We start from the raw sequence: 112,067 nt of genomic DNA on the forward strand, positions 1-112,067 counted from the left end.
GACTGGTCAGCCGCAGCGATGGTCCGCAGATCAGCCAGCAGCGAGGCGACTTTGAGCGCGAATGGCAGAACGCCAACGGCGCGATCTACAGCCTGCCCTACGCAGACTTTGCAGATCACAGCCGTTGGCGCTATCTGGTGTACCGCTTTATGGAAGCCAGCGGGCTCTCGACCTTCTGAGGCCCGCCGGGCGCAGATATCCGGCCACGGCATGCCGTGGCCCTTGTATGTTGACTGTGGTCCCTGTGACCATGGTCCCCGACTGATCATCGGGCGGCAGGTGACAGGCCGGTGTGGCCCTGAAGCCTCAAGAGCTTGGTTCGTAGATGGGCCGTCACCTGCCAACACACTCAGACAGTTCGAACGGTATCTGGTGCCGGTGCTGAGCGCCTGAGCACGTATTCGCAAGGTAGAACAGAGTGTGGTGACGATCACCTTTCAACAGAGCCGGAGGCCCCATGACCTGCGCTATCGGAATCGACATTGCCAAGCACACCTTCGACATCGCTAAGCCGCTGGAGCGCGACAAATACCGCACCAAGGCCAAGGTGGCGAACACCCCCGAAGGCTTCAAGCAACTTGACCAATGGTTAGAGAAGCACGCCGAGCCACATTGCTGGGTGCTGATGGAGGCAACCAGCGTGTACCACGAAGCGCTGGCGACGCATCTGCATCATCAGGGCTATCAGGTCTGTGTCATCAACCCTGCACGCATCGCCAAATATGCGCAAAGCGAGCTGCGCCGGGTTAAAACCGACAAGACCGACGCCAAACTGATCGCCCGCTACGCACAGCGCCATCTGGAAGAGATGCGTCCCTGGGAGCCCGAGCCAGAGAGCATCCGTCAGCTACGCGGCCTGGTACGTCGGCTTGCCGACCTGAAGGCGTTGGCGCAGATGGAGCGCAACCGTCTGGACGTCAGCGCTGAATCCGCTCAAGCCTCTATCCGCATTCACTTGGAGCACCTGGACGGCCAGATAGCCCTGATCAGTAAGGCCATCAACGATCACATCGACAACGACCCTGACCTGCGCGAGCAGAAGCAGTTAATGAAGACCATTGATGGTGTCAGTGATGGCACTGCCGCCACACTGCTGGCGGAGCTGGGCAGCCCTCTGCGATTCGACAGCGCAAGGCAGCTGGCAGCGTTCTGTGGTCTGAATCCGCGTTTGCAGGAATCTGGGATATACCGAGGCAAGTCGACCATCTCGCGCACCGGGTCAGGCCGAATGCGCGCAGCGCTATACATGCCAGCGCTGTCGGCGATGACCTACAACCCGGTCATCAAAGCGATGAAAGTGAGGCTAGCTGAACGCGGTAAAACTGGTCGGCTGGTTGTCTGCGCAGCCATGCGTAAGCTGCTGCACCTCATCTACGGGGTACTGAAATCAGGTCAGCCGTTCGACCCGATCAGAGCACTTGCACACTGATCGGGAAGACGGTATCTACGGAGGCTGGGCAAGCAGCCACCTTGGCTCGCCGGGAAAGGCGAAAGGCGAGCTAGATAGCGGCGCAGAGATAGAGCAATGATGCGGCGGTGCAGAGCCTATTTCTCAGGCCAAAACCTCTGCCACAACACAAACACCGGCTCGGCCAAAAACATCACCAAAAACAACCGCAACACCTGCAGCGCGGTGACCACCGCAACCGACAAATGCAGCGCTTCTGCGGTCAGGCACAGCTCGGTGATGCCGCCGGGCATCATGCCCAGCATCAGGCTGATGCGGTCGACGCTGCCCAGTTGGGCGAGCAAGAGCGCTGCGCCCGCTGCCACCAGCATCGCCAGCAGGGTGAAGCACAGCACGCGCAGCAGAAACGCCGGTGCCTTGCGGAAGAAGGCGCGGTCGAAGTGGCAGCCCAGCGCGCTGCCGATCAGCCACTGGCCGGCATCGCTGGCGCCGGGTGGCAGGGCGATTTCGATGTCCAGCAGCACGCCGGCGCTGGCGCAGACGATCAGTGGCCCGAGCATCCACGGGTTGGGCTGACGCAGGCGGCGCATCAGCAGGGCCAGCAGCGCGCCGAGCGGAATCAGCCAGGCCAGGGTTGGCAGGTCGGTGGGCAGCGGCGGTGGTGCCTCGACCGCCGGCAGGCTCCAGGTAAACAGCGCCGGAATCAGCAGCACCACCATCAGCAGGCGCAGACTGTGTGCCGCGACCACGTTGGCGATGCCCGCGTTATGCCGTGCGCCGATCACCGCCATCTCGCTGGCGCCGCCGGGCATGCTGGCGAAGTAGGCGGTGGCGCGGTCGTAGCCGGCGCGAGTGAGCAGGTTGATGCCGATCAGACTGAGCAGAAAGGTGCCGCAGGCGCCTAGGACGATCAGGCCAAGGTGGCTGAGCATCTGGGCAAGGACAGGGGTGGTGAAGTGCAGGCCGATGGCGCAGGCGACGATCAGCTGGCCGGTTTGCCGCGAGCCCGGTGGTGGGCTGCACAGGCAACCGCTGCAGCGCAGCAGGATGACCGCCAGCAGTGAGCCGGTCATCCATGGCAGCGGCCAGTTGGCCAGGCTGGCTAGCAGGCCGCCCAGCGCACCGGCCAGCGGTGCGCTGAGAAACAGCAAGGTACTACGCAGGCGCTCAGGCACTGGCCAGCGCAACGCTGCGCTTGGCGCGGTAGCGGCGCCAGAACGGCAGCGCAACCATGGCGGCAACCAGCACCCACAGACCGATGGTGATCGGGCTGGAGAACAGGATGCTCAGATCACCGTTGGAGATCGACAGCGCGCGGCGCAGGTTGCTCTCCATCATGTGACCCAGGATAAAGCCCAGCAGCAGCGCCGACAGCGGGAAGTCCAGCTTGCGCAGCAGGTAGCCGAACAGGCCGATGGCGATCATCAGGAACAGGTCAAAGGTGGTCGCGTGTACCGCGTAAACACCAATCGAGGTGATGATGGCGATGGCCGGTACCAGGGTCCAGCTCGGCACTGCAAGGATGCGGGTGAACACCTTGATCAGCGGCACGTTCATCACGATCAGAATGATGTTGGCGACGAACAGCGAGGCGATCAGACCCCAGACGATATCGGGCTGGTGCTGGAACAGCAGCGGGCCGGGGGTGATGTTGTACAGCGTCAGTGCGCCGAGCATTACCGCGGTGGTGCCGGAGCCCGGAATACCCAGGGTCAGCATCGGGATCATCGAGCCGCAGGCCGAGGCGCTGTTGGCGGTTTCCGGTGCGGCCAGACCGCGCAGGTCGCCGTCACCGAAGCGGCCCTTGTCACCGGCCAGACGCTTCTCCGACATGTAGCTCACGGCGCTGGCGAGGGTTGCACCGGCACCCGGCAGTACGCCGAAGATAAAGCCCAATACGCCGCTGCGCAGGTTGGTCGCCAGTACAAAGGCGCCTTCCTTGAGATTGAACAGCATGCGCCCGCTGGCCTTGACCGCCACCTGACCCTGATGGGTGCGCTCGAGCAGCATGAGGATTTCGCTGACGCTGAACAGGCCCAGTACCAGCACCACAAACTGGATGCCGTCGGCCAGACCCAGGCTGCCGAAGGTGAAGCGGTAGACACCGCTGTTGGCGTCGATCCCCACGCAGGCGAGCATCAGGCCGATCAGCACGGCGACTGCAGTCTTGATGGGCTTGTCGCCCGCCATACCGGCCAGACAGACAATCGCAAAGACCATCAGCATGAAGTATTCGGCCGGGCCGAAGGAGACGGCCCATTGGGCCAGCAACGGGGCAAAGATGGTCACCCCGATGGTGGCGATCAGGCCACCGATAAACGAACTCCAGGCCGAGATCGACAGGGCAATGCCGCCCTTGCCCTGCTTGGCCAGCGGGTGGCCGTCCAGCGTGGTCATGACCGCAGAGGCTTCGCCCGGGATGTTGAGCAGAATGGAGGAAATACGGCCGCCGTATTCACAGCCCAGATACACCGAGGCCAGCAAAATAAGCGCGGTTTCTGGCGGCAGGCCGAGAGCAAAGGCAACCGGAATCAGCAGCGCCACGCCGTTGATCGGGCCCAGACCCGGCAGCAGGCCGACGATGGTGCCGATGGTGGTGCCGGCTAGCGCGGTCACCAGGTTGTTCGGGCTCAGGGCAACGTCGAAGCCCTGGCCAAGGTAAGAGAGGGTATCCATGATCAGATCTCCAGGGCGCTGAGTACGCCAAGCGGCAGGGGGACTTCCAGTACCCGGTCAAAGAGGAAATACAGGCCAACGCCCAGCACCACTGCCAGTACGCAGCTGGGCAGCCAGCGGCCGCCGAACAGGCGGGCCATGCCGAGGGCAAACAGAATGCTGACCGGGATAAAGCCCAGGCGCTCGAATAGCGCCGCCAGTGCCAGCAGCAGGCCAAGGCAGATGGCGGCCTTGATCAGCATCGGGCGCGTGAGCGTCGGCTCATCGGATTCGCTGCTCTCCATGGCGGGTTTGACCAGCAGGACCAGTGCGCCCAGGGCCAGCAGAATCAGCAGCATCAGCGGGTAGGCGCGGGGGCCGACCGGCTCGTAGGAAAACGGGGCCTGATAGCCCCAGGCGATAAATCCCAGGCACAGGCAGACGAGCAGCAGCGACGCCGCAAACAGACGTTGGTGAAGCATGGGGGGTAATCCTCGCGAACGCAGCAGGCACCCGGGGCCGGGTGCCTGCTGCCAGGTCGGTTACTGGGTCAGGCCGAACTCGCCAGCCAGTTCCTTGTACTCGGCAACGTGCTCTTTGACGTAGGTCTCGAGCTCAGCACCGGTAAGGGCGAAGGGGAAGAGTTCACGCTGCTCGCGCAGGGTGGCGAACTCGTCGGAAGCGAGCATGTGCTCGAAGGTGCCTTTCCACCAGGCGAAGTCTTCGTCGCTGACGTCCGGACCCATGTAGAAACCACGGATGACCGGCCACTGCACGTCAAAGCCCTGCTCTTTGGCGGTGGGGATGTCCTCGACGATATCGCCGGCCAGACGCTCGTCGGCCAGGATCGCGAGAATGCGCATGTCGCCGCTTTCAACGTGCGGCATGGAGTCGGAGATGTCGGTACTGGCAACCTGGATGTGCCCACCCAGCAGCGCGGTAGCCAGCTCGCCGCCGCCTTCCATCGCTACGTAGCGCAGGCTGCGCGGGTTGATGCCGGCAGCGCGGGCAACCAGTGCGGTCTGCATCCAGTCCTGGCTGCCGACGGTGCCGCCGGAGCCGATCACGACCTTGGACGGGTCTTTACGCAGCGCCTCGATCAGCTGCTCCAGGGTCTGGAACTCGGAGTCGGCGCGCACGGCGATGGCGCCGTAGCTGGTGCCGACCGCGGCCAGCCATTTCACGGCGGTCTCATCAAAGCGGCCAAACTTGCCCTGCGCCAGGTTCAGCAGCGAACCGGTGGAGAAGGCGGTGATGGTGCCGGGCTCGTCGGCGCGCTGGGCAACCACGGCGTTGTAGGCGACCGCACCGATACCGCCCGGCATGTAAGTAACACGCATCGGGCGAGACAGGTATTCACCCTGCAGCAGGGCGCTTTGGGCGAGTTTGCAGGTCAGGTCAAAGCCGCCGCCCGGCGAAGCCGGAGCGATACATTCAGGGCGTGGCGGCTCGTCGGCCTGGGTGTAGCCGGCCAGGCCAAAGCACAGGGTAATCAGCAGGGCAGAACGAAGTGTCGCTTTCATGGTTGTTATCCTCATGGCGTCATTCTAGGCGATTGTCGGATGGCTGCGGCGCTTACCAGATCGGGAAGGCGTAGCTGACAATCAGGCGGTTCTCGTCGGCATCGCGGGCAAAGTCGGAGCGGTAGCTCGCGTTGCGCCAGCGCAGGCCGAGATTTTTCAGTGCGCCGTCCTGGAACACGTACTGCAGCTCGGTGTTGCGTTCCCATTCCGAGCCGGTACCGCCGGCGGCAGGCTTGGCGTCATCACCGCTGATGTAGCGGCTCATGAAGGTCAGGCCGGGGATGCCGAGTGCGGCAAAGTCGTAGTCGTAGCGCAACTGCCAGGAACGCTCGTTGGCTTCGGCAAAGTCGTTGATCTGCACAAAGTTGACGAGGTAGGGGTTGCTGCCGTCGATATAGGGGAAGGCGCTGTCGCCGCGCATTTTTTGCGCGACTGCGCTCACTTCGTGACCGTTCAGCGCGTAGCCGATGCGGCCCTGCCAGGCCTGGTTGTCGATCCGACCAGCGTGGGCAGCGCCCTGCTCGTCGGATACGGCGACCCGCAGCTCGGTGCTCAGCTCACCGGCGCCCAGAGCGGCGCTGTGGTTGAGACCGAAGAAGTGTTGGCGGTAGACATCATCCAGTTGTGCCAGATAGTAGCTAGCCGCCAGGCTGGAGTTGAACTCGTAATTCAGTCCGGCCCAATCAAGCTGGTCGGCCGAGAACGAACCGCCAAAACGGCGGTTTTTGTTGTTCAGGGCCAGGTCCTCGGCATCGGTAGAGTCGCGATCAATCGCCTTGGTCAGACGGCCGAAATCGATGCTGAGGTTGTCGAACTCGTTGATGGTCGCCATGCCACCGCGAAAGGTCTGCGGCAGAATGCGGCTGGTGTTGGGCTGCAGAATCGGCAGCTTGGGCATCAGCGTACCCAGGAACAACTCTGACTCGGAGTAGCGCATCTTGGCGGTCAGGCCAAGCTTGCTGTATTCATCGGCGGCGCGGCCATCATCGTGGGTCGGCAGCAGGCCGGTACCGGTGCGGTCCGGGCTGGAGTCGAGCTTGATGCCGAGCATCGCCTTGGCGTCGAGGCCAAAGCCGACAGCGCCATCGGTATAACCGGACTTGAGATCAAGAATGAAACCCTGACCCCATTCTTCACGCTTGGATTGGCCGGTGCCTTCGCGGAAGTCGCGGTTGAAGTAAATATTGCTGGTGCTCAGCTTGGCGCTGCTGTCTTCGGTGAAGCCGCTTGCCTGGGCCAGCGGAGTGAGCAGCAGGCCGGAGGTGGCCAGCAGGGCAGCAGACAGGCTGCGCCGTGGGATGAATACGGTGTGCATCAGGTGTACTCCGATGTTGTTCTTGTTTGCGTGTAATGCCTACGGTGGGTGACCGTCGGGCGATGCTAATGAGCTAACCTTTCAGCAACCTTTCATCCGGAACCCCGCGAAATCCGCGCTGTCGCGCGCCGATGGCCGGTGTAAACTCCGCTCATTCGACCCTTTGCAAGAGAGGCCGCCAGTGCGCATTCTGCTGGTAGAAGACGATCCCGAATTGGCTGACAGCCTGGCCCGAGCGCTCAAGAACGGGGGCTGGACTGTGGATGTGCTGCACGATGGGGTAGCCGCCGACCTGGCCCTGCGCAGTGAGGATTACGCGCTGGCGATTCTTGACGTCGGGCTGCCCCGTCAGGACGGTTTTGAGGTGCTGCGCAAGTCGCGTGAGCGCGGTCAGACCCTGGCGGTACTGATGTTGACCGCCCGTGGCGAAGTGGCTGACCGCGTGCGCGGGCTGAATCTGGGCGCCGATGACTATCTGGCCAAGCCCTTCGAGCTGAGCGAGCTGGAGGCGCGGGTCAACGCGCTGCTGCGCCGTAGTCTGATGGGCGGTGAGCGTCAGCAGCAGTGTGGCGCGCTGATCTACGACCTGAATGACCGGCGCTTCAGCCTGTCTGGCGAGCCGCTGGCTCTGCCCTCGCGCGAGCACGCGGTGCTGGAAAACCTGATCGCCCGCCCGGGCCGGCTGATGAGCAAGGAGCAGCTGGCCGGCAAGGTATTTGGTCTGGATCAGGACGCCAGCCCCGAGGCCATCGAGATCTACATTTCCCGCCTGCGTCGCAAGCTCGACGGCAGCGGGGTGCGTATTGTCACCTTCCGCGGCCTGGGCTATCTCCTGGAGGCGCCGGCGTGACACTGGGTGCGCGTGCGCCGGAGGTTGGCGCCGCCGGCAGTCTGCGCGGCCGCTTGCTGCGGCGCCTGGCGCTGGTGATGTCGGTGCTGTTGTTGATTGCCAGCTCGGTGGCCTACTGGAATGCCCGACTGGCCGCCGATACCGCCTATGACCGCTCGCTGCTGTCCTCGGCGCGGGCGATTGCCGAGCGGCTGTACAGCGAAGAAGGTGACCTGGCGGTTGAGGTGCCCTACGTGGCCCGGGACAACTTTGCCTACGACATCACTGGCCGGCTCTACTACCAGGTGATCGACTTCAATGGTCGGGCCATCTCCGGCTACGAAGACCTGCCCGCCGCCTCGCCGACCATTCCGATGACCCAGGACTATCCGGCGCTGGCGCGCTTCTACGACGCGGTCTATCGGGATGCCGAAGTGCGCGTGGTCAGCCTGTTGCAGCCGGTTAGCACCAACAGCGGCAGTGGCATGGCGGAAATACGCGTGGCCGAAACGCGCGGCGCGCGTGATCGCATGGCGGCCAACCTGCTGCGTCAGTCGTTGATCAACCTGGGCGTGCTGACGGTCAGCGCCCTGCTGCTGGCCTGGCTGGCGGTGTCTGCCGCGCTGCGCCCGCTGCAGCGCCTGCGTCATGAAGTGGCCGAGCGGCGCAGTGATGACCTGCGGCCCATCGGTACCGACGGCCTGCAGCGCGAAGTGCGCCCGCTGGTCTATGCGATCAACCACTTTACCGGCCGCCTGCGCGAAAACTTTGAACGCCAGCGCGACTTTATCGCCGAAGCCTCACACGAGCTGCGTACCCCGCTGGCGGCGCTCAAGGCGCGCATCGAGCTGGGGCTACGGTCCGACCGGCCGGAAGATTGGCAGCAGGCCTTGCGCGAGGCTGACGCCAGTACCGACCGCACTATCGGCCTGGCTAACCGGCTGCTGTCGATGGCGCGTATCGAACGCGGTGCCCGCGCCGTCGCCGAGGGCAGCGCCGAGCAGGTGGCGCTGGCACCGCTGGCACAGGAGCTGGCGCTGGCCATGGTGCCCCTGGCTCATGCTCGCAATATCGAACTGGCGCTGGAGGTGGAGCAGGCCTTCGACGTCTGGGGCGAGCCCACTCTGCTGCAGGAGCTGCTCGGTAACCTGATCGACAACGCCCTGCAGCACACGCCCAATGGTGGCTCGGTTACTCTGCGGTTGCGCGCACCGTCACTGATCGAAGTCGAAGACACCGGCCCCGGTATCCCGCCCGAGGAGCGCGAGCGGGTGTTCGAACGCTTCTACCGGCAAAGCCCGGAAGGCACGGGGTTGGGGTTGACCATCGTGGGGGAAATCTGTCGTGCGCATCGGGCGGATATCAGTTTGCATGAGGGGGCTGAGGGGGGGTTGTTGGTGCGGGTGAGTTTTGTTGTTTAGCGCGAGTGCTCGAGCAAGTATTTGAACCACTTTCGCTGTCGGTTGCCTCCCTTTTCGCCGTCCCGGCGAGCCAACGAAATGCTTGCTCACTCCCCTAGGACCACGGCATGCCGTGGCCGTGCTGTCTGAACGTCAGCGCCATCGCTCAAAATCTGGGTAGTGTTTGGGTCAGCCTTTCGCCTTTTACGGCGAGCCAAGGGGGGCTGCTTGCCCAGCCCCCCCTTAGCGATCCCCCGGGGCACCCGACTACGCGGCCCTTCGGGTCCGCTGCGTTGCTCGATTTATCGGGGAGCCACAAAACTCGGGGGCTCTGCCCCCTCAGACATCCTGTGGCTCTTTTTCCCGATAAATCTGCGCTACTCGCCCGCGTAAACGGGGACTGGTTCCGTGCATTCTTCGCGTCTTTCGCCCCTCATGATCGTTCCCGCGCTCCGCGTCACTGGTGTCCGGGGAAAATTGGTCATAGCTGAAGGCTCCCCATGGCAAGCCTCATTTGCATGTGGTTTCGCCTTCGCTCGTCAGCCCTGAGCAGCGCTTTGCCGCAGCGCTGAAACAGGCGCAGGCCGCTGGGGAGATCCGCCCGGAGGTCGACTGCGACCGGCTGGCGCGCTTGCTGCAGGCACAGGTTATTGGCCTGCGCTGCTTCACCGAGCGGGCGACGGATGCTGCCCACTTTGTCGAGCTGGCCGAAGACATGGGCGCCCTGCTGGCAACCTACCTTACTCCCTAGCATCTTTTGAATTATGGTTGACATTTAAATGCGCTCGTTTAAATTATGGTCGTAATTCAATGGGTCCGCCGGACCTTTTGACCGTAAGGAGCGTTGCCATGACTTCCATCGTGATTGCCGGTTATTTGCGTTCACCCTTCCAGTTCGCCCGCAAGGGTGGGCTGATCAATCTGCGCCCGGATGACCTTGCCGCGCAGGTGTTGCGTGGTCTGGTCGAGCGCCTTGACCTCAACCCCGCTCTGCTGGAAGACGTGATCATGGGCTGTGCCTACCCGGAGGGTGAGCAAGGCACCAACGTCGCCCGCATCGCCAGCTTCCGCGCCGGTTTTCCGGACACCCTGGGCGGCGTGACCCTGAACCGCTTCTGCGGCTCGTCGATGACGGCCATTCACTTCGCCGCCGGCCAACTGCTGCTGGGCGCCGGTGAGGCTTATATCGCCGCCGGGGTCGAGTCGATGACTCGCGTGCCGATGGTCGGCTTTACCCCCTCACCCAACCCGACGCTGCTGCAGGCGTTCCCCGAGGTGTACATGGCCATGGGGCACACTGCAGAAGAAGTGGCGCGTCGCTATGGCGTCAGCCGCGAGGATCAGGATGCGCTGGCGGTACTATCGCACGCCAAGGCTGCCGAGGCTCGGGCGGCGGGCTTGCTGGCAGATGAGATTGTGCCGATCACCACGCCCGATGGCCTGGTCAGCGAAGACGGCTGCATCCGCCCTGGCACCAATTTGGAGGCGCTGGCGGGCCTGAAACCGGCGTTTGGCGGTGTAGTGACGGCGGGCACCTCGTCGCCGTTGACCGACGGTAGCGCGGCGGTGCTGGTGTGCACCGAAGACTTTGCCCGGCGCCACAATCTGCCGATGCTGGCGCGCATCAAGGCCACAGCCGTTGGCGGCTGCGCGCCGGAGATCATGGGCATGGGGCCGGTGGAAGCAACGCGCAAAGTACTTGCCCGCAGCGGTCTGACAATCAATGATGTCGATCTGATGGAAATCAACGAGGCGTTTTCCAGCCAGTCACTGGCCTGCCTGCGCGAATTGGGCATGCCGCTGGAGCAGGTCAACCTGGATGGTGGCGCGCTGGCGCTGGGACACCCGCTGGGCGCAACGGGCGCACGCATCACCGGCAAGGCCGCCGCGCTGCTCAAGCGCACCGGCGGCCGCTATGCGGTGGCGACCCAATGCATTGCCGGCGGGCAAGGTGTGGCGACGCTTCTGGAATCTGTTGAGTAAAGCAATAACAACAGGGTCGAGACAGACCCGCGGGGAGAAAATATGAAGTCTGCAGCCAGATTGGCAGTGCTGGTCGGTCTCTTGGGGAGCTTGCTGGGGTGTCGTGATGAGGCGGCTCCGGTCGCTGAGCACAGCGAGACGCCAGCGCGTCTGGTGTTGTCGATGGAGGTTCATCCGGTTGCCAACGATGGCGCGCTATTCACCGGGGTGGTGGCGGCGCGTACCGAAAGCGAGTTGGGCTTTCGGGTCGCTGGCGAGGTTATCGAGCGCCGGGTTGACCCGGGTGATCGGGTCAAGCGCGACGATGTGCTGCTGGTGCTGGATGTGGACGACTTCGAACTGGCCCTGCGGGCTGCTCGGCAGCGCGTGCGCTCGGCCGACGCCTCGGTACGGCAGCTGCAGAATGATGAAAAGCGTTATCGCCAGCTGGCGGACAATGGCGCGGTATCACGTCAGGCGCACGATCAACTGGTGACCGAACTGCGCGTGGCCGAAGCCAATCTGGCCTCGGCCCGCGCCGACGCTGCGCAGGTCGAGAACCGTCGTGGCTACTCCACCTTGACCGCTGATGCCGACGGCATCATCACCGATGTGCTGGCCGACCAGGGGCAGGTGGTTGCGGCCGGTCAGGTTGTCGCCCGACTCGCCCACAGCGGCGCCCGCGAGGCCGTCATCAACATTCCGGAAACCCAGCGCGGGCTGGCCGCCAGTCAGGCCCAGGCGTTTTTGTTCGGCCAGCCGGACACACCGATTGCCGCTACCCTGCGCGAGTTGTCGGCGGTAGCCGACCCTGTCACCCGTACCTACCGCGCCCGCTATGTGCTCGACACCTCCGCCGAGCCGCTGGCGATTGGCTCCACCGTCAGCATTCGGCTGCAGGACAGCGAGCGCGCCCCGCGTTTGCGCGTGCCGCTGGGTGCTCTGCTGAATCAGGGTCACGGCACCGGTGTCTGGGTGATCGATGGCGACAGCCGGGTACGCTTTACGCCGGTCGAGGTCGAGCGCCTGGGGCAGGAGTTTGCGGTGCTCAGCGCCGGCCTTGAGGACGGCCAGCGGGTGGTCGCGCTGGGCGCGCATCTGCTGCACGAGGGTGACGCCGTGAAGCAGCTGCCCGAGGGCAAGCTGGCTGGGTCCGAAGCCGCACGGAGCCTGTGACATGAGCCGTTTCAACCTGTCTGCGCTGGCGGTTCGTAACCCGGCAGTGACGCTGTTTCTGATCATCGCGGTGCTGCTGTCCGGGGCCTTTGCGTTCAGCAAGCTGGGCCGCGCCGAAGACCCTTCCTTTACCGTCAAGGTGATGACTATCACCGCCGTCTGGCCGGGCGCAACCGCGCGCGAGATGCAGGAGCAGGTCGCCGACCGGCTGGAGAAGCGTCTGCAGGAGCTGGATTACTACGATCGGGTGGAAACCACCGCCCAACCCGGCTTTGTGTCGATGAAGGTGCAATTTCTCAACTCGACCCCGCCGGCCTTGGTGCCCGAGTTGTTCTACCAGACCCGCAAGAAGCTGAGTGACGAAGCGGCCCGTCTGCCAAGTGGCGTCTCTGGCCCCTTCTTCAACGACGAATACAACGACGTCTATTTCGCCCTCTACGCCCTTGAGGCCGGCCAGCTGCCACACCGCCAGCTGGTGCAACTGGCCGAGCAGATGCGGCAGGACTTTCTGCAATTGCCTGGAGTGAAGAAGGTCAACATTCTGGGTGAACAGGCACAGCGTATTTACGTCGAGTTTTCCTACCAGCGCCTGGCAACGCTGGGGCTGACACCTGAGCAGATCTTCGCCGCGCTGGCCCGCCAGAACGCGGTGGCGCCCTCGGGTGCGGTCGAAACCGCCGGACCGCGTGCCTATATCCGTCTGGACGGTGCTTTCGACAGTCTGGAGCAGATCGAGAACGTACCGGTGGTCGCCAACGGTCGGGTGCTGCGCATCGCCGATGTGGCGGAAGTGCGACAGGGCTATGAAGACCCGCCGAGCTACCGCATTCGCCATCAGGGCGAGTCGGCACTGATGCTGGGCGTAATCATGCAGAAGCACTTTAACGGGCTGGAGCTGGATCGCGCGCTGCAGGCTGAAGAGGAGCGCGTACACCAGAACCTGCCGCTGGGTATCGAATTCACCAAGGTATCGGATCAGGCCAGCAAGATTCGTAACGCGGTCGACGAGTTCATGCTCAAGTTTTTTGTCGCCCTTGGTGTGGTGATGCTGGTCAGTCTGCTCGCGCTGGGTTTCCGCGTGGGGCTGGTGGTGGCAGCCGCGGTGCCGCTGACGCTGGCGGTGGTGTTTGTGGTGATGATGATGACCGGCCGCGAGTTTGACCGCATCACCCTCGGTGCGCTGATTCTGTCACTCGGTCTGCTGGTGGATGACGCCATCATCGCCATCGAGATGATGGTGGTGAAGCTGGAAGAGGGCATGGATCGGCTGAGTGCTGCGACCTACGCCTGGTCCTCTACCGCCGCACCGATGCTGACCGGAACCCTGGTAACCATCATCGGATTCCTGCCGGTCGGTTTTGCCCGCTCGGGTGCCGGTGAGTACGCCGGCAATATCTTCTGGATCGTCGGCTTTGCGCTGATCGCCTCCTGGGTGGTGGCGGTGGTGTTTACGCCCTATCTCGGGGTGAAGATGCTGCCGAAGATTGTGGCCAAACCCGGCGGGCACGACGCGCTCTATGACGGCCCGCTCTACCAGCGGCTGCGCGCCACTGTGCGGTTTTGCGTGCGTCATCGCTGGCTGGTAACCGGACTGGTGCTGGCGAGCTTTGTGCTCTGCGTGATGGGCATGAAGGTGGTGAACAAACAGTTCTTCCCCAACTCTGATCGCTCCGAGGTGATCGTCGAGGTCTACATGCCGCCGGGCACCGCGTTCAAGAACACCGAGGCGGTGGTCGGCCGGGTGGAGCAGGCGATCATGGCCGAGCCGCAAACCTTGATGGTCGACTCCTATGTAGGTGGCGGCGCGCCGCGCTTCTTCCTCTCGCTCAACCCGGAACTGCCGGATGCGGCCTTTGCCAAGATGATTGTGCAGACCACGGATGCCAGCACCCGCGATGCGTTGATTGCGCGGCTGCGTGAGCGGGTACGTGACGGCGAATTCCCCGAGGCGCGTGTGCGGGTGACGCAACTGGTGTTTGGCCCGCCGGTGCCCTTCCCGGTGGTATTCCGCGTCAGTGGGCCGGAGCTGGGGCCGCTGCGCGCCATTGCCGAGCAGGTGCGCGAGCGCGTTGAGGCCAACCCGCTGACCCGCGATACCTTTATTGATTGGGGCGAGAAGGCCAGCAGCTACCGACTGGTGCTGGATCAGGACCGTCTGCGCCTGCTCGGCTTTACCCCGGCGCAGGTCAAATCGCAGATCAACGCCTTGCTCTCCGGCAACCCGATCACCGAGGTGCGTGAAGGCACGCGCACCGTCTCGGTGGTGGTGCGCGCGGTCGATGCCCAGCGGCAGAACCTCGGCAGCATTGATGATCTGACCATTACCAACGATGCCGGGCAAGCGATTCCGCTGCGCCAGGTTGGGCACTTCCAGCCGGTGATGGAAGACCCGATTCTGCGCCGCCGTGATCGTGTGCTGACCTTTGAGGTGCGCGCCGACATCGTCACCGGTACTCAGCCGCCAGATGCAGCGATGGCGGCGTACCGCGATTTGAGTGACGTGGTCGACAACCTGCCCGCCGGCTACCACATCACCATCGGCGGACCGGTGGAGGAAAGCGCGATTGCCAACAAGGCGCTGGCGGTGCTGTTCCCGATCATGATTCTGCTGATGCTGGTGGTGATCATGTTCCAGGTGCGCTCGTTCGGGCTGATGTTCATGGTCTTCGCGACGGCGCCGCTGGGCCTGATCGGCGCGGTGCCGGCGCTGCTGGTGTTCAACCAGCCGTTTGGCTTCAACGCGATTCTGGCGCTGATCGGCATTGGCGGGATTCTGATGCGTAATACGCTGATCTTTACCGACCAGATTCAGCAGAATCAGCGCGCGGGTATGGTGACTCGCGAGGCGATCATCGAGGCAACCGTGCGCCGAGCGCGGCCGGTGGTGTTGACCGCGCTGGCCGCTGCACTGGCCTTTGTGCCGCTGACCTTCTCGGTGTTCTGGTCGTCGCTGGCCTTTGTGCTGATTGGTGGCGTGACCATGGGTACCTTGCTGACTTTGCTGTTCCTGCCGGCGCTCTGTGCGCTGGTATTGGAGCGCAAGGCCGCTCGTTCGTCGGCTGAGTCCGAACCGACAGAGGCGAGCGCCGGTCAATCGGTGTAAGATGATGACCGGCATTCAATACCCGGAGGCGTCATGCGCTATTCAGAAGACCACAAGGCCAAAACCCATCAGCTGATTCTCGACGAAGCGGCCCGTCGCTTCCGCCGCGACGGCGTCGGCGCGACCGGCCTGCAACCGTTGATGAAGGCGCTCGGCCTGACCCACGGTGGCTTCTATGCGCACTTCAAATCCAAGGACGATCTGGTCGAAAAAGCGCTGCGTCATGCGGTCGACAACTTGAAGACATCACTGGCCATGCACACCGGCCCCGATGTGCCGCTCAGTGCGCTGATCGATACTTACCTGTCCGAAGGCCACCGGGCCAATCCCGAGCAGGGCTGCCCGTTGCCGACGATCTCTGCCGAACTGGGTCAGCGCGGCCAGCAGAGCGAGATTACCGACGAAGTGGTGGAAGACCGGCTGGACAACATTGCCAGTAAGCTGCCGGGCGAAGACAGCCGCGCCCAGGCGATGCTGGTGCTCTCGGCGATGGTCGGTGCGCTGTTGCTGTCGCGCAGCGTGAAGGACGAATCCTTGTCTGCAGAGCTGCTGAGTAATACCCGCGAGCAGTTGAAAGCGCTGACTGAGTCGGCGTGAACGGCAGGCCGTGGCCCTCAGCTGTAGCGCGCTGCCGGCTGGTTATGTGACAGGTCGGGGGCCAGCTGCAGCCTGGCCTGGGTCAGCGCCTGCCACTCGCTGCTGTCCTGCGGCGAAGGAATAGTCACCAGCTCGCCCTGATCAAAGCCGCGTAGCGCGGCATCGACCAAGTCCTCTACTTCCATCACCATGCTCGGCGGAACCTGCGCCAGCGAGCTGCTCGAGCGCTCGAAAATCTCGGTACGGGTGACGCCGGGCAACACCACTTGCACCTGCACACCGGTGCCGCTCAGTTCGCTGTGCAGGCTAATGATAGTCGTAATTCAATGGGCTGTTTGGCCTGGCGACCGGCGGTATGAGGCGCCGGTCGGCGTATCAGCCAAATAGCTTCTGGGTAACCCCGGCGACGTATTTGCCCTGATAGCGGGCAATGGCGCGTTCGCGCGCATCGGGCTGGCGAGAGCCATCACCACCGGCGATGGTGGAGGCGCCGTAGGGTGTGCCGCCCTTGCCGTGCTCGATGTCGGCCAGCTCCTTGGTGCCGTAGCCAATTGGCAGCAGGATCATGCCGTGGTGCGCCAGGGTGGTCCAGGTAGAGGTGATGGTCATCTCCTGGCCGCCGCCGGTGCCGGTGGAGGTAAACACGCTGGCGATCTTGCCATGTAGCGCGCCCTTGGCCCACAGGCCGCCCGTCTGGTCGAGGAAGGTGCGCATCTGTCCGGACATGTTGCCGAAGCGCGTCGGGGTACCCAGCAGGATGGCGTCGTACTCGGCCAACTCGCCGGGGCTGGCTACCTCGGCCGCCTGATCAACCTTGCCGCCAGCGGCCTTGAAGGCGTCGTCGGGCATGGTTTCGGGTACACGCTTGACGGTCACCTCAACGCCTTGAACCTGTCGCGCGCCTTCGGCAACGACCTGCGCAAGGGTTTCGATATGTCCGTACATGGAGTGATAAAGCACCAGAATCTTGGCCATCAGTTTGCTCCTGCTGTGATTGAAAAGGCTGAGCCAGGCCCGCTACAGCGACATGGTTCAGCGTGTCTCTCAGCATAGAGCACCTGAGGCAAGGCAAGTTCAGGTGATCTGCACTATCAATTTTGATAGTGACGGGGCGGCACCTTGCGCAGCGGGTCCAGCAGGGGCTTGAGGCCGTTGTGGTCGATCTCCTGCATCAGTTGCAGCAGACGGCCAACCTCGCCCTTGGGAAAGCCCTCGCGGGCAAACCAGTTGAGGTAGTGGCCGGGCAGATCGGCGATCAGGCGGCCCTTGTACTTGCCGTAGGGCATTTCGCGGGTGACGAGCAGGAGAAGGTCTTCGGGCTTCATCGGTGCATTATGCTCCGTTGCGTTGGTCGGGTCATCTTGGGTCGCGGGGGCGGAAAGGGTATGCTGCGTGGCCTAATTTTTCGCTACAGAGAGTCATTGCCATGATCGTCAAGGCACTGCGGGTCGTTGTTGGCCAGCTCGTCGTCTTTATCAGCTTTCTTACCCGCCCGAGCCCCATGCGGCGCGAGCCTGCTGCCCAGGCGGAGGTGAACGACGCGGCATCTGCGCTGGCGCTGTACCAGTTTAACGGCTGCCCGTTCTGCGTGAAGGTACGCCGCACCCTGCGCCGGCTGAATCTGCCGGTCGAGCTGCGCGACGCCTCCGGCAATGCCGAACACCGTCAGACCCTGTTGGCCCAGGGCGGCAAGGTCAAGGTGCCTTGCCTGCGCATTGAAGAAGCTGGCCAGACCCGCTGGTTGTACGAGTCCAGTGCGATCAACGAATACCTCGAACAGCGTTTTGCCTGAGCCCGGTCAGCTCAATTTTGCTGATAGCTGTCGATGACTTCCTGCGCTGAGCGGAAGGCGTCGATGGCGGCCGGCACACCGGCATAGACCGCGCAGTGCAGCAGCGCTTCGCGGATCTCTTCTACCGTGCAGCCGTTGTTCAACGCGCCGCGCACGTGGCCTTTCAGCTCCTGCGGGCACTTTAGTGCGGTCAGCGCGGCCAGGGTGATCAGGCTGCGCGTTTTGCGGTCCAGCCCTTCTCTGTTCCAAACCCCACCCCAGGCGTGTTCGTTGACGAAGTCCTGCAGCGGCTGACTGAACTCCGTTGCGTTGTTCAGGGCGCGATCAACAAAGGCGTCGCCCATGACTTCACGGCGTACCTGCACGCCTTCCAGCTTGGTATTGCTCATAGTCTGCTCCTGTGACGATCGCGGCAGTGTATCAGCCTGTTGGCGCTAACGCTGATGTGGGTCAGCGCAAGCGACGGCATGCCCCGGCAAACTGTGCCACAGTGGAATAGCCACGATGACATAGCGGAGGTTGCGGCATGGCGAGTGTTCGATTTCTGGGTGCGGCGCAGGAGGTCACCGGGTCTTGTCACCTGTTGAGTTCTCCGGCGGTGGGCAAGGTGCTGCTGGACTGCGGCATGCATCAGGGCGGCGATGCGGTGGATCGGCTGCGTGACGAGCGCTTTGGCTTTCAGCCCGCCGAGATCGATGCGGTCATCCTCTCCCATGCGCATATCGATCACTCCGGCCTGTTGCCCAAACTGGTCAGCGAAGGGTTTCGCGGCCCGATTTATTGCACCCGCGCGACTGCCGATCTGCTGCAGGTCATGCTCAACGACGCCGCCGGGCTCTATGAGCGCGACCTTGAACGGGAGAACCTGCGCCGCGCGCGCCGTGGTGCGCCGGAACTGCAGCCGGCCTATACCCGGGCGGATGTGGAGCGGGTGTTCAAGCAATGTGCGCCGCAGCGCTACCGGGAAACTGTAGCGCTGGGTGAGGCAGGCACCCTGACGCTGCACGACGCCGGCCACATTCTCGGCTCGGCGATTGTCGAGCTGACGCTGCAGGAGCAGGGCCGCGAGAAGCGCCTGGTGTTCTCCGGCGACCTGGGCAAGAAGGACAGCGTGCTGCTGTTTGATCCCGAGGTACTGACCCGCGCCGACGTGGTGATGATGGAAGGCACCTACGGTGACCGTGATCACCGTACGCTGGGTAACACCGTTGAGCAGTTCGAGCAGGTGCTGCATGAGGCCTGGGAGCGCGGCGGTAACGTGATGATTCCGTCCTTTGCCGTGGGCCGCACCCAGGAGCTGCTGTTCTATCTGGGGCAGTTGTACCAGCAGGGCAAGCTGGATAACTGGGAGGTGTTTCTCGACAGCCCCATGGCGATCGAGGTGACGCGCCTCTATGACCGCTGGCTGAGCCAGCTCGACTGCGAGGGCGCCAAGGGCCTGTGCAGTGGCGACCAGACCTTGCTGCGCGATTTTCTGCCGCGCCTGCGGCTGACTGCCAGCACCGACGAGTCGATGATGATCAACAAGATCAAGCGCGGCGCGCTGATCATTGCCGGCAGCGGCATGTGCACCGGCGGGCGCATTCGTCATCACTTCAAGCAGCGTATCTGGGATGAGCGCAACACCCTGATCTTTGTCGGTTATCAGGCGCGCAACACGTTGGGCCGCATCCTGGTTGACGGGGTCAAGCGCATCAAACTGTTCCGAGAGGAATATCTGGTGCGCGCGCAGATCGAAACCCTGGGCGGCTTTTCGGCGCACGCCGGGCAAACCGGGCTGGTGGACTGGGTCAGCCATTTCGAGACCAACCCCAAGGTGGTGCTGGTGCACGGCGAGGCGGATGCGCTGGATGCGTTGGCCAAGCGGCTGTGGGATGAGCACCAGATTGAGGCCATGATCCCGACCCAGGGCCAGAGCCTGGCGTTCTGAGTGCGCCCCGCTCACCGCCTGGCGGTGAGCGGCTAGTCCTGCAGCAGCCGTGGATCGCCCTGCCCCTTGAGCACCGCCTGTTCGGTGGGCTCCAGCAGATCATCCAGCGGCATTGCAAGTAGCTGCGCGGCGGCGGCGACCAGGTGCGCCCAGCTTTGCTGGTTGGCAAACTGCATACCGAAGGTATCCAGCGTGCCGCCGCGGCTGCGATAGCCGAGGAAGCGGCTGGTCTGCGGGCCGGTGTCGAGGCGGCGCAGCACCCCGGTCATGACCTCGGCGTGGCCATGGCAGACAAACAGGCGGCAGCGGGCAGCGGGAATGCGCCGGGCCAGATCGGCATCGCTGTGCACGGCGGCACGCTCCATCGCATCGCGCCCTTCGCGCAGCAACCCTGGCTCGATCAGCACCACCTCGCTGCAGGGTACGCCGTGGTAGCGCAGATGCCGGGCGGCGCGGCGTACTGCCTGCAGCTGGTAGGCGCCAATGGCCAGCAACTGCAGCTCGGCGCCGGGGTCGGCACTGAGTACGGCGAAGCCGCTGTCGGCAGCGGCTTGGGCCTCCGGCACGGTCAGGCAGGTGTCCACCGGGTTTTTCGGAGCCACGATCAGCGCCACCTGTCCGTGGCTGGCGTAGACCTTGCGCAGCACCGCCACGGCGCTGTGGCTGTCGACCGGGAAGTAGACCGGGGCACTGTCACTCATCTCCTGCAGCCAGGCGTCGCACAGGGTCGGGTCCTGGTGGGACTGCTCGTTCTTACCGTTCTCCCAGGTGTGGGAGGTGGCAATGATCGGCACGCTGAGCCAGTTGGTCGGGCGGCCCAGCTCACGGGCGTGGCGACTGAAAATCAGCTCCTGACGCATGGCGCCGAGCATTTTCACGGCAAAGGCTTCGTAGCTGACGGCCAGGTTGATGCCCTGCCGGTTGGCCAGTGCGGCGGAAACCACCGCTTCTTCGTTGAGTGCGGTAATCACGCTGCCCTGCAGCCCCTCGGCGATACCGTCCTCGGCGGCGGTAACGCGGTGCAGCAGGTGGTCCAGAGTCTGGTTCATGCGGTTGCTGCGCATCTCATCCGGGTTGCCAACGCGCACCCGCAGCTCGGGGTTGGCGCGGGTCAGGGCGCAGAACCACTGGTCGATGGCGGCCATGGGTGCGCCGGGCTGCTCGATACTGATCGGCGGCAGCACTGGCGTGGCGACCTGAATCTGCGCCAGTGGGTGATCCTTCTCCTGCGGGCGCTGTTGCCCTGCGTGATTGCTTAACGCGGCAACCGCGGCGCGCAGCTCTGCCTCGCTGACATGCAGCGCGGCGATGCCCTGATTGAAGCGCTCGCGGGCGGCTGCGTCGGTGGCGGGGTTGTCGACCAGCGGCAGGTTGTGGGCGGCATTGGTGCCAGCCCCCGGAAAGCCGAAGCCCTTGACCGTCTCTGCAATTGCATAGGGCAGGCGCACCGGGTACTCGGCATCGCCGTCTACGATGGCCTGGTGGGCATCGCGCAGGGCGCGGCCCATGCTGATGATGGCCCAGGCAAAGGCGGCCGGGTCGCGGCCATCGATGTCGATCGGGTCAAAACCGTTCAGCGCCAGATGCTCGCGCAGCCAGTCAACCCCGCCGACCTGGGCCATGGTTGAGCGCTGGTCGATGCGCCGGCCGTTGGCGATCATGATCGGCATGACCAGCCCGCTGTCTTCGCCGCGCCACCAGCGCGGTGCCCAGTCGCTGCCACGCTGCTCCTCAAAGGCGCCGTCGCTGAGAAAGGTCACCAGCTCTTGCCCTGGCAGCGGCATGTGCACGTATTGCAGCCCGGCAAAGCCGAGATAGCCGCCCTCGCTGATGCCGCCACCGGTGTGCGGGTTGACGTGGCTACCCAGCGGCACCGCCGGGCGGCCTTCGGCATCGATGGCGTAGCTGTAAAAGTCCTGACAGAGCTGACTGAGCCCGGCGTCGCTGAACGGGTAGCGTTCGGCCTGCGCCGCTTCGGTGTTGCCCGTCAGGACGTTGACCGCATCAATTGCCGCCACGCAGTGCCCCTGCCCCATCAGCCAGCTGCGGGTGGTGCCGGTCAGCGCGTTGGCGAGCAGGTAGCCAACGTAGGCCGGCACCATGTTCAACGCGCCGCCGGTGTGGCCCTCGGGTTGGGGTTTGAAATCGCTCTGCGCGAGCGGGCGGCCGTCCAGGTAGACCTGACGTGCGTAGGTCATGTGCGCCACCTGACGCATCGCGGCGTTGCATAATCTGTCTGCCGCCTGCAGCAGCGTCAGCGCCTGTTCGCGGGAGCAGGTGCCGTCTGCGGCCAGGACATCAAGCAGCGTATCGATGCGCTCGCGGGTCAGAAAATCATGCTGGATGACGCCGAAGCCCTGGCTCCAGTTGTGCAATGTGTCGGTCATGCTGGTCTCCTTGCCCTGTCTGTTTGCCACCCTAGCAGAGATTGGCGTGACCACCTTGCGCTGGGTCAGGGTTACTGCCGGCATGCTCTGATCTGAACAGAGGCCCAAACGCAAGCACCCGCCGTGATGGCGGGTGCGGGGTCCTTCAGCGTGGGGCGCTATAACTTGGGTCGGCGTCCTATGATGAAGGAGACAATGAACAGCACCAAGAAGACCAGGAACAGGATTTTCGCGATCCCTGTTGCGGTGCCAGCGATGCCACCGAAGCCCAGAACCGCAGCGATGATGGCGATAATCAGGAAAGTAATAGCCCAACTAAGCATGGTGTTTCTCCTTTTCAACAAGCCTGCGGCGTGATCGCTCCGGCCTGATCTCTCTGGTTGCCGCCAGGCGGAGCTGACGGCGACCGGTGTTGTTTACTGTGCTTTTTTCAGGTCGCGCATGCGGTCGTGGCAGGCGCGTACCTTTGGCAGCAGCGGGGCGACGTCGGCGCGCAGGTCAGGCTCGTGCGCGTCCATGGCATCTTCAAAGGCGTGCAGAATGCGGTCCTCGGCCTCTTCCAGCTGGGCGATATAGGTAGCGCCCTCATCGCTGGACAGTTTGGCGCGGGTGTCGGCATAGACTTCACGCAGCTTGCCGGTCAGGGTGCCACCGGTTGCCGGGGTGTCGGCGTTGGCAGCGACCTTGCCCTGCAGGGCAGCGATCACTTCGGTCTTGGCCTGGGCCATGTCGGTGAACAGGGCCTTGAGTTGGGGTTCTTTCACCTCATCACGGGCGTGCTCGTAAAAGCGCTTGCCGTCACGGGTTACTTCAATCAGGTCATTCAGTTCGTCAGTCTTGGTGCTCATGATCCGTCTCCTTCTGTTGGGTGCTTAACAAAAAACGGTTCCGCTTCAAGCTTCAGAGGTGTGGCCGGCCCGGTTGGGCCGGCCTGCGGGTTAGCTGGCAGTGCGCAGGTTTTCTGCGGTCACTTCCTTCACGCCCTTGATGTTCTCGGCAGTCTGGATGGCCAGATCTTTCTCTTCGCTGGACATCACGGTGCCGCTTAGGGCAACTACGCCGTTCTTGGTGTCCACAGAGATATCCAGACCACTCAGGTTGCTGCTCAGCAGGTAGCTGGATTTGACCTTGCTGGTAATCCAGGCGTCGCTGATGGCTTCGCCAGCGTCATCGGCTGCGTTCTGGGCCTTGGCGGCAGCAGTGGCTTCGCCATTGACGCGAATTTCGTTGTCAACGCGGTGCACGCCGTCGGTGTCTTTGGCCAGCATGCCGGCCAGATCCTTGGCTTCGTCGCTCTGGGCGGTACCGCTCAGGGTAACCACGCCGTTGTTGGTGGTGACGTCAATGTCCAGGCCTTCGGTGTTGCTGTTCCACAGCAGCTTGGACTTGATGGTCGCCGTGGTGGTGGCGTTGCTGAAGCTGGTCGACAGCGACGGGTTGCCTTCAGTGCGCTCCTTGCGCTCGGCGTCCGGGTTGACCTGCAGTTGGTTGTCAACGCGCTGGATGCCGTCGATGTCCTTGGCAACCTGTTCGGCCAGGTCGCGATCAACGTCACTCTCTACATCACCGGTCAGGGTGGCGACGCCGTTTTCGACATCGACATCAATGGTGAAGGGGTTGAGGTGACGGTTCAGGGTGATGGCGGTCCAGATAGAGCCTTCCTGGCGGGCTTCGGTCAGGTCACCGTCGTCAGCGTGTGCGGCCATTGACGTCATGCTCAGTACGCTGGCGGTGGCGGTAGCAATGGCAAGTGTTTTCAGCTTGGTCATGGGTGTTTCTCCTGTTCTCGCTTTGTCCGTTTCCGGTCTATCGGTGACCGTTGCAAGAGATATTGCAGAGGCCGTGCCAGCTTTTTTGTTTTTTTAATTTCTTTATGAATCAATAAGTTATGGCGTTTTGATGGCCCGGTGACCTATGCGCATTGCACGACCGCAAAAAAATGGCCGTGCAATTTGCACGCTTTTTCGGTGTCCAATTTGGCAAGTGCGACCAGCGGCCTTATCGCGGCCATGGCCGGGCAGCGGTCAGAGCTGCGTCGCGCTACACTGGGGGCCGGCGTCATCACCATTGGAGTACTTCTCATGCGTCTTCATCATGTGTTTCTGTTGCCCTGTGTCCTTGCCTTGGCAGCCTGTCAAACCACCATCAAGCCGGACTACGACACCAGCTATGACTTTTCTACCAGCCAGACCTGGCAATGGGCTGAGCCCAAGGTCACCTTTACCCCCGCCGATGATCCACGCCTGAGCAGCGACCTGACCGCCGAGCGCGTCAAGCAAGCGGTGGCCGATGGGTTGGACGCTCGCGGCCTGAGCCCGGTGCTGGAAGGTCAGACGGCAGATTTGTCGGTCAAGACGTATGTTGTGGTGGAAAACCGTGAAGAGAACGTGAGTACCAGCTTTGGCGGCTACTGGGGCTGGGGTGGTGGGTTCTGGGGCGGCCCGTCGATCCAGACCTATCCCTCGGACTACAAGGAGATCACCCTGCAAATCGACCTGCTCGACCCGGCCAGCGGACGCCTGTTGTGGCGTGGCAGCGAAAGCGAGCGCCTGAGCTCCTCGCCGCAGACCCCGGCCAAGCGCGACGAGCAGGCTCGGCGCATGACGGGGCGAGTGCTGGAAGCCTTTCCGCCCTACTGAGAGGGGCATAAAAAAACGCGGATGGCATGCGTGGTGCCATCCGCGTTTTCTCTTCTGTCAGGCCGGCAACAGCGTGCCGGCCTCTCCTGAAGTCAGAACCAGGCGTCCTGCATGTCGTAGGTCAGGCGGTTGCCGGCGCGCAGCAGCTGTGCCTGGCTGGCCAGGCCGGCTAGTTCCCAGTCCATGAAGTAACGCGCAGCGTGCAGCTTGCCCTGGTAGAAGTCGGCTTCGCTGTCGGCTGCGCCGGCCTCCAGCGCGCGTTCGGCCACCAGTGCCTGACGCAGCCAGATCCAGCCCACCACAACCCGGCCAAACAGATCCAGGTACGCGGTAGCGTTGGCCAGACCCAGATCTACATCCGCAGCGACCTGTGCCTGCAGTTCCGGGCTGAGTTGTTCCAGAATGCCCAGCGCGTCGTTCAGCGCGGCAGCCAGGCCGGCGCACTGCTTGCTGCCAGCGGCCTCGCTTATGCTGGCGCGAGCCGCCTCGAGGAACAGGCGATAGCCCTTGCCGCCACGCTGGCCCAGCTTGCGGCCCAGCAGGTCGAGGCCGTGGATACCTTCGGTACCTTCGTGGATCGGGTTCAGGCGGTTGTCGCGGTAGTACTGCTCCAGCGGGTACTCGCGGATATAGCCGGAGCCGCCGAGGATCTGGATGCCCAGATCGGACGCAATCACGCCGTACTTGGACGGGTAGGACTTGACCATCGGGATCAGCAGGTCGAGCAACTCGGCGGCGTCTGCGCGCTCTGCGTCGGTCGGCGCGGTGTGCGAGTCTTCGAACAGGCTGCTGGCGTACAGGCACAGGCTCAGGCTGCCTTCGGCGTACACCTTTTGCTGCAGCAGCATGCGACGCACGTCGGCGTGCTCGACGATGCGAACCTGCGGTGCCAGCGGGTCTTTGCTGCCCGGCAGACGGCCTTGCGGGCGCTCGCGGGCGTAGTCCAGTGCGTGGATGTAGCTCTGATACGCCAGCACCGAGGCGCCGAGGGCAACACCAATGCGCGCCTCGTTCATCATCTGGAACATGTACGACAGGCCCTTGTTGGCCTCGCCGACCAGATAGCCGACCGCACCGCCTTTCTCACCGAAGCTCAGCACGGTGGAGGTGGTGTTGCGGTAACCCATCTTGTGCAGCAGACCGGCCAGGGCAACGTCGTTGCGCGCACCCAGGCTGCCGTCTTCGTTGACCAGTACCTTGGGTACCAGAAACAGGGAGATCCCCTTGACGCCGGCCGGTGCGCCTTCAATGCGCGCCAGCACCATGTGCACGATGTTGTCGGTCAGTTCGTGATCGCCGCCGGAGATGAACATCTTCTGGCCGAATACGCGATAGCTGCCGTCTTCTGCCGGGCGTGCGGTGGTGCGAATGTCGCCCAGCGCAGAGCCCTGGCCCGGTTCGGTCAGCGCCATGGTGCCGCTGTAGCGGCCGTCCAGCATCGGCGGCAGGAAGCGCTCGCGCAGCTCATCGCTGGCAAAGCTCTTGACCAGGTTGGCAGAGCCGATGGTCAGGAACGAGTAGCCGGAGGTGGAGATGTTGGCGGCGCTGAAATAGGCAACGCAGGTGCGCAGGATGACTTCCGGCAGCTGCAGGCCGCCGTCTTCGGCATCGTGGTGGGCAGCGTGGAAGCCGGCTTCGGCCAGGGCGTTCCAGGCGGCTTTGGTTTCCGGAATCAGGGTGACCTTTTCGCCGTCGAAGGTGGGCTCGTTGGCGTCGCCTTTCCGGTTGTGCGGGGCCAGATACTCGGCGGCGATGCCGCGGGCGGTTTCCAGCGTGGCATCGAATACGGCGCGGTCGTGATCGGCGTAGCGCGGGCGCTCCAGCAGCGCTTCGGTGTCGAGCATTTCGTAGAGCTGGAAGTTCAGCTCGCGTTCGTTGAGCAGCTTGTCGGTCATGGTGGCCTCGTCGGCAGGGTGAAACACGCTGTGCTTTTTAGCAAAGTGCCTGACCTGATGCGTCCAACCAAGGGTGGATTTTTTGGGTGGAGGTGGGTGGAGAAAAAGGCCGCTAGGATAGAATTTTGAGGCTGCGGGCAATCTGGATGGCCTGCTGCCGCTCGCTGGCGCCCAGCTTGCGGAACAGGTTGTTGATGTGGGTCTTGATGGTGCTGGTGCTGACTGAGAATGCCTCGGCCAGTTGCTGGTTGTTCTGGCCCCGGGCAATACGTTGCAGCACCTGCTGCTCGCGCCGGGTCAGTGGCTCAATCAAAAGTTGTTGGGTCTGGCTGTCGGCCAGCAGCTGCTGCAGTGGATGCAGCAACGGGTTATCGGCCGGTAGCGGCGCGAGCCCCTGTTGTTGGCGAAAACGCGCCGATAGCAGCGGCCTGAGCGCCTCGCTCAGGCTGCGGCCTTCATGCTGCAGCAATTGCGCAAAACCGTGTTGCAGGCTGAGTTGCAGTGCGGCCTCAAGCTGGTTGATCAGGCTGTCGCGGTGGCCGGCGTCTTGCGCCAGCCGGGCGCCCAGCAGGTGCGCCTGTAGGGCCAGCCAGTGGTTATCCTGTTGCCGGGCCTGGTTGAGCAGGTCTGCGGCGCGCTGGTGAGCTTCGCTGTGTCTGCCCTGATGCTGCAGTACCCAGGCGTAGGCCAGCAGCTCCTCACGGTGGGCGTTGGCCTCCCCTTGCTGCTGGCACCAGCGCCACTCGTCAAGCCACTGCTGAATAACGGCTTCGTCCTGCTGCCGCACAGCAAGGCGGACGCGCCAGGCGGCTGCCTGGCGGTAGAGTCCGCAGAGGCGAAACTGACTGGTCAGGCGCAGGGCTTCATTCCACAGCCGTGCGGCGGTGGCGCTCTGGTCCCAGGCGTCGTGCAGGCAGGCCTGGTAATGCAGCACCCAGGGTAAGGCGGCGCTGTGGCTGACCTCCAGCGCGGTTGCCTCGGCCTGGGCCAGTTGCTGGCGCGCCGCCTCGAATGCGCCCTGCTGCTGCAGCACCTGCGCCTGCCCAATGTTGAGAAACAGCTCGTAAAAGGTGTTCGAACGGCTATCGGCTCGCTCGGTCAGGGCGCCCAGGCGGCGAGCGGCGCCGGGGCTGTCGCCCTGGCTGAGGTCGATCTGGGCCAGCAGCAGTTGCAGGTTGTGGGTGTAGCCGCGGAAGGCAAACTGGCTGAGCTGGGTCAGGGCATCCTGCGCTACCCGGCGGGCGGCCTGCAGTTCGCCCAGGGCATGCAGGCAACTGGCGCGGTTGTACAGCAGTACCGCGCTGGCGGCGGTTTGCTGCGGCCAGCGGCGCAGGCTGTCGCCGGTCAGACGCAAGCCGTGGCGGTAGTTGCCGGCCAGCACCGCCAGCCGGCTGCGCACAAAGGCCATGCTCTGGAACACCCGTTCTGGCCGGGGAATCGGCGGCGGCAGTTCGCGCACCAGACGTTGCAGGCGGGCTAGGCACAGGCGGGCGCGCTCGATGTCATTGGTGGCGATGACGGTACTGGCCTCGGTGATAGCCAGGGTCAGGTGGTCGGTGTCGCGGTTGGGCAGGTCCATCAGAAAGTCAACGATGGAGTCCACCTTGCCCTCGCGCAGCAGGTCAAAGCTGTGCTGCTCCACCTCGGCCAGCAGCCGGTTGTAGTCGCCACCGCGCCCCAGCTGATAGACCGCCTCGCCGTAGCAGCCGTGCTGCAGCAGCCAGTCTGCTGCGCGCAGGTGCAGTTGTCGCAGGCGTTCCGGCGCCCGCTGCTGCAGGCGCTGCTGGCAGGCGTTGCGCAGGGCCGGGTGGTAGCGCAGCGGTAGCAGCGGGTCCGCGTTGTCCTCAATGAACAGGCCGTCTCGGCGCAGCTGGGCCAGGGTGCGGTCGGTCTGCGTAGCGCCAGTCAGGTGCGCGGCCAGTGCCGGGCTGAAGGCGCTGACCACCGAGGTTTGCTCAAGAAAATGGCGCAGGCGCGGGGTCAGGCTGTCCAGCACCGACTCATTCAGGTAGCGCGCGGTATCGTCATCGGCGTTTGCCTGACGGGCGCGGGCGGACAGGGCCAGCAGCACGCCGCTGATCCAGCCTTCGGTGCTGGTGCGCAGCTGATAGAGGCTGTCATTGTCCAGGGCGATATGGCGGGTGCTGGCCAGCGCGGCTATCTGCTGGCTGTCCAGGGTCAGGTCGGCGGTGTCGAGTTCGAGCAGCTGCTGGTCACGGTACAGCTGGGTGATGGCCAGCTGTGGTTCGCCCTGACAGGCGGCGATAATCTGCAGCCGGGGTGTCGCCAGTGTCAGCAGGCGGTTGATCAGCTGGCGCGCAGGGTTGCTGCGCAGCAGGTGCAGGTCGTCAATAAACAGCACCAGTGGCGCCTGGCGTGCTTCCAGCTGGTTGAGCAGCGCGGTTTCCAGGTGCGCCGGATTGCCGGTTTGCGCTACCGCCAGCAGTGCAGCCAGTTGGCTGTGTAGCTGCGCTGGCTGGTTGTCGGCGCTAGTGCAGCGTAACCAGAGCCAGTCCTGTTGCAGCTGCAGGGCGCAGGCGTGCATCAGGGTGGTCTTGCCATAGCCGGGCGGGCTGCGGAGCAGTGCCAGGCGACGCCCTTGGGCCAGGTGCTGCATGAGCTGGTCGAGCAGTACGCTGCGCGTGAGGGGTTCGGCTGGCAGCGGCGGCGGGCGCAGGCGGGCATGGTCGGGCGGCGGTGCGTCCCGGTACTCGCTGTGCTGCCTGTGCTGACTCATGTGCGCGCCTGCGGTGGTGAATGTCCTGCGCAGTATACGCGCTCTCCCCGCCTTGCCTGCCCGAAAGCGGCCTGTGGCGGTGGGAAATGTGCGCAGGCGCTGCAGGTTACATCGCGCTTGCCATCGCCTGCTCGCCGCGCAGCTTGCTGACGTCGGCGCGCGGTGGTGCGCCGAACATGCGGCGATACTCGCGGCTGAAGTGCGAGGGGCTTTCGTAGCCGACGCGGTAGCTGGCCGTCGCCGCTTCCAGCCCTTCGAACAGCATCAGGCGTCGTGCTTCGTGCAGGCGCAGCTTTTTCTGGAACTGGACCGGTGACATGCGCGTGACCTGCTTGAAGGTGTGGAACAGGGTCGACTCGCTCATGTTCACATCGTCGGCCAGTTCGCGTACCCGTAGTGGTTCGGCGAAGCGGTCCTTGAGCACCGCAATTACTTTGGAGATACGATGCGCCTGGGTGTCGCTGGCAACAAAGTCACGCAGGCGCCAACCCATCTCGCCCATCAATGCACGATAGAGCAGTTCGCGGCGTACCAGCGGGGCCAGGATGCGGGCGTCGGTTGGAGACGACAGCAGTGCTACCAGGCGGGTCATGGCCTGCAGGATGCCGGTATCCAACGGCGCGACACACAGGCCACAGGACGCTGCCGGGCACTCGCGCTGCTGGTCGAGTGGCGGCAGTGCGTCGCCCAGCTCCATTACCATCTCTGACACTTCCTGCTGATCCAGCGACAGCTTGACCGCCAGGTAGGGCGCGCTGGGCGTGGCATCGACAACCGCGCCAACCACAGGCAGCTCAACCGCCGAGATCATGTAGCTCAGCGGGCCGTAGACAATTTCCTTGTCGCCGAGCTGCACCGTCTTGCTGCCTTGAGCAATAACGCAGAGTGCGGGCTCGTATACCGTCGAGCGGACGCTGGTCGGGTGGTCGGTACGAAAAATCTGCAGCCCGGCAATGGAAGTGTCGTTGATGCCTTCGACCTCTGCGCGCTCACCCACCAGGTCGGCCAGCTGGCGGCACATGGGCAGGTCTAGCGTGGTTGGGTGAACATGCTGGTCGGACATGGTAATGGCCTCGTTCGGAGTTTCGCGACAGTATACGCAGCTCGATTAACGCCTTGGTGACAGCCTGTCAGCAATTGCAGGATCAGGCAATAAGCTTGCAGGATCGCGCAAAGCCTGGTTCTGTAGCGTGTGTTTTGTCTCTTTCTGGTGCGATTGTGTCTACTGCTGCGCACAGTTATGAGATTGCCAAAAACTCCCGCAGAACAGAATTAGGCAATCTTTGCGCAGAACTCCGCTACCCGGAAATGCCACCCCCACCGTATCGTTCACGCCATACCTGATCCCTCTTAACCAGCCAGCGCCCATCCGGGGCGCGGGGATCATTTCGTTTTTGTCTGCCAAATAGCGCAACCCACAGGGAGCGATGGATAACATGAACAAGCATGCTTTGAATGGCTTTGCCCGTTACGGCGCTGCATCGGCGCTGGTTCTGCTGCTGGCTGGCTGTGACGCCAACGGCGATCAGGCCAGCAACCAGGCGATACCGGCACCGGAAGTGGACGTTGCAGTGGCCCAGTCGCGCGACGTAACACTCTGGGACAACTTCACCGGCCGTATGGCCGCACCGGAAACCGTGGCGCTACGAGCCCGTGTCAGTGGTTATATCGACAAGGTTGCCTTCGAAGAAGGCGAGCTGGTCAAGCAGGGTGACGTGCTCTTTGTCATCGACCAGCGCCCTTACCTGGCACGCCTGCAGATGGCGCGCGCAGAGGTTGCCCGCGCTCGCAGCCAGGTGACGCTGGCCGCGCGTGAAGCCGAGCGCGCCGAGCAGCTGTGGGAGCGCCGGGCCATTTCCCGCGAGGAGATGGAACAGCGCAGCGCTGCCCGGACCATGGCGCAAGCCGCGCTGGCCTCGGCTGAAGCGGCGCAGGACAACGCCGAGCTGGATCTGGCCTACACCGAGGTGAAGGCGCCGGTGTCTGGCCGCATGGGGCGCGCGGAGATTACTCGCGGCAACCTGGCGACCGCCGATGCGACGCTGCTGGCAACGCTGGTGTCGGTGGACCCGCTGTATGTCTATTTTGAGAGCGATCAGCAGACCGCCGAGGGTAACCCGCTCGATGACGCGGGCAGCACGCCGGTTCGTCTGGGGCTGGGCAATGGTCAGGACTACCCCTATCAGGGGCAGCTCGACTTTGTCGATAACCAGTTCAATGCCAGCACCGGCACCCTGCAGTACCGCGCCGTGATCGCCAACCCCGAGGGGCTGTTCCGTCCCGGTCAGTTTGCCCGCGTGCAGATGCCGGTGGCGGCTGCCAGCAAGGCCATTCTGATCGACCAGAAAGCCGTGCTGACCGATCAGGATCGCCGCTATGTCTACGTGCTGGATGAGGGCAACCGGGCGACTCGTCGCTTTGTCGAGACGGGCCGGCGGGTGGATGGCCTGCTGGTGATCAGCGGTGGTCTGCAGTCGGGCGACCGGGTGGTGGTCAACGGGCTGCAGAAGATTCTCTACCCGGGCATCGAAGTCGCACCGCAGCTGGTCGCCATGGATCGCCGCAAGCCTGCTGGCAACGAGGTCGCACAGCACACTGCGTTCTGACCCTGAACTGACTTTCCCCTTTTAACGATATTGCTGGGGCGTGCTCTCTCGAGCACGCCAAGGGAGCGTATTGCCGTGAATATTTCACGTTTCTTTGTCGACCGGCCGATCTTTGCCTCGGTGCTGTCGATCATCATCTTTGTGGTCGGCCTGATCAGCATCCCGATGCTGCCGGTCAGCGAGTATCCGGAGGTTGTGCCGCCCAGCGTGCTGGTCAGCGCGAGCTATCCGGGCGCCAACCCCAAGACCATCTCGGAAACCGTCGCCACGCCGCTGGAGGAAGCTATCAACGGCGTTGAAGACATGATCTACATGAAGTCGGTAGCCGGCAGTGACGGCAGCCTGGCGCTGACCGTGACCTTTGCCCTGGGTACCGACCCGGATCAGGCGCAGGTGCAGGTGCAGAACCGGGTGTCGCAAGCCCTGCCGCGCCTGCCCGAGGATGTACGTCAGCTGGGGGTGACCACGCAGAAGCAGTCGCCCAACCTGATGATGGCGGTGCACCTGATCTCACCGGATGACAGCCTGGATGCGACCTACATTCGCAACTATGCGGTGCTGCACATCCGTGACGAGCTGGCGCGTATTCCGGGTGTTGGTCAGGCCGGCCTGTTCGGTGCCGGCGACTATGCCATGCGCCTGTGGGTTGACCCCCAGCGCGCGACCTCCCTCGGCGTTACCGCCGGCGATATCGTCGCTGCCGTGCGCGAGCAGAACGTGCAGGTGTCGGCCGGTCAGATCGGCGCGCCACCGATGCCGCAGGGCTCGGACATGTTGATTTCGATCAACGCCAAGGGGCGTCTGGACAGTACCGAAGCCTTTGGCGATATCGTGCTGAAGACCGGTGCTGACGGCGAGATTACCCGCCTGCGTGACGTAGCCCGAATCGAGCTGGCGGCGCAGGAAGATTCCCTGCGCGCCCTGCTCGACGGCCGTCAGGCGGTGGCCCTGCCGATCTTCCAGTCACCGGGCTCCAATGCCCTGGATGTGTCTGCAGCGGTGCGTGCCAAGATGGCCGAGCTGGCTGAGGACTTTCCCGAAGGCCTGAGCTGGGAAGTGGCCTACGACCCGACCGTGTTTGTCAGCACCTCCATCAGCTCGGTGATCACCACCTTGCTCGAAGCGGTAGCGCTGGTGGTGCTGGTGGTCATTCTGTTCCTGCAAACCTGGCGCGCGTCGCTGATTCCGCTGCTGGCGGTGCCGGTGTCGATTGTCGGCAGCTTTGCCGTGCTGCTGATGCTGGGCTTCTCGATCAATACCCTGACGCTGTTTGCCATGGTGCTGGCGATCGGCATTGTGGTGGACGACGCCATCGTGGTGGTCGAGAACGTCGAGCGTAACATCGAGCAGGGGCTGGCTCCGCTGGCGGCGGCGCATCAGGCGATGCGCGAGGTCAGCGGGCCGATTGTGGCGATCAGTCTGGTGCTCTGCGCGGTGTTTGTGCCGATGGCGTTTCTGGATGGCATTACCGGCCAGTTCTATCGCCAGTTCGCCGTGACCATTGCCATTACCACGGTGATTTCGGCGATCAACTCGCTGACCCTGTCGCCGGCGCTGGCCGCTACCCTGCTCAAGCCTCATGGCGCCGCGCCGGATCTGCCGACCCGGGTAATCAACCGCAGCTTCGGCTGGTTGTTCCGCCCGTTCAACCGCTTCTTCCAGCGTAATGCCGAGCGCTATGAAGGGCTGGTAAGCCGCAGCCTTGGACGACGCGGCATGGTGTTTGTGGTCTATCTGCTGCTGTTAGGCGTCACCGTGGTGATGTTCCGTCAGGTGCCGGGCGGCTTTATCCCGGTTCAGGACAAGACCTACCTGATCGGCAGCATCCGGCTGCCCGAAGGCGCCACACTGGATCGGACCGAGGCGCTGGCGCGTCAGGTCAGTGACCTGGCGCTGGAAACCGAGGGCGTGGCCAACGCGGCGGCCTTTGTCGGCTTTAACGCGCTGCAGGGCACCAATACGCCGAACGTCGGTACCGTGTTTATCCTGTTTGATGACTTTGACATCCGTGAGCGCACGGCCGATGAGATTGCCGCCGAGATCAACGGCAAGCTGGGGCAGTTGAAGGAAGGCTTTGCCATTTCCTTTATGCCGCCGCCGGTGTTTGGCCTGGGCGCGGGGTCGGGTTATTCGCTGTACATTCAGGATCGCCGCGGCAATGGCTACGGTGCCCTGCAGCAAGCCACCGACGGGCTGGCGATGCAACTGAGCCAGACGCCGGGCCTGAGTTTCCCGATTACCTCCTATCAGGCTAACGTGCCGCAGTTGGACGCCGAGGTGGATCGTCTGCAGGCCAAGGCCCAGGGCGTGCGCCTGGATGAGCTGTTCGGCACCCTGCAGCTGTATTTCGGCGCGCAGTACATCAACGACTTCAACCTGTTCGGCCGGACCTATCAGGTGCGCGCCCAGGCAGATGCGCCCTTCCGTGACGAGCCAAGTGACATCGACAGCCTGTACGTGCGCAACGCCGCCGGCGAGATGGTGCCGCTCAACACCATGGTCAGCCTCAAGCCGAGCTTTGGCCCGGACCCGGTGATCCGTTACAACGGCTACCCCGCGGCGGATCTGATTGGTCAGTCTGACCCGGCCATGCTGTCGTCGACCGAGACCCTTGCCACCGTTGCGTCGGTTGCTGCCAAGGCGCTGCCGCCAGGTATGGATATTGAGTGGACCGACCTGAGCTTCCAGCAGGTCAATCAGGGCAGCGCCGCACTGGTGGTGTTCCCCGTTGCCTTGCTGCTGGTGTTCCTGGTGCTGGCGGCGTTGTACGAGAGCTGGGTGATGCCGCTGGCGGTGATCCTGATCGTACCCATGTGTTTGCTGGCGGCCATGCTTGGCGTCTGGTGGACGGGCGGTGACGCCAACATCTTTGTCCAGGTGGGCCTGGTGGTGCTGATGGGGCTGGCGTGCAAGAACGCCATCCTGATTGTCGAGTTTGCCCGCGAGCAGGAAATGGAAGGCGTGGAGACCGTCAAGGCCGCGCTGGAAGCAAGCCGCCTGCGTCTGCGCCCGATCATCATGACCTCGGTCGCGTTCATCGCCGGTGTGGTGCCGCTGGTGCTGGCCTCGGGTGCCGGCAGTGAAGTGCGCAACGCCATGGGCATTACCGTATTTACCGGCATGCTCGGTGTGACCCTGTTCGGGTTGCTGCTGACACCGGTGTTCTATGTTGCGCTGCGCAAGCTGGCCGGCACCTCGCTGGCCGTCGAGCAGCCTGCGGCGCAACAGGAGGCAAAATCCAATGCATAAACTTCTCCCTCTGGCCCTGAGCGTGATGCTGAGCGCATGCGCCGTGGGCCCTGACTATCAGGCGCCGGCGTCAGTGCCGCTGACGAGTTTCAGTCAGGCCGACGCGGCGGCCGAGCAGCAGGCCAGCGAGCAACGCTTCTGGTCCGGCTTCAATGATCCGCAGTTGGCGGCACTGGTCGACCGTGCACTGGCGCAGAATCTGGATGTGCAGACCCTCCTGGCGCGCTATCAGGGAGCCGAAGCACTGCTGCGTGGCGCCCGTCGTGACCGCTGGCCCAGCGTGACCTTGCAGGCTGCCGGTGGTGAGCAGCACCTGGCCGAGGTGGAGCGCACCGATCCCAACCGGGAACGCGTGGAGCAATACTCGGTGGGTTCCGTCGCTAGTTGGGAGCTCGACTTTTACGGTCGCCTGCAGCGTGCGGTAGAAGCGGGTGAGGCGGACCTTTCGGCCAGCGCAGCGGATCTGTCGGCGTTGCAGGTCGCGATTGCCGGTCAGGTTGCCAGTGGTTACTTCACTCTGCGCGGTCAGCAGCAGCTGCTGGCCGTAGCCGAACAGAATGTCGAATTGCAGCAGGCCTCGCTGGATATCGTCAGTGCCCGGCTGGATGCCGGTCGCGGCACCGAGTTTGATCGGGTCAGGGCCCAGGCCGAGCTGGACGCCCTGCGCGCAGCGGTACCGCAGCGCCAAGCCGATGTGCAGCTCAGCCTGCACCGGCTGGCGGTGTTGACCGGCCAGCCGCCAGCAGCGCTGAACGAGCAGTTGGCTGCGCCGCAGGAGTTGCCGCCGATGAACGCTCGCATTGCGGTGGGCGCGCCTGCCGAGGTGCTGCGTCGTCGCCCGGATATTCAGGCGGCTGAGCGGCGGCTGGCGGCAGCGACTGCGCGCATTGGTGTAGCCACTGCGGATCTGTTTCCGCGCTTTACCCTGGGCGCCTTGCTTGGCTCGGTAGCGGGCAGCGACGGTGACCTGTTCACCGCTGGCGCCGAGTCACGCAGTGTGACGCTGGGTATCGACTGGACCTTCCTTGACGTAGAAGGCGTGCGCGCCCGCATCGCAGCGGCGGATGCCACCGGCGCCGAGCGCCTGGCGCAGTACCAGCAGGCCGTGTTGCTGGCGCTGGAGGAAACCGAGAACGGGCTGGTGCGCTACCGCCACGCGCAGGAGCGCAGCCGCTGGCTGCTGGCCTCAAGCGAAGCGGCGCAGGCCGCGGTTGATCAGGCGCGGCTGCGCTACGAGCAGGGCTATATCGAGTACTTTGAAGTGCTGGATGCCGAGCAGCAGCTGACCGGCGTGCGTAGCGATCTGGTGCAAAGCCGCATCGAAACCGCAACCGCGATGGTCAGCGTCTATCGCTCGTTGGCCGGCGCACCGCCAGTACCCGGCGCGTAGGGGCACGGCATGCCGTGATCGGGTGGCCTTGAAGACGGCGCTGGGCGAGGTTGTCGAGATTGCTCGGTGGAGAAGCCTGCGGCGTTCCCCACCCTACGACCCACCGGCGGGTGCTTAGAAGTTGGCGGGCGTGGTTGCGCTGATCAGCACGCAGGGCACGTCGAAGGGGTTGCGGAAGCGGTGCGGCTGGCTGCTGTCAAAGTAGTAGCTGTCACCGGCTTCCAGCACGTAGACCTCACTGCCGACGGTCACTTCCAGCTGGCCGCTGACCACGGTGCCGGCCTCTTCGCCTTCATGGTTGAGCATGTCCGGGCCGGTATCGGAGCCGGGCGGGTAGGTCTCGTTGAGGAAGGAAAACGCGCGATTGGGATGACCCTTGCCGACCAGTTTCATGGTCACTTCGTTGCTGCCGATGTCGAGCAGCTCGTCGGCGCGGTAGATTACCTGGCGCTGGCTGTCCTGTTCGAGTTCAAGGGAGAAGAAGTCTACCAGCGACATGGGGATGCCGGAGAGAACCTTTTTCAGGGAACTGACCGAGGGGCTGACGCTGTTCTTCTCGATCATGGAGATGGTGCTGTTGGTGACGCCGGCGCGTTTGGCCAGTTCACGCTGGGACAAGCCCTTGAGTTTGCGAATGGTTTTGAGACGGGCACCAACGTCCAATGGCTGCTTCCTCCGGCGAATCGGGTGAGTGAACGCTTTGGCGGCGTTCGACCGGGGGATAATTGCACGGCTGTTCAGAATTTTCAACGGCTGTGCAATCTAGCGGGCCACCTTTCAGTCGCGGTAGTGACGGGGTACGCGGTTCAGGTTGCAGAACAGCTGATAGGGAATACTGTCGGCCCAACTGGCAACTTCGCTGGCGTTCAGGCCGTTGCCCCACAGGGTAACCGCGCTGCCCAGACCGCTGCCGGGCAGGTCGGTCAGGTCAACCGTGAGCATGTCCATCGACACCCGACCAATCAAACCCGTGCGCTGGCCGTCGACCAGCACCGGCGTGCCGTCTTTGGCGTGGCGCGGGTAACCGTCGGCATAGCCCATGGCAACCACGCCAACCCGGGTCGGCCGGGGTGTGATAAAGCGCGAGCCGTAGCCGATGGGCTCGCCCGCCGGCAACTCGCGCACGGCGATGATGCGTGAGATCAGCTGCATCACCGGGCGCAGCTTGCTGGCGTTGTCCTGTTCGAACTCAAACGGCGTGGCGCCATAGAGCATGATGCCGGGGCGCAGCCAGTCGTGATGGGCTTGCGGCCAGGCCAGGATACCCGGTGAGTTGCACAGGCTGGCCGGGCCTTCAAGGCCGGCAGTGGCGGCGGCAAAGGTCGCCAGTTGCTGTTCGGTACGCCCGGTCTCGGGCTCATCGGCGCGTGAGAAGTGAGTGATCTTGCTCAGGCTGGCGACCTGCGGCAAGGCGGCCAGACGCTGCCAGACGCTGGCGTATTCAGCGGGGCTAAAGCCGACGCGGTGCATGCCGCTGTCGAGCTTCAGCCAGATGTGCAAGGGGCGGCTGAGGTTGGCGTCTTGCAGCTGCAGCAGTTGCTCTTCATGGTGCAGCACGGCCCAGAGATCGTGCTCGGCCAGCAGTGGCAGCTCGTCGGCCTCGAACCAGCCTTCAAGCAGCAGGATCGGCTGGCGGATGCCGGCGGCGCGCAGCTCCAGTGCTTCCTCTATGCAGGCCACGGCAAAGGCGTCGGCGCTACCCTGCAGGGTCTCGGCGCAGCGCACGGCGCCATGCCCGTAGGCATTGGCCTTGATCACCGCAAAGGCGCGGCACCCGGAAAGGGATTTGGCCAACTGGTAGTTGTGACGCAGGGCAGACAGGTCGATCAGGGCGTGGGCTGGGCGCATGGCAGGGCATCTTGAATAAAAAAGACGGGGCAAAGTGCCCCGTCAGAATATCAGAGGTCGCCGAGTGCGTGGGGGCGACAACTGAGAGGGTGACTGTTACAGCGCGGCGACCACCGACATCTCGACCAGAATCTCCGGCTCGCACAGTTTGGCTTCAACGGTTGCACGGGCCGGTGCGGTGCCAGTCGGCAGCCACTGATCCCAAACACCGTTCATGGCTTCAAAGTCGGCGTCGATGTCTTTCAGGTAAATGGTCACCGACAGGATCTTGGTCTTGTCGGTACCCGCTTCGGCCAGCAGCTTCTCAATCTCTGTGAGGGTGCTGCGGGTCTGCTCGGCGGCGCCTTTTACAAGGTCGTCATCGGCGGCAACCTGACCGGCAAGGTAGACCGTGTTCTGGTGAATCACGATCTGACTCATGCGCTGGTTAGTGTGCAGACGCTGGATGGCCATGGTGCTGGTGTTCCTTGTGGTTGGAGTAACGGTCAAAGCTGTAATCGCCGGCGTTCAGTGCGGGCTTTTCGCCGGACAGCAGGTCGGCCAGCAGCTTGCTGGAGCCGCAGGACATGGTCCAGCCCAGGGTGCCGTGACCGGTGTTGAAATACAGGTTGCGCAGGCTGCTGGCGCCGATGATCGGCGTACCGTCCGGGGTCATTGGGCGGAACCCGGTCCAGAAGGTGGCCTCGGCAACCTTGCCGCCCTGCGGGAACAGATCGGAGACGACCATCTCCAGCGTGGCGCGGCGCTTCTCTTTCAGGGTGTCGTCAAAGCCGGTCAGCTCGGCCATGCCGCCCACGCGGATACGGTCGGCAAAACGGGTAACGGCCACCTTGTAGGTTTCATCCATGATGGTGGAAACCGGTGCCATGGCGTCGTCTGCCACCGGCAGGGTCAGCGAGTAGCCCTTGACCGGGTAGATAGGCAGGTCAAAGCCGAGCGGGCGGGCCAGTTTCGGCGAGAAGCTGCCGAGGGCCAGCACGTAACGGTCGGCGGTCAGGACTTCGCCGTTTTGCAGGCGCACACCGGTGATTTGCTTGCCGTCGCTATGCAGCTCATCGATTGCACAGTTGTAGCGGAATGTGACGCCCAGCTCGGCCGCTTTGGCGGCCAGGCGAGTGGTGAACAGGTGGCAATCGCCGGTTTCGTCGTTGGGCAGGCGCAGGCCGCCGACGATCTTGTCGGCGCTGGCGGCCAGGCCGGGTTCGGCGCGCACGCAGCCGTCACGGTCGAGGACCTCGTATGGCACGCCGCAGCGCTCCAGCACGGCGATGTCCTTGGCGGCTGCGTCCATCTGTTTCTGGGTGCGGAAGACCTGCAGGGTGCCCTGCTCACGGTGTTCGTAATCGACGCCGCTGTCGCTGCGCAGGTCCATCAGGCAGTCGCGGCTGTATTCGGCCAGGCGCATCATGCGCTCTTTGTTGACCGCGTAGCGCGCCTCGGTGCAGTTGGCGAGCATCTGCACCATCCAGCGGTACTGGTGCGGGTCGCCGGTCGGACGGATGGACAGCGGCGGGTGCTTGGCCAGCATCCATTTGACGGCCTTGAACGGCACGCCCGGTGCGGCCCACGGGGCTGAGTAGCCGGGGGAGATCATGCCGGCGTTGCCGAAGCTGGTTTCCAGACCGGCACCCGGCTGGCGATCAACCACGGTCACCTGATGGCCGGCGCGGGCCAGATACCAGGCGCTGGTAACGCCGATGACGCCACTACCGAGGATGAGAACCTGCATGCTGTGCTCCCGCAAATGTGCTGGTGAATATGCCCTTGGGCGATATTGCTATTCTATGGCAAGTGATCTGGGCTGATTTTTCGTTTATTTTGCGCATTGCAGAGCAAGATTCTTTTCTGAAATTTTTTTTCAGGGGTATTTCATGAAAACCAGAAAGGCCTCCAGTCGCGAGCTGGATCGCATCGACCGCCACATCCTGCAACTGCTGCAGGAAGAAGGGCGCATGTCCTATGTGGAATTGGGCGAGCGTGTCGGGCTCTCTACCACGCCCTGCATGGAGCGGGTAAAGCGGCTGGAACGGGAGAAGTTCATCCTCGGTTACGGTGCCCGGCTCAACCCGCAGAAGCTGCAGGCCAATCTACTGGTGTTTGTCGAGATCAGCCTGTATTCCAAGTCGGCCGATATCTTTGATGACTTTCGCCGCGCGGCGACCAAGCTGCCCCACGTGCTGGAATGTCATCTGGTCTCCGGTGACTTCGATTACCTGATCAAGGCGCGGATTTCCGAGATGGCGTCTTACCGCAAGTTGCTGGGCGACATCTTGCTGCGCTTGCCCGGGGTGCGGGAGTCCAAGAGCTACATCGTTATGGAAGAGCTGAAGGAGACACTGGCGCTGCCGATTCCGGAGTCGGACTGAGCGGGATTGTAGGGGCGCTGGTATCTGGTTATGCTGGCGTCAATTTTTATTTACGGTGTTTCACGATTTCAAACGCCATGACCGCGAACGGATAACCCCATGCTGCGCAGCGCAACCCATACCCATGAGCACGCCCCCTCCTATTACGCCGCCACTGCCAACCAGCAGCTTGGGCTGCCGGTGTTGCAAGGCGAGGAGCAGGCCGATGTCTGCATCGTTGGTGGCGGCTTTACCGGGGTCAACACCGCGCTGGAGTTGGCCGAACGCGGGCTCTCTGTAGTGCTGCTGGAAGCACATCAGATCGGCTGGGGTGCCAGCGGCCGCAATGGCGGTCAGCTGATTCGTGGCGTTGGCCATGACGTCGACCGTTTTGAAAAGCAGATTGGCGCCGAGGGTGTGCGCAGCCTGAAGCTGATGGGCATTGAGGCGGTAGAGATCGTCACCGAGCGGATCGCGCGCTTCAATATCGATTGCGACCTGACCATGGGCTATTGCGATCTGGCCAACAAGCCGGCGCACATGGAAGGCTTTCTGGCCGACCGCGAGGAGCTTAAATCCTTGGGCTACCGCCATGAAATGACGCTGATCGAGCGCGAGCAGCTGCACAGCGTGGTCGGCTCCGATCAATATATCGGCGGCATGACCGACATGGGCTCCGGCCACTTGCACCCGCTTAATCTGGTGTTGGGCGAAGCAGCCGCAGCCCGTCAGCTCGGCGCTCGGCTGTTTGAGCATTCGCCAGTCAGCCGCATCGAGTATGGCGACACCCTGACCGTGCACACCGCAACTGGCCGGGTGCGCGCAAAGCAGCTGGTGCTGGGCTGCAATGCCTATATGGGCCAGCTTAACCCCAAGTTGGGCGGCACGGTGATTCCGGCCGGTAGTTACGTGATTGCCACCGAACCGCTGGGCGCGGAGCGTGCACGTAGTCTGATCCCGCAGAACATGGCGCTGTGTGATCAGCGCGTGGCATTGGATTACTACCGTCTCTCGGCTGACCATCGCCTGCTGTTTGGCGGCGCCTGTCACTATTCAGGCCGCGACCCGGCGGACATCGCCGCCTACATGCGCCCCAAGATGCTCAAGGTGTTCCCGCAGCTGGCCGATGTGAAGGTCGAGTTCCAGTGGGGCGGCATGATCGGCATCGGCGCCAACCGCCTGCCGCAGATCGGCCGGCTGGATGAGCAGCCCAACGTGTTTTATGCCCAGGCCTACTCCGGCCACGGCGTCAACGCCACCCACCTGGCCGCCCGCCTGCTCGCCGACGCCATCGCCACCCAGGCCAGTAGCGGTTTCGACGTGTTCGCCAAGGTCCCGCACATGGCCTTCCCGGGTGGTCAGCGTTTCCGCGCGCCGCTGCTGGCGATGGGGATGCTGTGGGAGCGGACTAAAGAGCTGTTTTGACCCCGCGCGCTTGGGCGCGCGGGGAGCTGCAAGCTACAAGCTACAAGCTAAACAAGCGTGAGCTGGCAGCAAAGTCGTGCGCTGCGGGGTTTTACTTGCGGCTTGAGGCTTGTGGCTTGTCGCTCGGGTTTAGGTCGACCAACCCCCACGGCAGCTCCGCCACTTTGACGGGCTGTGCGCCAAGATCGATCAAATCGCCGTTGCCGGGGATCAGGCCGCGCAGGCCGAGTTCTCGGCCCAGGGCCATATGCGCCTGCTGGTGATAAAGCTCGCCGTGGACCGGCAGCAGGTAGCGGGCTTTGAGCCAGCTGTAGAGCTGGCGCAGGTCGTCCTGCGGGGGGTGGCCGGAGGCGTGCACCTCGGGTTGCATGTCGTCGTCAATCAGCTCAACGCCCTGCTCTTTCAGGCCCTGCTTGATGCGCTCTAGCGCGACTTCGTTGCCGGGGATCAGGCGTGAGGAAAAGATCACGGTATCGCCCGGCTCCAAGCTCAGGTGCGGATGACTGCCTGCAGCCAGCCTGCCCAGCGCCGCGCCGGGTTCGCCCTGGCTGCCGGTGCACACCCAGAGCTGCTGTTCGCGCGGCAAATGGCCCAGCTCCCATGGCCCGATGTAACCGGGCCGGCCCGGTAGATAGCCCTGTGCGCGGCCAATGCTGTGCATGTGGGTTAAGCTGCGGCCCAGTAGCGCGGCGTAGCGAGCGCAGTCAAAGGCAATGTCCGCCAGGCTGTGCAGGCGCGCCAGATTGCTGGCAAAGCAGGTGACGATGACACGCTGGCGGCAGGGCCGAATGGCATCCTGCAGACCGTTTTGCACGGCAGCCTCGGAGCGACTGGCGCCGGGCACCGAGGCGTTAGTCGAGTCACCGATGATGACATCAATCCCGGCGCGGCCGAGCTGCTGCAGTCGCGCCTGCGCGGTAAGCTCGCCAACCACCGGTTGGTTGTCCAGCTTCCAGTCACCACTGTGGTACAGGCGTTTGCCGGCGACCTCCAGCACGATGGCATGGGACTCGGGGATCGAGTGGGTGACCGGAATCCACTCGGCCTGAAAGGCGCCAATGCCGATGGGCTCCAGCGGACGAATCTCCTGCAAACGCGGCCAGGTCAGCCCCGGGTCCAGTTTGGCGCGAATCAATTGCGCCGCAAACGGGCTGGCGTAGATAGGGCAATCCAGTGCGCGCCAGAGGTGTGGAATAGCGCCAATGTGGTCTTCGTGGCCGTGGGTTATGAGAATCGCCGACAGCGTGATGTCATAGCGCTCCAGCGCTGCCAGGCTGGGCACCGAGACGGCGTTGCGACCGCTGGGCGTCGGGTTCAGGGCAAAGCCACAATCCACCGCAATCCACTCACCGGCCGAACCATACAGATAGAAGTTGGCGCCGAACATGCCTGCACCGCCCAAGGCCACAAACCAGGGGCCGGGTTGGCGGTGGAGTTGGTCGACGCGGGCGCGCATTGGGAAGCCTTATGTTGTTTGTGAAGAGGTGTACTGCGCGGCTGGAAGCCGAAGGCTTGAAGCTTGAAGCAGAGCGAGTGGCTACCAGCTTTTGCGACCATCATAGGGTGCTTGACGCGGCAGAGCCAGTTGGCAGACTGATTTGCTTCCAGCTTCCAGCTTCCAGCTTCCAGCTTCCAGCTGTCAGCCAAAAAACCAATAGCAAACGCCGATGGCGGTGAGCATGCCGGCCAGATCAGCCAGCAGCGCGCAGCCCAGCGCGTGGCGCACGCGGCTGATGCCGATGGCACCGAAGTAGACGGCGAGCACGTAGAAGGTGGTTTCGGTGCTGCCCTGGAAGGTGGCGGCCAGTTGGGCGGGGAAGCTGTCGACGCCGAAGGTATCCATGGTTTCGATCATCATGGCGCGCGAGCCGCTGCCTGACAGCGGTTTGATGAAGGCGGTTGGCAGGGCGTCGATAAAACGGGTGTCCCAGCCGAGTCCTTCGATCAGCCAGCGAATGCCGTCGAGCAGGGCGTCGAGCACACCGCTGGCGCGCAACACGCCGACGGCAACCAGCATGGCGACCAGAAACGGCAGTAGCGAGATGGTGACCTCAAAGCCCTGTTTGGCGCCTTCGATAAAGCTGTCGTAGACGTTCACCTTGCGCAGCGCGGCGATCAACAGAAAGGCGATGACGATACCGAACAAGGTCAGGTTGCCTACCAGTGTGGAGGTGGCTGCCAGCGCCTCGGCCGACAGGCCAGCCAGGGTGGTCAGCAGCAGCCCGAGGGCGACGGCGCCGCCTGCCAGATACGCAAGCACAACCGGGTCCCAGAGCCGCAGGCGCTGAATCAGCGCAACGCTCAGCAGGCCAACCAGGCTGGATGCGCTGGTGGCTAGCAGAATCGGCAGGAACACCTCGGTCGGGTCGCTGGCGCCCTGCTGCGCGCGGTACATGAAGATGGTGATCGGCAGCAGGGTCAGCGACGAGGTGTTGAGCACCATGAACAGGATCTGCGCGTTGCTGGCGGTGTCCTTGCTCGGGTTGAGGCTCTGCAGTGAGTGCATGGCCTTGATGCCGATGGGCGTGGCGGCGTTATCCAGGCCGAGCACGTTGGCGGCAAAGTTCATGGTGATATGCCCCAGCGCCGGGTGGCCTGCCGGCACCTCCGGCATCAAGCGGCGAAACAGCGGCGTGAGCAGGCGGGCTAGTTGATTGATCAGTCCGGCTTTTTCGGCAATGTTGAGAAAGCCCAGCCACAGGGTCATGGTGCCGACCAGCACCAGAATGATGTCCACGCTCAGTCGTGCCATGTCGAACAGCGCGGTCACCAGGCGGCTGAACACTTCGGCATCGCCCAGCCCCAGCCATTGCCAGAGCGCGGCAGCAAAGGCGCTGATGAAGAAGCCGAGCCAGATCCAGTTCAGCATGTCGGGTCAGTCCGCCGCGGCGCAGGGCGGCAGGCGTGGGCTGAGCTGAGCCTGATCGGCTTGATACCACTGCGGCGCCGGGTCATTGAGCAGTGCGCTGCCCTGCTCCGGTACCAGCGCGGCAAGCAGGGCTGCGGTCTCGCTGTCGGGCAGGCCGTCAAAGCGCGCCTGACGAAAACGCATCTGGAAGGCGGCAATCACGTTGCGCGTAGCGTCATCCAGCTTGCCGTGGGTCGGCACCTCGTAGCCCCAGCGCTGCAGCCCCTGCTGAAACCAGGCCACCGAGGGTGTGCGGCCCATCAGCCAGTGGCGCATGACATCGGTGCGCTGCGGATCAACACGGGTGGCCAGGCCAGCCGCTTCAAGTTGCGCCCACGGAAACAGCGGGCCCGGGTCAACCTTGCGTTGTGGCGCGACGTCACTATGGCCGATGAAGGCCTCTGGCGGCAGCTGGTGGCGCTGCTGGATGTCCTTGAGCAGGTCGATCAGTGCGTCGATCTGGGCTTCCTCCCAGGGGTGCCACTGGCGGCAGGTGGCCGTGTCGGTGTAGCCGGGTTGTACCAGCTCGATGCCGATCGAGCTGGCGTTCAGCCAGGTGCGGCCCTGCCAGCTGCTGTCGCCGGCATGCCAGGCGCGGCGGTTTTCATCCACCAGCTGATAGATTACCGGCTCACCGTCGCTGATCAGGTAATGACTGCTGACATCGCGCTGGGTCAGGGTGAAGAGTGAGCGCTCGAAACCGGACGAGGTGTAATGCAGCACCACGTACTGCACCCGGCTGTCCTGGCTTTTGGCCTGGTAGCGGGTGTCGATGTTTGGCCCCGTGCTGCAGCCGGTAAGCAGCGCGGCAGTCAGGAGGGTAGGCAGACGGATTAGACGGAAAAGCAGACTCATGGGGTTGCTGCGCGCACCACTCGGTTGCGGCCCAGTTCCTTGGCCTGGTACATCGCCTTGTCGGCGCGGTCAAAGGCGCTGTCCAGCGAGTCGTCACGGATGAACTCGGTAAAGCCCAGCGAGATGGTGACCGGCACCGGTTCGCTCTTGAAGTGGAAAGGCGTGCCTTCGATACCGCTGCGCAGCGCCTCCAGTGCAACGATACCCTGCTCCGGGCTGACGCCGGGCATTAGGATGACAAACTCTTCACCGCCAAAGCGACCGATAAAATCGGTCTTGCGCAGCCGCCGTGACACTTGCTGGGCGATCAGGCGTAGCACCTTGTCGCCGGCCAGGTGGCCAAAGCGGTCGTTGATCGACTTGAAGTGGTCAACGTCGAGTACGACCAGCAGCAGGCGGCCGCCGTAGCGCTGCCAGCGTTCAAACTCTTCGTCCATGCGTTGCTGCAGGCCGCTGCGATTGGCGAGCCCGGTGAGGTTGTCGATCAGCGCTTGTTGGCGTTGCTCCTCAAGGTGATGGCGGAAGGTCTGAGCCTCCACCTCCATGGCCTGGATACGTTCGACCATGGTGCTCAGCCGTTCGGCCACTTCGCTGTCGCGTGCTTCGCGCAGCTCCCGGGCCTTGTCGATGTTTTCCAGCAGCGAGTTCAGCCGCGCTTCGACGTTGGCCTTGAGTGAACTCAGGTCGTCGGCATCGCGTACGCTGTCATTGAGCACCTGCACCTGGCCGCGAATGGCACCGCTGAGCTCGCGCTCGGCATCCAGCGAGCCGCTGTAGCTGTTCTGGGCCTCTTCCAGGTTGCCCTGAAACTGGAAGAGGCGCTCGTTGAGTTGCAGCAGGTAGCGTTCGAAATCGGCTTGGCGGCTTTGCTGGGCGCCGAGCACCAGCTCGCATAGGGCATCCAGGGCCGCGGTCAGTTCGTACCAGTTGAGCCCCTTGCTGACCTGCTCGCGCAGTCGATCGCGTGCGGTTTGCTGGGTTTCCAGTATCTGCAATTCAGCCAGCAGGCGCAGCAGGATGGATTCGATATGCGCCGCCAGCTGGGAAAAGCGCTGTTCCTCGCCGCTGATGTTGCTGGCGCTGTCGGTGGGCCGTTCGGTCTCGTCCGGCGGCGCGGTGAGAATGTCTTCCTGGGCTTGCGCCTCGATAGCGAGCGCAGGGGCCTGATCGTCAATCAACGGGCCTTGCTCAGGCGCGGGCGCAGGCTCTAGTTCGGGCTCTGGCTCGGTACGCGGCTTGCGCCGCAGCAGGCGGGACCAGAGGCCGCTGTTGCCTTGCTCCTCGCTGTGCTGCAGGGTTTGCTGCTGCAGCTGCTGTAGCTCCTCCAGTAGCGACGGCAGCTTGCGCGGGAGTTCGGCAAGCTCACCGAGCTGGCGCTCCAATGCACGCAGCGCACGGGACACCTCGCGCGGCGGCTCACAGTCCTGCAGCTGCTCGATCAGTTGCTGGACTGCCTTGCTGGTGTTGCTGGAGGCCTGTTGACGATTCTGATCGGCGGTCAGCACGGCACGCTCAAGGTCGGGTAGCAGTTCGCCCAGCAGGTGCGCAGGTGCGTCCGAGCGCAGGGCACGGCGCAGCTCGTTCAGGCGCTTGTCCAGCAGCGGGTCGATACCGGAAGCCGCAATACTCACCCGTACCAGCCCGCGCTTGAGCAGCTCGGTCTGCTCTTCAGGCTCGAAATAGCGGGAAGAGCCGTTGGTGTTTGGCTGGGTATCCGACATGATGGCTCCGGGGTTGATTCCCAGAGATTATAGGGTATGTGGGGTGACTGGCTAGCTTTGGCAGAGGCTGGTTGGCAGTTTGATGTGCATCGCCACGGGCAGGTGGTCCGAGATCGCCTGTGGCAGTACGTCCACCCGGTCGATCTCAAGGCTGGGGCTGATCAGGATGTGATCCAGCACCCGGGCCGGGCGCCAGCTGGGGTAAGTGCCGGGCAGGTCGGGGGCTTGCAGGTTGGCGCCCTTGAGCGGTGAGTGTTCCAGCAGATCTTCGGCGTGGGTGTTCATGTCGCCCATCAGGACTACGTGGCGGTGATCGGCGATCCGCTCGCGGACATAGGCCAGCTGGTTGGCGCGCCCCTTGGTGCTCAGCGCCAGGTGCATCATGACCACCAGCAGCGATTCCTCGCCCTGGCCGAACTGGGTCAGGATAGCGCCACGGCCCGGCAGAATGCCCGGTAGCTTGTGGTCTTCCAGCAGGTCAGGCGCGTAGCGGCTGAGCAAGCCGTTGGAGTGCTGGGCAAAGCGCCCGAGGTTGCGGTTGAGCTGCTGATACCAGTAGGGGAATGCCCCTTCGCGGGCCAGATGTTCGACCTGATTGACGAAGCCGGAGCGCAGGCTACCGCCGTCAACTTCCTGCAGAGCCACCAGATCAAACTCGTTGAGCAATTGCGCCACACGCCTCAGCTGCTGCTGGCGCCCGGCGTGGGGTAGCAGATGCTGCCAGCTGCGGGTCAGGTAGTGGTGATAGCGCTGGGTATTGATGCCGACCTGGATATTGAAGCTCAGCAGGCGCAGTACATCGGGTAGCGGCTGCCGGTCGGTGGCGCACTGTTCATTGGTGCGCAGCTCTCCCGGGGCCATGTGACCCCGGGTGGTGCGGCGACCATTGATGTTGCCGACCGAGAGCATGGATCAGCCCTGTGTTGCCTGACGTTCCTGCTCGATCAGGTACTCGGCAATTTTCATCATGTTTTCGTAGCTGCCGGCCATTTGGCCTTCGATACGGTATTTGCCGTTGATGATCAGGCAGGGTACGCCGGTTGCACGGTAGGAGCGGGCCAGGCGGGTGGCCTGATCGATACGGCTCTTCACGCCGAAGGAGCTCCATGCCTTGCGGAATTCGTCTTCGCTGATGCCGTAGGCTTCCAGGAAGTCGATCATGGCGTCTTCATCGGCCAGACGGTTGTTCTGCTTGTGGATCGCGTTGAAGACGGCGTCGTGGGTCTCTTCCAGCTTGCCCAGGCTGTCCAGGGTGTAGAACAGCTGACCGTGGGTGTTCCAGGCGCCGCCGAACATGGCCGGAACCGGACGGAAGACCACGTCCTCGGGCAGGGTTTTGCTCCACTCGGTGACCATCGGGTTCAGGGTGTAGCAGTGCGGGCAGCCGTACCAGAACAGCTCTGCCACCTCGATCTTGTCCGGGTCGGCGGTCGCGGCCGGGGTCGGCAGGACGACGTAATGCACACCAGCCTGGTAGGGGGCTTCCTGGGCCTGGACCAGAGCAAAGCTGCCAAGCAGCCAGATCAGGGCAACGCTGAACAACGCACGCATGTAGTACTCCAAAACGGGGTGATGACGGATGTGAGACCCGACAGTAGAACAAAGATTCCGTGATTACCAGATACAAACCTTGCGGGCACAAAAAAGGGCAGCCGCCGGCTACCCTTTATTTGTTACAAGTGCTTACGCTTAACGCAGGCCCTGGATATAGGCGGAAACCGCTTCGATATCCTTGTTGCTCAGACGGCTGGCAACGGTACGCATGATGGCAGCGTCACCGTCGTTGGTGCGGTTGCCTTCACGGAAGTCGGTCAGCTGCTTGGCAGTGTAGGTGGCGTGCTGGCCAGCCAGGCGCGGATAGGAGGCCGGCGGGTTACCCTTGCCAGTCGGGGAGTGGCAGCCAGTGCAAGACGGCAGGCCGGTATCCAGGTTGCCGCCACGGAAAATGGCTTCGCCGCGCTCGGCCAGAGCCGGGTCAGCAGCGCCCAGCGTCATGCTCTGGGAGGCAAAGTAGGCAGCGATGTCTGCCAGATCCTGCTCGTTCAGTCCGTCCAGCATGCCGGTCATTTCAACGACAGTGCGGCGACCTTCCTTGATATCAGTGATCTGCTTGAGCAGATACTGCTCACCCTGGCCGGCCAGCTTCGGGAAGTAGGGGGCTGGGCTGTTGCCGTCTGCACCGTGACAGGCGCCACAGACGGCGACCTTGCCCTGACCGGCTTCTGCGTTGCCCTCGAGAGCGTGCGCGCTCGTGGCGACACCCAGGGTCAACACCAGACTAACGAGTAATTTATTCATCGGCTAATCCAATAACGGCTAAAAGAAACGTGTTGGCTTTGCCTGCTGTCCGGCCTTGATGACCGCGTTATTCAGCGCAGGCTACCTTGATTTTGTGCTCATGCTAGCGGCGCACTGGCCCCGGCGCAATGGCTGAAATGCCGCACCCTGGACCGCAGCCTGACTGGTAAGCCTTTTTTGCCCCTGACACGAGCCGAGGCAATTGGTCAGTGCTTCCCAGAACCGCCGCATTATATACTAAGCGGGCCGCAAACGTGAACGTCATCAGTGTCCGGCCTGTCGCGCCGGCTTCAACGGGAATTCCATGTCTTCCAGCACCCCCCTCGTCTCCCTCTGCCAGCAGGCTACCTTTATCAAGAGTGCCAGCCTGGTGTCCCAGTGCCCGCCTGACATCGGCTTGGAAGTGGCCTTTGCCGGACGCTCCAACGCGGGCAAGTCCAGTGCCCTCAACACCCTGACCCACGCGCGACTGGCACGCACCTCGAAGACGCCCGGCCGCACGCAGCTGATCAATTTCTTCAAGCTGGATGATGAGCGTCGCCTGGTTGACCTGCCCGGTTACGGCTACGCCAAGGTGCCGCTGGAGCTCAAGGCGCACTGGCAGCAGCATCTGGATGCCTACCTGACCGGCCGCCAGAGCCTGGTCGGGCTGGTGCTGGTGATGGATCTGCGTCATCCGCTGTCGGATTTTGACTGCATGATGCTGGAGTGGGCGCGCAAGAGTGATATCCCGGCCCACGTGCTGCTCAGCAAGGCTGACAAGATGGCCTTTGGCGCGGCCAAGAATGCGCTGCTCAAGGTGCAGACGCGGATGCGCAAGGAACTGGGCTCCAATGCCAGCGTGCAGCTGTTCTCCTCACCCAAGCGCATGGGTATTGATGAGGCCCACGGGCGGTTGGCGCAGTGGTTGTTCCCGGCTGAGCAGGAAGATAGCGAGGGATAGCCGGGCAACGGTCGACGGCAGGCGGGTGAGCGAAATCGCATCAAACCTGAATTTCAGGCAAAAAAAACCCCGAGCTTCTATGGGGAGGGAGGCTCGGGGTTAACTAACCGGGCTGTGCTAGGAAAGGGAGTGCCCGGTTTTTCTGCCAACACTAAATCACATCTAAGGAGCATGAATGGCTCTCAAGCCGTTCATAAGCTCTGACCGGGTGGGTTCGGGATAAGTTCAAAAAAAGTTTTAGACGGAAGGGTTATGAAAACGGCAGCGCTTAGGTGCTGCCGTTTTCAGCTGGAAGCTGGAGGCCTGAAGCTGGAAGCAGTCCGCGCTGCAGCGCGCTTTGGCTTTCAGCTCAGCTCTTGCTTGAGGGGGGCGCGCCGAGGCATCCTGATTTAGCTTCCAGCTTCCAGCTTCCAGCTTCCAGCTTCCAGCCCGGCCCAAAGGGCCGCCTAGTGCGCCTCGTCCCAGTTATCACCCACGCCTACCTCGACCACCAGCGGCACATCGAGTTCGGCGGCTTGGGCCATGTGTTCCTTGAGGCCTTGAGTCACTGCGTCGATCTGGTCTTCACGCACTTCCAGTACCAGTTCGTCGTGTACCTGCATGATGACTCGGGCGTCCAGGCTGCTGTCGTTCAGCCAGGCCGCTACCTTGATCATGGCGCGTTTAATGATGTCGGCGGCGGTGCCTTGCATCGGCGCGTTGATGGCAGTGCGTTCGGCGGCCTTGCGCATGGCCTGGTTCTTGGCGTGAATTTCCGGCAGGTACAGCCGGCGGCCGAACAGGGTTTCGACATAGCCCTGCTCGCTGGCCTGCTCGCGGGTGCGCTCCATGTAGCTGAGCACGCCCGGGTAGCGGGCGAAGTAACGGTCGATGTAGGCCTGGGCCTGCTTGCGGTCGACGCCGATCTGCTTGGCCAGGCCGAAGGCGCTCATGCCGTAGATCAGGCCGAAGTTGATCGCCTTGGCGCTACGCCGCTGATCCGAGCTGACCTCATCCAGCTCGACCCCGAACACTTCGGCGGCGGTGGCGCGGTGTACGTCCAGATCGTGCTTGAAGGCATCCAGCAGGCCGGCGTCCTGGGCCAGGTGCGCCATGATGCGCAGCTCGATCTGCGAGTAGTCGGCGGCCAGCAGCTTGTAGCCTTTGGGCGCGACAAAGGCCTGACGAATACGCCGGCCCTCGGTGGTGCGGATCGGGATGTTCTGCAGGTTCGGATCGGACGACGACAAGCGCCCGGTAGCGGCCACGGCCTGATGGTAGGAGGTGTGGATGCGCCCGGTACGCGGGTTGATCTGCTCCGGCAGGCGGTCGGTGTAGGTGCTCTTGAGCTTGCTGACGCTGCGGTACTGCATGATCACCTGCGGCAGCTCGAAGCCCTGCTCGGCCAGTTCGGCCAGTACCGTTTCGGCGGTCGAGGGCTGACCCTTTGCGGTCTTTGACAGCACCGGCAGGCCCTGCTTTTCATACAGGATGGCACCCAGCTGCTTGGGCGAGCCGAGGTTGAACTCCTCGCCCGCCAGCTCGAACGCCTGGCGTTCCAGTGCCACCATCTTGTCGCCCAGCTCAATGCTCTGCTTGCCCAGCAGATTGGCATCGACCAGCGCGCCGTTGCGTTCGATGCGTGCCAGCACCGGCATCAGCGGCATTTCAATTTCCTGCAGCACGCGCGCCAGTGACGCTTGCGGCTGCAGTTTGGCCCACAGGGTCTGGTGCAGGCGCAGGGTGACGTCGGCGTCTTCGGCGGCGTAGGGGCCCGCCTGCTCCAGCGCAATCTGGTCAAAGGTCAGCTGCTTGCTGCCCTTGCCGGCGATGTCTTCGAACTTGATGGTGCCCTGGCCGAGATACTTGAGCGACAGGCTGTCCATGTCGTGACGGGTGGCGGTGGCGTCCAGCACGTAGGATTCGAGCATGGTGTCAAAGGCCACGCCCTGCACGCGGATGTCGTAGTGGGCCAGCACGTTGATGTCGTACTTGGCGTGCTGCGCGACCTTGGCCTTGGCTGGGTCTTCCAGGTAGGGCTTGAGCGCAGCGAGTACCTTGTCGCGGTCGAGCTGGTCGGGTACGCCCATATAGCTGTGGGCAACCGGAATGTAAGCTGCCTCGTGGGGCTGCACCGCCAGCGACACGCCGACCAGCTCGGCGCGCTGGGCGTCGATGCTGGTGGTTTCGGTGTCAAAGGCGAACAGCTCGGCGGCCTCGAGCTTGACAAGCCAACGGTCAAAGTCGGCTTGCTCGGTGATGATCTCGTACTGGTTTTCCTGGGCTTGCTCGGCGGCCTCGCCATTGTCGCTGGCCTGGCCTGCGGCCTTGGCCTCGCGCAGCAGATCGTCCAGCCAGGTCTTGAACTCCATCTCGCGGCACAGCTCAATCAGCGCCTCGCGGTTGGCAGGGCCGGGCTGCAGGGCGTCGACTTGCACTTCCAGCGGTACGTCCAGCTTGATGGTGGCCAGCTGGTAAGACAGGTAGGCCATTTCCTTGTGCTCTTCAAGCTTTTCGGGCAGCTTTTTGGCGCCGCGAATTGGCAGCTCCGGCACCTTGTCCAGGCTGTTGTAGATCACGTCCAGGCCGCCGCCCACGCCGGTCAGCAGGCCCAGAGCGGTCTTTTCACCAACGCCGGGCACGCCCGGAATGTTGTCGACCTTGTCGCCCATCAGTGCCAGGTAGTCGATGATCAGTTCCGGGCCGATGCCAAACTTGTCGTGCACGCCCTGAATGTCCATCACGGTGCTGGTCATGGTGTTGACCAGGGTGATGTGCTCGTCGACCAGCTGCGCCATGTCCTTGTCGCCGGTGGAGATCACCACCGCACGGCCGGCGTCGGCGCTCTGCCGCGCCAGGGTGCCGATTACGTCGTCGGCCTCTACGCCGTCAACGCACAGCAGCGGCAGGCCGAGTGCGCGCACGGCGGCGTGCAGGGGCTCGATCTGGGCGCGCAGGTCGTCGGGCATGGGGGGGCGATGCGACTTGTACTGCTCGAACATCTCGTCGCGGAAGGTCGGCCCCTTGGCGTCGAATACCACGGCAATCGGGCTGTCGGGGTACTGCTTGAGCAGGCTTTTCAGCATGTTCAGCACGCCTTTCACGGCGCCGGTCGGCTGCCCCTTGCTGGTAGTCAGGGGTGGCAGCGCATGGAAGGCGCGATAAAGGTAGGACGAGCCGTCCACCAGGACGAGAGGTGTGGTATCTGTCATGCGTCAGGTCAACAATTCCGGAGCCAATGGGGCTAGAATGAGAGCATCATTCAGGCAAAGGACAAGACTACCATGATTCGTAAATTTGGCTTTGGATTGGCCGCCGCGCTGTTGTTGGGCAGTGCATCGGTCATGGCGCAGGATGCGGTCCCGGGTGATCCGGAAGTGACCATCCGCCAGGAAGGTGATCGCACGGTTGAGGAGTATCGCGTCAACGGCTTCCTCTATGCCATCAAGGTTATCCCCACCAGCGGCGCGCCCTACTATCTGGTAGCCGTGGATGAAGACGGCAACTACGTGCGCTCCGACCAGCCCGACGGGCTGCGTATCCCCTCCTGGAAGATCTTCGAGTGGTGAGCTGAGCCGTGTCGGTATTTACCCCGCTGGCGCAGGCGGAGTTGGAGACCTTTGTCGCCGGCTTTGACCTGGGGCGCCTGATTGGCTTTCAGGGCATTGAAGGCGGCAGCGAGAACAGCAACTTCTTCGTCAGCTGCGAGCAAGGGGACTTTGTGCTCACCCTGGTCGAGCGTGGCGATCCGGCGGCGTTGCCGTTTCTGGTCGAGTTGCTGGCCTGCTTGCGCGGCGCCGGTCTGGCCGTGCCCTACGCGGTTGCTGATCGCCATGGCCAGTGCCTGCATCAGCTCAAGGGCCGCCCGGCGTTGCTGCAGCCACGCCTGGCCGGGCGCCACGTAGAGCAGCCCGATGCCAGTCACTGCGAGGCGGTGGGTGGTTGGCTGGCGCAGTTGCATCTGGCCACGCGCGACACCGCGCTGGCGCGCCCGGACGAACGCGGTGTCGACTGGATGCAGGATCAGGCGCGGCGTCAGCTGCCGCAACAGAGCGGGCCGCTGGCCGAGGCGCTGGAGGCTTTACTGGCCCAACTGGTGCACTGGCGCCGTCAGGATCCGGGCCTGCCGCGTGCGGTGCTGCACGCCGACCTGTTCCGCGACAATGTGTTGTTTGACGGCCATCACCTGAGCGGGGTGATCGACTTTTACAACGCCGCCAGTGGCTGGATGCTCTACGACGTGGCCATCGCCGTGAACGACTGGTGTCTGGACAGCGAGGGCGCGCTGGAGCCCCGACGTGTGCGTGCCCTGTTGGCGGGATACGCTGCGCGGCGTGCTTTTACGGCCGCCGAGGCGCAGTGCTGGCCCGCCATGCTGCGGCTGGCGGCGCTGCGTTTCTGGCTGTCGCGGCAGATTGCGGCCGAGGAGTTTGCCGGGCAGGACGGTGTTCTGGTCAAAGACCCGCAGCACTTTGCCCGCCTGCTGCTGCAGCATCGGGCCGTTGCTGGTGGTCTGCCGCTGGCGCTCTAGGCGATAGCAGCTAATCTGGTTAGGCACTAACCCAGCGGCGTCGTCAGGCAGTGCCGTTGCCTAACGGAGCTGCCACCATGATTCCCGTCGACGGAGCCTTTATCCTCGCCGTTTCTCCCCGTTTTTCCGGTGCCCGCGCTGATGCCCAGCGGCGCATCGTCGGCGACATCTCTGCTGCCTTTGCCCCTACCCTTGCCCATTATCGGATCGACAGCCGCCTGCGGATTGCGCACTTCATGGCGCAGGTGACCCATGAATGTGCCGGGTTTCGTACCACTGAGGAGTTTGCCAGCGGCGCTGCCTATGAAGGGCGGCGCGACCTGGGCAACACCGAGCGCGGCGATGGCCGGCGGTACAAGGGGCGCGGACTGATCCAGCTGACCGGGCGGGCCAACTACCGACAAATGGGCGAGCGCCTGCGACTGCCGCTGGAGGCCGAACCAGAGCTGGCAGCCGAGCCACTGACGTCGCTGAAAATTGCCTGTGAGTACTGGCACACCCGGCAGATCAACGAGGCGGCTGATCGTGACGACCTGATTCGCGCCACGCGGCTGGTCAACGGTGGCCTGAACGGGCTGGAGGATCGGCGCCAGTATCTGCAGAAAGCCAAGACCGCGCTGGCGGCGTTGGAGGGCTTGCGAGTGTCGCAGACGCAAGGCGGCACCACGGTGGCTTTGCGCCGCGGCTCCTTTGGCGATGCGGTGCAGCAGTTGCAGGAACTGCTGGCCGCCCAGGGTTATCCGCTGTCGATCGATCGTGACTTTGGCCCGGCGACCGAGCTGGCGGTGATGCAGTTTCAACAGCGCGCCGGCCTCTTGGTCGATGGCATCGTCGGCCAGAAGACCTGGGCTGCGCTGCGCAGCCGATAGCCATTTTTGAAGTTTCACCGTTCGGTCGCATTGCTGGCCTATATTTCGCATTGGATTGCCTTTTAGCTCAGCACAGGACGCTTTGATGAGTACCATTCACTTTGTTGGTGGCGAGAAGGGCGGTGTGGGCAAATCCGTCGTCTCGCGCCTGCTGTCCCAGTACTTTCTTGATAACGGCCTGTTGTACGCGGGGTTTGACGCCGATCAGTCGCACGCCACCCTCACCCACTCCTACCCCGAGTTCACCCAACCGATTGTGCTGGATGACTTTGAGAGCATTGATCAGTTGATCGAACTGGCCAGTGAGGACGATGAAAAACAGCTACTGGTGGATCTGCCTGCGCAGAGTCAGCGCTTTCTGGATCGCTGGCTGGAAGACAGCGGCGTGCTGGAAATCTGCGCCGAGCTGGGGCTGAAAACCCTGTTCTGGTACGTGGTCGACGGCGGGCGTGATTCGGTCATGCTGCTACGCGCGTTTCAGCAGAAGTACGGCGGCTCCATGCCTTTTGTTGTGGTGCGCAACTTTGGGTGTGGCAGCGATTTCAGCGATATCGATCAGGTGATCGCCGAGGCCCAGGCCGCGCAATTGCTGGCGGTGGTGGACATCCCGGCGCTGCACCCGGCCACGTTGCAGCGTATCGACAAGCTGGGGCTGAGCTTCTGGTCGGCCATCAACCTCAAAAGCGCAGATGGCACGCAACTGAGCATGATGGAGCGTCAGCGCACCAAGGTGTGGCTGCGCAAGGCCAGTCAATCGATCGACGCGGCTTTGCAGCAGCTGTAGTACCCGGGATGCGCTGATCACTGCCACAGACTCTGAATGCCAGAGAGTGTGCGCATGTGATCAGCGCATCCGGGCGCCTTACTGCTGTGCGGGTGTATCGCGCATCAACAGATAGTGCAGTACCGCGCCCATCAGCGCGCCCAGCAGCCAGGCGTAACCATGCAGCTGGCTCAGCACCGGCACCCAGACCGAGGCAACGGAGAACACCGAGGCCACCGCAAAGGCGATCATCGCCTTGCGGTTCCAGCCGCCGTTGAAGTAGTAGCTGCTACCGGGTTCTGCGCTGAACAGATCCTGCAGGTTCAGCTGTTGTTTACGCACCAGGTAGTAGTCCGCCACGATGATGCCGTACAGCGGAGCCAGGATGGCGCCCAGGGTGTCGACGAAGGCGGCAATGCCCACCTGACTGATGAATGCCACCCACAGTGCACCAATAAAGAACGCAATGGCTGCGGTGATAAAGCCGCCGGTGCGAGCGCTGATGTGCGCGGGCGCGAGGTTGGCGATGTCGTAGGCCGGCGGAATAAAGTTGGCCACCAGGTTGATGCCGACCGTGGCTGCAAAGAAGGTCAGTGCCGCGATGATGGTCAGCGTGAGGCTGTCGACGCGGGCCACGATGTCGGTCGGGTTGGTCAGCGTCTCGCCAAAGACCACCACGGTGCCGGCGGTGATCACCAGGGCGATGACCGAGAAAATCGCCAGGCTGACCGGCAGCCCAAGGAAGTTGCCCACGGTCATCTGCTTCTCGCTTTTGACAAAGCGGGCAAAGTCGCCGTAGTTGATTACCACCGCGGCAAAGTACGCCAGCATGGTGCCAACCACGGCAAAGAAGGCGGCGACCGGACCGGCCTCGTACTCACCGCTGCCACTGAAGATGCTGCCCAGCTCGGTCAGCAGGCTCGGGCCGGCCTGGTACCAGATGATCAGCATCAGCGCGATCATGACCACATACACCAGCGGCCCGGCCCAGTTCAGGAAGCGGGTGATCCACTCCATGCCGCGTACGAACAGCAGCACCTGAAAGGCGCAGACCAGGCAGTAGGAGATCCAGCCGATGGTGGTGATACCCAGCAGCGTTGGGGTATCGGCTGCGGGCTCAAACAGGGCATTGAGCTGCAGCGCCAGCGCGGTGGAGGCGAAGTAGGTCTGCACGCCCTACCAGAAGATCGCCACAATCCCGCGTACCACCGCCGGGAAGTTTGCGCCACGCACCCCCATGCTGGAGCGGGCCATGACCGGGAAAGGCACGCCGTATTTGACGCTTGGCTTGCCGGTCAGCTGCACCAGGCCCATGACAATGAAGCCGGCCAGCACGATGCCGGCGAGCACTGCCCAGCCGCTTAACCCGTAGGAGATAAACAGGGTGGCAGCCAGCGTGTAGCCGAACAGGCTCTGGATATCGTTGGACCACACGTTGAATATCTCGAACCAGCCTCAGTGGCGTTTGCCCGGCGGCAGCGGGGCAAGGTCTTCGTTGTGCAGAGTGGGGTCGATGTGCTTGATCTGAAAGTCATCGTTAGCCATGGGCCTTTCCTTGCGTCTTTTTGTGGGTACCGGGCAGGGCTGTGTTGGCAGGCCACCCTGGCGGTTCGCTCGCATCTTTTCTTCCGCCCTTGCAGTTCAGCCGACAGGGGGTGCCGTGACCATCTGCACAGGAGGTCGCACATTGTGTACAAAAACGTCTTCATTTTGTATTCAAAAATGTAGTGCATGGAAAAAAACGCTACAAATGCTGGCATCAGCCAGCCCGCATCGGGCTGCTGATCAGCGTAGTCTCTGCAGCTCAGGCTTGTTGCTATTGCTCCCCAGGGCTAAGCTGCCGCATCCAGGAAGCGGCGACGCGCCGCGTGATTCACGGACTGAAAGGTAATCCAATGCAGTGTCCCAAGTGTCGAAATACCCGGCTGCAAGCGAGCAAGGTTGAAGAGGGTTTACCCGCCATGGGCTGTCCCGCGTGTGCAGGCTCGTTGCTGTCGCTGCTTTACTACCGCGACTGGGTCGAGCGTAACGAGCCGCCGGTAGCCTCTGGCGAGCTTGCCACCGAAGTGGTTGAGGAGGCTGACGCCAAGATGGCCCTGGCCTGCCCCAAGTGCAGCGGCCTGATGACCAAATTCTCGGTATCCGGGGCGCTCGCCAGCCGAATCGACTTGTGCGGTCGCTGTGACGAGGCGTGGCTCGACGGGGGTGAGTGGCAGTTGCTGAAGTCGCTGGAGCTGGCGCACAAGCTGCCCGCGGTATTCACCGAGCAGTGGCAGCGGCGAGTGCGCAGCGAAAAGATGGCCCAGCTCAAGCGCGAGCGTCTGGAGCAGCAGGTAGGCGCCGCCGATGCGGCCCGGGCCGCAGAGGTCAAGGGGTGGCTTGCCGAGCACCCGCAACGCGCAACCTTGCTGCAGTTTCTCGCCTCGGACTGAATGTAGACAGAACCGCCCGGTGCCGGTGTGGTCAGAGTGCTGTCCGGGCTGCCAGCAGGCTTGCCCATTCATTGCTGAACGCGTTCAGGCCCATGCTGATTGCCCATCTGCCGTCCGGTTTTGTTCTCTCCAGTTACCTGTTAGCGCCGCTGCGCCGTGCACCGGTGCGCCCGATCTGGCTGCTGCTGGCCGGCTGCCTGGGCGGCATCTTCCCAGACTTTGACATGCTGTACTTCTACTTTGTGGATAACGGCATGGTGCATCACCACCGCTACGCAACCCATTGGCCGCTGCTGTGGCTGTGCCTGCTGTCGGGGGCGCTGGTCGGTTTAGCGCTGTGTCGGCGTATGCCTGCGCCCTGGATGCTGCTTATGTTCAGTCTGGGCGGGTTGCTGCATGTGTTGCTGGACAGCCTGGCCAGCGACATCTGGTGGTTCGCGCCCTTTGTCGATCAGCGCTATTCGCTGGTCACGGTGACCCCGCGTTATAAGCCTTGGTGGCTGAACTTCATCATGCACTGGGTGTTTCTGGTCGAGCTGTTGATCTGGGGCTGGGCACTCTGGCGTTGGCGGGTCAGGCGCCGCTGGTTGTCTGGTCCGGTGTCCGGCGCCGCCTGATCAGGGGTTACAGCGCTTCCAGGCACCCCGCCCAGCTGCTGGTCAGGCTATTGAGCAGCTCGATGTAGCCATCAGCGCCAACCTCGATATTGGCGCCCAGCGGGTCGAGCTGGGCGGTTTCGACCGGCAGGCCGTCGGTCAGGCTGTTAACCAGGCGCGGCGTGAACTGCGGCTCGCTGAATACACAGGCGCGGCCGGCGCTGCGCAGCTGGTCACGCAGCGTGTTGACGTGGCGGGCGCCGGGCTGAATCTCATGAGCCAGGCTGAACACGCCGCGGTGTTCGATGCCCAGATATTCTTCCAGGTAGCCGTAACCGTCGTGAAATACGAAATAGGGCTTGTCTTTTAGCGGTGCGAAACGGGTCTGCAACGCTTCTTGCTCGGCGGTGATGCGCGCTTCAAAGCGCTGCAGGTTGGCCGCAAGTTGTGCCTGCTGGTCTGGATAAAGCGGCTCCAGATCGGCTTTCATCCATTGCGCGATGGTCAGCGCGTTGGCGGGCGATAGCCAGATGTGCGGATCGAGGTTGCCGGCGTCGTGGTGGTGGTCGTCATGACCGTGTTCGGCGTGTTCCTCGTCGAACTCGCGCAGGGTCAAGCCGGGGACATCCATCAATTCGCGGGCTTGCGGGTTGTCGTGTAGCAGGCTGTCGAGGAAGCGCTCAAGGTCCGGGCCGACCCAGTAGATGCGCTCGGCGCTGGACAGGGCGCGGCGGTCGGAGGGGCGCAGGGCAAAGGCATGGGGCGAGGCGCCGGGCGGCAACAGCACGGCGGGCTCGTCGATGCCGTCGAGCAGGGCGGCGCTGATCTGCTGAATCGGCTTGATGCTGGTCAGCACGCGGCTGTCGGCCAAAACGGAGGACGACAGCAGCAGGCCGGCAGCGAGTGCCAGCAGGGAACGGATCGACATGGGGGCATACCTCGGGAATTAGAACTGTTATATGATAACAGCCCATTGACCTCTGAAACGACCCCCGCCGCCAAATGGCACTGCGGCGCAGCCAGCGAGGCAGCCCATGAGCGATTCTCATCACCTTCCCGATCCCCAACAGCCACACAACCATGCGCACTGCGTTAGCCATGCCCTGAGCGCGGCGGAGCAGGTCTGCGCGCGCGACGGTGTGCGCTTCACCACCCTGCGCAAGCGGGTGCTTGAGCTGGTTTGGCAAAGCCACAAGCCACTTGGCGCTTACGACATTCTGGAAACCCTGTCCCGTGACGACGGCCGCCGTGCTGCGCCGCCGACGGTCTACCGTGCGCTGGATTTTCTGCAGGAGCAGGGGCTGGTTCACCGTATTGCTTCGCTCAATGCCTTTATCGGCTGCCCGAGTCCGGAGCACCGCCATCAGGGGCACTTTCTGATCTGTCTGAACTGTCATATCGCGATTGAGCTGGAACAGTCGGGGATCAGCGATGCGATCGCCGAGGCGGCCACCAGCCAGGGGTTTACTATCAGTAGCGAAACGGTCGAGATCAGCGGGCTGTGCGCCCAGTGTCAGGCGGCGGCATGAGCGAGGAGCTGCTGTCACTCAAGCAGGTCAGTCTGCGCTTGAACGCCACCGATGTGCTCGAAGGCGTCAATCTCAGCGTCAAGCGCGGCGAGATCGTGACCCTGATTGGCCCCAACGGTGCGGGCAAGACCAGCCTGGTGCGCATCGTGCTCGGCCTGCTGAAGGCCAGCGGCGGCAAGGTCTGGCGGCGTTCGCGCCTGCGTATCGGCTACATGCCGCAGAAGCTGCAGATTGATCCGTCGCTGCCGCTGACGGTGTTGCGTTTTCTCTTGCTGGTGCCCGGCACCAGGCGCCCGGCTGTTGAGGCGGCGTTGGCTGAGGTCGGTGCGGAGCATCTGCTGGCACGGCCGCTGCAGCAGGTATCTGGCGGTGAGCTGCAGCGCATTCTGTTGGCGCGCGCTTTGTTGCGCAAGCCTGATCTGCTGGTGCTGGATGAGCCGGTACAGGGCGTGGATGTGAATGGGCAGATCGAGCTCTATCAGCTGATTACCCGGCTGCGTGATCGCTACGGCTGCGGCGTTTTGATGGTCTCTCACGATCTGCATCTGGTGATGGCGACCACCAATACCGTGGTCTGCCTCAACCGCCACGTATGCTGCTCTGGCCACCCCGAGCAGGTCAGCCTGGACCCGGCCTTTGTTGCCATGTTCGGTGAACAGGCCAGCGCGCTTGCCGTCTACAACCACCATCACGACCACGCCCATGATCTGCATGGCGAAGTAGTGCCCCACGAACACAGCCACGGACCCAACTGCAAGCATGCCTGATTTTCTCGTATACGCGCTGCTCGCCGGCCTGGGGCTGGCGCTGGTCGCCGGCCCGCTGGGCTCTTTTGTGGTCTGGCGGCGGATGGCCTATTTCGGTGACACCCTTTCCCACTCGGCATTGCTTGGTGTGGCGCTTGGCATGTTGCTGGACATCAACCTGACGCTTGCCGTGACGGTGGGCTGCGTGCTGATCGCCGTGCTGCTGGTGGCGCTGCAGCATAAAGACTGGCTGGCCAGCGACACCCTGTTGGGGATTCTCGCGCACAGTACCCTGTCGCTGGGCCTGGTAGTGCTGGCCCTGGCCGAAAACGTGCGGGTAGATCTGATGGCCTACCTGTTTGGTGACCTGCTGGCGATCAGCTTGAATGAGCTGGGCTGGATGCTGGGCGGGCTGCTGGTTGTGCTGGTGCTGATGAGTCTGCTCTGGCGCAGCCTGCTGTCGATCACTGTGCATGAAGAGCTGGCACGGGTTGAGGGGCTGCCGGTTACGGCAATTCGGCTGGCGCTGATGCTGTTGATCGCCATTGTCATTGCGGTGGCGATGAAGGTGGTTGGTGTGTTGCTGATCACCTCATTGCTGATTATTCCGCCAGCGGCGGCGCAGCGTCACGCGCGCACGCCAGAGCAGATGGCGTTGGGTGCCAGCGCGCTGGGGATGCTGGCGGTATTGGGCGGTCTGGCATTGTCCTGGCAGCTCGACACGCCGGCAGGCCCCTCGATTGTGGTCTGCGCGGCGGGCATGTTCATGCTGGCGCTGGCGATTCCTCGCCGCGCCTGATTACTCCTCTGCCATGATGCGCGGCAGCCACTGCGCCAGCTGATCGGTGTTCAGCGGTGGACGGATAAAGCCCACGTAGCGTCCCTGTGGGTCGACGATCACCACCTGGCCGCTGTGATCGACCAGATAGTTTTCGCTGCTGGTATCGGGCTCGATATAGGCAACTGACAGCGCCTTGGCCAGGGTCGCGAGCTGATCGCTGTCACCGGTGGCCCCGGCAAAGCCTGCGTTGAAAAAGTTGAGGTAGCTGGCCAGTTGCTCCGGCGTATCGCGGTTCGGGTCCACGCTGGCCAGAGTTACCTGCAGTTGGCCTCGGGTTTCTTCCGGCAACTTCTGCATCAGCTGGCGCAGTTCGGCCAGGGTGGTCGGGCAGATGTCGGGGCAAAAGGTGTAGCCAAAGAACAGCAGATCCCACTGGCCGTTCAGATCGTCCAGCCCCCAGGGCTGATCGGCGGCCGAGCGCAGGCTGACCTCGGGCAGGGCGCGCGGGCTGTCGAACAGATACACCCCCGCTTGCTGCAATGCGTTGCGGTCCAGCGGTGCTGGACGGGTTACCTTGTTGACCACGGCGCCAACCACCAGCGCGATGCTTGCTACACAAACCAGAACGGTTTTCTGTACCCCGGTTAAAGCCATCCAGCCACCTCGATGTAGTGGTCCAGCAGCAGGGCCACAAACAGCCACAGCAGGTACCACAGCGAATACTTGAAGGTCTTGATGGCCGCATGCGGGCGGCTGTTGCGCAGCAGGGCGATGGCCCAGTCGATAAAGCGCAGGCCCAGCACCACTGCGGCCACCAGATAGAGCGGGCCGCTCATGTGGATCACAAAGGGCAGCAGGCTCACGGCCAAGAGGATAAAGGTATACAGCAGAATATGCAGCTTGGTGTAGTGCTCGCCGTGGGTGACCGGCAGCATGGGGATATTGACCTTGGCGTACTCGGCCTTGCGGTGAATCGCCAGGGCCCAGAAATGCGGCGGCGTCCAGGCGAAGATGATCAGCACCAGCAGCAGGCCACCGGCGTCGATCTGCCCGCTCACGGCCGTCCAGCCCAGTAGCGGCGGCGCCGCTCCGGCCAGACCACCGATGACAATATTTTGCGGCGTCGCACGCTTGAGAAAGGCGGTATAGACCAGCGCGTAGCCCAGCAGCGAGCCCAGGGTCAGGACGGCGGTTAGGGTGTTGGTCCATGACAGCAGCACGGCCAGCCCGGCGCTGCCCAGCAGCATGGCAAAGAGCACGGCGTTCAGCGGCGCAACCCGGCCCTGGGCCAGCGGGCGTCGCTGGGTGCGGGCCATCTGCACGTCGATACGTCGGTCTACCACATGGTTGATGGCCGCTGCCGAGCCTGCGCACAGGGCAATGCCCAGATTACCGAACAACAGAGTGCTCCAGGGTACCGCACTGTCACTGGCCAGCAGCATGCCGATGGCCGAGGTGATGATCATCAGCGCGACTACCTTGGGTTTGGTCAGCTCCAGATAGTCACGCCAGCCGGCCTGTGCCGTTGCTGCATGGGTGATGCTAGCCATGGTCCGTCCCCCTGTCGGTGCGTTTAGCGCACCTGTGTTGTTGTTCTCGCAGTATGGTTGCCAAGTAGTGGGCCCGCCAGTTTGGATCGTGGTTTGGCAACCAGCCGCACCCGCGCCGGAGCCGGTGCGCGCAGGCGGTAGGCAACCGACACCGTACACAGCAGCAGTAACGCGGCCATCCCGTTGTGGGCGACGGCAACGGCCAGCGGCAGAGCGGCCAGCACGTTGGTGATGCCCAGGCTGACTTGTGCGGCCAGCGCCAGACTCAGCAGCGCAGCGAGTCCGCGCAGGCGCGCCCGCCAGAGCTGCCAGCTCAGCAGCAGTACCACCAAGGTGGTGACCAGCGCGCCAAGGCGGTGGGTGAAGTGGATCGCGGTGCGGCCGGGCCCCTCGAGCATGCCGCCCAGGTAATTCGGCCCTATCTCCTGATGCAGCAGATTGAAGCCGGTGTGAAAGTCCATCTCCGGCCACCACTCACCGTGGCAAGTGGGCAAGTCGATACAGGCCACCGCCGCGTAATTGGTACTGGTCCAGCCGCCGAGCATGATCTGCACAATCACCACCGCCATCGTCACCTTGGCCAGGGTACGCAGGCGCGCCAGTGCGCGCGATGGCGTCAGGGCGGGCAGGCGACCGGACAGCCGCAGCACCAGCAGCAATAGCAGACTCAGGGTGGTGAAGCCGCCCAGCAGGTGCGCGGTGACCACTTGCGGCCAGAGCTTGAGGGTCACGGTCCACATGCCAAACAGGGCCTGACAGACCACCAGGGCCAGCAGGCCAAGGCTGAGGCCGGTGGGATAGTCGGGGTTGCGGCGTTGGCTGATGCCGATTACTGCCAGGGTCAGGATGACCAGGCCAAGGGCGCCGGCTGCGTAGCGGTGAATCATCTCGGCCCAGGCCTTGAAGGCTTCTACCGGGTCATCCGGAAAGCGCAGCTGCGCCGCCTCCAGCGCATGATCACTTTGCGGCACGGTAAGAAAGCCATAGCAGCCGGGCCAGTCCGGGCAGCCAAGGCCGGCGTGCACCAGGCGTGTGTAGGCGCCGAGAATGACCACTACAAAGCAGAGCACCAGCGCTGCCAGAGCGAGTGTATAGCCGGGTTTGCGCATGGCTCAGCCCACCTTGGAGAGTTTCAGCAGACGTTTGAGGTCATCCAGCAGGTCTTTGCCCGGCTGGCTGGCACTGTGATGCAGTACCACGCGGCCCAGCGGGTCGACCAGCCACAGCTGCGGGCCGATCAGCCAGCTGTCGGGCTGGGTCTGCAGGCTTTTCAGGTAGGCGTTGCTGTCAAAGGTGGTGCGCTCCAGGCGCGGAAACTGTGCCTCCAGCGCGGCCACCTCGTCGGCGCGCAGGGCCACCGGTGACGCCAGCACATGGGTCACGCGCTCGGCTTCGCGACCGACCGCTACGTTGATCTGTCGCGCCTCGTGGACCAGCGCCATGCACTGGCGCTCGCACGCGCCGGTATGGGTAACCAGCAGGCGCCATGGCGCGCCATAGCCGACCGGGTCTTCAGCGAGCTGCCAGTCGCTGGTCTGGATCGCGGGCTCTACCAGCGCGGACTTGTTGGCGTGGCCTTCCGGCAGGCCAATATCCAGCTGCGCCATCAGCGCCGCCAGGGCAATAGGCCCCACCACCACGGCGATGATGGCCAGCAGCTTGAGCTGGCCCCGTGGGCGCGACGGGCGTTGTTCGGATTCGGTCAGGCTCATCATTGTTATTCCCCCGAGATCGACGTGCTATTGAGGCCGAAAACCGGCCCAGAGAAACAGCGCGAGCAGTGCCGCCGCCAGGCTGAACCACTGCACCGCGTAGCCGGTATGCCGGCTGGCACTCATGGGCAGCGCTGGCCAGTCCAGCGTCAGTGCCGCGCTGCCGATATTGGTCAGGCGGGCGCTCCAGTCCAGCAGCGGCAGCGCTGATTGCGCGCGCAGGGCATCCAGATCCAGCTGAGCGACCACGCAACTGCGTTGATCCGCGTCGCAGGCGCGTCTGCCCGGCCGCCAGCCGGCGCTGCTGGCGGGCAGCTTTTCTGCCTGCAGCTGCAGCCTGCCCGGCGGCGTGCTGATGTGTGGCGGCTGGCGCCGGTCCGGCCAGGGTAGCCAGCCGCGATTGAGGATCAGCCAGGCGCCGTTATCTGCGTGAAAGGCCTGCAGTACCTCTACGCCGGCCTGTCCGTTGCGGGTGCGGTTGTCCAGCAACCAGATGTGGTGTGGGTCGAGTTGGCCCTGCAGGCTGAGCGGCTGCCAGTCGGCAGGAGCCTGCGTGCCGAGTTGCGCCAGCGTCTTGGCCGGTGCCTGCGCCAGGGCGTCGATATCGGCTTGCAGCTGCTGCTTTTGCTCGGCGCGTTGCAGTTGCCAGGTGCCGAGACCGAGCAACAGCGGCAGCAGACTCAGGGTAAACACCCAGAGTGGCCAGCCAGGCGCAAAGCGGCGGCGGTGTTCCACGGCCTCAGACAGCAGCACGGGCTGCTCCGGCTATACTCAGGCCGACCATAACAACAATCAGGGGGCGGCCATGTGGCTCAAGCTGGTCATCGTGATCTTGCTGGCGCTGATACTGATCAGCCTGTTCAGCGGCTTGTTCTTTTTGATGAAAGACACGGACGGGCGCGGCCGCCTGGTATCGGCATTGAGTGTGCGCATCGGCCTGACAGTGCTGCTGATGGCGCTGATTGCCTGGGGCTTCTGGGCGGGCCAGCTGACCTGGCACGCGCCCTGGTTGCATTGACTCGGCACACATCATGGCCGCCGCTCAGAATATGTAGACGAAGATAAACAGCCCAACCCAGACCACGTCCACGAAGTGCCAGTACCAGCTGGCGGCTTCAAAGCCGAAGTGCTGCTGGGGGGTGAAGTGGCCCTTGGCGATACGGATCAGCATGATCGCCAGAATCAGCGTGCCCATGGTCACGTGGGCGCCGTGGAAGCCGGTGAGCATGAAGAAGGTTGCGCCGTAGATGCCGGAATTCAGGGTCAGCCCGAGGTCGTGATAGGCGTGTTGATACTCCAGCGCCTGCAGCACCAGAAAGACGGTACCCAGCGCAACGGTCAGGCCCAGCCAGGCCTTGGTGGCACCGCGTTTGTCTTTGCGCAGAGCGTGATGGGCAAAGGTGACGGTGACACTGGAGGAGATCAGCAGCAGGGTGTTGATCAGCGGCAGTTGCCAGGCGCTGATGACCTCGCTTGGCCCCGGGAAGGTCTTTGGATCCGGGTTGACCATCAGCGGCCACTGGTAGGTGAAGTCTGGCCAGAGCATGTTGGCCAGGCCCTTGTCGCCCTCGCCGCCCAGCCACGGGCCGGCAAAGGTGCGCACGTAAAACAGCGCACCGAAAAAGGCGGCAAAGAACATCACTTCCGAGAAGATGAACCAGCCCATGCCCATACGGAAGGAGCGATCCATTTGCGGGCTGTAGAGGCCCTCGTGGCTCTCTTTGACCACGTTGCTGAACCAGCCGAACATCATCCAGGCGGTCATCAGGGCGCCGGCAAAGAACAGCCAGCGGCCCAGGCCGCTGCCGGCTCCGGCGCTGTCGCCATTGATCATGCTGCCGCCGCCAAACACCAGCAGCAGCAGGGCTATCGAGGCAATGATCGGCCACTTGCTCTGGGCCGGCACATAGTAGGTCTGATGATTGGCCATCTGTTGTTCTCCTTATACGGCAATCGTGCTCAGTGGGCCTGCGCCTGGGCGGCGGCCAGCTTGTCAGGCATTCGCTCCGATACATCAAACAGGGTGTAGGCCAGGGTCAGATGCTTGACCTGTGCCGGCACCGCCGGATCAACAATGAAACGCACCGGCATCTCGACGCTTTCCCCCGGCTGCAGCACCTGCTGGGTAAAGCAGAAACACTCGGTCTTGTGGAAGTAGGCAGCGGCAATGGCCGGCGACACGCTGGGAATCGCCTGCGCCACCATTGGCCGGTCGGTCGGGTTATGGGCCAGAAACAGCATCTCGCGGGTTTCGCCCGGGTGCAGGCTGAGCTGTTCGGCCTCGGGGCCAAAATCCCAGCTCATGCCTTCGGCGCGGGTCGCAACAAACTGCACCCGCAGGGTGCGGCTGTTGTCGATCTGCTCGACCTCCTGCTGGTAGGCGGTGCCGCTGGTCTTGCCGTTGATGCCCAGCGCATCGCACATCACGTCATACAGCGGCACCATCAGAAAGCCGAAGCAGAACATGCCGAATACCGTCAGTACCAGTTTGCCTACCAGGCGGCGATTGGTCTGTGTCTCGCTCATTGCGGCAGCCTCCGCTCACTTCACCTCTGGGGGTGTCGAGAAAGTGTGGTAGGGCGCAGGTGAGGGCACGGTCCACTCCAGCCCCTCGGCGCCATCCCAGGGGTTGGCCGCAGCCTTCTTACCGCCCCGGATGCACTTGATGACGATAAACAGGAACAGCAACTGGGTAACACCGAACATGAAGGCGCCAACCGAGGAGACCATGTTGAAGTTGGCGAACATCACGTTGTAATCCGGAATGCGCCGCGGCATCCCCGCCAGCCCGACAAAGTGCATCGGGAAGAACGCGAGGTTCATACCGATGAAGCTCATCCAGAAATGGGTCTTGGCCAGTGTTTCGTCATACATGTGGCCGGTCCACTTTGGCAGCCAGTAGTAGGCCGAGGCAAAGATGCCGAAGATCGCACCCGGCACCAGCACGTAGTGGAAGTGGGCGACCACAAAGTAGGTGTCGTGGTACTGGAAGTCGGCCGGGGCAATCGCCAGCATCAGGCCGGAAAAGCCGCCGATGGTGAACAGAATTACAAAGGCCACGGCGAACAGCATGGGCGCTTCGAAGGTCAGTGCACCGCGGAACATGGTGCTGACCCAGTTGAACACCTTCACCCCGGTGGGTACGGCAATCAGCATGGTCGCGTACATGAAGAACAGTTCGCCGGTAATCGGGATGCCGACGGTGAACATGTGGTGCGCCCAGACGATGAACGACAGGAAGGCGATGGCGCCGGTGGCGTACACCATCGAGGTGTAGCCGAACAGTGGCTTGCGGCTGAAGGCCGGAATGATCTGGCTGACCGCACCAAAGGCCGGCAGGATCATGATGTACACCTCGGGGTGCCCGAAGAACCAGAAAATATGCTGGAACATCACCGGGTCACCGCCACCGGCGGCGTTGAAGAAGCTGGTACCGAAGTGAATGTCCATCAGCATCATGGTCACCACGCCGGCCAATACCGGCATTACCGCAATCAGCAGGAAGGCGGTGATCAGCCAGGTCCAGACGAACAGTGGCATTTTCATCAGCGTCATGCCGGGGGCGCGCAGGTTGAGAATGGTGGCGATGATGTTGATCGCGCCCATAATCGAGCTGATGCCGGCCAGGTGAATGGCAAAGATGAAAAAGGTGACGCTGGGTGGTGCGTAGGTAGTCGACAGCGGCGCGTAGAAGGTCCAGCCGAAGTTGGGCCCGCCGCCTTCCATGAACAGCGTCGAGACCAGCAGCCCGAAGGCCATTGGCAGCAGCCAGAAGCTGAAGTTGTTCATGCGCGGCAGCGCCATGTCCGGTGCGCCCACCATCAGCGGGATCATCCAGTTGGCCAGGCCGACGAACGCCGGCATGACCGCCCCGAAGACCATGATCAGGCCGTGGGTGGTGGTCATCTGGTTGAAGAACTCGGGCTGCACCAGTTGCAGGCCGGGCTGGAACAACTCGGCACGGATGACCATGGCCATCGAGCCGCCGAGCAGGAACATGGCAAAGCTGAACCACAGGTACATCGAGCCGATGTCCTTGTGGTTGGTGGTGAGCACCCAGCGCATCAGGCCCTTGGCCGGACCGTGGGCATGGTCGTGGTGATGGGTATCGATCACAGCACTCATGACAGGTCTCCTATTGGCCTTCTTTGGCGTTCAGCACGTCGACGGGCGCCAGCATTTCGCCGGTGTCGTTGCCCCAGGCGTTGCGCTCGAAGGTTATGACGGCGGCAACGTCGACTTCCGACAGTTGCTTGCCGAACGCAGCCATGGCCGTGCCCGGTACGCCGTTGAGCACGATATCCAGGTGCTGGGCCATATCCTCGGTGACGATGGCGCTGCCCTTGAGCGCCGGGAACATCGGCGGCAGGCCTTCGCCGGTGGGCTGGTGACAGGATGCGCAGGCGGAGGCGTAAACCTTTTCGCCGCGCTCGACGAGTTCCTCGAGCGTCCACTCCTTCTCGCGCAGTTCAGCCTCTTTGGCGGCGGCCTCTTTCTGCTCGGCCATCCAGGCGTCGTATTCATCCTGGGGCAGCACTTCGACCACCACCGGCATGAAGCCGTGATCCTTGCCGCACAGTTCGGTGCATTGGCCGCGGTAGATGCCGGGCTCTTCTACGCGGGTCCAGGCTTCGTTGATAAAGCCGGGGATGGCGTCCTTCTTGACTGCAAAATCCGGCACCCACCAGGAGTGGATCACGTCGGCAGCGGTCACCAGGAAGCGGACCTTCTTGCCAACCGGAATGACCAGCGGGTTGTCCACTTCGAGCAGGTAGTTGGGGTTCTTGTCGCTGACGTTGCCGATTTCATCGCGCGGGGTCGACATGCTGCTGAAGAAGCTCACGCCTTCACCCACGTACTGGTACTGCCAGCGCCACTGGTAGCCGGTGACCAGGATATCGATGTCCGCCTCGTCGGCGTCGTAGATGTCGATCAGGGTTTTGGTGGCCGGAATGGCCATGACGATGAGAATCGCCAGCGGGATCACCGTCCAGAGAATTTCCACGCCAAGGTGTTCGTGGAAGGTGGCTGGTTTGCTGTCCTCGGATTTGCGATGCATCAGCATCGACCAGAACATCACTCCAAACACTAGGATGCCGATGACCACGCAGATCCAGAAAATGGTCATGTGCAGGTCAAATACGGATTGACTGACTTCGGTGACGCCCCGGCGCATGTTGACGCCCCACTCGGCACTCGCATGGGCGCCGAGCACAGACAGGGACAGTCCAACCGGCCAGGTGATTGCTGCTCGCAACATTCCCGGTCCCCCTTTATTGTTTTTATCGCTCCCGGTGCACGAAACGGAGGGGGTATCACACTGCGCAGACACCCAGGCAGGACGCTGAAAAATCGGCTGTCATGCTCTTGCCGACTTGTTCAGCAGCCCGCTTACCGCAGGACATACAGCGCGTTCTACGCGGCGTTTTATCCCCCGGCCAGCACTTCCCCCACAGGCCACCAGTCATCTGGAGTATAGACAGGGGTCGGGGGGGCGCAATGTTGTCGCGGAGAAATCTTGGCGGGGTGTGCGGCGGCCTTATTACAATTTGATCTGGTGGCTCGCCGTGAGGCACTTTGACGCATTCGATCCCCTCTGCTAGGTTTTTCGCTTTAAAATAATGTCAAAGTGATGCTGCTCGCAGGCAGCCTCCGTTCGCCGTTGTGGAGCTTGAGTATGAACATCGCTGGGCTGAAACGCCGTATTGCCGAGGCAACGGCGCAGAGTGATTCGCGTGAGGGGATGCAAGCCTGGCTGCAGACCCGCATTGCGGATCTACACCCTTCCATTCGCCTGCATGAGGACCCGGTTGGTCATCTGCAGCGCTTTGCCACTGCCTATATCGAAGAGGTACCCGAGGTGCTGGAAGCCGCTGCGGCGGTTGCCGAGTCAGCGCAGCTCAAGCCGCGCATGTTGCCGGTATTGAAGGTGGCCGAGGCGTTCTTTCTGCAGCCGCCTGATCTGCCGGCTGAGCATCAGGGGCTGGTAAGTCTGCTGGACGAAGCCTATCTTTCCCATCGCCTGGTTGAAGAGGTGAATGACCGCTATGTGTCGCACGGTGGTGAATCCCTTATTCCGATGGATACCACCCGCGCCAATGTGATTGTGCATCATCTGCTGGGCGAGCCCTTTGCCAATCGGCTGGATGCGGCGGTCGAGGAGGCGGTAGCCGGGCTGTTGCCCGAAGATCTGTTCCAGTCAGCGGAGTTTCAGGCTTATCGCGCGCAGCTGGACACGGCCAGCGTGCAGCGTCTGTGGGCGCAGTGGCCGTGCATGTCGCAGCAGTTGGGTGTGGATATAGAGCTGCGCGGCGCAGTCTGATCAGGCGGCGCCGCCAGCCTCAGTCTTTCTTTTTCAGGCGCGGGTTAGGGAAGAACTGCACGGTCTGGCTGGTGGGCTTTTTCGGCGCCTTGCGTACCTCATTGACCCGGGTACCCAGCTCCTTGGGTACCGAGTTACCACGCGCATCCAACGTATCGGTATAGCCGCACTGCACGCACTCGCGGTGCGGCACGCCCTCTACCTCGTACATCTTGATGGTATCCATGGCGCTGCACGCCGGGCAGACTGCGCCGGCGATAAAGCGTTTGACCGGCCCGCTCACGCTGCCTCTCCTGTCAGGCCACTGTGGCGCAGCAGCGGATCAATTGACGGCTCGCGACCGCGGAAGGCGACGAACAGCGCCATTGGCGCCTCGCTGCCGCCACGGGCAAGGATGTTGTCGCGGAAGGCGCGGCCCGTCTCGGCGTTCAGCACGCCCTCTTCCTCAAAGCGCGAGAAGGCATCGGCCGACAGCACTTCTGCCCACTTGTAGCTGTAGTAGCCCGCTGCGTAACCGCCAGCGAAGATGTGGCTGAAGCCATTCTGGAAGCGGTTGAAGGACGGCACCTTGATGACCGCAATTTCTTCGCGCACCTGATCCAGCACCTGTTGTGCGCTCAGCTCCGGCTGCTTGCGTACGTGCAGTTCAAAGTCGAACAACGAGAACTCGATCTGGCGCAGCATGCCGAGGCCTGACTGGAAGTTCTTGGCTGCCAGCATCTTGTCCAGCAGGTCCTGCGGCAGCGGCTCGCCGGTTTCATAATGGCTGGAAATCAGCGCCAGACCGTCCGGCTCCCAGCACCAGTTTTCCATGAACTGGCTCGGCAGCTCGACCGCATCCCAGGCCACGCCGTTGATGCCGCTGGCGGAGGCGTAGTTCACCCGGGTCAGCAGGTGGTGCAGGCCGTGGCCAAACTCGTGGAACAGGGTGGTGACCTCATCGTAGGTCAGCAGCGCCGGCTTGCCGCCAACGGCGGGAGTGAAGTTGCAGACCAGATAGGCAATCGGGCGCTGCAGTGCGCCGTCCGGCAGCAGGCGGCGGTCCCGGCAGCCGTCCATCCAGGCGCCGCCGCGCTTGTTGGCGCGGGCGTATAGATCAAGGAAGAAACGGCCGATGACTTCGCCCTGCTCGATCACTTCGAACAGGCGGGCGTCCTTGTGCCAGCGCTCGAACTCGGCGACTTCACGCAGCTCGATGCCGTACAGCTTCTGTACGATGGAGAACATGCCGTTGATCACGGTATCGACCGGGAAGTAGGGGCGCAGCATTTCTTGCGAGATGGCATAGCGCTGCTGGCGCAGTTGCTCGCTGTAAAAGCCGACGTCCCAGGGCTGCAGGTCGTCGCAGCCCTGCTCGGCGGCAAAGGCTTTCAGTGCGGCCAGATCCTGTTGGGCGAAGGGTTTGCTGCGCTCGCCCAGATCGCGCAGGAAGCCCAGTACCTGATCGGTGCTTTCGGCCATCTTGGTCGCCAGTGACAGCTCGGCGTAGTTGGCAAAACCCAGCAGTTCGGCCAGCTCCTGTCGCAAGACCAGAATCTCGTCGATGATAGGGCCGTTGTCGAACTGACCGGCGTTCGGGCCCTGATCCGATGCGCGAGTGCAGAAGGCGGTGTAGACCTCCTGACGCAGGGCGCGGTCGCTGGCGTAGGTCATCACCGGGAAATAGCTGGGGAATTCCAGCGTGATCAGCCAGCCGTCCAGCTCACGGGCTTCGGCAGCCTGTTTGGCCTGCGCCAGCGCAGATTCGGGCAGGCCGTCGAGTTGGGCGGCATCGGTAATATGTTTGGTCCAGGCCTGGGTTGCATCCAGTACCTGATTGGAGAAGGTGCTCTGCAGCTCGGACAGGCGCATTTGCAGCTCGCCATAGCGCTTTTGCTGCTCGGGCGGCAGGGCGATGCCGGACAGTTTGAAGTCACGCAACGCATGTTCAAGGATGGTCTGCTGGGCGGTGTCCAGCTTGGCAAATTCGTCGCTGTCGGCCAGTTGCTGATAGGCGTCGAACAGCGCCTGGTTTTGCCCCATCTCGGTGTAGTACTGGCTCAGCAGCGGCAGACAGCTCTCGTAGGCTTCGCGCAGCTCGGGGCTGTTCATCACCGCGTTGAGGTGGCTGACCGGCGACCAGGCGCGGCCAAGGCGCTCGCCCATGTCATCCTGCGGCTCGATCAGGTTGGCCCAGGTCCACTGCGCCGGCGGGTTGGCCAGCAGCGCATCAAGCTGTGCGCGGTTGTCGGCCAGAATCTGCTCGATGGCCGGTTTGACGTGCTCGGCGCGGATCTCGGCAAAGGGTGGCAGATCGTAGGGTTGCAGCAGCGGATTGGGCATGGCGGGTATCCTGATTCGATCGATGACTTACAATGCGCCCATGGTAATCAACTCGGGCGCGCTTGGCATCGCGACTGTGTTAGAAACTCTCAATGACGGCGATAGCCTGATAATTCAAGGGTGAAGCAATGAACGTGCGTGGATTCAGGGACTGGCAGCCGGTACTCGGTGACCGGGTTTTTGTTGACCCCTCGGCCGTGGTGCTGGGCGATGTGGAGCTGGGTGACGACTGCTCGGTGTGGCCCGGCGCGATCATTCGCGGCGATATGCACCGTATCCGTATTGGCGACCGCACCAGCGTGCAGGACGGCAGCGTGCTGCATATTACCCATGCCGGCCCCTTTAACCCTGACGGCTACCCGCTGACCATCGGTGATGACGTCACCATCGGCCACAAGGTGCTGCTGCACGGCTGCAGCATTGGCGATCGGGTGCTGGTGGGCATGGGCAGCATCGTCATGGATGGTGCGGTGGTCGAGGACGAGGTGATCATTGGCGCTGGCTCACTGGTGCCGGCCAATAGAATCTTGGAGAGCGGCTACCTGTACATGGGCAGCCCGGCCAAACAGGTGCGTGCGCTGACCGACAAGGAGCGCGAGTTCTTCACCTACTCGGCGGCCAACTATGTGCGCCTGAAGGATCAGCACCTGCTGGAGAGCTACGCGGACTAGCTGGCGGCGGCTATACTCCGCGGTTAGCGGGTGCGAGCAAGGAGAGGCAGACAACGTGAACGGGAAGTTCCCAATGGACGAGGCGGCCGGTAACGGCCTGGGCCAGCAGGCGCGCCGCTCGCTGCTGCAGCTGATCTTTGTGTCTACCGGAGCCCTGCTGTGGGGCTTCGCCCTGCTGCAGTTCGACAACGACAATACCCTGCTGGCCTGGCTGGAGATCGCCGTGGGCAGCCTGCTGATCTGGTCGGCCTGGTACCTGCGCCGGGTGCGTTGGCTGACGCCCTGGATCTACGCCTATCTGCTGCCTACCTTCTGCTTCCAGATCTACATCATGCTGATGCCGGCGGCCTCTGCTACGGCCTTTGTCTGGGTCTATATGGTGCCGATGCTTGCCTACCTGCTGTTGGGCGGCAAGGCGGGCCTGTTGCTGTCCTTGCCCTTCATGCTGCTGGCGGTGGTGCTGTACATCACTCGTTACGCCGACCTGCAGACAGCGCACGGGCTGATCGATCTGGGCAACGCGGTGATCTGCGGGTTGATGATCCTGTTGTTCGTGCACTTCTATGAAGTACGCCGGGCCAATGCCCAGCAGACCCTGGAGCGCCTCGCTGAAACCGACGCGCTGACCGGGGTCTACAACCGCGGCCGCTTCCAACAGCTGTTTGAGCAGTGCATCGAGCAGGGCCAGCGCAGTGGTGACGGGTTTGCCCTGGTGTTGCTGGATGTCGATCACTTCAAGCAGGTCAACGATGGTTGGGGGCATGAGGTGGGTGACCGTGCCCTGCGCCACCTGTGTAAAGTACTGCAGCGCCGCCTGCGCAAGACCGATGTGATCGGCCGCCTGGGTGGTGAGGAATTCGGCCTGCTGCTGCGTAGCACCGATGCGCAGGCTGGCGAGCAACTGGTGCAGGTGCTCTGCAGTCAGTTGCAGCAGACGCCGCTGTGCTGGGGCGACAAGCAGGAGCTGCGTATCACCGCGACCTTTGGCGTGGCGCATTGGCCCACGGATGCGCTGGATGCCGAGAGCCTCTATCGTCGGGCCGACCAGCGTCTATACCGGGGCAAGGCCTATGGCCGCAACCGGGTGATCAGTCAGGGCGGTCCGCTGCAGATCAGCGAGCTGGGCTGAGTGTGTTTCGGCCTGCGGATTGGCGTGCGATCAAGTGCGTGAATAGTAGGCGAGTTCGCGCGGGTCGCTGGCGATGTTCGTTTATGATCCGGGAGTTCGCGGTGTTTCCGCTCATTCACCAATTCAAACGAGAGGCATCTGATGTCTGCTTATAGCAACCGTAAAGTCGTACTCAACAAACGCCCGCAGGGTGAAATCCAGGATGGCGATCTGGTTCTCAAAGAAGAGCCGGTACGTGATCTGAAAGACGGCGAAGTACTGATCAAGACTCTGTGGCTGTCGCTGGACCCCTACATGCGTCCGCGTATGAACGACAGCAAGGGCTACATGGACCCGATCGAAATCGGCGCGCCGATTGTCGGTGAGAGCGTTGGCCGGGTTGTCGAGTCGAAGTCCGACAACTATCAGGTGGGCGATGTGGTTACTGTCTACTCCGGCTGGCAGGAGTACTGCATCATTCCGGGCAACGCCGAGATGGTCTACAAGATCAAGGATCAGGGCGTGCCGCTGCAAACCTACCTGGGTGTGGCGGGCATGCCGGGTCGCACGGGTTACTGCGGCCTGATGTACGTCGGCAAGCCCAAGGCTGGCGAGACCGTGGTTGTTGCTGCGGCTTCCGGCCCGGTGGGTACCGTGGTGGGTCAGACTGCCAAGCAGGAAGGCTGCCGCGTGGTCGGTATCGCCGGTGGCCCCGAGAAGTGCCGCTATGTGGTCGAGGAGCTGGGTTTTGATGCCTGCATCGATTACAAGGCCGGTAACCTGGACGCCGATCTGGCGGCTGCCTGCCCGAACGGTATCGATGTGTACTTTGAGAACGTGGGCGGCGACGTTGCCAAGGCCGTTGCCAAGCTGCTCAACCCGGGTGCCCGTGTGCCGATCTGTGGTTATGTATCGGCCTACAACGCGGAAGACCAGAGCAAGGTCGAAACTCCTTTCCACATCTTCGGCGCGCTTGATCCCAAGCCGGAACATCGCTTCTTCCTGGTCACCGAGTGGCAGGACAAGCACCAGGAGATCACCGCGCTGCTGGCTGAGCAGGTGGCTTCCGGCAAGCTGAAGTACAGCGAAACCGTAGCCGAAGGCCTGGACAACGCCGTTGAGGCATTCAAAGGCATGCTCAAGGGCAAGAACTTCGGCAAGCAGCTGGTTCACATCGCCGACTGATCTTGCACTGCCTGCCTGTTCCGGGCGCCCTCGCGCGCCCGGGACAGAGCCTCGGCTGCCGTTCGGCGGCCGATTCTGACTCTCCCCCCTTTCGCCGTTCTGGCGACACATTCTGACCAATTCGACGACTTTTGGTACAGAAACTGCATTGTTCTGCACTATCCTGAGCCAGGCTGCCTATTCCTGCTCAGTGGCTGCACTGCTCTGGTGCGCTGGCTGTTCTGTCGCGCTATCAAAGTGCCAGTTTCCAAATGGAACAGGTATCGCCTATGCCCATCTCGATGATCGATGTTCTGTGGTTGGTCTTGTGTGCTGGTCTGGTGTTCAACATGCAGATTGGCTTTCTCTGTCTTGAGTCGGGCCTGACCCGCAGTAAGAACGCGATTAACGTGGCCGTGAAAAACATGGCCGATCTCAGCCTTGCGGTGTTCTGCTACTGGCTGTTCGGCTTTGGCCTGATGTTTGGTGGCAGCGCCGGTGGCTGGTACGGCGAAGGCTTCTCCATGTTGCCCTTTACCGATACCTGGCATTCGGCTTTCTTTCTCTTTCAGGCAATGTTCTGCACCACGGCGGCCACCATCGTGTCCGGCGCCGCCGCAGAGCGCATGCGGTTTGCTTCCTACTTGCTGGTGGCGTTGCTGATTGCCGGGCTGATCTACCCGCTATTCGGCCATTGGGCCTGGGGTGGTGTGTTTGCTGACGGTCTGGGTTGGTTGGCTGCGCGCGGCTTTGTCGATTTTGCCGGCTCCACCGTGGTCCACGGTGTTGGCGGTTGGGTGGCGCTGGCGGTGATTCTGATTCTCGGCCCGCGCCAGGGGCGTTTCGATCAGGACCGCGATGGGCGCAGCATGCCCGGCTCCAACCTGCCGCTGGCAATGCTCGGCGCGCTGATGCTGATGTTTGGCTGGTTCGGCTTTAACGGTGGCAGCACTCTGAGCTTTGACGGCCGGGTGCCGGGCATCATCGCCAATACGGTGCTGGCGGCCATGGCCGGCACCCTGGGCGGGATGTTCATGTCCTGGTGGCGCTGGCGTCTGGTGGACCCGGTCTACCCGCTCAACGGCATGATTGCCGGCATGGTCGCCATTACCGCAGGCGCCCATGTGATGGATGCGCCGGCGGCGTTCTTCGTCGGCCTGGTTGGCGCGGTGGTGATGTACCTGGCCGACCGCCTGCTGAATCACCTGCGTATCGACGATGCCGTTGGCGCGGTGCCGGTGCACTTGGCCAGTGGCATCTGGGGCACCCTGGCAGTCGCGTTGTTCGCCAATCTTGAGACGCTGGGCACGGGCCTGAGCCGCACCCAGCAGTTTGTCGCGCAGCTCGAGGGCGTGGTGGTTGCCGGGCTCTGGGCCTTTGGCGTCACCTGGCTGTTGCTGCGCCTGATCAACCGCTTCTGGCCGATGCGGGTCACACCTGAGGACGAGGTGGCCGGCCTGAACGTATCCGAGCACGGCGCGCGTACCGAGTTGATCGAGTTGCTGGAGGCAATGGCTGCGCACCAGCGCGATGGCCGCTTTGAGCGCGATGTGCCGGTCGAGCCCTTTACCGAGGTCGGTCAGATTGCCGCCCAGTACAACAAGGTGATCCATGCCCTGCGGCGGGCGGTGGGGGTCACCCAGAGCATCATCCGTGACATTCGCGATGGCGTGGTCACCTGCAACCGCGAAGGTGTGCTGGCCACCTGCAACCCGGGCGCCGAGCGTCTGTTCGGGCTGCCGGCCGGGCTACTGATTGGTCAGCCGCTGGACCGGCTGGTGGCTGAGCGCAACTGGGCCGGGTTGCCGCTGCCGGAGGCGGGCAGTGAGACCAAGCAGGAAGTGCTGTTCAGCCGTAACGAGCACGACCAGTTTGTGGCCGAGCTGACGGTCAGTCAGGGGGCGCTGGAGGACGAGCATTACACCTGTCTGATTCGCGATATCACCGAGCGCCGGCGCATCGAGCAGCAGCTGTTTCAGGAGAAGATGCTGGCGCAGGTTACGCTGGCCTCGATAGGCGACGGCGTGATTACCACCGGGCCCGATGCGCGGGTGCGCTACCTCAACCCGGTCGCTGAACAACTCACCGGCTGGAGCGAGGAGGAGGCCAGTGACCGGCCCCTCGACGAGATCTATTGTCTTTTTGATGAGGTCACCGGCGAGGGCCTGCTTAACCCGGTCAGCGCCATGCTGCGGCGCTACCGGCAGGCACTCAGCCGGCAACCGGGCAGCATGTCGCAGCTGCGCCGGCGTGACGGCAGCGAAGTCACGGTGCAGGACGCGGTGGCGCCGATTCGTGATGCCGAAGGGCACATCATTGGCGCGGTGCTGACCTTCCGCGATGTCACCGCCAACCGCCGGCTGGCGCGTGAGCTGTCCCACCAGGCGGCCCACGACACCCTGACCGGGCTGGTCAACCGTAAGGAGTTCGAGCGCCGGGTTGCCCACGCGCTGCAGCGCCATGAGAGCAGCGGCGGGGAGCAGGTGCTCTGCTACATGGATCTGGACCAGTTCAAGATCGTCAACGACACCTGCGGACACGCGGCCGGTGACGAACTGCTGCGTCAGTTGGCCAAGCTGTTCCAGTCGCATATTCGCAGCTCCGATGTGCTGGCGCGTTTGGGTGGCGACGAGTTTGGTCTGCTGCTGAGCGGCTGCACGCTGGAAGAGGCGGTCCCGATTGTCGAGGGTATTCGCACGCTGGTGGAGGAGTATCGCTTCAGCTGGGAGGGCAAGACCTTTGCCGTTGGCGTGAGCATTGGCCTGGTGCCGGTGGAGGCGCAGATGCTCAGCCTCGACGTGTTGCTCAGCGCGGCAGACAGCGCCTGTTATGCGGCCAAGGATGCCGGGCGCAACCGTATTCATCTGTATCAGACCGACGATGCCCAGATGCAGGAGCGGCGCGGCGAGATGCAGTGGGTCAACCGCCTGCGCCAGGCGCTGGATGCCGACCTGCTGCGTCTATACGTGCAGCCAATCTATCCGATCAGCGAGCGCGACAGTCAGCCCGGCTACGAGGTGCTGGTGCGGCTGCTGGGTAACGACGGGCAGGTGATTCCGCCCGGCGCCTTCATGCCGGCCGCCGAGCGCTACGATCTGGCCTCGGCGATTGACCGCTGGGTAGTGGGCAACTTCCTCGCCTGGCTGGGCGATTACAACCGCCGTTGCAGCGGCCCGCTTGGTAACTACTCGATCAACCTGTCGGCGGCGTCGCTGGGTGAGGAAGGCTTTCTCGACTTTGTCCTGGAGGTGCTGGAGCGGCACCAGGTGCCCACCAGTCATGTGTGCTTTGAAATCACCGAATCCAGCGCGGTATCCAACCTGGGCAAGGCGGTGGAGTTCATGCGCGGTTTGCGGGACATTGGCTGCCAGTTTGCGCTGGACGACTTTGGCTCGGGCCTGTCGTCCTTTGCCTACCTTAAGTCGCTGCCGGTGGACTATCTGAAGATTGACGGGGTGTTCGTCAAGGACATCGCCAGCGACCCGATCGCCCGCGCCATGGTGGCGTCAATCAACACCATTGGCCACGAGATGGGCTTGCAGACGGTCGCCGAGTTTGTCGAGAGCGAAGCGATTCTGGAGCAGTTGCGCGAACTGGGTGTGGACTATGCGCAGGGCTATCACCTGGGCCGCCCGCAGCCACTCAGCGAGCTGGACGGCGTGCGCATGATGCCGCGCTAACGCCCTTACGGTGTTGGCTCGGGGCGAGTCCAGAGCCAGCAGGCCACGCAGAGCAGAAACAGCGGCAGGCCGATGCGCAACCAGCCTGGCGTGGGCACCAGCCAGAGCGCCAGCACGCTGCTGGTCATTACCAGGCTGGCCGCCCATTTGGCGCGCCGTGGTACCGCCCGACGGCTGCGCCAGTCGTGGATCAGCGGGCCGTACTTGGGGTGCGCCAGCAGCCTCGCCTCAAGTGCAGGCCAGCCGCGCGCGCCAGCCCAGGCGGCCACCAGCAGAAAGGGAGTGGTAGGCAGACCCGGCACCACGACGCCAATGGCGCCCAGCGCAACACAGAGCGAGGCCAGTGCACGCCATAGCCAGATCATCGTTCAGTGCGCCGTTGGGCAGGCGTCCTTGAGGCCGGCATGCTCAGGGCAGCCAGATACGGAATTCGCCGCCACCGAGCACACCCTGATTACTCAGGGCAATGCGCCCGGTGACGCCGTTGCGACGATGCAGGTGAGCAATGCGCTGGCCGAAATACAGCCCCAGCCCGGTGCTGCCGGTGCTCATGTTGATACCCAGCACGTAGTCTGATTGCCCGTCGAGCATGGCCTGCGGGTAGCCCGCGCCATCGTCGCTGATAGTGATCAGCAGTTGGTCGCCATCCATGCGCGCGGCCAGGTGGATGGCCGAGCGGGTGTAGCGGATGGCATTGTTGATCACATTGCCGACCACCGAGCCGACCAGCTCGCCGTCAAAAAAGCCCATCAGTCCGTCCTCGGCTACCTCATAGCTGCCCTGAATGGAACGCGCCCGCAGGATGTCGTCATGGCGTGCCAGCTGGGCCTGCAGAAAGTCATCCAGCTCCAGATAGCTGGGACGCAGCGGCAGCTGATTGACGTCCAGCTTGTACAGCCCGAGCATCTGCACCAGCATGCCGTTCAGGCGCATGGACTCGTACTCGATCACACCGCGCTCGGCGGCGCTGTCGGCGGTGGGCGGCAGGTGCGCGATCAGTTGTCCGTAGGACTGCATCAGCAGGCCAAGGGAGTTTTTCATGTCATGCACGGTTGAGGCGATGACCGTAGAAAAGTCCAGCTGCTCGTCGTCCTTTTGCTCGCTCACAGCGAATCGACCCGTTCCAGCAGCTTGCGGTAGCGCTCGTGGCGGGGGTCGCTGATTGGCAGGCTGCGGACCTGCGCCAGGCACGCCCGACACTCGGTCAGCAGTGCGTCGTCGGGTGCAGTCAGCAGCAGGCGCAGCAGCGATTGGGCGGTGTTGAGGGCGTAACTGATGTTGCGGGGCTGCAGTGACAGCGCCTCGCGGAAGGCCTCCAGCGCAGCGGGGTACTGTTGCTGCTGGTAGCTGCGCATGCCTTCACGGTTGCGCGCTGCGGCTTCTTCGCCACCATGCAGAATGCCGGGGTTGCTGGTTTGCGCGGCAATGCCGGCCATCACTGCCGGGTCATCGCCGTACATTTCAGCGCAGGTGCCGAGCAACTGATCGGACTGCTCAGCGCAGCCCAGCTCGCGCAGTTGTTCGGCAACGGCGAGCGCGGTGTCGGCACTGAAGAAGGTCTCCAGATTGGCCAGCTTGTCGGTGGCGCTGCGCAGCAGCTGGTCGGCCTCGGCCTGCTTGCCGCTGCGGCGCATAACGTCGGCCTGCAGCAGATCGGCGCGCGCGCCCAGGCCCTGATCGTCCTTCCAGCTGCGGGTCAGGTCCTCCAGGGTCTGGCGAATCTCGACCTGCACGCGCGGGTTGGGTGCGGTATCGCCACTTTGCACCTTGAGGCTGTCGGCCAGGCTGAGATGGTGTTCGGGATTGCGAAAGGCAGAGTGGCGGCCCAGGGTCACGGCCTGACGGTAAGCGCGCACGGCGCGCTCCGGGTCCTCGTTGCTGCGGGCGACGCGCCCGAGCTCGGCCTGGCGCTGCGGGTTGTTGGGCGAAATTTTTACCGCCTGTTCGAGGAACACCTGTGCCTTGAGGGTCTCGCCGCGTGCCAGCTTGACTCGGGCCAGCCCGTCAAAGGCTGCCGGCAGCATCGGAAACTGCTCGATGCCTTGTTCGTAGAGCGCTTCGGCCTGATCCAGCTGGCCGCGTTGCAGCAGATGGTCGGCCAGCTTCATCAAGGCCCAGGGCAACGGCCGTTGCGCCAGGATGCCCTGCAGCAGTTGTTCCAGCGGCTCATGCTGCTGCAGTGCAGCCAGTGCGTTGGCCTTGTAGCGCTGACACAGCGGCGCCAGACGCGGATCACGTTGCAGCAGCGCGTCACAGGCGCTGACGACCGCGCGCTGATCCTCGCGTGCCAGGGCATCGAGGATGGGCGCCAGCAGACTTTTGCGCTCGACCAGCTTGTCCAGTCGCTGTTGCAGGCTGGCGCGGTTGAAAGGCTTGGTCAGATAGGCGTCGGGTTCAAACTCAAGCGCGGCCATGACCATTGCCTGGCTGCTTTCGGCCGTGACCATGACGAATATGCAGTGGGGGCTGATCAGCTTTTCATGGTGCAGCTCTTCGAGCACCTGCTGCCCGTTCTTGCCCTGACCGAGGTTGTAGTCGTGCAGGATGACGTCATATCGGGTTTTGCGGCAGAGGCTGAGAGCTTCCTCGCCGTTGGCGGCAATATCGATGTGCTGGGCGGCCATTTGCCCGAGCATGCCCTTGACCGATGAGCGGAAGTCGCTGAAGTCATCCACTACCAGAAAGCGCATGTTGCTGTAGACGATCATGATTGTTCTGTTTTCCGCTGGACCTGTATGCATTCTAGACGGTTTGGAACGCCTGCCCGTTCCCGCTGCCAACATCTCGGCGGGAGCAGTCACAGTATACAGTGAAATCAAAGGGCCACTATTGGTGCGGTCGGCAGAACGGCGAGTGGAGCTGGCAGCGCGCCCGGCAGGCGGGCGCGCAGAGGCATTAGTACCTTGGCACGTGGTATTTCAACGGCCTGCTAGCGACGCCGCGCGATGGCGTCGGACTCTATCACATGCCGTCCGACCGGTGCGATAAGCGCGGCCTGCAGCATGGCGGCGGCTACATCCGTGGCCTTGACTGCACGCAGCCGCTTGGGGATCAGTGGTTTGAAGGTACGCGATACCAGTAGCCCGACCAGCTCGCCGGGGCGATCTTCCGGGCGCGCGCCGTCCAGTAGCGACGGCCGCAGCAGGCTCAGGGAACGAAAGTCCATGGCGCTCAGGTCCTGCTCGACCTCGCCTTTCACGCGCAGGTAGAACGAACCCGAACGCGGGCTGGCGCCCACTGCCGAATTGAGCACAAAGGTGCGCGTGCCGGCGCGCCGGGCCAGCCGTGCGCAGGTGCTGACATAACCGCGGTCGACCAGGCGAAAGGCCTCGCGCGAGCCAGCGTGTTTGCGTGTGGTGCCCAGCGCGCAGAGGGCGGCATCGCAGTGCCACCAGTCGGCGTCTTCCGGCAGGTTGTCAAAGTCGACTTGCGGGTTGTCCAGGTGAGCGTAGTGATTGACTGCCGTGGGCAGCGGGCGCCGCGTGGGCGCTATGACGCGGCTGACATGCGGGTCGGCCAGCGCCTGACGCAGAATCTCCATACCTACCAGCCCGCTACCGCCGAGCACCAGCAGGGACTTGCCTGTGTTGTTGTTATGCATGTTGTCACTCCGGTCCGTGGGGCTTGGGTACGTGTAATCGCACCTGGCTTTCTGTCAGTTAAGCGCTCTGGCGCGCCGTTGGCGCGTGGCTGAAAAATGCCGCAACAGCTTGCCATGGAGTGATCGCCTGCAAATCGTGGTCCAAGCACTCATGAGGCGGGCTCAGGCCGGTCTGCGTAACGTCTGGATAAGGAGTCTTGAATGAATACCCAAGGGTTGCTTGATCAGTTGTTGAAGTCCGCCAGTGGTGCACTCTCTGGCAACAGCAGCACCAATTCGCGCCAGGGCAGTGCCGGTGGCAGCCAGCTTGGCAGCCTGCTGTCCGGCGCCGGTGGTGGCGCACTGGCCGCAGGCGCCGTGGGGCTGCTGCTGGGCAACAAGAAGGCGCGCAAGATGGGCGGCAAGGCCGTGAAGTACGGCGGCATGGCGGCGTTGGGAGTGGTGGCCTTCAAGGCCTGGCAGCAATGGCAGAAGAACAGCGCCAACGCCCCGCAAGGTCAGCCGCAGACGGTGGACCGCCTGCCGGCGCCGCAGCAGGAACAGCACAGTCACGCCATCCTGCGGGCGTTGATCGGCGCGGCCAAGGCCGATGGTCACATTGATGACCGTGAGCGAGAGCTGATTGATGCCGAGGTCGCCAAACTGACCAATGACCCGCAGACCCTGCAGTGGTTTGATGCCGAGCTGCGCAAGCCGCTGGACCCGGCCGAGGTGGCCAGTGCCGCGCAGACCCCGGAGATGGCGGCAGAAATGTATCTGGCCAGCCTGCTGGTGGTGGATGAGCAGAGCTTTATGGAGAAAGCCTATCTGCAGGAGCTGTCCAGCCAGCTCAAGCTGGACCCGCAGCTGATCGCCGAGCTGGACCACCAGGTGCAGCAGGTTTAGCAGTCAGTGGCTGTGGCCGACATGTGAGTCTTCGTCCGGCGGCTGCACGGCGCCGCTGGTACCCAGCTGCTGAATGATGCCGCAGGCGTCCATCGCGTGGGGCGACTGGCAACGGCGGCGCAGCTCGACCAGCTGCTGCTGCAATTGGGTCAGCGCGGCAATGCGCTGGCCCACGTGCTCGATGTGCTCGTCAATCAGCTCGTTCACGCCGCCGCAGCTCGCGCGGGGCTGCTCGCGCAGGGTCAGCAACTGCTTAATCTCCTGCAGGGTCATGTCCAGCACCCGGCAGTTACGGATAAACACCAGTCGCTCCAGGTGGGTTTCACCGTACTGGCGATAGTTGCCGGCGCTGCGCCGAGGCACCGGTAGCAGGCCCTCGCGTTCGTAGTATCGAATCGTCTCCACGGCGCAGTCGGTGCGTGCGGCCAGTTCTCCGATTTTCATCTTCGCTCTCCGGTTGCTTGACTCTATAGTGGCTACAGGGTTTTTACTTGGCAACAGACTCAGAGACAACTGCCATGCCTGCCGAACGATCCTGCCACGCCGAACATAGCTGCTGCGCCTCGGCCAGCGCAGTGCCAACCGCCAACCTGCAGCCCCATGAGGGCAGCGTGCTCAGTCGTATCCGCATCGTGCAGATGGACTGCCCGACCGAAGAGCGCCTGCTGCGCGAGGTGCTGGAGGCGCGCCCGGAGGTGCTGGAGCTGCACTTCAATCTGCTGCAGCGGGTGCTGACGGTACGCCACCAGCCGCATAGCCTGGACGCTGTGCTGGCCGGTATCGACAGCCTGGGTTTCACCCCGCAGTTGCTGGGTGACGAGCCCGCACCCGCCGCGCCCCAGCGGCCCTGGTGGCCGCTGGCCGTGGCAGGTGCACTGGCGCTGGGCGCCGAGGTCAGCCACTGGCTCGCTCAGCCGGTATGGCTCAGCGCGCTGCTGGCGCTGGCAGCCATCGCGGTCGGCGGGCTGGATACCTATCGCAAGGGCTGGGTTGCGGTGCGGCACCGTACCCTGAATATCAACGCGCTGATGAGTATCGCGGTGACCGGCGCTGCGCTGATCGGCCAATGGCCCGAGGCGGCCATGGTGATGGTGCTGTTCAGTCTGGCCGAGCAGATCGAAGCGCGCTCGCTGGCCCGCGCCCGCGATGCCATTGGCGGGTTGCTGGCACTGGCGCCGGAGCAGGCCAGCGTGCTGCAGGCTGATGGCAGCTGGGCGCAGCAACTGGTAACCGAGGTGCCGGTCGGCGCCCAGGTGCGGGTGGGCCCCGGTGAGCGCATCGCGCTGGATGGCGAGGTGCTGGAGGGGCGCTCAAGCGTGGATCAGGCGCCCATCACCGGTGAGAGCATGCCGGTCGACAAGCAGCCGGGCGCGACCCTCTACGCCGGTACCATCAACCAGTACGGCAGCCTGGTTTACCGCAGCACGGCCACCGCTGGCGGCACCACCCTGGCGCGCATCATCGAGGCGGTGGAGCAGGCTCAGGCCCAGCGTGCGCCAACTCAGCGGCTGGTTGACCGCTTTGCTGCCCGTTATACCCCGGCGGTCTGTCTGCTGGCGCTGCTGGTTGCGGTAGTGCCGCCGCTGCTGCTCGATGGCCTGTGGCTGGACTGGATTTACCGCGCGCTGGTGCTGCTGGTGGTCGCCTGTCCCTGCGCGCTGGTGATCTCGACACCGGTGACCATTGTCAGCGCGCTGGCCGCCGGTGCCCGGCGCGGCATTCTGATCAAGGGCGGTGCCTACCTGGAGTTGGGCGGCAAGCTCAATCTGGTGGCGCTGGACAAGACCGGCACCCTGACCGAGGGCCGCCCAAAACAGACCGACTTTGAGCTGCTGGGCGGGGACTCGCCCGAGCAGGTAGAGCAACTGGCCGCCAGCCTGGCCGCGCGCTCCGAACACCCGGTATCGCGGGCCCTGGCCAGCGCCTGCAGCCTGCCCCGGCTGGAGGTGACCGAGTTTACCGCCCAGCCCGGCCAGGGCGTCAGCGGCCTGATTGACGGGCAGCGCTATCACCTGGGCAACAGCCGACTGCTGGATCAATTGGGCCTGCGTGAAGATGCGCTGGGCTGGCGCGTGCAACTGCTGCAGCGTGAAGGCAAATCGGTGGTGCTGTTGTGTACCGACCAGCAGGTGCTGGCCCTGTTTGCGGTGGCCGATACGCTCAAGGCCGGCAGCCGAGATGCGGTGCGTGAACTGCACGCGCTGGGCGTCGAAACCCTGATGCTAAGTGGCGACAACGCACCCACCGTGCAGGCGATGGCTACCCAGGTGGGCATCGAGCAGGCCCGCGGCAATTTGCTGCCGGCGGACAAATTGGACGCGATACGCGCCGAGCGCGAGCGTGGGCGCTGTGTGGCAATGGTGGGTGACGGCATCAATGACACGCCGGCGCTGGCAGCAGCCGACATGGGCTTTGCCATGGCGGCAGCAGGCACCGATTGTCGCGCCAGACCGTGCGCGTGCTGCAGCAGAACATCTGGCTGGCATTGGGCTGCAAGGCGGTGTTTCTCGGCCTGACGCTGGCCGGCGCTGCCACCCTGTGGATGGCGGTGTTCGCGGACCTGGGCGTCAGTCTGATGGTGGTGGCAAACGGACTGCGGATGCTGCGCCAGGGCTGACCTGAAAGCGAAACACAATTTTCACTGGACGAAGGCTGTTTTCTGCAACAGACTGTTTTTATCAGGTGCCAGTAGGTTGCTCCGACTGTGAGCTCCGCCAGTGCCTCTCTAATAAAAACAAGACTTGCGCGCCACACCGATGGCACGCCAGGAGAACATCATGACTCGCCGCTATTCCGTGTGGCTGTTGCCCGGTGCCCTCGCCCTTGTCCTCTGCGCCGCCAGCCTGCTGGCATCGGCCCAATCTGAGCTGGCCGTGCATACCATCGCCGGTATCCCGGTTGCCCCCTTTGCCGATATCTTCAATCGTTTTTGACACAGCACTGCGCCCGGCTGCGCGATGGCAGCCGGTCCCCCGTAGTGTCTGCTGCCTGTCGTCTTGAGGGGGGCCGCGCCCGGACGGCTGGCCTTAGCGCTCTATGACCTGTTTGACGCTGGTGGCGGGGATCGCCTGCTCGCGGCCTTCTGCATCCTTAAAGATGTACATGCCGGAGTCGGGGTCGAGTTTGGGCTTGCTGTCGGTGGTGATCATCTCGCCGTCGTTGGTGCTGATGAGGTACTCGCTGGAACAACCAGCCAGAGCGGCTGCGCAGAGCAATGCGACAAGCAGCTGTTTCATGGGTAACGCTCCTTTTGCACACAGCGCGCATCACACCCCGTGATGCGCTGCTTGATTCACCCTAGACCCACCTTGTTCAACGCGCCACGCCTACTGGTTCACAGCACTGGGATCTACTGAAGCACCCGCGCCACGCTCAGCGCGCTGCTTGGCCAGTCGTGCGCCCTCGGCGGCGGTAAAGGCAAAGGTACGCTCCGGGTCGCTTGCGCGCAACTGCAGCGCCATCAGCTCTTGGCCCTCGGCCACAACGATGTCGTGCTGGCGCTGCGCCAGGCCGTCGAGAATGGTGTTGGCTGCATCGTTCGGGTCAATGCCGTTATCGATATTGGTGTCGGAGCGACCGCGTGCGGCGCCGCTGCCTTCCAGCGCGTTGCTGGCAATGGCGGTGCGCACCGAGCCCGGCAGGATCACGCTGACGCCAATGCCGTAGGCTTCTTCTACCTCGGCTCGCAGGGCCTCGAAGTAGCCGACGACAGCGTGCTTGGCGCCGCAGTAGCCTGTGCGCATCGGTGCGCCGAGTTTGCCGGCAACCGAGCTGACCACCGCCAGCTGGCCGCTGCCTTGTTCGACCAGGCGCGGCAGCAGCAGTTGGGTCAGGGCGACCGGAGCCAGATAGTCGATGTCGATCAACTGACGATAAACGTCAAAGCTGGTGTCCAGTGCCAGGCTGCGCTGGCTGACGCCGGCGTTATTGATCAGCAGGTCAATGCGACCCTGCCATGCCCAGGCCTGCTCCACCAGCTCTGGCAGACGCTTGTAGTCGGTAGTTTCAAAGGGCAGTACCAGAGTGCGTTCAGGTGCCAGCGCAGCCAGTTGCTGCAGCGCCTCGACCCGGCGGCCAGACAGAATGACGGCGGCGCCGTCTGCCAGTAGCGCCCGGGACAGGGCCTCACCAATACCCGACGAAGCGCCGGTAATCCAGACTACGCGCGAAGCAAAGCTCATGGTTGTTGTTCTCCGTTATTGAGCGGGCAGCAGTGGCCCGGGGAGGCCCACCTTATGCTCTGCCTTGCCACGGAGACTGTCATGCGCATGACAGTTGGCCGAGGCGCAGGGCTGGCTGCGCCTCGGGACAGGCTCAGTTGGCGTTGAGCGCGGTTTGCAGGGTGCTGACATCCAGCTGGTTGGCGCTGGCGTAGGACATGAACGACTGCGAAGTGCCGGACCAGGCCGACAGCAGCGCCGGCAGGTTGCGGGCGATGGTGGTGGCGTCGCCCAGGCTGCTGGTCAGCTGCGCGGCGGCCATCGGGTTGGACAGCAGCGAGCCAGCGGCGCCTTGCGCGTTGTTGATCCATTGGCTGAAGGCGCCGCTCAGTTTGGTACCTTCCTGGATACCGGCGGTGTAGTACGGGATCGCCTCGATCAGGGCGGCGCGGTTCTCGCCGCTCATGGCTGCGGCCTGGCTCAGGGCGTTCTGAATCAGCTGCTGGTTGGTGCTGGTCAGCCGAGTGTCACGCAGGATCACATCGGAGTCGCTGACACCGCCAATCGCGTACTGCTGGGCCGCGTTCATGGTTTGGGTTGCGGCATCAGTATTGCCGGTGGCCTGCAGGGTCTTCGCCTGGGCTATCAGCATGTTGTTCATGCTGGCGTTAAAGCGCAGCATCAGGTCGCTGTGCTGTTGTTCCAGTGCGCTGTTATCGGCAGCATTGCTGTTACCCTGGGTGGCGGTGTTCAGCGCCGCGCCGGCGACCGATTTGATAGCGTCCAGACCAAAGGCCTGGGCTTGGCCGGAGACCAGCAGGCCGGCTGCAACAAGGCCGATCAGGCCGGTGTGGATGCGTTTGCTGTTCATATCCTTTGCTCCTGAAAAATGCGTCATGCTAGGTGTGATAGGCCCGCTCTGTTGGCTAGTATGTGGTGCTGAAAACAGCCTGCGTTGAGCTGTTCAGCCTTGTCTGTGATGACGGGCTTTGCGAATGTACAGCAAATGCAGGCGAGGGCGTACCCCGTGTTCTGGGGGGGAGGGCGTCAATCAAAAAAATGGCCGAGGATGCAAACCCGCCTGATGAAAGTCTTCTTTGCTCTGTGTTTGGCGCTGCTCCTCGCCGCTGGTGGCTTTTTGTTGGGTTTGCAGCAGCAGTGGTGGACTGTGCCGCGTGAGTGGAACCCCTTCGCGCCGCTGCACCTGGCAGACCCGGTCACTCCCTTGACGCGCTGGAAGTTGCAGCGCCTGGGCGATGACCCCGAGGCGTGCCTGGCTGCCCTGAAAACCGCGCCGGCCGGAACGCTGGATTACCAGCCGCTGGCCGACTACACCCCGGTTGCCAATTGCCCGCTGAGCAATGTGGTGCGGCTGCGGGCCAGCACGCTGCAACTGAGCAGCAGCTTTGTCGCCCGCTGTCCGCTGATAGCCGCCTGGGCGCTGTACGAGCAGCAGCGCCTGCAACCGTTGGCACAAACGCATTTTGGTCAGCCGGTCGCGCGGCTGAGCCATTACGGCAGCTTTGCCTGTCGCAATATCTACCACCGTGAAAACGCCCGGCGCAGCGACCATGCCACCGCCTCCGCGCTGGACGTCGCGGCCTTGGCGCTGGCCGACGGCACCACGATATCGGTGTTGCAAGACTGGGATGATCAGGGCGAGAAAGGCGCCTTTCTGCGCGCCGCCTTTGCCGAGGCCTGTGACTTCTTTGGTACCAGTCTTGGGCCTGACTACAACGCCGCGCACGCCAATCACTTTCACTTTGGCCTGCGCGGCTTTGGCATTTGTCGCTAGGGTCACAGCTGCGTGTAGCGCGGCTCGGGGCGGCTGCACAGCCACAGCAGCACCAGACACATGCTGCTGGGCACCAGCCATTGCACCCAGGGGCTGGGCGCACTCAGGCAGATCAGCGGCATGCTGATGAACATGCTCACACCCGCCAGCCACTTGGCCCTGCGCGGAATGGCGCGTTCGCTCTGCCACTGACGCAGCGGCGGGCCAAAGCGCGGGTGGTTGAGCAACCACTCGGCCAGCGGTGGCCAGCCCTTGCCCGCAGCCCACACGGCCAGCAGCATGAACACCGTGGTGGGCATACCGGGCAGCACCGCGCCAATCAGTCCCAGACCAACAAACACCAATGCCAGCAGGCGCCAGCAAAGCCGCAGCAGCATGGCGCTTAGACGGCGGCGGCGGGTTGCTGCCCGGCCAGCAGCTCTTCTACCGAGGCACGGACAAAGGCAAAGGCATCACGCGCGCCCTTGACCGCCTCGGCACGTTCTTCAACTGACAGCGGCAGCGCATCCAGCGCGGCCTTGAACTGGCGCCAATGCAGCCCGCGGCCGTCGGTGTGGCCGACCAGATGACGTGCGCCAAAGGTCTCCGACAGGCCCAGTTGCTCGCGGGCATGCTTGAGCAGAAAAGCCGCGCCCAGGGTCGAGCCCTCGTGGGTATACAGCCAGCCCAGCGCCTCGGCAGTGCTCCCCGGCTGCACGCCATTGCCCACCTCGGCATCGGCCTGCTGCTGCGCCTGGCTGATGTCAAAGTCGGCGCAGTCCAGCTGGATCGCGTCCAGACGGTTGCGCTCGGCCAGATCGGGCAGCAGCGCCTGCAGCTTGGGGTTCTGGTACAGCGGCGCGGTGGCATGGTGCAGGCGCAGCTGCATGCGCAGGAAGCAGGCAAAACGTTCACGACTGGAGAACGGCGCCAGCGCCATGATGCGCTGATCCAGGCTCTCGTGGGTCGAGGTGGTCTGTTCTTTCAGGTAGCTGCTCAGGGGCAATGCGCTGCTGTCTGCCGTGGTCATGGCGGGTCCTTGCTTGGGGAGTCTGATCGGATTGGGGCGGGGCGCGATAAAAAGCGCACGCCAATATCTACTTAACGAATGAGCACCCCCAATCCCGTAATGCTCTGGGTAAAAAATCTGTCCCTCGGGTCGACGGCGTGCTGTCCTCAGCGCGCCGTCGACTGTTTTCAGCCACCGGAAGGGCTCAGAACTGCGCCGTGAGGCTCTGTTTCAGCGCGCGGCCGGGGGCCGCGACGGCGGAACGGGTGGTCGGGTCGATGTAGTACTCGTCGGTCAGGTTGCTGCCGACCAGCTCCAGGGTGATGTCGTCTCTGGGCCGAAAGCTGACGTAGGCGTCGTAGGTGGTCACGCTGCTGGGCAAGATCATGGATAGGTATCCGGGTAGGCCGTACACAGCCGCAGGCGCGCCTAGCCCTGGCGCGGTCTAAACGAGACAGGATTGGCTGCGAATCGCTTTGGCGATTCTTGGGGTGTTGCCCCGTCGCTTTGCTCCGCCCAAATCGCGTTGCGATTTGTCGAACGACAGGTTGGTATCGGCCGTCAGGCCACCACACAAAGCAAAAGGCCCAGCGGTTGCTGGGCCTTTTGCTTTGTGTGGCGCACCCGACAGGATTCGAACCTGTGACCCCCGCCTTCGGAGGGCGGTACTCTATCCAGCTGAGCTACGGGTGCGTGTCTGCTGTGGCCTTGCGACCAATGGCCGCAGCCTGTTGCCGGGCGGTCGTGATCGACGCGCGGGCGGGCTGCGCTGCAGCGCGGCAATGATACGCACTGCGGGCTGTGGCGTCCATGCCTGTGAGGGGATTCGTTGGTCTGCCGCGACCGCTTGGCACTTTGTCGGGTGTGGGTTTATCGGTATACTCGCGCTCATTGTCCGGGCAATGCACTTGGGCGCAAAACATATAGCCATGATGAGGATGCACAAGGTGATGACTTTGAAAAAGATTCTGCTGGCCTCGGCGGCCATGCTGGCGGTGGTTGCCGGTAATGCTTTCGCGGCAACAGCGAACGAAGAGGCCATCGCGGAGCGTCTGAAACCTGTCGGTACCGTTTGCCTGGTTGGCGATCCTTGCGCCGACGAAGTAGCCGGTGGTGGCGGTGCAGCGTCCGGTCCGCGTTCCGGTGCCGATGTTGTCGGCAAGTTCTGCTCTGCCTGCCACAGCGCTGGCGTGTTGGGCGCTCCGAAAATTGGTGACAGCGCTGCGTGGACAGCCCGCCACGGTGGTGACCTGGACGAGCTGCTGAAAAACGCTATCGCCGGTCTGAACGCCATGCCGCCGAAAGGCACCTGCGGTGACTGCTCCGATGAAGAGCTGATGGCCGCGATCAAGGAAATGTCCGGTCTCTGATCAGACGTTCCGCGCTGTACTGAACGCCCCGCCCTGTGCGGGGCGTTTTGTTTTCAGCTGCCTTTGAGCATATCCCGCAGGTTGGATAGCGCGGCCTTGCCGCGGGCCTGTTTCTGCTCCACCGGGGCTTCTTCGCTGCCTTCCCACTCCAGATCCTCCGGCGGGATTTCATCCAGGAAGCGGCTGGGGGCGCAGTCGATGATTTCACCAAACTGCCGGCGCTTGGCGGCAAAGGTAAAGGCCAGGGTTTTGCGTGCGCGGGTGATACCCACGTAGGCGAGGCGGCGTTCTTCTTCGACGCTGTCGGCTTCGATACTGGAGCGGTGGGGCAGGATCTCTTCTTCCATGCCCATGATAAACACGTGCGGGTACTCCAGACCCTTGGAGGCGTGCAGGGTCATGAGCTGGACGCGGTCTGCGTCTTCTTCCTCTTCCTGGCGTTCGAGCATGTCACGCAGCACCAGCTTGGCAATGGCATCCTCGATGTTGCTCTCGCCGCTGTCGTCCTTCTCGAGAATGCTTTTGATCGAGTCGAGCAGGAACCAGACGTTGCCCATGCGCTTGGCAGCGATCTCGTCGCTGGAGCAGTTTTGGCGAATCCAGTTTTCGTAGTCCAGGTCCAGCACCATGCGCCGCAGGGTTTCAATCGGGTCGCCTTCGTAGCACTGCTTGCGGATACCGTCGAGCCAGGTGATGAAGCGCTGCAGCTTTTCGGTATAGCGGGCATCCAGCCGCTCGCCCAGGCCCATTTCGGTGCAGGCCTGGTACATGGTGATCTGGCGTTCGTTAGCGTAGGTGCCGAGTTTTTCCAGCGTGGCCGGGCCTATCTCGCGGCGCGGTACGTTGATCACCCGCAGCAGCGCGTTGTCGTCGTCCTGGTTGACCAGCAGGCGCAGGTAGGACATCAGGTCCTTGACCTCTTGCCGGCTGAAAAAGCTGGTGCCGCCAGACAGGTGATAAGGGATCTGGTGGTGCTGCAATTTCAGTTCGATCAACCGCGCCTGGTGGTTGCCGCGATACAGAATGGCAAAGTCGCGCCAGGCACGTTTGTGCTGGTGGTGCTGATTCTGAATCTCGACCGCCACGCGCTCGGCTTCGGCCTCTTCATTGCGGCAGCGGATCACGCGCAGGGGCTCGCCGTAACCCAGTTCACTCCACAGCTGCTTTTCGAACACGTGGGGGTTGTTGGCAATCAGGGTGTTGGCTGCGCGCAGGATGCGGCTGGTGGAGCGGTAGTTCTGCTCCAGCATGACTACTTTGAGGTGCGGAAAGTCTTCTTTGAGCAGCGCCAGGTTTTCCGGGCGTGCGCCGCGCCAGGCGTAGATCGACTGGTCGTCGTCGCCCACCACGGTAAAGCGTGCCTGGGTGCCGACCAGCATTTTGACCAGCAGGTACTGGCTGGCGTTGGTGTCCTGGTATTCATCCACCAGCATGTAGCGAATGCGAAACTGCCATTTCTCCAGCACATCGGGGTTGTCGCGAAACAGCACCACCGGGATCAGGATCAGGTCGTCAAAGTCCACCGCGTTGTAGGCCTTGAGCGTGCGCTGGTAGTGCATGTAGACGCTGGCGGCGGTCTGTTCCTGCGGGGTTTTGGCCTGGGCCAAGGCTTCGTCCGGCAGGATCAGGTCGTTCTTCCAGTTGGAGATTTGCGCCTGGATGCCTTCGATGCCGTCTTCGGCGCCGTAGTCCTTGTGCATCAAATCGGTAATCAGCGCTGTGGCATCCTGCTGATCGAAAATCGAGAAGCCGGGCTTGTAGCCCAGGCGCTGATGCTCCTTGCGGATGATGTTCAGCCCCAGGTTGTGGAAGGTCGAGACGGTCAGGCCGCGGGCGTCGGGCCCGCGCAGCAATTGGCCAACCCGCTCTTTCATCTCGCGTGCGGCCTTGTTGGTAAAGGTCACGGCAATGATGTGCTGGGCGCGGATGCCACACTCTTTGACCAGATAGGCGATCTTGCGGGTGATCACGCTGGTCTTGCCGCTGCCGGCCCCGGCCAGAACCAGCAGCGGTCCGCTGATGTACTCGACGGCTTCCTGTTGGCGGGGGTTGAGGCGTGACACGGGGGTATCTCCGGAGGCTGAGGGCGGCAAATGGTAGCAGCTTCGTCGGCTGATCGGGTGCCGCCTATCAGTGAGACTTGGTTATTGGCGAGATATTCGCTATAACTTGCTTCACAAAAGTGCTGTAGATGCTTAAATTTTAAAGATTCTTTTATTGGAGATTACTCCCAGTCGACTGAATTTATCCCTGACTTGACGCCAGCCGGGCAAAAGACCCCGGCAAATCAAGCAGATAGCGGCCAGAGCCGGCATGGATACGACTGAGAGCCTTGTTCCAACCCAGGGGAGATCGCCGCTTGAGCGATGACAGACCACTACAGCGAGTTATCTTGCTGGATACCGACCACGGCGCCTATGTGCAGCTGTGCCGTCGGCTTGCTGTGGTTGGTACCCTGCCGTTCAGTCTGGAGCGCGCCGAAGACTGGCACCAGCTGCAAACCCGGATCGATCGGGGCGAGGTACAGGCGGTGCTGGCGCGTTCAGACAGCCTGGCCATGCTGCACGACTGCGGCGTGCCGGTTATTCACCTGGCCAACGAGCCCGACTTTTCCAGCATCGGCAACGGCCTCAACGACACCCTGTGGGATCAATCCTCCGCCAGCGAAATCATCCGCTGCTGCCAGTACGCGATGGAGCGCCACCGCTTGCGCGGCGCGCTGGACCGAGCCGCCAGCTACGACCCGCTGACCGGTACCTGCAACCGTCAGATGCTGCAGGATCGCCTCAAGCAGGGCATGCGCCGGGCGCTGCGCAGCAATCAGCCGCTGGCGGTGTTCTGCGTTGATCTGGACAACTTTCGGCACGTTAACGACAGCCTAGGCCATAGCGCCGGTGATGCCATCATCTGCGAGGTGGTAGACCGCCTGCGCGCGGTGCTGCGCAACACCGATACCATCGGGCGCATGGGCAGTGACGAGTTTGCTCTGGTGATCGAGGACTACACCTCATCCAGCAACCTGTTGCAGATTGCCCAGAAGATCATCAACGAGCTGGCCGAGCCTTTTACCGTCAGCAACGAAGGCCTGCTGATGGGCTGCAGCGTCGGTATCGCGACCTATCCCGAGGGCGGTCAGACGGTCGACAGTCTGCTGCTGCACGCCAACCTGGCGATGCTGCAGGCCAAGGGGCAGCGCGGCTGCAGCTTTCACTTCTACGACGAGCGCATCAACCTGCAGGCGCACAGCCTGATCGAGTTTGAGTCGTCGCTGCGTCAGGCCCTGCGCCGTAACGAGTTTGAGCTGCACTACCAGCCGCGGGTCGATCTGGGCAGTGGCCGCATTGTTGGCCTTGAAGGGTTGATTCGCTGGCGCCACCCGGAGCGGGGGTTGCTGGGGCCGGGCGAGTTTATTCCGCTGGCCGAGGAGACCGGCCTGATCGTGCCAATGGGCTACTGGGTGATCGCCCGCGCCTGCCACGATCTGGCGCGCATGCAAAAGCGCGGTATGGCGCCGGTGCATGTGGCCGTGAACATGTCTTTCCGCCAGTTCCAGGACAGCCGGTTACTGTCCACCGTGCGCCGGCTGCTGGAGCGCACCGGTATTGACCCGCACTGGCTGGAGTTTGAGCTGACTGAAACCGCCGTCATGCAGCAACCCGAGCAGGTGCTGATGACCATGGACGGCATGACCGGCCTGGGGCTGCGCTTTTCGCTGGATGACTTTGGTACCGGCTTCTCCTCCTTCGTTCACCTGCACAGCCTGCCCATCAACCTGCTGAAAATCGACCGCGGCTTCGTCAAGGCGATTGCCGAGCGCTCTGCCGACCGGCAGCTGGTTGGCGCGATGATCGAGATGGGGCACAGCCTGGGGCTGGAGGTAGTGGCCGAGGGCGTGGAGCAGCGCGAGCAGCTGGATATTCTGCGCAGTCTGGGCTGCGATCAGGTACAGGGGTTCTTTATCAGCCCGGCCTTGCCGTTCGATGAGCTGTGCTACTTCATGGATGCTTACCAGATGGGGCGCGATGCGTCGCCGAAGGAAAGTGGCGTCGTTCGCCTGATGCCCTGAGCGCATTCCCAAGGCCCCTGCGGGGCCTAAGCGTCTGGCTGCTGTGTTTTGCCCCTCAGAAAGATACAAGGCGACTGCCGGCACCGCTGTTGCCAGCGGGTTGGCACCGGCGCCGCCCTGTGTGGTTACTCTAGTTGTCTTTCCCGTTTTTGCCCGCCTTTGCCGCGCTGTTTGTCGGTTTTACCCCGGCGTCTGGCCGTTTTGCGGCTGTCGGTCCAGCTGGCGGTACTGCAATGCCTCGGCCAGGTGCGGGCGCTCCAGTGCCGGGCTTCCTGCCAGATCGGCCAGTGTGCGCGCCACCTTGAGCACCCGGTGGCTGGCCCGTCGCGACAGCCCCAGGCGCTCTACCGCCTGCTCCAGCCAGCGGCCATCTGTCTCGGTCAACGCGCAGTGTTGCTGTATGCCGGCCAGGTCCAGGTGGGCATTCAGGCACTGCTGGCGCTGCTGCTGGGCCTGTCTTGCCGCTGCTACCTGGGCGGCGGCGGTGGCGGTGTCCGGTTTGCTGCGTCCGGTCTCGCCGGTCAGTTTGAAGGGCTCGTTGCGCATGGCCAGATGCAGGTCGATCCGGTCGAGCAGCGGGCCGGACAGCTTGCCCCGATAGCGCTGTATCTGTTCAGGGCTGCAACGGCAGCGGCCAGAGGGGTCGCCCTGATAGCCGCAGGGGCAGGGGTTCATCGCCGCCACCAGTTGAAAGCGCGCCGGAAAGCGCAATTGCTCGCGGGCGCGGGCAACATGGATGCTGCCCGACTCCAGCGGCTCGCGCAGCGTCTCCAGTACCTTGCGATCAAACTCCGGCAGTTCATCCAGAAAAAGCACGCCGTTGTGTGCCTGGCTGACCTCGCCTGGGCGTGGGTGGCTGCCGCCGCCAACCAGCGCGGCAGCAGATGCACCATGGTGGGGCGCGCGGAATGGGCGGCCCGGCCAGGCCAGCAGTGGCGTGCGTTCGCAGACGGATTGAATGGCCGCAACTTCCAGCGCTTCCTGCTCCCGCAGGGGCGGCAGGATGCCGGGCAGGCGGCTCGCCAGCAGCGTTTTGCCGGTGCCGGGCGGGCCGAATAACAGCAGGTTGTGCCCGCCGGCGGCGGCCACAATCAGTGCTCGTTTGGCCTGCTCCTGGCCCTGCACCTCGGCCAGCTCGGCTACCGCCGGCGGTGGCGGTGCGGTGACCTCGGGCAGCGCCGGCAGTGATTCCTCGCCGCGCAGGTGGGCACACAGGGCCAGCAGATGCTCGGCGGCAATCAGCTCGACCCCTTCAACCAGGGCGGCCTCGGTAGCGTTGGCGCGCGGCAGGATCAGCCGGCGCCCGGCTTCACGGCAGGCCAGTGCCACGGGCAGCACGCCCTGCACCGGCCGCAGCTCACCCGACAGGGCCAGCTCGCCGATGCATTCGCAGTCTTGCAGCGCCGTGGCGGGTATCTGGCCGCTGGCTGCGAGCAAGCCGAGGGCGATGGCCAGATCAAAGCGGCCACCCTCTTTGGGCAGGTCGGCAGGGGCCAGGCTGATGGTAATGCGGCGGCTGCCCGGAAACTCCAGCTGGGCGTTTTGCAGGGCGCTGCGTACGCGGTCTTTGCTTTCGCGCACGGCGGTTTCCGGCAGCCCAACCAGAGTCAGGCTGGGCATGCCGTTGGCCAGGTGTACTTCAACGCTGACAGCGGGGGCGTCGATACCCAGGCGGGCGCGACTATGAACAATAGCCAGGGACATGATCACTCCTTGATCAGTGTGGCCTGATACTGCCAAGGGTCAGGCGGTTACTGCGTTTTTGCTTCCAGCTCGCTGACGCGCTTTTCCAGCGCTTCGAGTCGTTCGCGGGTGCGCATCAGCACCGCCTGCTGGGTTTCAAATTCGTCCCGGCTGACCACATCCAGCTTGGACAGGGCGCTCTGCAGCAGGGCCTTGAGGTGTTTTTCCACCTCTGGGCCGGGCAGTCCACCTTCATTCATCAGCAGGCGCGAGGCCTGGGCGCTGAGGGTATCAATCACCAGTTTGTGCAGCATGGGGCGAGTCTCTGCGGGCTGTGCATGGGACGACGGCCACGGGGCCGATGGGCGGGCAGTGTAGCACGCTCGGGTTCTCGCGCCGCACTTGTGCGTCCGCTGTGCACGCGCACCACGGCTATGCACTATCCTGGTGCATGAAAGGCGTTCTGTTGTTGGGCTTTGAGCGCCTCTGTTTTGTAACTAGTTGAATTTTATGTAAAAAAATAAATTGGCAGAGTTTCTGCAAAGCATGCTGCAGCTGATTCCAACAGTGAACCCCATAACGGGGCACGCCGTTGGCGCACAGCCAGAATCGTGAGCGATCACATCGGGAGCACAATAATGAAGCGATTGACCCTGGCAGGTTTGACCCACGCCGCGCTGCTCGCCAGCGACGACACCCGGGCGCTGCCAGTGGGGGCAGGGAAGCATTTGATCTCTGCCTGTGTCGAGATGGGTGCGCCGGCATGTGCAGGGCGTGTCGGCGATTCTGACGACTGCGACAGCACTTTTGGTTTGTCCGTTTCTAAAAGCCTCTAACTCGGCATAGACTTGTGCTGTCCCCCAGGGCAGTCCATTACACGGGAGTAGCAAAATGAAACTAGTAACGGCGGTAATCAAGCCCTTCAAGCTGGACGACGTGCGTGAAGCACTGTCCGAGATCGGCGTGCAGGGCATCACCGTAACCGAGGTCAAGGGTTTTGGCCGTCAGAAGGGTCACACCGAGCTGTACCGTGGCGCTGAGTACGTTGTCGACTTCCTGCCCAAGGTCAAGATCGACGTTGCCATCGCTGATGACATGCTGGATCGCGTCATCGAGTCCATCACCAAGGCAGCCAACACCGGCAAGATCGGCGACGGCAAGATCTTCGTGGTGGCACTGGAGCAGGCCATCCGCATCCGTACCGGCGAAACCGGCACCGACGCCATCTGACCGCAGGTCGTTTTTCAGACTGCAGTAAACAAGCCTATATGGGGGGCTTAAAATGGAAGACATCGTACAAATCAAGTACGCACTTGATACATTCTACTTTCTGATCTGTGGTGCACTGGTCATGTGGATGGCAGCAGGTTTTGCCATGCTCGAGGCCGGTCTGGTTCGCGCCAAGAACACCACTGAAATCCTCACCAAGAACGTCGCGCTGTTTGCGATTGCCTGCACCATGTACCTGCTGGTCGGCTACCACATCATGTACTCCAGCCCGGAAGGCGGCATCTTCCCGAGCTTCGGCGTACTGATCGGCGCTGAAAACACAGTTGAAGACGTGCTCGCCGGTGGCGACGATGCACCGTACTACTCGGTTGCTTCCGACTTCTTCTTCCAGGTGGTGTTTGTTGCTACTGCCATGTCCATCGTTTCCGGTGCGGTTGCCGAGCGCATGAAGCTGTTCGCGTTCCTAGTCTTCGCCGTGATCATGACTGGCTTCATCTACCCGATCCAGGGCTTCTGGAAATGGGGCGGTGGCTTCCTGAACGAAGCTGGCTTCCTGGACTTCGCCGGTTCCGGTGTGGTTCACATGACTGGTGCTACTGCTGCTCTGGCTGGTGTCCTGCTGCTGGGCGCTCGTAAGGGCAAGTACGGCTCCAACGGCCAGATCAACGCTATCCCCGGTGCCAACCTGCCGCTGGCTACTCTGGGTATGTTCATCCTGTGGCTGGGCTGGTTCGGCTTCAACGGTGGCTCGCAGCTGGTTGTTTCCAACATCTCCGACGCCAACGCTGTTGCTCAGATCTTCGTCAACACCAACGCAGCTGCTGCTGGTGGTCTGATCGCTGGTCTGGTTGTTGCCCGCATCCTGTTCGGCAAGGCTGACCTGACCATGGCTCTGAACGGCGCCCTGGCTGGCCTGGTTGCCATCACCGCTGAACCGCTGACTCCGAGCGGCCTGCAAGCCACCCTGATCGGTGCTGTTGGCGGCGTGATCGTAGTCTTCTCTGTCCTGGCTCTGGACAAGCTGAAGATCGACGATCCGGTCGGTGCCATCTCCGTTCACGGTGTAGTCGGTATCTGGGGTCTGCTGGCTGTATGCCTGACCAACAGCGACGCTAGCCTGACTGCTCAGCTGATGGGTATCGTGGTTATCTTCCTGTGGGTATTCATCGCCAGCCTGATCGTCTGGAGCATCATCAAACTGGTGATGGGCCTGCGCGTCAGCGAAGAAGAAGAGTACGAAGGTGTGGATATTTCCGAGTGCGGTATGGAAGCCTATCCGGAGTTCACCAGCAGCAAGAAGTAATCGCTGACTGAGAACTCGCAACACCAAACGGGGCGCCCATCGGGCGCCCCGTTTTTTTTGCGTATGCGGTAGCGCCGCGCGCCTGGGAGGCCTGAGCTCCGGCTCGGCCTTGGTGGTGCAGGGAGTGGCGTTGGTCGAGCAGGCCAAGCCCTGCCGGTGGTCTTACCTATGTGGCCGGTTTGATGTGTAACCCATGTGCCCGGTTAGTACCTGATGGGGATGGTGTGGGCTGTGCGGTGTGAGAGCTGCCGGGAGGGCTAGGTCTGGATCGGGATATCGACTCGCACCAGCAACCCGCCCAATTGGCTGACGCCAAACTGCACCGTGCCCTGATAGCGCGCTGCCAGGTCGCGGACAATGGCGAGGCCCAGGCCGTGGCCGGGCATCTGCTGATCCAGCCGCCAGCCGCGGGTGCCGAGCTGATCGCGCTCCTCGGCCGGTACGCCCGGGCCGTTATCTTCGATGCTCAGGGTACGCACGTCGCCTTGCTCGCTTAGTTGAACGCGCACGCGGCTTTGTGCCCATTTGCCCGCGTTATCGGCGAGGTTGCCCAGCAATTCGCTGAAGTCCTGCTCGTCAATTGGCCAGCGGGCGTTGTCGGGCAGCGTGCAGTCCAGTTCAAACTCGACGTTGTTGTGCAGGCGGCCGAGCATCCACAGCAGCTCCCTGGTCTGCTCCAGTGGCAGGCAGCTGGCTCCGGCCAGTGGGCCGCCGGATTGGCTGGCGTGCAGGCTGCTGTCGAGCTGACGGCTGATGTCGTCCAGTCGCTGGCTGATCTGGCTGCGGGCCTCGGGTGTGATGGGCTGCTCGCTGCTGACCAACTGGTTGATCGCCGCAATCGGGGTTTTGATTCGGTGAGACAGGTTGGCGTTGGCTTCGCGCACTTTCTGCAGGCGGTGCTGCAGGGTGTCGAGCAACTGGTTCAACTGAGCGATAAGGCCGCTGAACTCCTGTGGCACCGTATCGCTAAGCCGTTGCAGTTTGCCCTGCTTGAGCGCTTTCAAGTCGTGCTGCAGCTGGCGCACGGGGCGCATCGACAGCTGCACCGCGAGCAGGATCAGCGCAAACAGCACCACCAGCAGGCCGATGGCAACTGCTGCGGTCCACAGGTGCAGTTCATGGGTGCCGGCCTGCAGGCGGCTGTAGTCCTCGGCGGCAACGATGGTGACGGCGGTGCCGCCGATCTCGCGTTCCGCCCGCCACGCCATATAGCGATGGGCCTGCGTGTCGCCGGCGGGGGTGCCGTGCAGCTCGATCAGCCCTTGCTCTGGCAAGTCGAGCCAGGGCTGCAGCATGGCGGACCACTGTGGATGGGAGAGCCGTGTCTGGTCGCCAAAGCGGATGGCAAACAGGTGGTGCGACATGGCGCCAAAGTAGTTGCTGTCCAGCGTCTGCAAGCCGCCGCCATTGGTCAGCTGTTGTTCGATCAGCGTGATTTCCTGCTGTAGCCGTTCTTCGACAAAGTCGCGGGACATGCGGTCCAGCAGCGCCCCATGCAGATACCAGGCGAGCAGCATAAACAGCGTGGCAAAGGGCAGCAGCCAGAGCAGCAGGGTGGTGCGGATCGAGCGGCTGCGCTCAGTCTTCGGCGGTAAAGACATAGCCTTGCCCTCGCTGGGTTTTGATGGCGTTGCGGCCGATCAGCAGGCGCAGCCTGCGGATGTAGGTCTCGATGGTGTTGAGCGTGGGCTCGGCATCCAGGTTGTAGAGCTGCTCCAGCAACGCCTCTTTTGGATGCAGGCGATTGGGGCGGCTCATCAGGCAGCGCAGCAGGCGAAACTCGGTGCCGGTCAGCGGGTGCCACTCGCCGTCGGGGCTACGCACGCGCTGGCGCTCTTCGTCGAGCAGGTAGTTACCCGCCTGAATCTGTGTATGACTACGGCCCTCGCTGCGGCGCAGCAGCGCCTGCAAGCGCGCCAGCAGCTCTTCCGGGTGAAAGGGCTTGGTCAGGTAGTCGTCGGCACCGGCCTTGAGGCCATTGACCTTGTCCTGCCAGCGGTCGCGGGCGGTCAGCAGCAGAATCGGCAGGTCACGCCCGGCATCGCGCCAGCGTGCCAGCAGCTGCAGACCGTCACCGTCGGGCAGACCGATATCCAGCACGATCAATCGGTAGTCTTCCTGCTGCGCCAACTGGTCTGCGGTGATGGCCGAGCCGGTCGCATCCACGGCAAAGCCAGCCTGGCTGTCAATTCTGCGTCCGTTGGTGGGCCTTTCAGCAACAGGAGATACACGCATGAATCGCACAGTGAACGGGGTGGTCGCAGCGCTGCTGCTCGGCGCAACAACGGCCGCGGGCGCGGTAGCGGGCGAGGGCGGTCAGCCCGGCGACGCGCAACAGGTCAGCCGCACCATCGAGATTGTCATGCACGACAACTACTTCGAACCCGAGCAGTTGAGCTTTGCCGCGGGCGAGACGGTGCGCCTGAAGGTGCGTAACGAGGGTGCGCTGGTGCACGAGTTCAACATCGGCACCGCAGCCATGCACGAGGCTCATCAGGGGCAGATGCAGATGATGGTGGAGCATGGCGTGATTCAGGGCGATCACCTCAACCATGAGCGCATGAAGATGGACATGGGCGGCGGCCACACCATGGAGCACAACCACGCCAACAGCCTGCTGCTGGAGCCGGGGCAGGAGGCGGAGCTGGTCTGGACCTTCGCCAGTGCCGACAGCCTGGAGTTCGCCTGCAACGTGCCCGGCCACTATCAGGCCGGGATGGTCGGAGGCATTCATGTTGAATAAGGGATTTGTTGCCGCCCTGGCGCTGTTGCCGCTGATCAGCTGGGCGGGTGAATACAGCCTGACCGTCGACCGGGTGACCATCGACACCGGCGATTTTCGCAAGCAGGGCATTGGCTATAACGGCGCCTCGCCCGGCCCGATTCTGCGCTTTCGCGAAGGCGAAGACGTCACCATCCACGTGACCAATAATCTGGATGAGCCCACCTCGGTCCACTGGCACGGGCTGATATTGCCCTATCAAATGGATGGCGTACCTGGGCTGAGCTACCCCGGCATTGCCCCGGGCGAGACCTTCACCTATCGCTTCCCGATCAAGCAGTCTGGCACCTACTGGTTTCACAGCCATTCGGGTTTTCAGGAGCCGGACGGCGCCTACGGGGCGATTATCATTGAGCCGGACGGGCGCGAGCCGTTTCGCTACGACCGCGAGTACGTGGTGCAGTTGACCGACAAGCACCCGCACTCGGGCGACCGCATCATGCGCAACCTGAAAAGCTCGGCTGACTACTACAACCGCCAGCAGCAGACGGTGGGCGACTTCTGGCGCGATAGCCGCGAGCGCGGGCTGGCCGCCACGCTGAAGGATCGGCTGATGTGGGGTGATATGCGCATGATGTCGAGCGACATCGAGGATGTGCAGGGCTTTACCGGCCTGATCAACGGCAAGGGGCCGGAGCAGAACTGGACCGGATTATTCAAACCCGGTGAGCGGGTGCGCCTGAGGCTGATCAACTCGTCTGCCATGACCTACTTCGATGTGCGCCTGCCCGGCTTGAAGATGACCGTGGTGCAGGCCGACGGCAATAACGTGCAGCCGGTGACGGTGGATGAGTTGCGCATTGGTGTTGCCGAGACCTATGACGTCATTGTTCAGCCGAAGGAAGACCAGGCTTACACCCTGTTCGCCGAATCCATGGGTCGCTCGGGTTTTGCCCGCGGCACCCTGGCGCCGCGTGAGGGCATGCAGGGTGAGATTCCGGCGCTGCGTCCGGCGCCGCTGCTGACCATGGCCGATATGGGCATGGCGCATGCGGGTATGGATCATGGCGATATGGCCGGAATGGATCACAGCGGCATGAACCACGGCGACATGGCCGGCATGGATCACCGCGGCACGAACCACGGTGATATGGCCGGTATGGACCACGGCAGCATGAGTCATGGCGACATGGCCGGCATGGATCACAGCGGCATGAACCACGGCGATATGGCCGGCATGGATCACAGCGGCATGAACCACGGTGATATGGCCGGTATGGACCACGGCAGCATGAGTCATGGCGACATGGCCGGCATGGATCACAGCGGCATGAACCACGGCGATATGGCCGGCATGGATCACAGCGGCATGGACCACGGTGATATGGCCGGTATGGATCACGGCAACATGAACCATGGCGAGGCCGCAGCACTGCCCGCTGATCCCTTCTACGCCGAGGGCAGCGGGTTGATTCCCCAGGCCTATAACGACGGTCGCTTCCTGTCCTATGCTGACCTGCGCGCCCAAAAGCCGTTATATGAAGATCGCGAACCCACCCGCGAGATCGAGTTACGGCTGACCGGTAATATGGAGCGCTATATCTGGTCGATCAACGGCATCAAGGAGTCGGACGCTGAACCGATTCGTCTGCAATACGGCGAGCGGGTGCGCTTCAAGTTCATCAACGAAACCATGATGACCCACCCCATGCATCTGCACGGCATGTGGTCGATCCTCGACGTGGGCGCTGACCAGTGGAACCCGGTCAAGCATGTGATCAGCGTGGCGCCCGGCACCACCGTTTACATGGAGACCGAGGTCGACGCACCGGGCAAGTGGGCCTTCCACTGCCACTTGTCCTACCACGCGGCGGCGGGGATGTTCCGCACCGTCATTGTCGAAGGCGGCCCTGAAGGAGATGACTCATGAAGCGCCTGATGATCCCGTTGCTGCTGATGGCTTCGGCGTCGGCAGCAGCCGAGCAGATGCGTCACTCCATGCACCACGGCTATTTCTATGGCCTGGAGGCCGACGCGCTGGAATACCGTTTTGGCGACAGCGGCGAGGAGCTTGGATACTGGAGCACCGAAGCCTGGTGGGGCACCGATGAGTTGAAAGCGCTTTGGCTGAGCGAGGCCGAATACAGCTTTGATCACGACAGTTGGGAGACGCTGGACAACCGTCTCGCGCTGCAAACCCCGGTCAGCGACTTTATCGATCTGCGCGGCGGCCTGCGCTTTGATACCCCAGACGGTGAGAACCGGCAGTACGCATTTGTCGGCCTGAATGGTCTGCTGCCCTACTGGCTGGAGATGGATAGTAACCTCTACGTGAACGAGTACGGCGATGTGTCGCTGGATCTCGCGCTGGAGTACGAACTGCTGTTGACCAATCGCCTGCATCTGACCCCCGAGCTGGAGCTGGATGCGGCGTTGTCCGACGACGAAGCGGTGGGCGTCGGCCGCGGTCTCAGCGGCATGGAGGCGGGGTTGCGGCTGAGCTACGACCTAGTTGATCGCTCCATCGTGCCCTACGTTGGCGTGCACTACGAGCGGGCTTTTGGTCGCACCGCAGACTTTGCCGCAGACGAGGGCGAGGATCGAGACGGCTGGTTTGCTGTTACAGGTGTGCGGCTGATGTTCTAGCCGCCAGTGCTGCGTTGCCGGTTGGAACCTCGTCGCCGGTCGGGCGGTCGCAAGGACATGGCGCCAGTGTTACCCGCCGCAGTGGCGAAAGGCGCCGGGGCTGCGGCAACGACGCAAACCAGACAGCAGGAGTGACCCGATGACGGATCAACCGCGCGACGCGACACTCTACCGTATGGTGATGAAAAACCACCTCTGCCCCTTTGGGCTGAAGTCCCTCGATCTGCTCAAACGCGAGGGTTTCACGGTGGACGACCGGCATTTGACCAGCCGCGAGGAAACCGACGCATTTCAGCGCGAATACAACGTGGACACCACGCCGCAGACCTTTATCGACGGCCAGCGCATCGGCGGCTACGACGAGCTGCGGCGGTACTTTGGCAAGTCGGTCAAGGAACCGGATGAGGTGACCTATCAGCCAGTTATCGCGGTTTTCGCCTGCACCGCGTTGATGGCGCTGGCGGCCAGCTGGGCCGCCTTGGGCACGGTATTTACCGTGCGCACGCTGGAGTGGTTTGTCGCTATCTCGATGTGTGTGCTGGCGATTCTCAAGCTGCGTGACCTGGAAAGCTTTTCCAACATGTTTCTTGGCTACGACCTGCTGGCGCAGCGTTGGGTGCGCTATGCCTATCTCTATCCCTTTGGCGAGGCTTTGGCCGGCATTCTCATGATTGCTGACGCACTGCTGTGGCTGGCTATTCCGGTCGCGCTGCTGATCGGGGTCATCGGCGCAGTCTCCGTTTTCAAGGCAGTGTATGTCGACCGGCGCGAGCTGAAATGCGCCTGCGTCGGGGGCGACAGCAACGTACCGCTGGGTTTCATTTCGCTGACCGAGAATCTGATGATGGTCGGTATGGCTGCCTGGATGCTGATCAAGTAGCGCCAGGCAGATAGACAGACACGCAGACCCGCGCAGTGCAAACGGCGGCAACAGGAGGCTAGATGAAAGCAGAAACCTACCGTGATTTGATCGAGTGGACACAGCAACTGCACGGCCAGTTGGCCAGCCGCCTGGAGGCTGGGGCAGCTGACAGCCAGACCGGTGAGCGCATGAGTGCGCTGCTGCGGTATTTGGCCGAGCACGAGCGCCGCATGCAGCAGATGGTGCTGCGCTTTGAGCAGCAGGCCGATATCAAGGTGCTGGACAGCTGGGTCTACGACCACTTCACCGACAACCCGCGCATGCGCACGCTGGACGCAGGCCAGAGCTTCGCCGGGCTGGATCACGACGCCCTTTGCGCGCTGGTGTTTGACCTGCACAACGACGCGCTGGACCTGTATCGTTATCTGCAGGGCCGGGCAGAGACGGCGGGTGGGCGTGAGCTGATGCAGGACCTGCTGGCAATGGAAAAGCACGAAACCTTGCGCCTGGCCGAGCAGGCCCAGCGAGCTCAGGACCTGTAAAATCCGTCACACATAAGGTGAAAGCAGCATGTGGTTGCAGAAAGAGATTCGGCTCAAGCCCCGCGCGCGGGGCTTTCACCTGATTGATGACGAGATTCTGCGCGCGCTGCCAGAGCTGACGGACGTACGCGTTGGCCTGCTGCATCTGTGGCTGCAACACACCTCGGCCTCGCTGACCGTCAACGAGAACGCCGACCCGCTGGTGCGCGGTGACTTCGAGGCATTCTTTCGCCGCGCGGTGCCGGACGACGCACCCTATTTCAAGCACACCTATGAAGGCCCGGACGACATGACCGCGCACATCAAGTCGAGCCTGCTCGGTGTGCAACTGACGCTGCCGGTGACCGCTGGCAGACTCGCCGTTGGCACCTGGCAAGGCCTCTATCTCGGGGAGCACAGGGAGCACGCGGGCAGCCGCCGGGTGCTGGCGACGCTGCAGGGGCAGTGCGACTGAAGCGGGTGCATCCCGGGGCGTTTGCCCCAAATCAGGGCGAAAATGGAGCAGCCCGAGGCGAAAAATAGCCTGGTAGCAACGTCTGCATCGCCCGCAACTGGCTGAAAAACAGCCCATTTCCGATATTCATCGAAAAGCTGGCACCAAGCGTGCATTAAGTCTCAGTGAAACGGGATGAGTCGTCATTGACTCATGACGCATCACACATTGGAGTGGTACTCAGGCGAACTAGGGTTCCGGCTTGCGCAGCAAGTGTCTGGTCCGAGAGTTTTCCGGCTCTCAAGGAATGAGGGCTACACGGCGGGATAAAAGCCCGGGAGACCGTCATGACGACGTTGTCCCCGTGCGCCTTTCTCACTGTGTAGGAGTTGTACCCATGACCGCCCCACGCTTCAGCTTTGTCCGCAAGTCCCTGGCCGGCATCAGTCTGGCTGCCGCTGCCGTACTGTCTCCCGTTGCCGCTCAGGCTGCTGACTCCATGACCATCGGTACCGTTGTCTGGGCCGGTTACGGCCCGTTCTACGTCGCCGACAAGCTCGACCTGTACGACCAGTTTGGTCTGGATGTCGAACTGCAGTTCTTCAATGACCCGGCACTGCTGCCCTCTGCCATGGCCGGTAACGCGGTGGACGGTGCCATGCTCACGTACGATCAGGTGGTCGGCTCGGTGGCCAAGGGGCTGCCGCACCGCGTGGTGATGCCGATCGACTTCTCCTACGGCGGCGACGCTATCGTTGCCGAGAAATCCATTACCTCTGTTGCCGATTTCAAGGGCCAGCAGGTGGGCTTCAATCCGCTGTCGCCGTCTGACTTCTTGCTGGCTTACGCGCTGCAGATCAACGGCATGGGTGAGAGCGACATCGAGTCGGTCAACATGACGCCTGAGGGCATTCCCAGCGCCATGGCCTCCGGCAGCCTGCCGATAGGCGTGACCTACGAGCCAAACGTCTCGCAGATCCTCGCCATGGGCGGTGGCGACAAATTCCACGTGGTGTACTCCTCCAAGGACGCACCGGGCCTGATCACCGACGTGCTGGCCTTCAGCGAAGACCAGATCAAAGAAAACCCGGAAGCCATCACCGCGATGATCAAGGGCTATCAGGCCGGTCTGGAATACATGCAGGCGCACCCGGAAGAAAGCGCCGAGATCATCGGCAAGGTGCTGGGCGTGAGCGGTGCCGAGGCGCTGGAGCAAATGGAAGGCGTCTACAACATCCCGCTGTCCGAGATGGGCCAGAACTTTGTTGAGTCCAGCGAAACCACGTCGTTCTATGGCAGCGGTGCGGTGATTGCCAATCTGTTGCTGAAGAACAAGCAGATCCCGGCGATCCCGGATTTTGCCGACACCTTCGATGCCAGCTTCGTCAGCGAACTGACCAAGTAAGACCACGGGCAGGCGCGTTGCGCCTGCCCTGATCCGGACTTGCGGAGGAATCATGTCCACGTCCAAACCACTTTACCGTTACGCCGATGGCCGGGTCTGGAACAGTCTGGCGATTGGTTACAGCGTTGGCGGCTACCTGATTGGTCTCGGCCTGCTGCTGACCCCGTTCTGGCTGGCCAAGCTGGGCGGGCTGCTGTTGCTGGCGCACGCGATGATCATCGGCGCCTACCTGATTCACGAATTTGCCCATGGCACCATTTTCAGCAAGCCTGCGCACAACGCGCTGGCCGGTGAGGTGTTCAGCTGGATGACCGGCGGCTGCTACGCCGACTTTCAGGACCTGCGCCGCAAGCACATGCGCCATCACGTCGACCGTGCCGACGTCATCACCTTCGACAGCAAGGTGTTTATCAACAGCCTGCCGAGCTGGGTACGCAAACTGATTCTGGCCCTTGAGTGGGCGTATATCCCGGCGGTCGAGCTGATCATGCACTTCTACGTGGTGCTGCTGCCGTTTATCAGCAAGAGCGAGAAACACCGTGCCCGTCGCGGCAAGGTGCTGACCGTGCTGTTGATTCGCGCTGCCCTGTTTGCCGTACTCGGCTGGCTGTCGTTCAGCGCGCTGGTGCTCTACTGCGTTGCCTGGCTGATCATGGTCACCGTGCTGCGCTTTGCCGATGCCTAT

General features: G+C 63.2%; 103 protein-coding genes, 1 tRNA gene, 3 pseudogenes and 1 riboswitch (1 of these 108 running past the window's edge). Of the genes and pseudogenes, 49 read left to right on the plus strand and 58 right to left on the minus strand.

All coding sequences use genetic code 11. The features are described 5' to 3' along the window. Positions 1-457: 457 nt before the first annotated feature. Entirely contained in the window at positions 458-1,429 is a 972-nt protein-coding gene (locus BM116_RS09825; RefSeq protein ID WP_083729506.1) for an IS110 family RNA-guided transposase, read from the plus strand. A gap of 116 nt (positions 1,430-1,545) precedes the next feature. Here BM116_RS09825 and BM116_RS09830 read toward each other — a convergent pair whose 3' ends face one another. Genes BM116_RS09830 through BM116_RS09850 form a run of 5 tightly spaced genes read right to left on the minus strand, consistent with a single transcriptional unit; the run spans position 1,546 to position 6,901 of the window. Further along, the gene (locus BM116_RS09830) at positions 1,546-2,583 is read right to left on the minus strand and encodes an AbrB family transcriptional regulator (RefSeq protein WP_083729145.1); all 1,038 of its coding nucleotides are present in this window, start codon (positions 2,581-2,583) and stop codon (positions 1,546-1,548) included. Next, the gene (locus BM116_RS09835) at positions 2,576-4,084 is read right to left on the minus strand and encodes a tripartite tricarboxylate transporter permease (RefSeq protein ID WP_083729123.1); all 1,509 of its coding nucleotides are present in this window, start codon (positions 4,082-4,084) and stop codon (positions 2,576-2,578) included. Before BM116_RS09835 ends, BM116_RS09830 begins: the two co-directional genes overlap by 8 nt. Positions 4,085-4,086: 2 nt before the next feature. Next, complete coding sequence (locus BM116_RS09840; RefSeq protein ID WP_083729125.1) at positions 4,087-4,545, minus strand: tripartite tricarboxylate transporter TctB family protein; 459 nt, start codon at positions 4,543-4,545, stop codon at positions 4,087-4,089. A gap of 60 nt (positions 4,546-4,605) precedes the next feature. Beyond that, positions 4,606-5,586: a Bug family tripartite tricarboxylate transporter substrate binding protein gene (locus BM116_RS09845; RefSeq protein WP_083729127.1), complete on the minus strand. Its 981-nt coding sequence runs from the start codon at positions 5,584-5,586 to the stop codon at positions 4,606-4,608. A gap of 52 nt (positions 5,587-5,638) precedes the next feature. After that, positions 5,639-6,901: an OprD family porin gene (locus tag BM116_RS09850; protein ID WP_083729129.1), complete on the minus strand. Its 1,263-nt coding sequence runs from the start codon at positions 6,899-6,901 to the stop codon at positions 5,639-5,641. Positions 6,902-7,082: 181 nt separating this feature from the next. On the opposite strand from BM116_RS09850, the gene BM116_RS09855 reads away from it, so the two are divergent. The 7 genes from BM116_RS09855 (at position 7,083) to BM116_RS09885 (ending at position 15,968) form a co-directional block, all read left to right on the plus strand. Further along, entirely contained in the window at positions 7,083-7,751 is a 669-nt protein-coding gene (locus tag BM116_RS09855; protein ID WP_083729131.1) for a response regulator, read from the plus strand. A gap of 77 nt (positions 7,752-7,828) precedes the next feature. Beyond that, positions 7,829-9,151, plus strand: coding sequence for a sensor histidine kinase (locus BM116_RS09860; protein WP_083729147.1), 1,323 nt, complete (start codon positions 7,829-7,831; stop codon positions 9,149-9,151). Positions 9,152-9,650: 499 nt separating this feature from the next. Then, complete coding sequence (locus BM116_RS18850) at positions 9,651-9,881, plus strand: hypothetical protein (protein WP_175494036.1); 231 nt, start codon at positions 9,651-9,653, stop codon at positions 9,879-9,881. A gap of 98 nt (positions 9,882-9,979) precedes the next feature. Then, positions 9,980-11,113 carry a thiolase family protein gene (locus BM116_RS09870; RefSeq protein ID WP_083729135.1) on the plus strand — a complete coding sequence of 378 codons (1,134 nt, stop codon included), beginning with the start codon at positions 9,980-9,982 and terminating at the stop codon, positions 11,111-11,113. Between the two features lie 42 nt (positions 11,114-11,155). Next, positions 11,156-12,268 (plus strand): efflux RND transporter periplasmic adaptor subunit, encoded by a 1,113-nt coding sequence (locus BM116_RS09875; RefSeq protein WP_083729137.1) that lies wholly within the window; start codon positions 11,156-11,158, stop codon positions 12,266-12,268. A gap of 1 nt (position 12,269) precedes the next feature. After that, positions 12,270-15,371, plus strand: a complete 3,102-nt coding sequence (locus BM116_RS09880; RefSeq protein WP_083729139.1) for an efflux RND transporter permease subunit — start codon at positions 12,270-12,272, stop codon at positions 15,369-15,371. 33 nt (positions 15,372-15,404) lie between these two features. Continuing rightward, the gene (locus tag BM116_RS09885) at positions 15,405-15,968 is read left to right on the plus strand and encodes a TetR/AcrR family transcriptional regulator (RefSeq protein ID WP_083729141.1); all 564 of its coding nucleotides are present in this window, start codon (positions 15,405-15,407) and stop codon (positions 15,966-15,968) included. 17 nt (positions 15,969-15,985) lie between these two features. On the opposite strand, the pseudogene BM116_RS09890 reads toward BM116_RS09885, so the two are convergent. The 3 genes and pseudogenes from BM116_RS09890 to BM116_RS09900 form a co-directional block, all read right to left on the minus strand. Next, a pseudogene (locus BM116_RS09890) lies at positions 15,986-16,276 on the minus strand (SDR family NAD(P)-dependent oxidoreductase); the annotation flags it as partial. Positions 16,277-16,343: 67 nt separating this feature from the next. Further along, complete coding sequence (wrbA, locus tag BM116_RS09895; RefSeq protein ID WP_083728878.1) at positions 16,344-16,943, minus strand: NAD(P)H:quinone oxidoreductase; 600 nt, start codon at positions 16,941-16,943, stop codon at positions 16,344-16,346. A gap of 116 nt (positions 16,944-17,059) precedes the next feature. Continuing rightward, on the minus strand, positions 17,060-17,293 hold the full coding sequence (locus BM116_RS09900; protein ID WP_083728880.1) for a DUF3820 family protein: 234 nt from the start codon (positions 17,291-17,293) through the stop codon (positions 17,060-17,062). Positions 17,294-17,394: 101 nt separating this feature from the next. On the opposite strand from BM116_RS09900, the gene BM116_RS09905 reads away from it, so the two are divergent. Then, entirely contained in the window at positions 17,395-17,760 is a 366-nt protein-coding gene (locus BM116_RS09905; protein WP_083728882.1) for a glutathione S-transferase N-terminal domain-containing protein, read from the plus strand. Positions 17,761-17,771: 11 nt separating this feature from the next. Here the strand turns inward: BM116_RS09905 and BM116_RS09910 are convergent, their stop codons facing one another. Continuing rightward, entirely contained in the window at positions 17,772-18,149 is a 378-nt protein-coding gene (locus BM116_RS09910) for a carboxymuconolactone decarboxylase family protein (protein WP_083728884.1), read from the minus strand. A 137-nt stretch (positions 18,150-18,286) separates the two neighbouring features. Here BM116_RS09910 and BM116_RS09915 point away from each other — a divergent pair, with 137 nt between their 5' ends. Beyond that, positions 18,287-19,690 carry an MBL fold metallo-hydrolase RNA specificity domain-containing protein gene (locus BM116_RS09915; RefSeq protein ID WP_083728886.1) on the plus strand — a complete coding sequence of 468 codons (1,404 nt, stop codon included), beginning with the start codon at positions 18,287-18,289 and terminating at the stop codon, positions 19,688-19,690. Between the two features lie 32 nt (positions 19,691-19,722). Here the strand turns inward: BM116_RS09915 and BM116_RS09920 are convergent, their stop codons facing one another. The 4 genes from BM116_RS09920 to BM116_RS09935 form a co-directional block, all read right to left on the minus strand. Continuing rightward, positions 19,723-22,077: a phosphoketolase family protein gene (locus BM116_RS09920; protein WP_083728888.1), complete on the minus strand. Its 2,355-nt coding sequence runs from the start codon at positions 22,075-22,077 to the stop codon at positions 19,723-19,725. Positions 22,078-22,235: 158 nt separating this feature from the next. After that, positions 22,236-22,400 (minus strand): DUF1328 domain-containing protein, encoded by a 165-nt coding sequence (locus tag BM116_RS09925; RefSeq protein ID WP_083728890.1) that lies wholly within the window; start codon positions 22,398-22,400, stop codon positions 22,236-22,238. Positions 22,401-22,493: 93 nt separating this feature from the next. Then, complete coding sequence (locus tag BM116_RS09930) at positions 22,494-22,925, minus strand: ferritin-like domain-containing protein (protein ID WP_083728892.1); 432 nt, start codon at positions 22,923-22,925, stop codon at positions 22,494-22,496. A gap of 90 nt (positions 22,926-23,015) precedes the next feature. Beyond that, positions 23,016-23,846 carry a BON domain-containing protein gene (locus BM116_RS09935; RefSeq protein ID WP_083728894.1) on the minus strand — a complete coding sequence of 277 codons (831 nt, stop codon included), beginning with the start codon at positions 23,844-23,846 and terminating at the stop codon, positions 23,016-23,018. 312 nt (positions 23,847-24,158) lie between these two features. Here BM116_RS09935 and BM116_RS09940 point away from each other — a divergent pair, with 312 nt between their 5' ends. Continuing rightward, positions 24,159-24,716 (plus strand): DUF4136 domain-containing protein, encoded by a 558-nt coding sequence (locus tag BM116_RS09940; protein WP_083728896.1) that lies wholly within the window; start codon positions 24,159-24,161, stop codon positions 24,714-24,716. A gap of 92 nt (positions 24,717-24,808) precedes the next feature. Here BM116_RS09940 and BM116_RS09945 read toward each other — a convergent pair whose 3' ends face one another. From BM116_RS09945 to BM116_RS09955, 3 genes are all read right to left on the minus strand, one after another. After that, positions 24,809-26,611: an acyl-CoA dehydrogenase gene (locus tag BM116_RS09945; RefSeq protein ID WP_083728906.1), complete on the minus strand. Its 1,803-nt coding sequence runs from the start codon at positions 26,609-26,611 to the stop codon at positions 24,809-24,811. A 112-nt stretch (positions 26,612-26,723) separates the two neighbouring features. Further along, entirely contained in the window at positions 26,724-29,348 is a 2,625-nt protein-coding gene (locus BM116_RS09950) for a winged helix-turn-helix domain-containing protein (RefSeq protein WP_083728898.1), read from the minus strand. 106 nt (positions 29,349-29,454) lie between these two features. Further along, positions 29,455-30,411 carry an AraC family transcriptional regulator gene (locus BM116_RS09955; RefSeq protein WP_083728900.1) on the minus strand — a complete coding sequence of 319 codons (957 nt, stop codon included), beginning with the start codon at positions 30,409-30,411 and terminating at the stop codon, positions 29,455-29,457. Positions 30,412-30,784: 373 nt separating this feature from the next. On the opposite strand from BM116_RS09955, the gene BM116_RS09960 reads away from it, so the two are divergent. The 3 genes from BM116_RS09960 to BM116_RS09970 all read left to right on the plus strand — a co-directional run bounded on the left by BM116_RS09960 (position 30,785) and on the right by BM116_RS09970 (position 36,593). Continuing rightward, entirely contained in the window at positions 30,785-31,954 is a 1,170-nt protein-coding gene (locus BM116_RS09960) for an efflux RND transporter periplasmic adaptor subunit (RefSeq protein ID WP_235846734.1), read from the plus strand. A 75-nt stretch (positions 31,955-32,029) separates the two neighbouring features. Continuing rightward, positions 32,030-35,203: an efflux RND transporter permease subunit gene (locus BM116_RS09965; protein WP_083728904.1), complete on the plus strand. Its 3,174-nt coding sequence runs from the start codon at positions 32,030-32,032 to the stop codon at positions 35,201-35,203. Next, positions 35,196-36,593: an efflux transporter outer membrane subunit gene (locus BM116_RS09970; protein WP_090475137.1), complete on the plus strand. Its 1,398-nt coding sequence runs from the start codon at positions 35,196-35,198 to the stop codon at positions 36,591-36,593. The genes BM116_RS09965 and BM116_RS09970 overlap by 8 nt, the downstream gene beginning before the upstream one ends. Before the next feature lie 114 nt (positions 36,594-36,707). On the opposite strand, the gene BM116_RS09975 is transcribed toward BM116_RS09970, so the two are convergent. The 4 genes from BM116_RS09975 to BM116_RS09990 form a co-directional block, all read right to left on the minus strand. Then, positions 36,708-37,256, minus strand: coding sequence for a cupin domain-containing protein (locus BM116_RS09975; protein ID WP_083725696.1), 549 nt, complete (start codon positions 37,254-37,256; stop codon positions 36,708-36,710). Positions 37,257-37,370: 114 nt separating this feature from the next. Then, complete coding sequence (alr, locus tag BM116_RS09980) at positions 37,371-38,441, minus strand: alanine racemase (protein ID WP_083725694.1); 1,071 nt, start codon at positions 38,439-38,441, stop codon at positions 37,371-37,373. A gap of 96 nt (positions 38,442-38,537) precedes the next feature. Further along, positions 38,538-38,894: a RidA family protein gene (locus BM116_RS09985; RefSeq protein ID WP_083725692.1), complete on the minus strand. Its 357-nt coding sequence runs from the start codon at positions 38,892-38,894 to the stop codon at positions 38,538-38,540. Further along, entirely contained in the window at positions 38,869-40,170 is a 1,302-nt protein-coding gene (locus BM116_RS09990) for a D-amino acid dehydrogenase (RefSeq protein WP_083725690.1), read from the minus strand. The genes BM116_RS09985 and BM116_RS09990 overlap by 26 nt, the downstream gene beginning before the upstream one ends. A 142-nt stretch (positions 40,171-40,312) precedes the next feature. On the opposite strand from BM116_RS09990, the gene BM116_RS09995 reads away from it, so the two are divergent. Next, positions 40,313-40,807 carry an Lrp/AsnC ligand binding domain-containing protein gene (locus BM116_RS09995; protein WP_083725688.1) on the plus strand — a complete coding sequence of 165 codons (495 nt, stop codon included), beginning with the start codon at positions 40,313-40,315 and terminating at the stop codon, positions 40,805-40,807. 99 nt (positions 40,808-40,906) lie between these two features. Beyond that, positions 40,907-42,211 (plus strand): NAD(P)/FAD-dependent oxidoreductase, encoded by a 1,305-nt coding sequence (locus BM116_RS10000; protein ID WP_083725686.1) that lies wholly within the window; start codon positions 40,907-40,909, stop codon positions 42,209-42,211. Positions 42,212-42,302: 91 nt separating this feature from the next. Here the strand turns inward: BM116_RS10000 and BM116_RS10005 are convergent, their stop codons facing one another. From BM116_RS10005 to BM116_RS10035, 7 genes are all read right to left on the minus strand, one after another. Continuing rightward, a complete protein-coding gene (locus tag BM116_RS10005) occupies positions 42,303-43,667 on the minus strand; it encodes a ribonuclease J (protein ID WP_083725684.1) in 1,365 nt (454 codons plus the stop codon). A 183-nt stretch (positions 43,668-43,850) separates the two neighbouring features. Beyond that, positions 43,851-45,080, minus strand: coding sequence for a nucleoside recognition domain-containing protein (locus BM116_RS10010; RefSeq protein WP_083725682.1), 1,230 nt, complete (start codon positions 45,078-45,080; stop codon positions 43,851-43,853). A 6-nt stretch (positions 45,081-45,086) separates the two neighbouring features. Next, positions 45,087-45,974 carry an N-acetylmuramoyl-L-alanine amidase gene (locus BM116_RS10015; RefSeq protein ID WP_083725680.1) on the minus strand — a complete coding sequence of 296 codons (888 nt, stop codon included), beginning with the start codon at positions 45,972-45,974 and terminating at the stop codon, positions 45,087-45,089. Beyond that, positions 45,971-47,695: a GGDEF domain-containing protein gene (locus BM116_RS10020; RefSeq protein WP_083725678.1), complete on the minus strand. Its 1,725-nt coding sequence runs from the start codon at positions 47,693-47,695 to the stop codon at positions 45,971-45,973. The genes BM116_RS10015 and BM116_RS10020 overlap by 4 nt, the downstream gene beginning before the upstream one ends. 51 nt (positions 47,696-47,746) lie before the next feature. Continuing rightward, positions 47,747-48,556 (minus strand): endonuclease/exonuclease/phosphatase family protein, encoded by an 810-nt coding sequence (locus tag BM116_RS10025; protein ID WP_083725703.1) that lies wholly within the window; start codon positions 48,554-48,556, stop codon positions 47,747-47,749. Between the two features lie 51 nt (positions 48,557-48,607). Beyond that, entirely contained in the window at positions 48,608-49,246 is a 639-nt protein-coding gene (locus tag BM116_RS10030) for a thiol:disulfide interchange protein DsbA/DsbL (RefSeq protein WP_083725676.1), read from the minus strand. A 138-nt stretch (positions 49,247-49,384) separates the two neighbouring features. Next, a complete protein-coding gene (locus BM116_RS10035; protein WP_083725674.1) occupies positions 49,385-49,993 on the minus strand; it encodes a c-type cytochrome in 609 nt (202 codons plus the stop codon). 304 nt (positions 49,994-50,297) lie between these two features. Between BM116_RS10035 and yihA the strand changes: the two genes are divergently transcribed. Beyond that, on the plus strand, positions 50,298-50,936 hold the full coding sequence (gene yihA / locus BM116_RS10040) for a ribosome biogenesis GTP-binding protein YihA/YsxC (RefSeq protein WP_083725672.1): 639 nt from the start codon (positions 50,298-50,300) through the stop codon (positions 50,934-50,936). A gap of 446 nt (positions 50,937-51,382) precedes the next feature. Here yihA and polA read toward each other — a convergent pair whose 3' ends face one another. Further along, positions 51,383-54,127 (minus strand): DNA polymerase I, encoded by a 2,745-nt coding sequence (polA, locus tag BM116_RS10045; protein WP_083725670.1) that lies wholly within the window; start codon positions 54,125-54,127, stop codon positions 51,383-51,385. Between the two features lie 132 nt (positions 54,128-54,259). On the opposite strand from polA, the gene BM116_RS10050 reads away from it, so the two are divergent. The 4 genes from BM116_RS10050 (at position 54,260) to BM116_RS10065 (ending at position 57,099) form a co-directional block, all read left to right on the plus strand. Next, on the plus strand, positions 54,260-54,484 hold the full coding sequence (locus tag BM116_RS10050) for a DUF2782 domain-containing protein (RefSeq protein WP_235846737.1): 225 nt from the start codon (positions 54,260-54,262) through the stop codon (positions 54,482-54,484). Positions 54,485-54,492: 8 nt separating this feature from the next. Then, positions 54,493-55,446 carry a homoserine kinase gene (locus tag BM116_RS10055; RefSeq protein ID WP_083725666.1) on the plus strand — a complete coding sequence of 318 codons (954 nt, stop codon included), beginning with the start codon at positions 54,493-54,495 and terminating at the stop codon, positions 55,444-55,446. A gap of 77 nt (positions 55,447-55,523) precedes the next feature. Beyond that, complete coding sequence (locus BM116_RS10060; protein WP_083725664.1) at positions 55,524-56,315, plus strand: peptidoglycan-binding protein; 792 nt, start codon at positions 55,524-55,526, stop codon at positions 56,313-56,315. A gap of 85 nt (positions 56,316-56,400) precedes the next feature. Continuing rightward, positions 56,401-57,099: a P-loop NTPase family protein gene (locus tag BM116_RS10065; protein WP_083725662.1), complete on the plus strand. Its 699-nt coding sequence runs from the start codon at positions 56,401-56,403 to the stop codon at positions 57,097-57,099. Positions 57,100-57,177: 78 nt separating this feature from the next. Here the strand turns inward: BM116_RS10065 and BM116_RS10070 are convergent. Beyond that, positions 57,178-58,623 (minus strand): annotated as a pseudogene (locus BM116_RS10070) (NCS1 family nucleobase:cation symporter-1). A 416-nt stretch (positions 58,624-59,039) separates the two neighbouring features. Between BM116_RS10070 and BM116_RS10075 the strand changes: the two are divergent. After that, entirely contained in the window at positions 59,040-59,510 is a 471-nt protein-coding gene (locus BM116_RS10075; RefSeq protein ID WP_328586203.1) for a TFIIB-type zinc ribbon-containing protein, read from the plus strand. Between the two features lie 92 nt (positions 59,511-59,602). Next, on the plus strand, positions 59,603-60,127 hold the full coding sequence (locus BM116_RS10080; RefSeq protein ID WP_083725658.1) for a metal-dependent hydrolase: 525 nt from the start codon (positions 59,603-59,605) through the stop codon (positions 60,125-60,127). 7 nt (positions 60,128-60,134) lie between these two features. Here the strand turns inward: BM116_RS10080 and BM116_RS10085 are convergent, their stop codons facing one another. Beyond that, positions 60,135-61,034, minus strand: coding sequence for a zinc ABC transporter substrate-binding protein ZnuA (locus BM116_RS10085; RefSeq protein WP_083725656.1), 900 nt, complete (start codon positions 61,032-61,034; stop codon positions 60,135-60,137). A 106-nt stretch (positions 61,035-61,140) separates the two neighbouring features. Here BM116_RS10085 and BM116_RS10090 point away from each other — a divergent pair, with 106 nt between their 5' ends. Genes BM116_RS10090 through znuB form a run of 3 tightly spaced genes read left to right on the plus strand, consistent with a single transcriptional unit; the run spans position 61,141 to position 63,180 of the window. Further along, the gene (locus BM116_RS10090; protein WP_083725654.1) at positions 61,141-61,635 is read left to right on the plus strand and encodes a Fur family transcriptional regulator; all 495 of its coding nucleotides are present in this window, start codon (positions 61,141-61,143) and stop codon (positions 61,633-61,635) included. Next, on the plus strand, positions 61,632-62,402 hold the full coding sequence (znuC, locus tag BM116_RS10095; protein ID WP_083725652.1) for a zinc ABC transporter ATP-binding protein ZnuC: 771 nt from the start codon (positions 61,632-61,634) through the stop codon (positions 62,400-62,402). Before BM116_RS10090 ends, znuC begins: the two co-directional genes overlap by 4 nt. Then, positions 62,395-63,180: a zinc ABC transporter permease subunit ZnuB gene (znuB, locus tag BM116_RS10100; RefSeq protein WP_083725651.1), complete on the plus strand. Its 786-nt coding sequence runs from the start codon at positions 62,395-62,397 to the stop codon at positions 63,178-63,180. The genes znuC and znuB overlap by 8 nt, the downstream gene beginning before the upstream one ends. Here znuB and BM116_RS10105 read toward each other — a convergent pair whose 3' ends face one another. From BM116_RS10105 to BM116_RS10125, 5 genes are read right to left on the minus strand one after another with little or no spacing between them, the layout of a single operon-like run. After that, entirely contained in the window at positions 63,181-63,816 is a 636-nt protein-coding gene (locus BM116_RS10105; protein ID WP_083725649.1) for an SCO family protein, read from the minus strand. Further along, positions 63,807-64,712, minus strand: a complete 906-nt coding sequence (cyoE, locus tag BM116_RS10110) for a heme o synthase (RefSeq protein ID WP_083725647.1) — start codon at positions 64,710-64,712, stop codon at positions 63,807-63,809. The genes BM116_RS10105 and cyoE overlap by 10 nt, the downstream gene beginning before the upstream one ends. A 23-nt stretch (positions 64,713-64,735) precedes the next feature. Then, complete coding sequence (locus tag BM116_RS10115) at positions 64,736-65,821, minus strand: COX15/CtaA family protein (protein ID WP_083725645.1); 1,086 nt, start codon at positions 65,819-65,821, stop codon at positions 64,736-64,738. Between the two features lie 3 nt (positions 65,822-65,824). Next, complete coding sequence (locus BM116_RS10120; protein WP_139056956.1) at positions 65,825-66,424, minus strand: redox-active disulfide-containing membrane protein; 600 nt, start codon at positions 66,422-66,424, stop codon at positions 65,825-65,827. A 27-nt stretch (positions 66,425-66,451) separates the two neighbouring features. Beyond that, entirely contained in the window at positions 66,452-67,177 is a 726-nt protein-coding gene (locus BM116_RS10125) for an SURF1 family protein (protein WP_083725641.1), read from the minus strand. Between the two features lie 52 nt (positions 67,178-67,229). On the opposite strand from BM116_RS10125, the gene BM116_RS10130 reads away from it, so the two are divergent. Then, positions 67,230-67,442, plus strand: a complete 213-nt coding sequence (locus BM116_RS10130) for a twin transmembrane helix small protein (RefSeq protein WP_083725639.1) — start codon at positions 67,230-67,232, stop codon at positions 67,440-67,442. A gap of 24 nt (positions 67,443-67,466) precedes the next feature. On the opposite strand, the gene BM116_RS10135 is transcribed toward BM116_RS10130, so the two are convergent. Genes BM116_RS10135 through coxB form a run of 4 tightly spaced genes read right to left on the minus strand, consistent with a single transcriptional unit; the run spans position 67,467 to position 71,684 of the window. Further along, positions 67,467-68,354 (minus strand): cytochrome c oxidase subunit 3, encoded by an 888-nt coding sequence (locus tag BM116_RS10135; protein WP_083725637.1) that lies wholly within the window; start codon positions 68,352-68,354, stop codon positions 67,467-67,469. A 29-nt stretch (positions 68,355-68,383) separates the two neighbouring features. After that, entirely contained in the window at positions 68,384-68,950 is a 567-nt protein-coding gene (locus BM116_RS10140) for a cytochrome c oxidase assembly protein (protein ID WP_083725635.1), read from the minus strand. A gap of 15 nt (positions 68,951-68,965) precedes the next feature. Beyond that, the gene (gene ctaD / locus BM116_RS10145; protein ID WP_083725633.1) at positions 68,966-70,549 is read right to left on the minus strand and encodes a cytochrome c oxidase subunit I; all 1,584 of its coding nucleotides are present in this window, start codon (positions 70,547-70,549) and stop codon (positions 68,966-68,968) included. A gap of 10 nt (positions 70,550-70,559) precedes the next feature. After that, a complete protein-coding gene (gene coxB / locus BM116_RS10150; RefSeq protein ID WP_083725631.1) occupies positions 70,560-71,684 on the minus strand; it encodes a cytochrome c oxidase subunit II in 1,125 nt (374 codons plus the stop codon). A gap of 417 nt (positions 71,685-72,101) precedes the next feature. Here coxB and BM116_RS10155 point away from each other — a divergent pair, with 417 nt between their 5' ends. After that, a complete protein-coding gene (locus BM116_RS10155; RefSeq protein ID WP_083725629.1) occupies positions 72,102-72,746 on the plus strand; it encodes a hypothetical protein in 645 nt (214 codons plus the stop codon). Positions 72,747-72,765: 19 nt separating this feature from the next. Here the strand turns inward: BM116_RS10155 and BM116_RS10160 are convergent, their stop codons facing one another. Continuing rightward, on the minus strand, positions 72,766-73,029 hold the full coding sequence (locus tag BM116_RS10160; protein WP_083725627.1) for a YheV family putative zinc ribbon protein: 264 nt from the start codon (positions 73,027-73,029) through the stop codon (positions 72,766-72,768). Beyond that, positions 73,026-75,068, minus strand: coding sequence for an oligopeptidase A (gene prlC, locus BM116_RS10165; RefSeq protein WP_083725625.1), 2,043 nt, complete (start codon positions 75,066-75,068; stop codon positions 73,026-73,028). The genes BM116_RS10160 and prlC overlap by 4 nt, the downstream gene beginning before the upstream one ends. A gap of 128 nt (positions 75,069-75,196) precedes the next feature. On the opposite strand from prlC, the gene BM116_RS10170 reads away from it, so the two are divergent. The 4 genes from BM116_RS10170 to amt all read left to right on the plus strand — a co-directional run bounded on the left by BM116_RS10170 (position 75,197) and on the right by amt (position 81,691). Continuing rightward, positions 75,197-75,739, plus strand: coding sequence for a gamma carbonic anhydrase family protein (locus BM116_RS10170; protein WP_083725623.1), 543 nt, complete (start codon positions 75,197-75,199; stop codon positions 75,737-75,739). A gap of 55 nt (positions 75,740-75,794) precedes the next feature. After that, positions 75,795-76,868, plus strand: a complete 1,074-nt coding sequence (locus BM116_RS10175; RefSeq protein ID WP_235846736.1) for a GGDEF domain-containing protein — start codon at positions 75,795-75,797, stop codon at positions 76,866-76,868. A 141-nt stretch (positions 76,869-77,009) separates the two neighbouring features. Beyond that, positions 77,010-78,032, plus strand: a complete 1,023-nt coding sequence (locus BM116_RS10180; RefSeq protein WP_083725619.1) for an NADP-dependent oxidoreductase — start codon at positions 77,010-77,012, stop codon at positions 78,030-78,032. Positions 78,033-78,301: 269 nt separating this feature from the next. After that, complete coding sequence (gene amt / locus BM116_RS10185) at positions 78,302-81,691, plus strand: ammonium transporter (protein ID WP_083725617.1); 3,390 nt, start codon at positions 78,302-78,304, stop codon at positions 81,689-81,691. Between the two features lie 5 nt (positions 81,692-81,696). Here amt and BM116_RS10190 read toward each other — a convergent pair whose 3' ends face one another. From BM116_RS10190 to BM116_RS10205, 4 genes are all read right to left on the minus strand, one after another. Next, positions 81,697-82,056, minus strand: coding sequence for a YbaN family protein (locus tag BM116_RS10190; protein ID WP_083725615.1), 360 nt, complete (start codon positions 82,054-82,056; stop codon positions 81,697-81,699). 43 nt (positions 82,057-82,099) lie between these two features. Beyond that, on the minus strand, positions 82,100-82,732 hold the full coding sequence (locus tag BM116_RS10195; RefSeq protein WP_083725701.1) for a sensor histidine kinase: 633 nt from the start codon (positions 82,730-82,732) through the stop codon (positions 82,100-82,102). 62 nt (positions 82,733-82,794) lie between these two features. Then, positions 82,795-84,399 carry a response regulator gene (locus tag BM116_RS10200; protein ID WP_083725613.1) on the minus strand — a complete coding sequence of 535 codons (1,605 nt, stop codon included), beginning with the start codon at positions 84,397-84,399 and terminating at the stop codon, positions 82,795-82,797. 221 nt (positions 84,400-84,620) lie between these two features. Beyond that, complete coding sequence (locus tag BM116_RS10205; RefSeq protein WP_083725611.1) at positions 84,621-85,292, minus strand: Rossmann-fold NAD(P)-binding domain-containing protein; 672 nt, start codon at positions 85,290-85,292, stop codon at positions 84,621-84,623. A gap of 201 nt (positions 85,293-85,493) precedes the next feature. On the opposite strand from BM116_RS10205, the gene BM116_RS10210 reads away from it, so the two are divergent. After that, positions 85,494-86,177: a tellurite resistance TerB family protein gene (locus BM116_RS10210; protein WP_083725609.1), complete on the plus strand. Its 684-nt coding sequence runs from the start codon at positions 85,494-85,496 to the stop codon at positions 86,175-86,177. 3 nt (positions 86,178-86,180) lie between these two features. Here BM116_RS10210 and cadR read toward each other — a convergent pair whose 3' ends face one another. Beyond that, positions 86,181-86,621 carry a Cd(II)/Pb(II)-responsive transcriptional regulator gene (gene cadR / locus BM116_RS10215; RefSeq protein WP_083725607.1) on the minus strand — a complete coding sequence of 147 codons (441 nt, stop codon included), beginning with the start codon at positions 86,619-86,621 and terminating at the stop codon, positions 86,181-86,183. A 74-nt stretch (positions 86,622-86,695) separates the two neighbouring features. On the opposite strand from cadR, the pseudogene BM116_RS10220 reads away from it, so the two are divergent. After that, positions 86,696-88,794, plus strand: a pseudogene (locus tag BM116_RS10220) (heavy metal translocating P-type ATPase). Positions 88,795-88,954: 160 nt separating this feature from the next. Then, positions 88,955-89,110 (plus strand): hypothetical protein, encoded by a 156-nt coding sequence (locus BM116_RS18855; RefSeq protein ID WP_169847241.1) that lies wholly within the window; start codon positions 88,955-88,957, stop codon positions 89,108-89,110. Positions 89,111-89,203: 93 nt separating this feature from the next. Here BM116_RS18855 and BM116_RS10225 read toward each other — a convergent pair whose 3' ends face one another. The 3 genes from BM116_RS10225 to BM116_RS10235 all read right to left on the minus strand — a co-directional run bounded on the left by BM116_RS10225 (position 89,204) and on the right by BM116_RS10235 (position 91,208). Then, on the minus strand, positions 89,204-89,413 hold the full coding sequence (locus tag BM116_RS10225; RefSeq protein WP_083725605.1) for a YgdI/YgdR family lipoprotein: 210 nt from the start codon (positions 89,411-89,413) through the stop codon (positions 89,204-89,206). A gap of 90 nt (positions 89,414-89,503) precedes the next feature. Then, a complete protein-coding gene (locus tag BM116_RS10230; protein WP_083725603.1) occupies positions 89,504-90,358 on the minus strand; it encodes an SDR family NAD(P)-dependent oxidoreductase in 855 nt (284 codons plus the stop codon). 133 nt (positions 90,359-90,491) lie between these two features. After that, on the minus strand, positions 90,492-91,208 hold the full coding sequence (locus BM116_RS10235; protein ID WP_083725601.1) for a hypothetical protein: 717 nt from the start codon (positions 91,206-91,208) through the stop codon (positions 90,492-90,494). A 213-nt stretch (positions 91,209-91,421) separates the two neighbouring features. On the opposite strand from BM116_RS10235, the gene BM116_RS10240 reads away from it, so the two are divergent. Further along, complete coding sequence (locus tag BM116_RS10240) at positions 91,422-92,132, plus strand: extensin-like domain-containing protein (RefSeq protein ID WP_083725699.1); 711 nt, start codon at positions 91,422-91,424, stop codon at positions 92,130-92,132. Between the two features lie 2 nt (positions 92,133-92,134). Here the strand turns inward: BM116_RS10240 and BM116_RS10245 are convergent, their stop codons facing one another. From BM116_RS10245 to BM116_RS10260, 4 genes are all read right to left on the minus strand, one after another. Next, positions 92,135-92,509: a YbaN family protein gene (locus BM116_RS10245; RefSeq protein ID WP_083725599.1), complete on the minus strand. Its 375-nt coding sequence runs from the start codon at positions 92,507-92,509 to the stop codon at positions 92,135-92,137. A 5-nt stretch (positions 92,510-92,514) separates the two neighbouring features. Next, positions 92,515-93,141: a biliverdin-producing heme oxygenase gene (locus BM116_RS10250; protein ID WP_083725597.1), complete on the minus strand. Its 627-nt coding sequence runs from the start codon at positions 93,139-93,141 to the stop codon at positions 92,515-92,517. Between the two features lie 184 nt (positions 93,142-93,325). Continuing rightward, on the minus strand, positions 93,326-93,508 hold the full coding sequence (locus BM116_RS10255; RefSeq protein ID WP_083725595.1) for a TonB-dependent receptor: 183 nt from the start codon (positions 93,506-93,508) through the stop codon (positions 93,326-93,328). Between the two features lie 228 nt (positions 93,509-93,736). Then, positions 93,737-93,813, minus strand: a tRNA-Arg gene (locus BM116_RS10260). Between the two features lie 257 nt (positions 93,814-94,070). On the opposite strand from BM116_RS10260, the gene BM116_RS10265 reads away from it, so the two are divergent. Continuing rightward, on the plus strand, positions 94,071-94,490 hold the full coding sequence (locus tag BM116_RS10265; protein ID WP_181977938.1) for a c-type cytochrome: 420 nt from the start codon (positions 94,071-94,073) through the stop codon (positions 94,488-94,490). Positions 94,491-94,543: 53 nt separating this feature from the next. On the opposite strand, the gene rep is transcribed toward BM116_RS10265, so the two are convergent. Continuing rightward, positions 94,544-96,553 (minus strand): DNA helicase Rep, encoded by a 2,010-nt coding sequence (gene rep / locus BM116_RS10270; protein ID WP_083725591.1) that lies wholly within the window; start codon positions 96,551-96,553, stop codon positions 94,544-94,546. A gap of 296 nt (positions 96,554-96,849) precedes the next feature. Here rep and BM116_RS10275 point away from each other — a divergent pair, with 296 nt between their 5' ends. Further along, positions 96,850-98,556 carry a putative bifunctional diguanylate cyclase/phosphodiesterase gene (locus BM116_RS10275; RefSeq protein ID WP_083725589.1) on the plus strand — a complete coding sequence of 569 codons (1,707 nt, stop codon included), beginning with the start codon at positions 96,850-96,852 and terminating at the stop codon, positions 98,554-98,556. A 180-nt stretch (positions 98,557-98,736) separates the two neighbouring features. On the opposite strand, the gene BM116_RS10280 is transcribed toward BM116_RS10275, so the two are convergent. Then, positions 98,737-100,260 (minus strand): YifB family Mg chelatase-like AAA ATPase, encoded by a 1,524-nt coding sequence (locus BM116_RS10280; RefSeq protein WP_083725587.1) that lies wholly within the window; start codon positions 100,258-100,260, stop codon positions 98,737-98,739. Positions 100,261-100,307: 47 nt separating this feature from the next. Then, a complete protein-coding gene (locus BM116_RS10285; RefSeq protein WP_083725585.1) occupies positions 100,308-100,553 on the minus strand; it encodes an accessory factor UbiK family protein in 246 nt (81 codons plus the stop codon). A gap of 324 nt (positions 100,554-100,877) precedes the next feature. On the opposite strand from BM116_RS10285, the gene BM116_RS10290 reads away from it, so the two are divergent. Genes BM116_RS10290 through BM116_RS10300 form a run of 3 tightly spaced genes read left to right on the plus strand, consistent with a single transcriptional unit; the run spans position 100,878 to position 102,772 of the window. Continuing rightward, positions 100,878-101,075 (plus strand): hypothetical protein, encoded by a 198-nt coding sequence (locus BM116_RS10290; RefSeq protein ID WP_083725583.1) that lies wholly within the window; start codon positions 100,878-100,880, stop codon positions 101,073-101,075. A gap of 55 nt (positions 101,076-101,130) precedes the next feature. Continuing rightward, a complete protein-coding gene (glnK, locus tag BM116_RS10295) occupies positions 101,131-101,469 on the plus strand; it encodes a P-II family nitrogen regulator (RefSeq protein ID WP_083725581.1) in 339 nt (112 codons plus the stop codon). A 52-nt stretch (positions 101,470-101,521) separates the two neighbouring features. Next, positions 101,522-102,772 carry an ammonium transporter gene (locus tag BM116_RS10300; RefSeq protein ID WP_083725579.1) on the plus strand — a complete coding sequence of 417 codons (1,251 nt, stop codon included), beginning with the start codon at positions 101,522-101,524 and terminating at the stop codon, positions 102,770-102,772. A gap of 257 nt (positions 102,773-103,029) precedes the next feature. Here BM116_RS10300 and BM116_RS10305 read toward each other — a convergent pair whose 3' ends face one another. Both BM116_RS10305 and BM116_RS10310 read right to left on the minus strand, forming a co-directional pair. Further along, positions 103,030-104,373 carry an ATP-binding protein gene (locus tag BM116_RS10305; RefSeq protein WP_083725577.1) on the minus strand — a complete coding sequence of 448 codons (1,344 nt, stop codon included), beginning with the start codon at positions 104,371-104,373 and terminating at the stop codon, positions 103,030-103,032. Further along, positions 104,351-105,007: a response regulator transcription factor gene (locus BM116_RS10310; RefSeq protein ID WP_083725575.1), complete on the minus strand. Its 657-nt coding sequence runs from the start codon at positions 105,005-105,007 to the stop codon at positions 104,351-104,353. The genes BM116_RS10305 and BM116_RS10310 overlap by 23 nt, the downstream gene beginning before the upstream one ends. Between BM116_RS10310 and BM116_RS10315 the strand changes: the two genes are divergently transcribed. The 8 genes from BM116_RS10315 to BM116_RS10350 form a co-directional block, all read left to right on the plus strand. Further along, positions 105,006-105,515 (plus strand): cupredoxin domain-containing protein, encoded by a 510-nt coding sequence (locus BM116_RS10315; RefSeq protein WP_083725573.1) that lies wholly within the window; start codon positions 105,006-105,008, stop codon positions 105,513-105,515. The two genes, BM116_RS10310 and BM116_RS10315, sit on opposite strands and share 2 nt — an antisense overlap. Next, complete coding sequence (locus tag BM116_RS10320; protein WP_090475141.1) at positions 105,505-107,424, plus strand: copper resistance system multicopper oxidase; 1,920 nt, start codon at positions 105,505-105,507, stop codon at positions 107,422-107,424. Before BM116_RS10315 ends, BM116_RS10320 begins: the two co-directional genes overlap by 11 nt. Further along, positions 107,421-108,140, plus strand: a complete 720-nt coding sequence (locus BM116_RS10325) for a copper resistance protein B (protein WP_083725569.1) — start codon at positions 107,421-107,423, stop codon at positions 108,138-108,140. The genes BM116_RS10320 and BM116_RS10325 overlap by 4 nt, the downstream gene beginning before the upstream one ends. A gap of 139 nt (positions 108,141-108,279) precedes the next feature. After that, positions 108,280-109,020, plus strand: a complete 741-nt coding sequence (locus BM116_RS18680) for a glutaredoxin family protein (protein WP_083725567.1) — start codon at positions 108,280-108,282, stop codon at positions 109,018-109,020. Between the two features lie 62 nt (positions 109,021-109,082). Continuing rightward, the gene (locus tag BM116_RS10335) at positions 109,083-109,544 is read left to right on the plus strand and encodes a hypothetical protein (protein WP_083725565.1); all 462 of its coding nucleotides are present in this window, start codon (positions 109,083-109,085) and stop codon (positions 109,542-109,544) included. A gap of 28 nt (positions 109,545-109,572) precedes the next feature. Then, complete coding sequence (locus tag BM116_RS10340; RefSeq protein ID WP_083725563.1) at positions 109,573-109,998, plus strand: secondary thiamine-phosphate synthase enzyme YjbQ; 426 nt, start codon at positions 109,573-109,575, stop codon at positions 109,996-109,998. 217 nt (positions 109,999-110,215) lie between these two features. Next, positions 110,216-110,320: riboswitch (guanidine-I (ykkC/yxkD leader) on the plus strand. A gap of 54 nt (positions 110,321-110,374) precedes the next feature. Further along, positions 110,375-111,382 carry an ABC transporter substrate-binding protein gene (locus BM116_RS10345; protein WP_083725561.1) on the plus strand — a complete coding sequence of 336 codons (1,008 nt, stop codon included), beginning with the start codon at positions 110,375-110,377 and terminating at the stop codon, positions 111,380-111,382. 52 nt (positions 111,383-111,434) lie between these two features. Beyond that, positions 111,435-112,067: the 5' portion of a fatty acid desaturase family protein gene (locus BM116_RS10350; protein ID WP_083725559.1), read on the plus strand. 393 nt of this gene lie beyond the right edge of the window; 633 of the gene's 1,026 nt are visible here — the first part of the coding sequence; it begins with the start codon at positions 111,435-111,437; its stop codon lies beyond the right edge, outside the window.

This window comes from Halopseudomonas pachastrellae, from assembly GCF_900114765.1.
GTDB classification, from domain to species: domain Bacteria; phylum Pseudomonadota; class Gammaproteobacteria; order Pseudomonadales; family Pseudomonadaceae; genus Halopseudomonas; species Halopseudomonas pachastrellae.

Excerpts from the sequence above, each read along its gene's own strand:
- BM116_RS10190 (WP_083725615.1), bottom strand. The coding sequence starts at position 82,056 with ATGATCTGGCTATGGCGTGCACTGGCCTCGCTCTGTGTTGCGCTGGGC.
- BM116_RS10075 (WP_328586203.1), top strand. The coding sequence starts at position 59,040 with ATGGGCTGTCCCGCGTGTGCAGGCTCGTTGCTGTCGCTGCTTTACTAC.
- BM116_RS10115 (WP_083725645.1), bottom strand. The coding sequence starts at position 65,821 with ATGCGCAAACCCGGCTATACACTCGCTCTGGCAGCGCTGGTGCTCTGC.
- BM116_RS10135 (WP_083725637.1), bottom strand. The coding sequence starts at position 68,354 with ATGGCCAATCATCAGACCTACTATGTGCCGGCCCAGAGCAAGTGGCCG.
- BM116_RS09840 (WP_083729125.1), bottom strand. The coding sequence starts at position 4,545 with ATGCTTCACCAACGTCTGTTTGCGGCGTCGCTGCTGCTCGTCTGCCTG.
- BM116_RS09900 (WP_083728880.1), bottom strand. The coding sequence starts at position 17,293 with ATGAAGCCCGAAGACCTTCTCCTGCTCGTCACCCGCGAAATGCCCTAC.
- BM116_RS10025 (WP_083725703.1), bottom strand. The coding sequence starts at position 48,556 with ATGGCCCCGGGAGAGCTGCGCACCAATGAACAGTGCGCCACCGACCGG.
- amt (WP_083725617.1), top strand. The coding sequence starts at position 78,302 with ATGCCCATCTCGATGATCGATGTTCTGTGGTTGGTCTTGTGTGCTGGT.
- ctaD (WP_083725633.1), bottom strand. The coding sequence starts at position 70,549 with ATGAGTGCTGTGATCGATACCCATCACCACGACCATGCCCACGGTCCG.
- BM116_RS09945 (WP_083728906.1), bottom strand. The coding sequence starts at position 26,611 with ATGACCGACAAGCTGCTCAACGAACGCGAGCTGAACTTCCAGCTCTAC.
- BM116_RS10255 (WP_083725595.1), bottom strand. The coding sequence starts at position 93,508 with ATGATCTTGCCCAGCAGCGTGACCACCTACGACGCCTACGTCAGCTTT.
- BM116_RS09960 (WP_235846734.1), top strand. The coding sequence starts at position 30,785 with ATGAACAAGCATGCTTTGAATGGCTTTGCCCGTTACGGCGCTGCATCG.
- cyoE (WP_083725647.1), bottom strand. The coding sequence starts at position 64,712 with ATGGCTAGCATCACCCATGCAGCAACGGCACAGGCCGGCTGGCGTGAC.
- BM116_RS10325 (WP_083725569.1), top strand. The coding sequence starts at position 107,421 with ATGAAGCGCCTGATGATCCCGTTGCTGCTGATGGCTTCGGCGTCGGCA.
- BM116_RS09910 (WP_083728884.1), bottom strand. The coding sequence starts at position 18,149 with ATGAGCAATACCAAGCTGGAAGGCGTGCAGGTACGCCGTGAAGTCATG.
- BM116_RS10230 (WP_083725603.1), bottom strand. The coding sequence starts at position 90,358 with ATGAGCTTTGCTTCGCGCGTAGTCTGGATTACCGGCGCTTCGTCGGGT.
- BM116_RS10320 (WP_090475141.1), top strand. The coding sequence starts at position 105,505 with ATGTTGAATAAGGGATTTGTTGCCGCCCTGGCGCTGTTGCCGCTGATC.
- glnK (WP_083725581.1), top strand. The coding sequence starts at position 101,131 with ATGAAACTAGTAACGGCGGTAATCAAGCCCTTCAAGCTGGACGACGTG.
- BM116_RS10195 (WP_083725701.1), bottom strand. The coding sequence starts at position 82,732 with ATGAAAAACTCCCTTGGCCTGCTGATGCAGTCCTACGGACAACTGATC.
- BM116_RS09850 (WP_083729129.1), bottom strand. The coding sequence starts at position 6,901 with ATGCACACCGTATTCATCCCACGGCGCAGCCTGTCTGCTGCCCTGCTG.
- BM116_RS10335 (WP_083725565.1), top strand. The coding sequence starts at position 109,083 with ATGAAAGCAGAAACCTACCGTGATTTGATCGAGTGGACACAGCAACTG.
- BM116_RS10340 (WP_083725563.1), top strand. The coding sequence starts at position 109,573 with ATGTGGTTGCAGAAAGAGATTCGGCTCAAGCCCCGCGCGCGGGGCTTT.
- BM116_RS10060 (WP_083725664.1), top strand. The coding sequence starts at position 55,524 with ATGATTCCCGTCGACGGAGCCTTTATCCTCGCCGTTTCTCCCCGTTTT.
- BM116_RS10005 (WP_083725684.1), bottom strand. The coding sequence starts at position 43,667 with ATGCGCGCCCGCGTCGACCAACTCCACCGCCAACCCGGCCCCTGGTTT.
- BM116_RS10035 (WP_083725674.1), bottom strand. The coding sequence starts at position 49,993 with ATGAATAAATTACTCGTTAGTCTGGTGTTGACCCTGGGTGTCGCCACG.
- yihA (WP_083725672.1), top strand. The coding sequence starts at position 50,298 with ATGTCTTCCAGCACCCCCCTCGTCTCCCTCTGCCAGCAGGCTACCTTT.
- BM116_RS09985 (WP_083725692.1), bottom strand. The coding sequence starts at position 38,894 with ATGGCCATCCAGCGTCTGCACACTAACCAGCGCATGAGTCAGATCGTG.
- coxB (WP_083725631.1), bottom strand. The coding sequence starts at position 71,684 with ATGTTGCGAGCAGCAATCACCTGGCCGGTTGGACTGTCCCTGTCTGTG.
- BM116_RS10250 (WP_083725597.1), bottom strand. The coding sequence starts at position 93,141 with ATGACCACGGCAGACAGCAGCGCATTGCCCCTGAGCAGCTACCTGAAA.
- BM116_RS10225 (WP_083725605.1), bottom strand. The coding sequence starts at position 89,413 with ATGAAACAGCTGCTTGTCGCATTGCTCTGCGCAGCCGCTCTGGCTGGT.
- BM116_RS09920 (WP_083728888.1), bottom strand. The coding sequence starts at position 22,077 with ATGACCGACACATTGCACAACTGGAGCCAGGGCTTCGGCGTCATCCAG.
- BM116_RS09955 (WP_083728900.1), bottom strand. The coding sequence starts at position 30,411 with ATGTCCGACCAGCATGTTCACCCAACCACGCTAGACCTGCCCATGTGC.
- znuB (WP_083725651.1), top strand. The coding sequence starts at position 62,395 with ATGCCTGATTTTCTCGTATACGCGCTGCTCGCCGGCCTGGGGCTGGCG.
- BM116_RS10300 (WP_083725579.1), top strand. The coding sequence starts at position 101,522 with ATGGAAGACATCGTACAAATCAAGTACGCACTTGATACATTCTACTTT.
- BM116_RS10120 (WP_139056956.1), bottom strand. The coding sequence starts at position 66,424 with ATGAGCCTGACCGAATCCGAACAACGCCCGTCGCGCCCACGGGGCCAG.
- BM116_RS09875 (WP_083729137.1), top strand. The coding sequence starts at position 11,156 with ATGAAGTCTGCAGCCAGATTGGCAGTGCTGGTCGGTCTCTTGGGGAGC.
- BM116_RS09905 (WP_083728882.1), top strand. The coding sequence starts at position 17,395 with ATGATCGTCAAGGCACTGCGGGTCGTTGTTGGCCAGCTCGTCGTCTTT.
- BM116_RS09930 (WP_083728892.1), bottom strand. The coding sequence starts at position 22,925 with ATGAGCACCAAGACTGACGAACTGAATGACCTGATTGAAGTAACCCGT.
- BM116_RS18855 (WP_169847241.1), top strand. The coding sequence starts at position 88,955 with ATGACTCGCCGCTATTCCGTGTGGCTGTTGCCCGGTGCCCTCGCCCTT.
- wrbA (WP_083728878.1), bottom strand. The coding sequence starts at position 16,943 with ATGGCCAAGATTCTGGTGCTTTATCACTCCATGTACGGACATATCGAA.
- BM116_RS10010 (WP_083725682.1), bottom strand. The coding sequence starts at position 45,080 with ATGCTGAACTGGATCTGGCTCGGCTTCTTCATCAGCGCCTTTGCTGCC.
- polA (WP_083725670.1), bottom strand. The coding sequence starts at position 54,127 with ATGACAGATACCACACCTCTCGTCCTGGTGGACGGCTCGTCCTACCTT.
- cadR (WP_083725607.1), bottom strand. The coding sequence starts at position 86,621 with ATGAAAATCGGAGAACTGGCCGCACGCACCGACTGCGCCGTGGAGACG.
- BM116_RS09915 (WP_083728886.1), top strand. The coding sequence starts at position 18,287 with ATGGCGAGTGTTCGATTTCTGGGTGCGGCGCAGGAGGTCACCGGGTCT.
- alr (WP_083725694.1), bottom strand. The coding sequence starts at position 38,441 with ATGCGCCCAGCCCACGCCCTGATCGACCTGTCTGCCCTGCGTCACAAC.
- BM116_RS09970 (WP_090475137.1), top strand. The coding sequence starts at position 35,196 with ATGCATAAACTTCTCCCTCTGGCCCTGAGCGTGATGCTGAGCGCATGC.
- BM116_RS10050 (WP_235846737.1), top strand. The coding sequence starts at position 54,260 with ATGGCGCAGGATGCGGTCCCGGGTGATCCGGAAGTGACCATCCGCCAG.
- BM116_RS10065 (WP_083725662.1), top strand. The coding sequence starts at position 56,401 with ATGAGTACCATTCACTTTGTTGGTGGCGAGAAGGGCGGTGTGGGCAAA.
- BM116_RS10000 (WP_083725686.1), top strand. The coding sequence starts at position 40,907 with ATGCTGCGCAGCGCAACCCATACCCATGAGCACGCCCCCTCCTATTAC.
- BM116_RS10030 (WP_083725676.1), bottom strand. The coding sequence starts at position 49,246 with ATGCGTGCGTTGTTCAGCGTTGCCCTGATCTGGCTGCTTGGCAGCTTT.
- BM116_RS10085 (WP_083725656.1), bottom strand. The coding sequence starts at position 61,034 with ATGTCGATCCGTTCCCTGCTGGCACTCGCTGCCGGCCTGCTGCTGTCG.
- BM116_RS09825 (WP_083729506.1), top strand. The coding sequence starts at position 458 with ATGACCTGCGCTATCGGAATCGACATTGCCAAGCACACCTTCGACATC.
- BM116_RS10345 (WP_083725561.1), top strand. The coding sequence starts at position 110,375 with ATGACCGCCCCACGCTTCAGCTTTGTCCGCAAGTCCCTGGCCGGCATC.
- BM116_RS09870 (WP_083729135.1), top strand. The coding sequence starts at position 9,980 with ATGACTTCCATCGTGATTGCCGGTTATTTGCGTTCACCCTTCCAGTTC.
- BM116_RS09885 (WP_083729141.1), top strand. The coding sequence starts at position 15,405 with ATGCGCTATTCAGAAGACCACAAGGCCAAAACCCATCAGCTGATTCTC.
- BM116_RS10200 (WP_083725613.1), bottom strand. The coding sequence starts at position 84,399 with ATGATCGTCTACAGCAACATGCGCTTTCTGGTAGTGGATGACTTCAGC.
- BM116_RS09995 (WP_083725688.1), top strand. The coding sequence starts at position 40,313 with ATGAAAACCAGAAAGGCCTCCAGTCGCGAGCTGGATCGCATCGACCGC.
- BM116_RS09880 (WP_083729139.1), top strand. The coding sequence starts at position 12,270 with ATGAGCCGTTTCAACCTGTCTGCGCTGGCGGTTCGTAACCCGGCAGTG.
- BM116_RS10155 (WP_083725629.1), top strand. The coding sequence starts at position 72,102 with ATGAACATCGCTGGGCTGAAACGCCGTATTGCCGAGGCAACGGCGCAG.
- BM116_RS10285 (WP_083725585.1), bottom strand. The coding sequence starts at position 100,553 with ATGCTGCACAAACTGGTGATTGATACCCTCAGCGCCCAGGCCTCGCGC.
- BM116_RS09990 (WP_083725690.1), bottom strand. The coding sequence starts at position 40,170 with ATGCAGGTTCTCATCCTCGGTAGTGGCGTCATCGGCGTTACCAGCGCC.
- BM116_RS10090 (WP_083725654.1), top strand. The coding sequence starts at position 61,141 with ATGAGCGATTCTCATCACCTTCCCGATCCCCAACAGCCACACAACCAT.
- BM116_RS10180 (WP_083725619.1), top strand. The coding sequence starts at position 77,010 with ATGTCTGCTTATAGCAACCGTAAAGTCGTACTCAACAAACGCCCGCAG.
- BM116_RS10280 (WP_083725587.1), bottom strand. The coding sequence starts at position 100,260 with ATGTCCCTGGCTATTGTTCATAGTCGCGCCCGCCTGGGTATCGACGCC.
- BM116_RS10245 (WP_083725599.1), bottom strand. The coding sequence starts at position 92,509 with ATGCTGCTGCGGCTTTGCTGGCGCCTGCTGGCATTGGTGTTTGTTGGT.
- BM116_RS09950 (WP_083728898.1), bottom strand. The coding sequence starts at position 29,348 with ATGAGTCAGCACAGGCAGCACAGCGAGTACCGGGACGCACCGCCGCCC.
- prlC (WP_083725625.1), bottom strand. The coding sequence starts at position 75,068 with ATGCCCAATCCGCTGCTGCAACCCTACGATCTGCCACCCTTTGCCGAG.
- znuC (WP_083725652.1), top strand. The coding sequence starts at position 61,632 with ATGAGCGAGGAGCTGCTGTCACTCAAGCAGGTCAGTCTGCGCTTGAAC.
- BM116_RS10020 (WP_083725678.1), bottom strand. The coding sequence starts at position 47,695 with ATGTCGGATACCCAGCCAAACACCAACGGCTCTTCCCGCTATTTCGAG.
- BM116_RS10205 (WP_083725611.1), bottom strand. The coding sequence starts at position 85,292 with ATGCATAACAACAACACAGGCAAGTCCCTGCTGGTGCTCGGCGGTAGC.
- BM116_RS18680 (WP_083725567.1), top strand. The coding sequence starts at position 108,280 with ATGACGGATCAACCGCGCGACGCGACACTCTACCGTATGGTGATGAAA.
- BM116_RS10240 (WP_083725699.1), top strand. The coding sequence starts at position 91,422 with ATGAAAGTCTTCTTTGCTCTGTGTTTGGCGCTGCTCCTCGCCGCTGGT.
- BM116_RS09860 (WP_083729147.1), top strand. The coding sequence starts at position 7,829 with ATGTCGGTGCTGTTGTTGATTGCCAGCTCGGTGGCCTACTGGAATGCC.
- BM116_RS10140 (WP_083725635.1), bottom strand. The coding sequence starts at position 68,950 with ATGAGCGAGACACAGACCAATCGCCGCCTGGTAGGCAAACTGGTACTG.
- BM116_RS10265 (WP_181977938.1), top strand. The coding sequence starts at position 94,071 with ATGACTTTGAAAAAGATTCTGCTGGCCTCGGCGGCCATGCTGGCGGTG.
- BM116_RS09935 (WP_083728894.1), bottom strand. The coding sequence starts at position 23,846 with ATGACCAAGCTGAAAACACTTGCCATTGCTACCGCCACCGCCAGCGTA.
- BM116_RS10170 (WP_083725623.1), top strand. The coding sequence starts at position 75,197 with ATGAACGTGCGTGGATTCAGGGACTGGCAGCCGGTACTCGGTGACCGG.
- BM116_RS10290 (WP_083725583.1), top strand. The coding sequence starts at position 100,878 with ATGAAGCGATTGACCCTGGCAGGTTTGACCCACGCCGCGCTGCTCGCC.
- BM116_RS10305 (WP_083725577.1), bottom strand. The coding sequence starts at position 104,373 with ATGTCTTTACCGCCGAAGACTGAGCGCAGCCGCTCGATCCGCACCACC.
- BM116_RS10080 (WP_083725658.1), top strand. The coding sequence starts at position 59,603 with ATGCTGATTGCCCATCTGCCGTCCGGTTTTGTTCTCTCCAGTTACCTG.
- BM116_RS10310 (WP_083725575.1), bottom strand. The coding sequence starts at position 105,007 with ATGCGTGTATCTCCTGTTGCTGAAAGGCCCACCAACGGACGCAGAATT.
- BM116_RS10130 (WP_083725639.1), top strand. The coding sequence starts at position 67,230 with ATGTGGCTCAAGCTGGTCATCGTGATCTTGCTGGCGCTGATACTGATC.
- BM116_RS09925 (WP_083728890.1), bottom strand. The coding sequence starts at position 22,400 with ATGCTTAGTTGGGCTATTACTTTCCTGATTATCGCCATCATCGCTGCG.
- BM116_RS10105 (WP_083725649.1), bottom strand. The coding sequence starts at position 63,816 with ATGGCTTTAACCGGGGTACAGAAAACCGTTCTGGTTTGTGTAGCAAGC.
- BM116_RS10235 (WP_083725601.1), bottom strand. The coding sequence starts at position 91,208 with ATGAACAGCAAACGCATCCACACCGGCCTGATCGGCCTTGTTGCAGCC.
- BM116_RS09940 (WP_083728896.1), top strand. The coding sequence starts at position 24,159 with ATGCGTCTTCATCATGTGTTTCTGTTGCCCTGTGTCCTTGCCTTGGCA.
- BM116_RS10210 (WP_083725609.1), top strand. The coding sequence starts at position 85,494 with ATGAATACCCAAGGGTTGCTTGATCAGTTGTTGAAGTCCGCCAGTGGT.
- BM116_RS09845 (WP_083729127.1), bottom strand. The coding sequence starts at position 5,586 with ATGAAAGCGACACTTCGTTCTGCCCTGCTGATTACCCTGTGCTTTGGC.
- BM116_RS10015 (WP_083725680.1), bottom strand. The coding sequence starts at position 45,974 with ATGAGTCTGCTTTTCCGTCTAATCCGTCTGCCTACCCTCCTGACTGCC.
- BM116_RS09835 (WP_083729123.1), bottom strand. The coding sequence starts at position 4,084 with ATGGATACCCTCTCTTACCTTGGCCAGGGCTTCGACGTTGCCCTGAGC.
- BM116_RS10315 (WP_083725573.1), top strand. The coding sequence starts at position 105,006 with ATGAATCGCACAGTGAACGGGGTGGTCGCAGCGCTGCTGCTCGGCGCA.